This window comes from Salmonella sp. SAL04213 (genome assembly GCF_046550535.1).
Taxonomy (GTDB): Bacteria; Pseudomonadota; Gammaproteobacteria; order Enterobacterales; family Enterobacteriaceae; genus Salmonella; species Salmonella enterica.
In genome coordinates this window covers 114,577-227,879 of sequence record NZ_JBGDXS010000006.1, presented here as the reverse complement: position 1 = coordinate 227,879, position 113,303 = coordinate 114,577, and the positions used below count along the sequence as shown (strand labels likewise).

The following is a 113,303-nucleotide window of genomic DNA, read 5'->3' as shown; positions in this document are numbered from 1 at the left end:
CCTTACGCGGTATGATTATACTTGCTGCTATGAAAAATCCGGCAGGCAGCCGGATTTTAAATTAGTTATATTACTGACTATCTTTATGTCAGTAATATGTTACGACTGCACCCATCTTTACCAATGTGCAAAGAACGTTCATGGGTTAGATATAGCTTTTCAAGAATTACATCAATAAACATTTTTTTTGCATGATAGTCGTTATAATCCTGATTAAGTTTTTTTAAAAAACCGGAATTTGTTGGTTTAAACTCTGCAAACGGCGAATAGGTATGTAGTAAATAGGAGATGCACGGATGCATCATGCTAAAAGCGACTTCACCTTGTGCCTCCTGATAACCTATTTTGCAAAACTGAGTTGTAGGCTCAAAGTTACCGGCATTAATACAGGCCAGCATCGATTTTTCATCTGCAGTAAGTGAGTCCTGCCATTCGACAAGCGGGTGGTCTGGAGCCTCTGCGGGACGCATCATCTCATAAACCGCCGCTTTGATTTGTGCATTGCCCGTCACTTCTTTTCGTAGAGTAGAAATCGACTCCTGAAGTAATTCCGGGTGCCAGGTCATCTTCGCACCAATCACCTCACATATTTGTAAAAATAATTGTCTCTCCTCTCTACTCATAGATTCTATCACTGCATCATCTGATATATTAAGGATGTCCTTAATATTGCTTTGGCTGATCACCGTGTCGCCGACCATAAGTAAAAATTGTGTCTGAGAAGCGTCCATCTTGATAGTAAACAGATCCTGATGAGCCGGGCAGGCCAGATGTTGTAGCCGTTTAAAGGCGTAAATTTTATTTATATCCTCTACGTTAACTTCCATCTCTCCAGGTTCACCACGGCCCTGCCCGTGAATGATGGAGTGTAACACTTCCAGCGCATGGTCCTTTTTTTCCGCTCTAAAATGATCCTGGACTTTATCCCAGCCCCCCATATGGATTGCTTTTTCTTTATCTGCGCTTAACAGATGAGCAAGCCGACTTTCATTAAGCGTATAATTTTGATGATTACCGAAGCTTAAAGTGACTGGCATAATATTTTCCTTCAAATTTATATTATTCAATATTCGGAGTAAAATATATCGTTCAATTCTCTCTTTTTTATTAAACAGATAAAGTTTACTACAGGAGAGAATTTTAACGACATTATTAATACAGCACATTTATGGTTGGTAATCCTTTGTGGTGACGATAATTCAGACAAAAGGTAGATGATTAGCCGCAAATGGTCGTTTTTTTAAATTTTGGTTTATGCAGGGGGGCATTGGAAGAAGCCTCTTTGATCGCTTCTTCCAAAAGAAAAGAGCGGAAAATTTATAATAATTATTCGTGGGGTAAATATTTCTGAAGAATATATAAAGTTGAGTGAGCATATTTAAATATAATCTCAGGAAGTGCAATTTTTGTGAGATATATCAACAAAAAAGACCATTAAAAAGGCGTAGAGTGCTTTTATTATCCACATGCTGGAGTTTACGTGTCGATATATCACTATTGGGGAAAGTCTCGACGCGGAGAAACTGACGGCGGTGATGATTACCATTTGCTTTGCTGGCATTCTTTAGATGTTGCGGCTGTGGGTTACTGGATGGTGATAAATAATATTTATTTTATTGACCACTATCTAAAAAAATTAGGCATCCAGGATAAGGAGCAGGCGGCGCAATTTTTTGCCTGGATTTTATGTTGGCATGATATTGGAAAATTTGCTCATTCCTTCCAGCAACTATACCGTCATGAGGCTTTAAACATCTTTAATGAGCCTACACGGCATTATGAAAAAATCGCGCATACCACGCTGGGATACGTGTTGTGGAACTCCTGGCTAAGTGAATGCCCTGAATTGTTTCCTCCTTCTTCGCTTTCAGTTCGTAAAAGTAAGCGCGTTATGGCGCTTTGGATGCCAGTCACTACAGGTCATCATGGACGCCCTCCAGAGGCAATCCAGGAGCTGGACCATTTTCGCCAGCAGGATAAAGATGCGGCAAGAGATTTTCTTCTGAGAATAAAAGCGCTCTTTCCTTTAATTACTTTGCCTGAAGCCTGGGATGAAGATGAGGGTATCGACCAATTTCAGCAACTTTCCTGGTTTATTTCCGCTGCGGTTGTACTGGCTGACTGGACTGGTTCTGCCAGCCGTTATTTTCCGCGTACTGCGGAAAAAATGCCTGTTGATATCTACTGGCAGCAAGCTCTCACTAAAGCACAAACTGCCATTACGCTATTTCCCTCAGCGGCGAATGTGTCTGCCTTTACGGGCATAGAAACGCTTTTCCCTTTTATTCAGCATCCCACACCGTTACAACAAAAGGCGCTTGAGCTGGGTATCAACGTGGATGGCGCCCAACTCTTTATTCTTGAAGATGTCACTGGAGCCGGAAAAACAGAGGCGGCGCTCATATTAGCTCATCGACTGATGGCGGCAGGTAAAGCGCAGGGACTCTATTTTGGACTGCCGACAATGGCGACAGCCAACGCGATGTTTGAACGTATGGCGAACACCTGGCTGGCGCTGTATCAGCCGGACTCCCGTCCCAGCCTGATTCTGGCGCATAGCGCGCGTCGCTTAATGGATCGTTTCAATCAGTCAATATGGTCGGTCACTCTTTCTGGTACGGAAGAACCCGATGAAGCGCAGCCTTATAGTCAGGGATGCGCCGCCTGGTTTGCCGACAGCAATAAAAAAGCGTTGTTGGCGGAGGTTGGCGTAGGCACGTTGGATCAGGCGATGATGGCGGTAATGCCATTTAAACATAACAACCTGCGGTTACTGGGTCTTAGCAACAAGATTTTACTGGCTGATGAGATCCATGCCTGTGATGCCTGGATGTCCCGAATACTTGAAGGTTTGATTGAACGGCAGGCCAGTAATGGCAACGCCACTATTCTGTTATCTGCGACGCTATCGCAGCAGCAGCGAGATAAGCTGGTGGCGGCATTTTCCCGTGGGGTGAGGCGTAGTGTGCAGGCGCCGTTGCTAGGCCATGACGATTATCCCTGGCTGACTCAGGTCACACAAACAGAGCTGATTTCTCAGCGGGTTGATACACGCAAAGAGGTTGAGCGTAGCGTAGATATTGGCTGGCTACATAGTGAAGAGTCGTGTCTTGAACGTATAGGTGAAGCAGTGGAAAAAGGAAACTGTATCGCCTGGATACGTAACTCCGTTGATGATGCGATTCGTATCTATCGCCAGCTTCAACTGAGTAAGGTCGTCGCCACGGAAAACCTTTTACTCTTCCATAGTCGCTTTGCTTTTCACGATCGTCAGCGGATTGAGTCGCAGACGCTGAATCTCTTTGGCAAACAGAGCTGCGCGCAACGTGCCGGTAAGGTCATTATCGCCACGCAGGTCATCGAACAAAGTCTGGATATTGACTGCGATGAGATGATCTCTGATTTAGCGCCGGTGGATTTATTAATTCAGCGGGCCGGTCGACTACAGCGTCATATTCGCGATCGTAACGGTCTGGTGAAAAAGAGTGGGCAGGATGAGCGAGAGACGCCAGTGCTGCGCATTCTTGCTCCGGAGTGGGAGTGTTCCCCGCGCCAGCGGGGATAAACCGTGTACAGTGTCAGTTATTACCTGACACATGTCGTGTTCCCCGCGCCAGCGGGGATAAACCGCTGCATAATTGGCCTGGCAAGGTCAGTGAAAGGTGTTCCCCGCGCCAGCGGGGATAAACCGTAAGAGGCGGTATCATTTTTGTCTTCGGGCGGGTGTTCCCCGCGCCAGCGGGGATAAACCGACGTGGATCTGGTTTCCGGTACGGTGCACGTTGTGTTCCCCGCGCCAGCGGGGATAAACCGGCCGTTGATAAAAAAACGGGCGAACTGGACAAGTGTTCCCCGCGCCAGCGGGGATAAACCGAAGAACGTTTGCAACTCCCTGGTGAAGCGGTGGTGTTCCCCGCGCCAGCGGGGATAAACCGTTTTTTGCGTCCCTGCCTCCGGATGAACAGGAGTGTTCCCCGCGCCAGCGGGGATAAACCGACCTCAATAAAAATTTACACCGCCACACCGGCGTGTTCCCCGCGCCAGCGGGGATAAACCGGCGATGCTCAGGATTCAGAATCTGAACGTCCAGTGTTCCCCGCGCCAGCGGGGATAAACCGACGCTGAACCTGAAAAGCACGTTGCCGGGCGAGTGTTCCCCGCGCCAGCGGGGATAAACCGGATGGACACCACAACTACGCGGCGGCAAAACTGTGTTCCCCGCGCCAGCGGGGATAAACCGATCGGGGAGGTTGTGCAAGGGATTTTATCGTGGTGTTCCCCGCGCCAGCGGGGATAAACCGTCAGCAAAAAAGACCTGTTTGCCGATATGGGGGTGTTCCCCGCGCCAGCGGGGATAAACCGAACCGGAGGGGGTTCCTGCCGGGTACGCATAAGTGTTCCCCGCGCCAGCGGGGATAAACCGCAGCCCCTCTAAAATTGTTGCCCGCCACGTAAGTGTTCCCCGCGCCAGCGGGGATAAACCGAAAACCAGCGATAACGGGCGGGCGTTTATACGGTGTTCCCCGCGCCAGCGGGGATAAACCGCGACGCCCGATTCCTGTTGCCAGCGCCCCGCAGTGTTCCCCGCGCCAGCGGGGATAAACCGGCCGCTATCACCAACGACCCGGGCGTTGTTGGGTGTTCCCCGCGCCAGCGGGGATAAACCGTTCCGTCGTGTAGCCCGCTGGTTTGGGTCGGAGTGTTCCCCGCGCCAGCGGGGATAAACCGTTGTTATCCCGCCTGTGGTTTAATCGCGAGTGGTGTTCCCCGCGCCAGCGGGGATAAACCGCCGGGTGCATCATGCAAAATCCTATAAGGAAAGTGTTCCCCGCGCCAGCGGGGATAAACCGAATTGTCAGTGTAATTGCGCATATCGTTCGTTGTGTTCCCCGCGCCAGCGGGGATAAACCGAAAAAAGGGAAAAAGGGGGGGCTGTTTCTCCTGTGTTCCCCGCGCCAGCGGGGATAAACCGCCATCCGAAAAAGCCGCGTTTACGCCGATGTTGTGTTCCCCGCGCCAGCGGGGATAAACCGCTCTCAAATGCCTGCCACATCACGCGCGACGCGTGTTCCCCGCGCCAGCGGGGATAAACCGAGTAATCAACTCAATGCGCTCACAACGCAATGGTGTTCCCCGCGCCAGCGGGGATAAACCGTCCACGTCGCCCGCCATCAGGTTCGCCAGCTCGTGTTCCCCGCGTCAGCCGGGAGAAACCGAACTGGTACACCCGCCTGACGTTTGTTCAGCTGTGTTCCCCGCGTCAGCGGGGATAAACACGTTTCACCAGCATATCAGGACGTTTTTTCCGCCTTCGCCAGCTCTTTTACCAACGGCAGCATTATCCGCACTACATCGCGGCTACGGCGCTCAATTCGCCCTGGCAGCGCCTTGTCAATATGCTGTTGATTATCAAGCCGTACGTCGTGCCAGCTATTGCCGTTCGGGAAGGAGGCATTTTTCACGCGTTGCTGGTATCCGTCTTTTTTACCCAGATTCCAGTTCGTCGCCTCAACAGAAAGCACCGATATTCCCGCTTTATCGAAAACCTCCGCGTCATTACAGCAACCCGTTCCTTTGGGGTAGGATGGATTGCGTCCCGGATTGGTGTTGGCGGCGATACCATAACGGCGCGCAATCGCTAATGCCCGATCGCGGGTCAGTGTACGCACCGCTTCAGGCGTATTTTTCCCGCTATTAAAATAGAGCTTGTCGCCAACAATCAGGTTATCGAGATTAATGACCAGCAGCGTATTTTTCTTCTCAGCGTCACTCATTCGTTTGAGTAAATTTTCCGCGCCTAGCTTTCCCTCTTCTTCCCCGCTGGTGGCGATAAAACGAATCCCATAATGGGTCGGTATATCTTTCAGACGCGCCGCCAGTTCCAGCATAACGCCTAATCCCGCGGCATTATCATCCATTCCCTGTAACGTTAAACCGCCCAGATTGGCATCGACATCAGCGTCGCTCTGCGGAGCGTACGTATCCAGATGCGCCATAATGATGATCTGTTGCGGCACGCGCCCTTCATGGGCGGCGATGACCGTACTGCCCGTCACGTTATGCCAGTTTTTGCGATTATCCTTCGTGGTATAAATAAATCGGCTATTAAACGTTCGAATATCGCTTTGGTATCCCATCTGGGTAAATTGTTGGCGTAAATAATCGGCAGACAACATCTCGGCGGGGGAGCCCGTCATTCTCCCGGGAAAAAAGGTGGCGATATGTCGTGCCTGAGTATTCGCTATTTCACCAGGCCCTGGTGATGCTGCTTGTGCAGGAAGGATAAAGCCTACGCCGAGCGCCAGAATGACGGCAAAGCGGCGCGTTGCGGAAAACATAATGAGTCCTTAAATACAGAACAAAATTTTACGTGGCTAGTATGAAACCGCGATCGTGTTAATACAATTTCATTTGCTCCTAAATGCTGGCAATCCGGTACGTTAAGCATTTTTTGATATTGGTTTTTGGGCCGCGTTATTCCTTTGAGGAACTACTCATTCCAATTCGTCATTTCATTCACCCTCCTGCGCTCCCTATAGTCGTGTAATCGAAATGTTTAGCAAAAAACGGTATTGCAAAGGAACGGTTATGGATCAAAAACGACTCACCCACCTGCGGCAACTGGAGGCGGAAAGTATCCACATTATCCGTGAAGTGGCAGCGGAATTCGCTAATCCGGTCATGCTGTACTCCATTGGTAAAGACTCCAGCGTCATGCTGCATCTGGCGCGTAAGGCGTTTTATCCGGGTACGTTACCGTTCCCGCTATTGCACGTTGATACCGGTTGGAAATTCCGTGAGATGTACGCCTTTCGCGATCGTACCGCCAACGCATACGGCTGCGAATTGCTGGTACATAAAAATCCGGAAGGCGTGGCGATGGGCATCAATCCGTTCGTTCACGGTAGCGCTAAACACACCGACATTATGAAAACCGAAGGGTTAAAGCAGGCGCTGAATAAGTACGGTTTTGATGCCGCGTTCGGCGGCGCACGGCGCGATGAGGAAAAATCCCGCGCGAAAGAACGTATTTACTCCTTTCGTGACCGTTTCCATCGCTGGGACCCGAAAAATCAGCGGCCAGAGTTGTGGCGTAACTATAACGGTCAGATTAATAAAGGCGAAAGTATACGCGTCTTCCCGCTCTCCAACTGGACAGAGCAGGATATCTGGCAATACATCTGGCTGGAAAACATCGACATCGTGCCGCTGTATTTGGCTGCTGAACGCCCGGTTCTGGAACGTGACGGCATGTTGATGATGGTGGATGACGCTCGTATCGATCTCCAGCCTGGCGAAGTCATCAAAAAAAGGATGGTGCGCTTCCGTACACTTGGCTGTTGGCCGCTCACCGGGGCGGTGGAGTCCCACGCGCAAACGCTGCCGGAAATTATTGAAGAGATGCTGGTTTCTACCACCAGCGAGCGCCAGGGGAGGATGATTGACCGCGATCAGGCGGGGTCGATGGAGCTTAAAAAACGTCAGGGGTATTTCTAAGGAGCCGCCATGAACACCATACTTGCACAACAAATCGCCAATGAAGGCGGCGTCGAAGCCTGGATGATGGCCCAACAACACAAAAGCCTGCTGCGTTTTTTAACCTGTGGCAGCGTTGATGACGGTAAAAGTACGCTGATAGGTCGTTTGCTGCACGATACCCTGCAAATTTATGAAGATCAGCTCTCTTCTCTGCATAATGACAGTAAACGTCATGGCACGCAGGGAGAAAAACTCGATCTGGCGCTGCTGGTAGATGGGCTACAGGCCGAGCGTGAGCAGGGCATTACTATTGACGTCGCGTACCGCTATTTCTCCACGGAAAAACGAAAATTTATTATCGCCGACACGCCGGGCCATGAACAATATACCCGTAATATGGCGACCGGGGCGTCCACCTGCGATCTGGCGATCCTACTGATCGACGCGCGTAAAGGCGTGCTGGATCAGACGCGTCGCCATAGCTTTATCTCCACTCTGTTGGGGATCAAACACCTGGTGGTGGCAATCAACAAAATGGATCTCGTTGACTACCGCGAAGAGACCTTCGCCCGTATTCGTGAAGATTATCTGACCTTTGCTGAACAGTTGCCGGGCGATCTGGATATTCGCTTTGTCCCGCTTTCGGCGCTGGAAGGGGATAATGTCGCCGCGCAGAGCGCGAATATGCGCTGGTACAGCGGTCCGACGCTGCTGGAAGTCCTGGAAACGGTAGACATACAGCGTGCGGTAGACCGTCAGCCGATGCGCTTTCCGGTACAATACGTCAATCGCCCGAACCTTGATTTTCGGGGGTATGCCGGCACTCTGGCGTCTGGTAGCGTCAAAGTCGGAGAGCGCATTAAAGTGCTGCCGTCTGGCGTGGAATCCAGCGTGGCGCGTATCGTCACTTTTGATGGCGACAAAGAAGAAGCCTGTGCGGGCGAAGCCATTACCCTGGTACTCAACGACGACATTGATATTAGCCGCGGTGATCTGCTGCTGGCGGCAAACGAGACGCTGGCACCTGCGCGGCACGCTGCGATCGACGTGGTATGGATGGCGGAACAGCCGCTGGCGCCGGGCCAAAGCTACGATGTTAAACTTGCGGGTAAGAAAACCCGCGCGCGTATCGAGGCTATTCGCTATCAGATTGATATCAACAATCTGACCCAACGAGACGTCGAAAGTCTGCCGTTAAACGGTATTGGTCTGGTAGAGATGACATTCGATGAGCCGCTCGCTCTGGATATTTATCAGCAAAATCCGGTGACGGGCGGGCTGATTTTTATCGACCGACTTTCTAACGTCACCGTGGGCGCTGGCATGGTGCGGGAACTGGACGAACGCGGAGCGACGCCGCCCGTGGAATACAGTGCGTTTGAGCTGGAGTTGAATGCGCTGGTACGCCGTCATTTTCCACACTGGGACGCCCGCGATTTGCTGGGAGATAAACATGGCGCTGCATGATGAGAACGTGGTCTGGCACTCTCATCCCGTTACTGTCGCCGCCCGTGAGCAGCTCCACGGCCACCGTGGCGTGGTGCTGTGGTTTACCGGACTCTCCGGTTCGGGAAAATCAACGGTGGCCGGCGCGCTGGAAGAGGCGTTACATCAGCGTGGCGTCAGTACCTACCTGTTGGATGGCGATAATGTGCGCCACGGTTTGTGCCGTGATTTAGGCTTTAGCGATGCCGATCGCCAGGAGAATATCCGGCGGGTAGGCGAAGTGGCCAGTCTGATGGCGGACGCCGGTCTGATTGTTTTGACGGCATTTATTTCTCCGCACCGCGCCGAGCGGCAACTGGTAAAAGAGCGCGTCGGCCACGATCGTTTTATCGAGATTTATGTCAATACGCCGCTGGCTATCTGTGAACAGCGCGATCCTAAAGGGTTGTATAAAAAAGCGCGCGCGGGCGAGTTGCGTAACTTTACCGGCATCGACGCCATTTACGAAGCGCCTGACTCGCCACAGGTTCATCTTAATGGTGAACAATTAGTAACAAATTTGGTTTCCCAATTATTAGACCTGCTGAGACGGCGCGATATTATCAGATCCTGAGACACCACCGGGCTTGTATGCCCGGTATGGTCAAGGTTACAGGATTTAATATGCGTAATAGCCATAACATTACTTTCACAAGGTCAGACGCCTTCATGGTCGACGATGACGCCACCAGTGCATTTCCGGGGGCGGTGGTCGGCTTTGTGTCATGGCTGCTGGCGTTGGGGATCCCTTTTCTGCTTTATGGCCCTAACACGCTGTTTTTTTTCCTCTATACCTGGCCCTTTTTCCTCGCGTTAATGCCGGTATCGGTGATTATCGGCATTGCGTTGCATCTGCTGGTAAAGGGCAAAATACTTTTTAGCATCATGTTTACTCTACTGGCCGTAGGCGCGCTGTTCGGCGCGTTATTTATATGGCTATTAGGGTAGACGGGTTATCACTGCGCCTCCGGTCATAATTCAAACCGTAACCAACAATGAGATTATGTTCTCCTTACTCGGGTATACGTAACATCCGGCAAATGTGGTACATTTGCCGGCGTTGTCGCGGCAATCCCGTCCTGAATGTGGAGTCACAGAGGACGTTATGGGATGATGATGCCGTTTTTCAGGGGGCAGGATGGGTAAACTAACGCTGCTGTTGCTGGCTTTACTGGTCTGGCTACAGTACTCGCTGTGGTTCGGTAAGAACGGCATACATGACTATAGCCGCGTCAACGATGATGTGGTCGCGCAGCAGGCGACAAACGCCAAACTTAAAGCGCGTAACGATCAGCTTTTTGCCGAAATTGACGATCTCAATGGCGGCCAGGAAGCGATTGAGGAGCGCGCGCGCAACGAACTTAGCATGACCAAACCGGGCGAAACCTTCTATCGTCTGGTGCCTGACGCCTCAAAACGCGCGGCAACGGCGGGGCAAACTCATCGATAAACCATCCAGGGATTTAACATGGCAGCCACTTTATTGGACGTTTGCGCCGTGGTGCCGGCTGCCGGATTTGGCCGCCGAATGCAAACAGAATGTCCTAAGCAGTATCTCTCAATCGGTAATAAAACCATTCTGGAGCACTCAGTTCATGCGCTGCTGGCGCATCCTCGGGTGACACGCGTTGTTATTGCTATCAGCCCTGGCGATCATCGCTTTGCCCAACTTCCGCTGGCGAATCATCCGCAAATCACCGTTGTGGATGGCGGCAACGAACGCGCTGATTCCGTTTTGGCCGGGTTACAGGCCGTTGCAAAGGCGCAGTGGGTGCTGGTGCACGACGCGGCAAGACCCTGTTTGCATCAGGATGACCTTGCGCGGTTGCTGGCTATCAGCGAAAACAGCCGGGTCGGCGGTATCCTCGCCAGTCCGGTGCGCGACACCATGAAACGCGGCGAACCGGGGAAAAACGCGATTGCCCATACCGTAGAGCGCGCCGATTTATGGCACGCGCTCACCCCGCAGTTTTTCCCCCGCGAACTCTTGCACGATTGTCTGACGCGTGCGCTGAATGAAGGCGCGACCATCACCGACGAAGCGTCAGCGCTGGAGTATTGTGGTTTTCATCCGGCGCTGGTAGAAGGTCGCGCGGATAATATCAAGGTCACCCGTCCGGAAGATCTGGCGCTGGCGGAATTTTATCTGACCCGAACCATCCACCAGGAGAAAGCATAATGCGAATTGGACACGGTTTTGACGTACACGCGTTTGGCGGAGAAGGGCCGATTATTATTGGCGGCGTGCGTATCCCTTATGAAAAAGGGCTATTGGCGCATTCCGATGGCGATGTGGCGTTACATGCGCTGACCGATGCGCTGCTGGGCGCGGCGGCGCTTGGCGATATCGGCAAGCTCTTCCCGGATACCGATCCGGCATTTAAGGGAGCGGATAGCCGCGAACTGCTGCGTGAAGCCTGGCGTCGTATTCAGGCGAAGGGGTACACCCTCGGCAACGTGGATGTCACCATTATTGCGCAGGCGCCGAAAATGCTGCCGCATATTCCGCAAATGCGCGTCTTTATCGCCGAAGATCTCGGCTGCCATATGGATGACGTTAACGTGAAGGCGACGACGACGGAAAAGCTCGGATTTACCGGACGCGGAGAAGGCATTGCCTGCGAAGCGGTCGCGTTGCTGATGAAGGCGGCGAAATGACAGAGTTTGACAATCTCACCTGGCTGCACGGAAAACCACAAGGTAGCGGATTGCTGAAAGCGAATCCGGAAGATTTTGTGGTGGTTGAAGATTTAGGCTTTACGCCGGATGGTGAAGGCGAGCACATTCTGCTGCGTATTTTGAAAAACGGTTGCAATACCCGTTTTGTCGCTGACGCGCTGGCGAAATTCCTGAAAATTCACGCTCGCGAAGTGAGCTTTGCCGGGCAAAAAGATAAACACGCCGTTACCGAGCAGTGGCTGTGCGCGCGCGTGCCGGGGAAAGAGATGCCCGATTTCAGCGCCTTTCAGCTGGAAGGTTGTAAAGTGCTGGAATACGCGCGTCACAAGCGTAAGCTGCGTTTAGGCGCGCTGAAAGGCAATGCCTTTACGCTGGTGTTGCGTGAAATAAGCGATCGCCGCGATGTCGAAACACGATTGCAGGCGATTCGCGATGGCGGCGTGCCGAACTATTTCGGCGCACAGCGATTCGGCATTGGCGGCAGCAACTTGCAGGGCGCGCTGCGCTGGGCGCAAAGTAACGCGCCGGTGCGCGATCGCAATAAACGCAGTTTTTGGTTGTCGGCGGCGCGTAGCGCGTTGTTTAATCAAATTGTTCACCAGCGGCTGAAGAAACCAGACTTTAATCAAGTTGTTGACGGCGATGCGCTACAATTAGCGGGGCGTGGAAGCTGGTTCGTCGCGACATCTGAAGAACTGCCTGAATTGCAGCGCCGGGTAGACGAAAAAGAGCTGATGATTACAGCATCGTTGCCGGGCAGCGGAGAGTGGGGAACACAGCGTGCGGCGCTGGCGTTTGAGCAAGATGCCATTGCCCAGGAAACGGTGTTGCAATCGCTGTTGCTGCGCGAAAAAGTAGAGGCGTCGCGCAGAGCGATGCTGCTTTATCCGCAACAATTAAGCTGGAACTGGTGGGATGACGTTACCGTCGAGTTACGTTTCTGGCTGCCCGCAGGCAGTTTTGCCACCAGCGTAGTAAGGGAACTGATCAACACAATGGGTGATTATGCGCATATTGCTGAGTAACGATGACGGGGTTCACGCGCCCGGTATACAAACGCTGGCGAAAGCGCTGCGTGAGTTTGCTGATGTACAGGTCGTAGCCCCGGATCGTAACCGCAGCGGCGCGTCTAATTCCCTCACGCTGGAATCTTCGCTTCGTACTTTTACCTTTGATAATGGCGATATCGCTGTACAGATGGGGACGCCGACCGATTGCGTCTATCTGGGCGTTAATGCCTTAATGCGTCCGCGTCCGGATATTGTCGTTTCCGGTATTAACGCGGGTCCGAATCTGGGCGATGATGTGATCTATTCCGGTACTGTCGCCGCGGCGATGGAAGGTCGTCATCTCGGCTTTCCGGCATTAGCGGTCTCCCTTAACGGCTATCAGCATTATGATACGGCTGCAGCCGTGACTTGCGCGCTTTTGCGAGGGTTAAGCCGGGAGCCGTTGCGTACCGGGCGTATTCTCAACGTGAATGTCCCGGATCTACCGTTAGCGCAGGTTAAAGGCATCCGCGTGACTCGCTGTGGTAGCCGCCATCCAGCGGATAAAGTAATCCCGCAGGAAGATCCGCGCGGTAATACATTGTACTGGATTGGCCCGCCGGGCGATAAATACGATGCCGGGCCGGATACCGATTTCGCGGCGGTGGATGAAGGCTACGTCTCCGTCACGCCGTTGCATGTGGATTTAACCGCGCACAGCGCGCATGATGTGGTTTCAGACTGGTTAGACAGCGTGGGAGTTGGCACGCAATGGTAAGTGGACGTGTACAGGCTCTTCTTGAACAATTGCGCGCGCAGGGCATCAGAGATGAGCAGGTGCTTAATGCGCTTGCCGCAGTGCCGCGCGAGAAATTTATTGATGAAGCGTTTGAACATAAGGCCTGGGAAAATATCGCTTTGCCGATAGGCCAGGGTCAGACGATTTCGCAGCCCTATATGGTGGCGCGAATGACGGAACTGCTCGAACTGACGCCGCAATCCAGGGTGTTGGAAATTGGCACTGGTTCCGGCTATCAGACGGCGATTCTGGCGCATCTGGTACATCACGTTTGCTCCGTTGAGCGGATTAAGGGGCTGCAATGGCAGGCGCGTCGCCGCCTGAAGCAGCTCGATTTACATAATGTTTCTACCCGTCATGGCGATGGCTGGCAAGGCTGGCAGGCGCGTGCGCCGTTTGACGCTATCATTGTGACGGCCGCGCCGCCGGAAATTCCTACCGCGCTCATGGCACAGTTGGATGAAGGCGGCATTCTTGTTCTGCCCGTGGGCGATGAGCAGCAGTTTTTGAAACGCGTGCGTCGCCGGGGCGGCGAATTTATTATCGATACCGTGGAGGCCGTTCGCTTCGTCCCGTTAGTCAAGGGAGAGCTGGCCTAGTTTGCCCTGCAAACACCCACTCTTACGCCTGATGAAGCCGAAACGAATACCTGGAGTTTTCCTGGTTATTCCCGGTGGGTTAAGCGTATCGTGAACACATTTTCCCGTGTTCACTTAATGCGTTGCACGGTTCTTACGTCACTGGTTGTTAACCAAATTTTTTCCTGGGGGATAAATGAGCGCGGGAAGCCCAAAATTCACCGTTAGTCGCATTGCGGCACTATCACTGGTTTCACTATGGCTGGCAGGTTGTACCAGTTCGTCAAACCCTCCGGCGCCGGTCACGTCTGTGGACAGTGGTTCGTCATCAAATACCAATTCCGGGATGTTGATCACACCGCCGCCAAAAATGGGCGCGACGACGCAACAAACGCCGCAACAAGCGCCGCAAATTCAACCCGTTCAGCGTCCTGTAACGCAGCCCATGCAAACTCAACCGGTCACGGAACAACCCGTGCAGATGGAAAATGGGCGAATTGTATACAATCGCCAGTATGGGAATATTCCGAAAGGTAGCTATACGGGTGGCAGTACTTACACCGTGAAAAAGGGTGATACGCTTTTTTACATCGCCTGGATTACCGGGAACGATTTCCGCGATCTGGCCCAGAGAAACAGTATTTCTGCCCCGTATAGCCTGAATGTAGGGCAAACTTTGCAAGTTGGTAACGCATCCGGCACGCCAATTACTGGCGGAAATGCGATCACCCAGGCGGATGCAGCACAGCAAGGAGTTGTGACCAGGTCTGCACAAAATTCCACCGTTGCAGTTGCGTCTCAACCAACAATTACGTATTCTGAGGGCTCAGGTGAACAAAGTGCTAACAAAATGTTGCCAAACAACAAGCCTGCTGGGACGGTTGTCACAGCGCCTGTAACGGCACCAACGGTAAGCACGACCGAACCAAATGCAAGCAGTACGTCAACCAGCGCGCCGATTTCCGCATGGCGCTGGCCGACGGATGGCAAAGTGATCGAAAACTTTGGCGCTTCCGAAGGGGGCAATAAAGGGATCGACATTGCAGGCAGTAAGGGACAGGCTATCGTCGCAACCGCTGATGGGCGCGTCGTATATGCCGGTAACGCACTGCGTGGTTACGGTAATCTTATTATCATCAAACATAACGATGATTACCTGAGTGCCTACGCCCATAATGATACGATGCTGGTCCGGGAACAACAGGAAGTTAAGGCGGGGCAAAAAATCGCTACTATGGGTAGCACCGGCACCAGCTCTACACGCTTGCATTTTGAAATTCGTTACAAGGGGAAATCCGTAAACCCGCTGCGTTATTTACCGCAGCGATAAAGCGGCGGAACCAGGCTTTGACTTGCTAGTTCCGTCAAGGGATCACGGGTAGGAGCCACCTTATGAGTCAGAATACGCTGAAAGTTCATGATTTAAATGAAGACGCGGAATTTGATGAGAACGGAGTAGAGGCTTTTGACGAAAAAGCCTTGAGTGAAGAGGAACCCAGTGATAACGACCTGGCTGAAGAAGAGCTGTTATCGCAAGGGGCCACACAGCGTGTGTTGGACGCGACTCAGCTTTACCTTGGTGAGATTGGGTATTCACCACTGTTAACAGCCGAAGAAGAAGTCTATTTTGCGCGTCGCGCACTGCGTGGAGATGTCGCTTCTCGCCGTCGCATGATTGAGAGTAACCTGCGTCTGGTGGTAAAAATTGCCCGCCGTTATGGCAATCGTGGACTGGCGTTGCTGGACCTGATTGAAGAGGGCAACCTGGGGCTTATCCGTGCAGTCGAGAAGTTTGACCCGGAACGCGGGTTCCGCTTCTCAACATACGCAACCTGGTGGATTCGCCAGACAATCGAACGGGCGATTATGAACCAAACCCGTACGATTCGCTTGCCGATTCACATTGTTAAAGAGCTGAACGTATACCTGCGCACCGCACGTGAGTTGTCGCATAAACTGGACCACGAACCGAGTGCGGAAGAAATTGCAGAGCAACTGGATAAACCGGTTGATGACGTCAGCCGTATGCTTCGTCTCAACGAGCGCATTACCTCGGTAGACACCCCGCTGGGCGGTGATTCCGAAAAAGCGTTGCTGGACATCCTGGCCGATGAAAAAGAGAACGGTCCGGAAGACACCACGCAAGATGACGATATGAAACAGAGCATCGTCAAATGGTTGTTCGAACTGAACGCCAAACAGCGTGAAGTGCTGGCGCGCCGTTTCGGTCTGCTGGGATATGAAGCTGCGACACTGGAAGATGTAGGCCGTGAAATTGGTCTTACGCGTGAACGTGTTCGTCAGATTCAGGTTGAAGGCCTGCGCCGTCTGCGCGAAATTCTGCAGACGCAGGGGCTGAATATCGAAGCGCTGTTCCGCGAGTAAGTACCCTTGTCAAAAAAAGGCCAGTCGACAGACTGGCCTTTTTTTTTACCGTTTGTCTTCTGCCAGCAGCGGCGGGATACTCGGCACTATTGGCGCGTCATCAATATCTTTTTGCGTCATGCGAAACGCTTGTGGATAGTGTTCGCGGCTGGTACGGCGTAACGGTTCGGTATCGCGCCAGGTATACAGACAATGCTGACACTGATATACCGTCCAGACTCCTTTTACCGGCGAAGTCGCCATGAGTTCAATATGTGCATCGGCACAGCGTGGACAAATCATCGGTTGCTCCTTATTTACGGTTGGCCAGCATGGCGGTCAGCTTTTCAGCCCAGGCTTTAGTTTCCGGTAAATCAACAACCGGCTGGCTATAGTGACCACGGTTATCTGGCGCAACCGGCGTGGTGGCGTCAATGATCAGCTTGTCGGTAATCCCCGCCGGGCTTGAGCCCGGATCCAGTTCCAGGACGGACATATTCGGTAGCTGTACCAGATCGCCTGCCGGATTCACTTTCGACGACAACGCCCACATCACCTGTGGCAGATTGAATGGATCGACATCTTCATCGACCATGATCACCATCTTCACATATCCCAGACCATGCGGCGTCGTCATCGCTCGCAGGCCCACCGCGCGGGCAAAGCCGCCGTAGCGTTTTTTGGTTGAGATGATGGCCAGCAGGCCGTGGGTGTACATGGCGTTTACCGCCTGCACTTCCGGAAATTCGGCTTTCAGCTGTTGATACAGTGGCACGCAGGTCGCCGGCCCCATCAGGTAGTCGATTTCCGTCCACGGCATACCCAAATAGAGCGATTCAAAAATGGGTTTGCTGCGGTAAGAGACCTTATCGATACGCACCACGGTCATGTTGCGACCGCCGGAATAGTGGCCGGTAAATTCGCCGAACGGTCCTTCAATTTCACGTTTACGGCTTTCGATGACCCCTTCAAGAATGACTTCAGATCCCCACGGCACATCAAAACCGGTCAGCGGCGCGGTGGCGATAGGATAGGGGCTTTCACGCAGCGCGCCTGCCATTTCATACTCCGACTGATCGTATTTCAGCGGCGTTGCGCCCATCAGGGTAATGATCGGATCGTTACCCAGCGTGATCGCAATCGGCAGATCTTCCCCACGCTCTTCAGCTTTGTGCAGATGCAATGCGATATCATGCATCGGCACTGGTTGCAGACCCAGCTTACGCTTGCCTTTAACTTCCATGCGGTAGATGCCGACATTCTGCTTGCCGAAGTTATCGGGATCGAGCGGATCGCGTGATACCACACAGGCTTTATCCAGATAGAATCCGCCGTCGCCGTCGTTCAGACGAAACAGCGGCAGGATATCAAACAGGTTGATTGCGTCGCCGTCGACGGTATTTTCCGCCCAGCCCGGATTCGCCCGTCGTTCCGGCGCTACCGGAAAATTGTCCCAGCGGCGAATAAATTCATCGATCTGTTTTTTAACCGGCGTGTTAGGCGGCAAACCCAGTGAGATGGCATGGTTCTGCCAGGAACCGATGGTATTCATCGCCACGCGGGCGTCGGTAAAACCACGAATATTGTCAAACCACAGCGCGGGCGCGCCATCGCCGATTCGTCCCGTTGCGTTGGCAGCGGCAGCGAGATCCGGCTCCGCATTCACTTCCTCGCTGATTTTCAGCAGTTGTCCCTGCTGATCCAGCGCATGTAAAAAACTGCGCAAATCATCAAATGCCATTATCCATTTTCCTGTGAAAAATTTGCTGCCTGTCGCAGTCCTTGCCAGCGGCGCGCGCGCGTATGCTCCAGACCAAACTGGTCGAGAACGCGCGCCACGATGTGCTGGATAATATCGTCAACGGTTTGCGGCAGGTTATAGAACGCGGGCATGGGCGGCACTATCGCCACCCCCATACGAGAAAGCGCAAGCATGTTTTCCAGATGAATCGTGCTGAGCGGCATTTCCCGCGGCACAAGCACCAGCTTGCGACCCTCTTTCAACACGACATCGGCAGCGCGTCCCACCAGCCCCTCGGCATAGCCGGCGCGAACCCCCGCCAGTGTTTTCATACTGCAGGGGATAATAATCATGCCGTCGGTACGAAATGAGCCGGAGGAAATGGTCGCCGCCTGATCGGCCGGGCTATGACAATAATCTGCCAGGGCGGCTACCTCAGCGGGCGTGTAGGGCGTCTCCAGTTCAATAGTGGTTTTCGCCCACTTCGACATCACCAGATGCGTCTCAACATCAGGTATCGCCCGCAATGCCTGGAGTAGCTCGACGCCAAGCGGCGCGCCGGTCGCACCGGTCATCCCCACAATCAATCTCATTTCTTACCTCAAATATCGTTCGTATACGAACATTTTGATCAAAATACGCCCACACGGCCTTTGCGACAAGATCGCTCCCGACGCCTGCGCACGTTTAGCTAAAGCATTCGTCATTAAAAAACCGTGCATAAGTCGTTATGATAGAAAAAGTTAATTTATCCGGAGCGCTCATGGAGTTACGAAACACCGCGTTTCATCTGTTACGCCAACTTTTTCAGCAACATACCGCACGCTGGCAGCATGAACTACCGGAGCTCACCAAACCTCAATATGCGGTGATGCGCGTTATTGCTGAACATCCGGGTATTGAACAGGTCGATCTGACCGAAGCGGCGGTCAGCACTAAAGCGACGCTGGCGGAGATGTTAAGCCGGATGGAAAATCGTGGGCTGGTAAAGCGAGAAAACGATCCGCTGGATAAACGTCGGCGTTTTGTCTATCTCACCGTTCAGGGCCAAACGTTGCTCGCCGCCGCGATACCACTGGGGGATCGCGTTGACGATGAGTTTTTGGGGCGACTGAGCGCTGAAGAACGCAAACAGTTTACGCAACTGGTACGCAAGATGATGACGTAAGCGGCTTGCGCCGCTTCGCTATTTTTTGGCCATCAGCAGTGAGATATCCACTTTGGCCAGCGCCCGAATTGCGCTTTCCGGCAGGCCGTCATCGGTGACGATTTGGTTGAATTCCGCCAGCGGTAACGCCAGCCATGTAGCGACCTGGCCGTATTTGGTCGCGTCGCACACCAGAATTTTTTGGCGGCTGGCGCTGGCGACGGCCCGTTTCACCGTGACTTTATCTTCTGCCGGCGTTGAAATACCGCGCACGCTCCAGGAAGAGGCGGAAATAAAGGCCTGGTCAATCATCAACCCACGCAAAAGCGTCGCCGCGGCTTCACCGACGCACGACCGGTTTTCCCGGCATACCGCCCCGCCAGTGTGAATAATTGTGCAATCGCTATTGTCCATCAGGTAATCGGCGATAACGAAATCATTGGTCACCACCGTAAGTTTATTCATCGTAACCAGCTGCCTGGCGATCGCCAGCGTGGTAGTACCTGCATCAAGGTAGATACAGCTTTCTGGCTGTACCAGGCTGGCGGCCAGTTTGCCAATCGCCGCTTTCTGCGGCGTCGCCAGTTCGGTTTTGATCTGATGCGAGGGTTCGTGCGCCACGCGAGTCGATGATTGCACGCCGCCAGAGACCTGGATTACCGCGCCTTGCTGCTCCAGTTTTTGTAAATCACGGCGGATAGTCATGTGGGATACATGCATGCGCTCGGTCAGTTCAGCGATACTGACGATGCCTTTCTCCGCCACCATATCAAGAATGATTTGTCGACGCTCAGTAGGTATCAACGTCTGCTCCTTTCTTTAGTCCTGTCGCGATTTTACGCGATTTCTCGTCACAGCGTGTGAAGTTCTATGAGGATTGCCTTCACAAAAAATAACACATTTTGTTATTTTTTGTGAAACAACTCACCGCAATTGTTTACAAAAACGCCTATATTCACATAACAAAACATAATATCACGTAAATTAACATGGAGTGATAATGACAACAGGAACTGATTTTCATGTCGGCATTGTGGGGCTTGGCTCAATGGGAATGGGCGCTGCGCGTTCATGCCTGCGCGCCGGGCTTTCCACATGGGGGGCCGATCTTAACCCGCAAGCGTGCGCGAATCTTCTTGCTGAAGGGGCTTGTGGGGCTGCCGCCAGCGCCAGGGAGTTCGCCGGCGTCGTGGATGCATTAGTCCTTCTGGTCGTCAATGCCGCCCAGGTCAGACAGGTGTTATTCGGTGAGGATGGCGTCGCCCATCTGATGAAACCCGGAAGCGCGGTGATGGTTTCGTCCACGATCTCAAGCGCCGACGCCCAAGAGATCGCCGCGGCGTTGACGGCATTGAATCTTAACATGCTGGATGCGCCGGTTTCCGGCGGCGCGGTAAAAGCGGCGCAGGGCGAAATGACGGTGATGGCCTCCGGGAGCGAGGCGGCGTTTACCCGCCTGAAGCCTGTGCTGGACGCCGTTGCCAGCAACGTTTATCGCATCAGCGATACGCCGGGCGCAGGTTCAACCGTCAAAATCATTCATCAACTGCTGGCTGGCGTGCATATTGCGGCGGCGGCCGAAGCGATGGCGCTGGCCGCGCGGGCCGGTATTTCTCTGGACGTGATGTATGACGTTGTGACCCATGCCGCCGGCAACTCCTGGATGTTCGAAAACCGTATGCAGCATGTCGTTGACGGCGACTATGCCCCGCGTTCGGCCGTCGACATTTTTGTCAAAGATTTGGGGCTGGTTGCCGACACGGCGAAAGCGCTGCGCTTCCCCTTACCGCTGGCCTCTACGGCGTTAAATATGTTCACCAGCGCCAGTAACGCCGGTTATGGCAAAGAGGATGACAGCGCTGTGATCAAAATTTTCTCAGGGATTACTCTGCCTGGCGTCACGCCTGAGGAGCCGTCATGTTAAAAATTGGCGTCATTGCCGACGATTTTACCGGCGCGACTGACATCGCCAGTTTTCTGGTCGAAAACGGGATGCCGACAGTGCAGATCAATGATGTCCCAACCGGGACGCAACCGGAAGGGTGCGACGCGGTGGTTATCAGCCTGAAAACCCGCTCATGCCCGGCGCAAGAGGCGATAAAACAATCGCTGGCGGCGCTGGTATGGCTGAAAAAACAGGGCTGCCAGCAAGTCTATTTCAAATATTGCTCGACTTTCGATAGTACCGCCGAAGGCAATATCGGCCCGGTCACCGATGCGCTGATGGTGGCGCTGGATACCTCATTTACCGTGATTTCTCCCGCGCTGCCGGTTAACGGACGCACGGTTTATCAGGGCTATCTGTTTGTCATGAACCACTTGCTGGCGGAGTCCGGTATGCGCCACCACCCTATCAATCCGATGACCGACAGCTACCTGCCGCGTCTGATGGAAGAGCAGGCGCAAGGGCGCTGCGGCGTTATTCCGGCTCAGACGCTTGATGAAGGCGTTGCCGCGACCCGTGCGGCGCTGTCGCGTTTACAGCAGGAAGGATATCGCTACGCGGTACTTGACGCGCTCAATGAGCGGCACCTGGAAATCCAGGGCGAGGTTTTGCGTGATGCCCTGCTGGTGACCGGCGGTTCCGGGATGGCAATGGGGCTGGCGCGTCAGTGGGCGAAGCACGGCGTTTCTCAGGCCCGTTCCGCAGGCTATCCGCTGAGCGGTCGCGCGGTGGTGCTTTCCGGTTCCTGTTCGCAAATGACGAATCAGCAGGTGGCCTTCTATCGACAACATGCTCCCACACGCGACGTTGATGTGGCGCGCTGCCTGTCATCCGAGACGCGCGAGGCCTACGCTGAAGCGCTGGCGCAGTGGGTGCTCAGTCAGGACAGCGAACTGGCGCCAATGATTAGCGCCACCGCCTCCACGCAGGCGCTGGCCGCCATCCAGCAGCAATATGGCGCTACCGAAGCCAGCCATGCGGTAGAGGCGCTCTTTTCCCTGCTGGCCGCTCGCTTAGCGGAAGGCGGTATCACCCGGTTTATCGTGGCGGGCGGCGAAACCTCGGGCGTGGTGACGCAAAGCCTCGGTATTACCGGTTTTCACATCGGACCGTGCATTTCACCCGGCGTGCCGTGGGTCAACGCGCTCCATGCGCCAGTCTCGCTGGCGCTAAAGTCAGGTAATTTTGGCGATGAATCCTTTTTCATCCGCGCTCAAAGGGAGTTTCAGGTATGACGATACTGGCAAAAGAAGAGCACGCTTTGCGAGAAGAGATGGTCAGGATAGCCGCCTCGTTTTTCCAGCGCGGCTATGCCACCGGCTCGGCAGGCAACCTCTCGCTGTTACTGCCGGACGGCAATATTCTGGCGACGCCCACCGGTTCGTGTCTGGGTAATCTCGACCCGCAGCGGCTATCCAAAGTGGACCCGCAGGGCGAATGGCTCAGCGGCGATAAACCGTCTAAAGAGGTGCGTTTTCATCTGGCGTTGTATCGCAATAACCCTTGCTGCAAGGCCGTGGTACATCTGCACAGCACCTGGTCAACGGCGCTTTCCTGTCTCGAAGGGCTGGACCCGCAAAATGTGATTCGCCCGTTTACCCCCTATGTGGTGATGCGGATGGGCGACATTCCGCTGGTTCCCTACTATCGCCCGGGGGATGAACGAATTGCTCGCGATTTGGCTGCGCTGGCGGCCCGGCATCAGGCCTTTTTACTGGCTAATCATGGGCCGGTCGTGTGCGGGGAGAATTTGCAGGAAGCCGCTAATAATACCGAGGAGCTGGAAGAGACGGCAAAGCTGATTTTTATCCTTGGCGAACGCCCGATTCGTTATTTAACCACCGAAGAAATTGCGCAGTTAAGGAGATAACCCGATGCCGCGTTTTGCCGCCAATTTGTCGATGATGTTTACCGAAGCGCCGTTTATCGAGCGTTTTGCCGCTGCTGCCGAAGCCGGTTTTCAGGCCGTTGAGTTTCTGTTCCCCTACGGCTTTGCCGCCAGCGAGATTAAAGCCCAGCTATCGCGTCATGATCTGACGCTGGCGCTGTTTAATACTTCGGCGGGTGATACCGCGGCGGGCGAGTGGGGACGTGCCGCGCTACCGGGGCGCGAACACGACGCGCGCGCCGATATTGATCTGGCTCTGGAATACGCTCTGGCGCTGGAATGTGAGCAGGTTCACATCATGGCGGGTGTAGTGCCGGATGGCGCTGATGGCGCACGTTATCGCGCCACGTTTATCGATAATTTGCGTTATGCCGCCGACCGGTTTGCCGCCCACGATAAACGTATTTTGATCGAAGCGCTGAGTCCCGGCGTTAAACCCGGCTACCTCTTTTCCAGCCAATATCAGGCGCTGGGCATCGCAGAAGAGGTTGACCGCCCGAATGTATTCATCCAGCTCGACACTTTCCACGCGCAAAAAGTGGATGGCAATTTGAGTCACCTGATTCGCGAGTACGCGGGCCGCTATGCCCATGTACAAATCGCCTCGCTACCGGACAGACATGAACCGGATGATGGCGAGATCAACTACCCGTGGCTGTTCCGGCTGTTCGATGACGTAGATTATCGCGGCTGGATAGGCTGCGAATACCAACCACGGAATACCACTCAGGACGGGCTTGGCTGGTTTAACGCCTGGCGCTAACCCTGAACTACCCTACACAACAATAAAGAGGACATCCGGATGCAGATTATCATTACCGGCGGGGGCGGCTTTTTAGGCCAGAAACTCGCAAGCGCCTTATTAAACTCATCGCTGGCGTTTAACGAACTGCTTCTTGTTGATTTAAAAATGCCTGCACGGTTATCAGATTCCCCTCGTTTACGCTGCCTGGAAGCTGACTTAACCCAGCCGGGCGTGCTGGAGAATGTGATTACCGCTAATACTTCTGTTGTTTATCATCTCGCTGCGATTGTCAGCAGCCATGCGGAAGACGATTTCGATCTGGGATGGAAAGTTAACCTGGATCTTACCCGCCAGTTACTTGAGGCGTGTCGTCGGCAACCGCAGAAAATTCGTTTTGTCTTCTCCAGCTCGCTTGCCGTTTATGGCGGTACGCTGCCGGAATGCGTCACCGATACCACCGCGCTCACGCCGCGCTCGTCTTATGGCGCGCAGAAGGCCGCCTGTGAACTGTTGGTCAACGACTATACCCGCAAAGGCTATGTGAATGGGCTGGCGCTGCGTTTGCCGACGATCTGTGTTCGCCCGGGTAAACCAAACCGCGCCGCTTCTTCTTTTGTCAGCGCGATTATTCGTGAACCGTTGCAGGGCGAGACGACCGTCTGCCCGGTATCGGAAAGTTTGCGGCTGTGGATTTCCAGCCCGGCGACGGTGATCCATAACCTGTCGCTGGCCGCAACGTTACCCGCGCCTGGCGAGGCGAGCAGCATCAACTTACCGGGGATCAGCGTAACCGTGGGCGAGATGCTGGAAACGTTGCGTCAGGCGGGCGGTCAGGCGGCGCGCGATCGGGTTACGCATCAGCGCGACGAAGGCGTCGAGAAAATTGTCGCCTCCTGGCCGGGACGTATCGATAACCAGCGTGCGCTGGCGTTAGGTTTTGTCGCCGATAAACGCTTCGATGACATTATCGAACGCTTTCGACAAGATGATATGGAGGGGAGGTCATGACAAGTTTACCGACCCCAATTATCGGCCTGATCGTTGCCGTTTTCGTGCTGGTATGGCTGGTGTTACGCACCCGTGTTCATGCGCTGATCGCGATGCTGGCGGCGGCCTGTATCGCCGGTCTGTTGGGGGGAATGGGCATTGATAAAACGCTCTCTGTCATCACCAGCGGATTCGGTACGACGCTGGGCAGCATTGGCCTGGTGATTGGTCTCGGCGTAATGATGGGGCGCTTGCTGGAGGTTTCCGGCGCGGCGGAGCGTATCGCCTGGAGCTTTATCAAATGGCTGGGGAAACGCCGTGAAGAGTGGGCGCTGGCGATCACGGGTTATATTGTCAGCATCCCCATTTTCGTCGATTCCGCTTTTGTCATTCTTTATCCGGTGGCGAAAGCGCTGGCGAAAAGCGGTAAACGTTCGCTACTGACGCTGGGCGTCGCGCTGGCGGGCGGGCTGGTGGTCACTCACCATACGGTACCTCCGACGCCCGGTCCGCTGGGGGTAGCCGGGATTTTTAACGTCGACATCGGCGCAATGTTATTGACCGGGATGGCGCTGGCGGTGCCCTGTGTGATCGGCATTGTGTTCTATGCGCAGTGGCTGGATAAACGCTACCCTGATTTCGTGCCGCGCACGCTGAACGCCGATGAAGTCAATGCCGCGCTGGAGCAGTACAATAAAGAGAAAGAGCAAAAGGATCTGCCGAGCCTGATGCTCTCTCTGCTGCCTATTGTGGTGCCGATCGTGCTGATCTTCCTGAAGGCTATCTGTTCCACCCTCGCCACTGTAGAAGGATGGTCCGGCCTGGCGACGCATCCGGTGGTACAGGCAATCAACTTTGTGGGAAGCCCAGTGATCGCGTTGGCCATCAGCGTTCTGCTGGCGGTGTATACGCTGGTGCCGCGCATGGATAAACATACCACCGCAGAGCGTCTGGAAGAGGGCTTGCAAAGCGCCGGGATTATCTTACTGGTCACGGGCGCTGGCGGCGCGTTGGGCGCGATCCTGCGCGACAGCGGCGCGGGGCAACAGCTGGCGGAGCAGGTTGCCAACCTGCCGATCTCGCCGATCCTGATCCCGTTTATCGTGGCGACGTTGGTACGCCTGATTCAGGGATCGGGGACGGTGGCGATGATCACTGCCGCCTCGATTTCCGCGCCGATCCTGGCGCAGATCCCCGGCATCAATATGTTGCTTGCCGCTCAGGCCGCAACGATGGGGTCGCTGTTCTTCGGCTACTTCAACGACAGCCTGTTCTGGGTGGTTAACCGCATGATGGGCGTCTCTGATGTCAAACAGCAGATGGTGGTTTGGTCTGTACCGACGACCATTGCCTGGGCGATTGGCGGCACCGGCGTGGCGCTGATTAACCTGCTGTTCGGTTCCGGCGGCAGTTGGCTCGATCCGTTACTGCCGATCGTCGTTCTGGCAGCAATTATGCTGTGGGTGCGTTGGCAGGCGCAGGGGATCAAAGACAAGCTGGTAGTTAAGGATTAAGACGGTATTATCCGTCCGGGAGCGCAATGCTCCCGGGCTGGCTACAATGATGGGGCGTGCTCCCCGCAATCCCATTGCGAACGTAAAAAATCAATAAATGCGCGTACTTTTGTCGATACATGGCGGGCGTCCGGGTAAACGGCATAAATGCCCTGACGGGGAAAATGATAGTCGGGTAACAGGTGAATTAACGTTCCATCCCCCAGTGCGGTGTTGACTAACCATTGCGGCAGTAATGCGACGCCGCTTCCCGCGAGAGCGAAGGCCATCAGCGAGCGCGCGCTGTCGACAGAAATTTTGCCGGCTTTGCTTATCTCCAGGCGTGAGTGTTGGCCATGATTATTCGTTACTGTCCACCGTAGCGGCGTAGGTAATCGCTCATGAATAATCCATTCCGCCTGGGCCAACGACTCCAGTGATGAAACAGGGTTGCGGGCGAGCCACTGCGGCGCGGCGACCGGCAGAATGGTAAAGCGGGATATCAGCGCGGCGCGATAGCGGGAGTCCGCCAGCGAGCCAAGCCGAATCGCCACATCAAAGCGCTCGGCAATTAAATCGGCATGATGTGATGAGGACATATGCCGAATACGGAGATCGGGATGGCGCTGACTAAACTGCGCCAGTACCGGAATGACCACCTGTTCGCCAAACTCGGACGTAGTGGTAATACGTAACTCGCCGCCCAGCCCACTATGGCTGGCACGCACTTCATCCTGCAAATTTTTCGCGGCGTTGAGTAAATTCACGCCTTTTTGGTAAAAGAGGACGCCGGCGTCTGTGAGCGTCAGTCGTCGGGTGGAACGTAGCAGTAACGTTACGCCAAGCTCTTTTTCAAGCTGCCGAATATTAAAACTCACTACTGCTTTTGTTTGGCCCGATGCGGCCGCCGCCGCCGTGAAGCTGCCGCTATCTACCACGGCGATAAACAGCGACATACGCTGCAAATTGAGCATGGCGAGCTCCTTTACTGTCAAAATTATTTTGACAGTATATCGTTGAAGCGCGGACTTATCTGGCTTTCTCCGGACGGCTACATTAGCGCCTCTGACGGAGGATGCATAATGACGTATCGCAGTAAAGTGGCAGTGGTTTACCTGCTCGGCTTCTTTCTTGATCTGATTAATCTGTTTATTGCCAGCGTGGCTTTTCCTGCGATGTCCGTGGAGCTGCATACGTCCATATCGGCGCTGGCATGGGTGAGTAACGGTTATATCGCAGGATTAACGCTAATCATTCCGTTTAGCGCGTTTCTTTCACGTTATCTCGGCGCACGACGGCTGATCATATTTTCGCTCATTTTGTTTAGCGTTGCCGCCGCTGCCGCAGGTTTTGCCGATTCCTTACACAGCCTTGTTTTCTGGCGTATTGTGCAGGGGGCGGGCGGTGGCTTATTGATCCCGGTTGGTCAGGCGTTAACCTGGCAACAGTTTAAACCGCATGAACGCGCTGGCGTGTCATCGGTTGTCATGATGGTGGCGCTACTGGCGCCGGCATGTTCGCCTGCGATTGGTGGGCTGCTGGTGGAAACGTGCGGCTGGCGCTGGATATTCTTTGCCACGCTGCCGGTGGCCGTTCTCACTTTATTGCTCGCTTATTGTTGGCTGAACGCCGCGTCGACGACAATGGCGTCAGCAAGATTGCTCCATCTGCCGTTGTTGACGGACAGGCTGCTGCGTTTTGCCATGATCGTCTATCTGTGCGTACCGGGTATGTTCATTGGTATCAGCGTGGTCGGGATGTTTTATCTACAGAACGTCGCGCAGCTATCGCCTGCGGCGGCGGGGGCGCTGATGCTCCCCTGGTCGATCGCTTCATTTGTCGCCATTATGCTTACCGGACGTTACTTCAATCGGCTTGGGCCGCGTCCGCTGATTATCGTCGGCTGTCTTCTTCAGGCCGCAGGGATACTGCTTTTAACTAACGTTACGCCTGCGACATCGCACCGTGTACTGATGATGATATTCGCCTTAATGGGCGCTGGCGGCAGTTTGTGCAGCAGTACCGCGCAGAGTGGCGCTTTCCTGACTATTGCTCGCCGGGACATGCCTGACGCCAGCGCGCTATGGAATCTTAATCGTCAGATCAGCTTTTTCCTTGGCGCGACGCTGTTGACGCTGCTGTTAAATGCGCTCCAGCGCGTTATGTCGCTTGAGGTTGCTTATCGCTGGACCTTTATTGCCGCCGCCGGTATCACCCTGCTGCCCCTTATTTACGCTGTCTGTCTAAACAATAGACAAGCACTTCTGTGCCTGAAAAAGGAAAGACCATGAATCCATATAAAGATGAAATTATTCACGCCCATGCGGCGATTGAGAACTGGCTTAGCAAGGGGATGGGGAGCCTGGAGGCGTTGATAGCGCGTTTCGCTGCTGATTTTACGATGATAACGCCAGGCGGTGTTTGTCTGGATTATCCGGCGCTGGGCGCTTTTTTCCAGGCGCAGCGCGCGTGTCGCCCGGGGCTGGTTATCGTGGTTGAGCACATTGACCTTGTGGCGGAGTGGCCGGAAGGCGCCGCGCTGCGTTATCGTGAGCGCCAGCAACTGCCGGGCCAGGCCGAGACGGTACGCTGGTCGACGGTCATTTTAAAAAGGGAAAGAGGACGGATAGTCTGGCGTCATTTACACGAAACGACAGTCACAGCCTGAAAAGCCTGTTCCGGCGCGCAGACCCGATAGCGCGGCGCTATCGGGTCTGACACGTTTACACCAGACTTTTCAGCCGATAGATCCACTCCAGCGCCTGGCGTGGCGTCAGGGAGTCCGGATCGAGATTCTCCAGCGCTTCAACGGCGGGCGATGTCTCTTCCGGGGCGGCAAGCAACGACATTTGCGTGCCGTCCACCTGCGTTGCCGCCGCATTGGGCGAGATGCTCTCCAGCTCGCGGAGTTTTTGGCGCGCGCGTTTGATGACTTCTTTAGGGACGCCCGCAAGCGCCGCGACCGCCAGGCCATAGCTCTTACTTGCCGCGCCGTCCTGCACGCTGTGCATAAACGCGATAGTATCGCCGTGTTCCAGCGCATCCAGGTGGACGTTCGCCACGCCTTCCATTTTCTCCGGTAATTGGGTCAGCTCGAAGTAGTGGGTAGCGAACAGCGTTAACGCTTTAATCTTATTCGCGAGATTCTCCGCGCAGGCCCAGGCCAACGACAGCCCGTCATACGTGGAGGTACCGCGCCCGATTTCATCCATCAATACCAGACTGTTTTCCGTGGCATTATGCAGAATGTTCGCGGTTTCGGTCATCTCCACCATAAAGGTCGAACGCCCGGAAGCCAGGTCGTCCGCTGCGCCGACGCGGGTAAAAATACGGTCGATGGGGCCGATTTCCACGTTTTGCGCCGGAACGTAACTGCCGATATAGGCCAGCAGGGCGATCAATGCCGTTTGCCGCATATAGGTACTTTTACCGCCCATATTGGGGCCGGTAATGATCAACATCCGGCGCTGCGGCGACAGGTTGAGCGGGTTAGCGATAAACGGCTCATTCAGTACCTGTTCAACCACCGGGTGGCGACCTTCGGTAATACGGATACCGGGTTTATCGGTAAATGTCGGGCAGGTGTAATTCAGCGTCCAGGCGCGTTCGGCCAGGTTAACCAGCACATCCAGCTCCGCCAGCGCGTTGGCGCTCTGCTGTAAATCGGCCAGATGCGGCAACAGCAGATCAAACAATTCGTCATATAGCTGTTTTTCCAGCGCCAGCGCTTTGCCTTTCGAGGTCAGAACTTTATCTTCGTACTCTTTTAGCTCAGGAATAATGTAGCGTTCGGCATTTTTCAGCGTCTGGCGACGCACATAATTGATGGGCGCCAGATGGCTTTGACCACGGCTAATCTGAATGTAATAACCATGTACCGCGTTATAGCCGACTTTCAGCGTATCCAGCCCGGTACGCTCGCGTTCGCGAATTTCCAGACGATCGAGATAATCGGTGGCGCCATCCGCCAGCGCGCGCCATTCGTCCAGCTCTTCATGGTAGCCGGGCGCAATAACGCCGCCGTCGCGGACCAGTACCGGCGGTGCGTCAATAATGGCGCGTTCCAGGAGGTCGCGCAGTTCGGCGAAATCGCCCATTTTTTTACGCAACGCCTGTACCGGCGCGCTGTCAACGGTTTCAAGCTGAGCGTGCAATTCCGGCAACTGCTGGAAGGCGTGACGCATTCGGGCGAGATCGCGCGGACGCGCGGTGCGCAGCGCCAGACGCGCAAGGATACGCTCCAAATCGCCGACCTGACGCAGCACCGGTTGCAGTTCGCTGACGGTGTCCTGCAAGGCGCCGATGGTCTGCTGGCGTTCACGCAATATGTCGGTATTTCGTACCGGCATATGCAGCCAGCGTTTAAGCATTCGGCTACCCATTGGCGTCACGGTACAGTCAAGCACCGCGGCGAGGGTATTTTCGACACCACCGGCCAGGTTTTGGGTAATTTCCAGATTGCGGCGGGTCGCGGCATCCATAATGATGCTGTCCTGCTGGCGTTCCATCGTAATGGAACGAATATGCGGCAGGGAGGTGCGCTGGGTATCTTTTACGTACTGTAACAGGCAGCCTGCCGCACATAATCCACGCGAGGCATTTTCGACGCCGAAACCGACCAGATCCCGCGTACCGAATTGCAGATTTAACTGCTGGCGGGCGGTATCAATCTCAAACTCCCACAACGGGCGACGGCGCAGACCCCGGCGTCCCTCTATTAACGCCATTTCAGCAAAATCTTCGGCATACAACAGTTCGGCGGGATTGGTGCGCTGCAGCTCTGCGGCCATCGTTTCACGGTCGGCGGGTTCGCTCAGACGAAAGCGCCCGGAGCTGATATCCAGCGTGGCGTAACCGTAGCCTTTACCATCCTGCCAGATAGCCGCCAGCAGGTTATCCTGACGCTCCTGTAACAGGGCTTCATCGCTGATGGTGCCTGGCGTAACGATACGCACGACCTTACGTTCAACGGGACCTTTGCTGGTGGCCGGATCGCCAATCTGTTCGCAAATAGCGACGGATTCGCCCTGATTGACCAGTTTCGCGAGGTAGTTTTCTACGGCGTGGTGCGGGATACCCGCCATAGGGATAGGTTCGCCAGCCGATGCGCCGCGTTTGGTCAGCGAAATATCGAGCAACTGCGACGCACGCTTTGCGTCGTCATAAAACAGCTCGTAAAAGTCTCCCATACGATAAAAGAGCAGGATCTCCGGATGCTGGGCTTTCAGCTTGAGATACTGCTGCATCATGGGGGTGTGGTTGGAGAAGTCCTTATCAAATGACTCATTCATATTGATTTTACTCGTTTTTTTATTCTTTCAAGTGCTCATGTGGCCCCGGGTAAAACCCTTATAAACTCACATAAACCCATAAATTTGTAGCTCACCTGTAGCCTAAAATGTGACAGGTTACATTCTCATCATTCCTGGACTACAACAGGGGTGATACTTTGAAAACAACTCTCAGCCAGCCTTTCATTATCAACAAGTTAAGTATCAATGTTAAGCCTGCACTCAGTCGCTCTGGAAAAATCGTTTTCGAAGCTAACCCAGCTCAAAAACTCTACATTGTTTTCGATGACCACAGAGAAGCTCCTGCTGGTTTCGGGGTAAAAGCCAGTTTGACGAAAAAAATCTACGTAATCCAGCGAAGAGTAGCCTCATCAGATCGTAATGTCAGTGAGGGTAGGAAGCCAAGTTCTGTCTTGAAAGTAAAAGTTGGAAATGTGTTCGATTTTCCAAATATTGACGAAACAAGACAAGGTGCCAGGCAATTAGTTCAGACCATGCTCGCAACAAAGAGAAATCCCAACAAAATTAAGAGGGAAACGGATGCTTCCGAACTCAAAATGAGACTGTAATCAAGATTGTGTAATTACCTGATTTTGATATGTTCGATTCAACATCAAAAGCTGGTTGCTTTATGGACGAAAAACAGTTGCAGGCTCTGGCTAATGCACTGGCCAAAATCTCAAAATACCTGAAGATCTCAGCCCGTTCGATCGTCTGCTGAAGAAAAACCAGACCCGCATTTCCGGTATAGATAACCAACATGCTATCAAAAGCGTACGGTGTTTCCGACGGACGAGTCAGTGAAAAAGGTCGTGTGACTGGCAATTCAGGCCGACATCCGAAAATGGACAATGTCGCTAAGGGACTGGCTCATGACAACGAGTCGCTTTATTATCACGCTCGGGTTCGGTAGCCGCCTGGACGTTCATTTCCGAGAAAGGCATATACACCGAATGGTGTATAAGCTCGTGGTTGGTCTTCGGTGAGAGGCAGGATGTCTCTCATTAATCTCCGGGAGCGTACAATAGTTGCTCCGGCAGCCTGAAGGATGAAGTGTATATAACCTAAAACATAACGGATATAGCTTCCTTACTCAACCTGACGTAATACGCCGACAGTAAAATCAGGGATACCATACCATCATGGAAAGTCGTCAATACACCCGGCATCTTTCGCTTTCGGAGCTGAAATGGTTTGCTATCGGGATCGGTTTTTTTATTCTCAGCATAGCAACAGCCACCGTGAATTATCGGCTTTCCGGTATATCGCTACTGGTGGGCCTGTTGTTTATCATCTGGAAATTCAGCGTCACAGTTCTGTTTCTGTTTACGCCGCGCAGGATGACGTTAACCGAAACCGCGTTGCAGGCCGGGCATCGTGTTATCCATTACGATGCGCTTGAATCAATGCGTCTGCTCCATCAATCCGACAAACTCATCTTGCGCCACAGTGGCGGCAAGAAGTACGTCATCTACCTTGATTTCTGGAACGATGGCAACGGAATTTACGACCGACTGGCTGCTGAACTTGTCCGGCGACACGGTTCTGCGCTGGGGGCGCGCCTCGCCGCCGATGGACGTCTTAAATTCGGCAAAGTGACCGCGCTGGCGGATCGGCTTGAACACAAAAACCGGGCGGTGCCGTATGCGCAGATCGCCAGTATTCGCACCCAGCGCGAGGAGGGGGCTGGCAGTTCAATGAGCTATCTGATGATTAGCACCGCTACGGGCCGGATCTGCAAAATCGACCGCTCCACTATCGTCAATGAGCCGCTGCTGCTCAACTTTCTTTCCCAGCGTTTACCCGCCTGACGACATTTTTATACAAGGATGAATCAATGGAACTGTACGTATCAAAAACCAGCCAGCAAAACATGCCTGTGGAGTTCAATATCTATTATTCCAGATCTAAAACGCTGGTTGGTATTGTGTTCTGGATTTGTATGATGGGAGTTTTTATTGCGCTGGCGGTGAATATGGCCACCGATCCCGAGGAGCCCAAAACTGGCGGTGCCGTCTTTATGGGACTTATTTGTTGCGGTAGTCTGTTATTTATTGTGCGCCTGGCTCGCACATTTTTAAGCGCGGCAAAGCCGGCAGTCACCATCAGTCGTGAAGGTATTCGCTTCTGTAATGGCAAATTCGCGGCCTGGACAAATATCGCCGAAAACACCTGGCATTCACAGAGCATTAACTTCATCCCGGCCACCGCCGGTATTAAGATTGTGTTGCATGAAGGCAAGCCGATCCATTTCGCCACCACGGTTATTGCGCTTTCTTCCGATAGGTATCTGGAGATGTGCGATCTTTACTCGTCTCAGGCGATCGGGTAACTACCTGCGTCTGATTACGGCTTCGTTTTTTTGGCCTGCGATCTTAATGCTGAAATGGGCAGAAAAACGCGAAATTTAGACGCTATTACGAATGGGCAATGGTACTTATTGAAGGCTATATCATTGCCCATAATGCAGGGAGGGTTAATATTCTATGATAGAATTCTATGTTTGAATATATATCCTCAGAATACAAAATAAAGTAACGCTATCGTTGCGTATATTATATAATTCTATTTCCAGATTACTTTATTTTAAAAAAAGACAGATTGCCTGAACAGAAAGAACCTGTGTCAATGTAGATTTGATTGGCGAATGTTGTTGTGTAGTCAACAATCATATGGCCGAAGATAAAAGTATCCGCACCGCGTATTGGATGGATATTCCCCTGTAACGAACCAAGCAGACGATCGCGTGACCATAGAACGCTATCAATATCAACTTGCTTCCCATAATCGTAGCTGTCATCTGGATAATCGGCATGGGCAATCACGTACTTCTTTGAGGACGTTTCAACTTCTATGATGTGAGGACGCTGCTTAAAAGTTAGTAATAGCTCAGTGGCTTCTTGCCTGTCTTTTTCGGTGACCGAGTCGTACCAGTAACCACCGTTTACATACCAGAAATTGCCATCCTGTGTTTCAAAAGCGTCAAGCGCCATAGCTTCATGATTACCCACTACAGAAATAAACCATGGGGTATTTAACAGTCTCAGTGTTTCAAGGTTTTCTTTTCCTCGATCAATGTTATCTCCAGTGGAGATCAAGAGATCGGTATCAGGAGAGAAATTTAATTGAGCCAGTCTGGTTAACAATAAGGAGTAACATCCATGAATATCACCAACGACCCAAATGTGGCGATACAGATCGCTGTTGATGTCAGCATAACGAATTAATTCCATGATGTTCCTATAGCACAATTTTGGAGTCTGGTATTATAACAAAAAAGTAGAGTAATATTAATTTTTATTCTTTAAAATACACAGTTATTAAAATAATCTACAAGCTAGAAATGAACAGGTAATATATATTTTATGAATCGGTTAATTAAAGTAGACGATGTGCTTGAAAGATGCACTATTTCTCGCGCAACACTTTACTGATTAATTGCAAAGGCATACTTTCCCGCTCAGAGGCTCGACAGATGCGCAGGCACTGCCGGGGTTGATTAGCCAGACTCACCGTAAAATCAGGGAAGCCTCGGCTGACGGCGCTTATGACACGCGCTATTGCCATGATGTGTTGTTGAGGAAAAAAATCAGGCCGCTAATCCCGCCACGAAGCGGTGCGCGATACTGGCCGGGCAAGTACCATGAGCGTAACCACGCGGTGGCAAATCAACATCGGAGCGGCAGCAATGAGGTCTGGAAAAGAAAGTGGGCTATCACCGTCGTTCAGTAGTGGAAACAGCGATGTTCCGTCTCAAAACCTTGCTGGGCGACCATCTGAGCCTGCGGAACTATGACGCGCAGGTGGTTGAAGCGATGGCGATGGCCAAAGCGCTGAACAGGATGACGTTGTTGGCAATGCCGACCAGCGTCAGGCTCGTATAACGAGTGCTCCGGTGGGAGTCCTGTATCCTTATCGTTGGCCGATTCTGAATTATTCAACAAAGCCTCATGTTGTCATAACCTACCAGATGCAGATAAAGCCGCATAAAGCGTTTTAAACGACAGTAACAAGGAAAGGGGTTGATCGTTTAATGGTACTGCGCCAAATCCTTTGTACCAGTCGCAGACCTGTTTATTTTTGGCATCAATAAGCAGGGCTACGCCACCGACCTGCAAAGCCGCCTGTATGCAACGCTTTCCGGCAGATAACAAAAGTTGTGCTCCCAGCCCTTGCCCCTGCATAGATTTGTCTACGGCTAAACGACCCAGACGAAACACTGGCACATCGTATCTCCCTAATCCTTTGCTGATTGCGCCGGGAACCTGTGCATATATCAGTGATGCAGGACTGACTGAGTAAAAGCCGTGGATACGTGTAACATCCGAATTATCAAGCGCAACATAGGTTTTCGTTGTCCCTTTCTCATGATTTTGTCGTGCATGGCGTTGCAGGAATTGGTTCAGATCGGCATCCCCACAATCAAAATTCATTCGATTGTGGGTTTTTCCTATCGCGGCCTCATGCCAGTCTGTAAACATCATTTCTTCATGTCCGGCAGGGCGAAAGCAGCGGCAAGAAGCTTTTCATTCGGCGCTGGCGGGTTATCTAAAATTTCCATGATCATTTGAGTATCGCGCTCCGTCAGATATACCCGTTCGGCGGCATCAACAATCTTCTGTGCGACAGGTAGTACGTTACTGACCACAAAATCCGTCAGGTTGGTTTGCTGGATTGCCGCAGCGCGGACTATCAACTTTTTGGCATCCGTCGATACACGCAACGACAGCCTTTCGTTAGATTCTATAGCTATCTGAGGCATGGTTTTCATCCTCCTGTTTATGAACAATATGTACAATTATAATACATATCTGTACGCTTTCAAGGCGTACATGTGAGGCTGATATAGTCCAGACATGGCAAGAAGGTCGTTCACTGTCTTTAAACAGGGGATTAACTTCGGTTTATCGCGATTGCATTATTTTAATCTCACTGATTACGTATCATCAGGGAGTTTGCTAAATATATTCATGATTCTCTTTTTTGCCGTAACTGGTTGATTGATCCTACCCGCGTAATAGGGACACAACCCTAAGCGGCGGACATCTTCTGCTCACGTTCAGAAGAAGAGAGCTGAGTTTGCTGTTTACGTGGCTTTTTGGTGGTTGATGCTGGTTTTGTCATGTGAGTCACCTCTTGCTTGAGCGTTTACTCACTTAGTTGCGTGTCCACTATTGCTGAGTAAGATCAGATGGTTAAAAATCAACAAAGGCCCAACGGCGTGCATTAGGCCCTGGTGATGAAGGTGGCATACGGGAGGATGTATATCCTACATTTTCATCCGGATGATGTAACAAAAATACAGATATCGGTAATGAAAGGATCATCACCGTTTAATAGAGGCCCATATATTGAGGTTCCATAATGGAAGAAGTTAACGCTGAATTCACAATCGTTGTTGAGTCTGATCTGGATAAATATGAGTTAATTGATTTTTTATCCCAAGGGATTCCAGACATAATAAAAGTGAATTCATTATATTTAAGATACGAAAATACAATGATTACAATAGAAAGAAATTATGACTGTAATCCTAAGTTGATAAATGAGAATGATGGTTGGCTGTATTATAAATATGAATTAACGGTATTTTCCATGGAGAATACCTCGTATGAATATCAGTATGAATTAGCGAATAAAATTATGAATGCTCTACGTGAGGCGGGATATCTGGCAGAATCAATTTGGTAATATACCGGTACCTATGTAACAGCATCGTCGCCACCATACATGCAGGCTAAAAAAGAGTGAATAGTCAAGCACTTCAGAAATATCTACTCGCGATATACCACCAGAACCAAATGGTCAATTTAAAACGGATGGCGTCAGAGTTACTGGTGGTCGAAAGGTAGATACAACACATTATTTTAATTTGAAAAGTATATGAAATTTACTACTTTTAATTTTAATCGATTAACAAAATTCATAGTAATTAGCTCCTGATTAATTCGACATATTTTTCATTAATCATAAAGCCATTTCCCAGCTTTCGCTGATTCAGAAAACATTCTGATTGTTAAAGGCTTACGAGTTCGTTCTACATCTTCCCGTTTTAATTTAAACCATCGTGTAAGCAGTGGAGTATTCTCCCAAGGGAAATAACACGACCATTTAACTTGTGATAAATCTACATTAAATTTTTTTTCAAATTTATCCAAAGCTTCATGCAGGTCATCGCCTGGAGCTTCAAATAAATCAGAATCAAGTTCTAATGGGATTTCTTTCCAATTGCTGTCTAAATATCCGGGAATCTCTTCACGGAAGAGTGCTAACACCTCTTGCTGAATTGTGTCCATCAAAAGGATGTCCATTGTATACGATCTTTAGGGCGTGCTATTAGGTTGTATTTTGCCTGAGTTCTCCTTGATACCTGGTAAATTGAATTCACAAGACCAACCCAACCTAACCATGGAACATATCGTGCTATGACTGCGGCAAGATTATTTGTTTTTCGCATTCTTATACCAACGGGTGTAGGAACTCTAATACCAAAAGGAATTCGTGCATTTCGTAAAAGCATTCTCCCATACCTGGAGATAACACTTGTCCCTTTGATTGCCTCTCCCGGTTTCGTTCTGGTTTTTAACCACGGTTGCCCGGCGAGGATAGCAGCACCTGACTCAATGCTAATCCCAAGTTCATCACAAAATTGCTCAAGGAAAATTACATCAAATAGTTCACCTGCTGACAGGTTCGATTGTCCGTGGTAGAAGTAGGTTCCGTTTAGTTCTTCTGTCGTATCCATTCAATCACCTTATAGACTGTTTGCCATTCATTCCAGACATCGGGACGTTTCTGCCGCTATACTAGCCTGGTCGTCAATACGCTGTCACGGGTAAAAAGAACGTTATCCGCGAAAAGTGGATGGGGTATCGTAAGAATGCCAACATGTGGGGCAAGAGGGGGATGTCAGTTTATCGCGATATACGAGACGATAGTTTGTCAGTATAAGTTTCGGCTATTTTCCCGAGTCTGGGAGGCAGTTCTTTATCGCAAATAAAAAAAAGCAGCAGCGAGGTGCTGCTGTATCAAAAAGCAGATTGATAAATGCAACGTAAGAGACAAATGGCCAACCGTAAAAGTGACCATAGCTATAATAATTATATTGATATTAAGTGGCAATGCAAAATATGGTCTTAATTATATCATGATGAGTTCAGCCAACGGTGATATGGCCTTATAAGGCTTGCAGTCTTTCATGGGCAGAAAGTAACGTCTGATATATGCTTAAATTCTTACTTCCGGGTTCAAGCAAAACTTTTTTAAATTCGGTCATGAGTTGCTCTTCATCTTCTTTCGAACGCATGTATTGTGGATGTTCCTGGAAGAAGGTGAGCGCCTGCTCTTTGGTTTGTTTATATTTTTCGCAAAAAATGCTTGAGCTGATTGCGCTATTTTTTGATGCGGAATTATCAGCGTTCTGGTTTGATAATGATTTATTCTTCGCAAGGTCTGACGGCACATACGGAAGAGACTGACACTCATCAATACTATTTGCGTTGGCCAGTTGCTCTTTCTGAGCGCCAGGTTGCTGTACCGGTTTGCTCACGGAGGAAGGGAGGGGCACCTGAGCACAGCCGATCAGTAAAAAGACAGGAAGACAGCTATAAAATTTTTTCATATTAACTCCAACTACAGAAGAATGAGGCGTAATGTTTTTACACAACCGTCAGAACGTTATCTGACAATAGCTATAAGGGGGCGAATGCGTTTCAGGAATGCTAGCAAAAAAAACTCCTGATATAAATAATTAATTCATCCAACCCGATGACAATATCTGAATTTTTGCGGCTGCAGAACAATAAGCCAGAATTTATATACTATGAGCTGATTTTCTGTTTTAAATCAGCGAGCGCTGTGCAAGTTGGCTAATTTAATTAGCGGGTGGCATCAGTTTCATAATGATTGCATCAGGATTTTGCCACCCGCTCCCGGTATTGTTTACATATTAAAATGATTTTTAACTGGTGCTGACAACTATGCTAAATACGCAGGAAGTACTTAAAGAAGGAGAGAAGCGGAAAATCCGCAGCCCGGAAGCATGGTTTATACAGACGTGTTCCGCGCAAAAGCTGCATATGTCATTTTCTGAAGGCCGACACAATGAAAACTGCCTGATTCAGGAAGGCGCGCTGCTTTTTTGCGAGCAGGCTGTTGTCGCACCAGTATCAGGAGACCTGGTTTTTCGACCGTTGAAAATTGAAGTACTCAGCAAATTACTGGCATTTATCGATGGCGCAGGGTTAGTGGACACGACATATGCTGAATCCGATAAATGGGTTTTGCTAAGTCCTGAGTTTCGCGCTATTTGGCAAGATCGTAAACGCTGCGAGTACTGGTTTTTGCAGCAAATTATTACGCCTTCTCCGGCCTTCAATAAGGTACTGGCGCTGTTACGAAAAAGCGAGAGTTACTGGTTGGTTGGCTATTTACTCGCTCAGTCAACCAGCGGCAACACGATGAGAATGCTGGGAGAAGACTATGGCGTTTCTTATACCCATTTTCGTCGTTTGTGCAGCAGAGCGTTGGGCGGAAAAGCGAAGAGTGAATTACGAAACTGGCGTATGGCGCAATCGCTGCTGAATAGTGTAGAAGGCCACGAGAACATCACTCAATTAGCCGTTAATCATGGTTACTCATCGCCTTCACATTTTTCTAGTGAGATCAAAGAGCTGATCGGCGTTTCGCCGCGGAAATTATCAAATATTATTCAATTGGCAGACAAATGAAGACACATATTCTTTTGGCCAGAGTGCTGGCATGTGCCGCGCTTGTTCTGGTTGCACCTGGTTATTCTAGTGAAAAAATACCTGTAACGGGAAGTGGGTTTGTTGCGAAAGACGATAGCCTGCGGACATTTTTCGATGCCATGGCGCTACAGCTAAAGGAGCCTGTCATTGTTAGCAAAATGGCGGCACGAAAAAAAATTACGGGCAACTTTGAGTTTCACGATCCTAACGCATTACTGGAGAAGCTTTCCCTACAACTGGGGCTGATTTGGTATTTCGATGGGCAGGCTATCTATATTTATGACGCCAGTGAAATGCGCAATGCCGTGGTTTCTTTACGCAACGTCTCACTCAATGAGTTCAACAATTTTCTAAAACGCTCAGGTTTATATAACAAAAATTACCCGCTACGTGGCGATAACCGTAAAGGAACATTCTATGTTTCAGGGCCACCCGTCTATGTTGATATGGTGGTCAACGCCGCCACCATGATGGACAAGCAAAACGATGGTATTGAGCTGGGACGCCAGAAAATAGGGGTGATGCGTCTGAACAATACCTTCGTGGGCGATCGTACCTACAATCTGCGCGATCAGAAAATGGTTATTCCCGGTATTGCTACGGCCATTGAAAGGTTATTGCAGGGAGAAGAGCAGCCTTTAGGTAATATTGTCAGTAGCGAACCCCCGGCGATGCCAGCGTTTTCAGCGAATGGAGAGAAAGGTAAAGCAGCAAATTATGCCGGTGGCATGAGTCTGCAGGAAGCTTTAAAGCAAAATGCCGCGGCGGGCAATATTAAAATCGTGGCCTATCCGGATACCAACAGTTTGTTAGTAAAGGGAACGGCTGAGCAGGTGCATTTTATCGAAATGCTGGTTAAAGCGCTGGATGTCGCCAAACGTCACGTAGAATTATCCCTGTGGATTGTCGATCTTAATAAAAGCGATCTGGAGCGTTTGGGCACTTCATGGAGCGGCAGCATTACTATTGGGGACAAACTTGGCGTGTCATTAAACCAGTCTTCAATAAGTACCCTCGATGGCAGTCGATTCATCGCCGCGGTCAATGCGTTAGAAGAGAAGAAACAGGCGACGGTGGTTTCGCGTCCGGTATTACTGACTCAGGAAAATGTTCCCGCTATTTTTGATAACAACAGAACGTTTTACACCAAGCTGATTGGGGAACGTAATGTGGCGCTTGAGCATGTAACATACGGAACAATGATCCGAGTGCTGCCCCGTTTTTCCGCAGATGGTCAGATAGAAATGTCGCTGGACATTGAAGATGGCAACGATAAGACGCCGCAATCCGATACTACCACCTCCGTAGATGCGTTACCCGAAGTCGGGCGAACGTTAATTAGCACTATTGCAAGAGTTCCGCACGGAAAAAGTTTGCTGGTCGGTGGTTATACACGGGATGCAAATACCGATACTGTCCAAAGTATTCCGTTTTTAGGCAAATTACCGCTTATTGGTAGCCTGTTCCGTTATTCCAGTAAGAATAAAAGTAATGTTGTTCGTGTGTTCATGATTGAACCAAAAGAAATTGTCGACCCGTTAACGCCGGATGCCAGCGAATCGGTAAACAATATTCTGAAGCAAAGCGGTGCCTGGAGTGGGGACGATAAGTTACAGAAATGGGTTCGTGTTTATCTGGATAGAGGTCAGGAGGTAATTAAATGATTCCTGGCTCAACCTCTGGTATTTCATTTTCCAGAATATTGTCCCGGCAGACATCTCATCAGGATGCGACCCAGCATACTGATGCGCAACAGGCGGAAATACAACAGGCCGCAGAGGATTCGTCTCCAGGGGCGGAAGTACAAAAATTTGTCCAGTCGACGGACGAAATGTCAGCGGCGCTGGCGCAATTTCGTAACCGTCGCGATTATGAAAAAAAATCCAGTAATTTATCTAACAGTTTTGAACGCGTGCTGGAGGATGAGGCTTTACCGAAGGCGAAGCAAATATTAAAGCTAATTAGCGTACATGGCGGCGCGTTAGAAGATTTTTTACGTCAGGCGCGTAGCTTATTTCCTGACCCCAGTGATTTAGTCCTTGTGTTACGCGAATTGCTTCGTCGTAAAGACCTGGAAGAGATCGTGCGGAAAAAGCTGGAGTCGTTACTTAAGCACGTTGAAGAGCAAACCGATCCGAAGACCCTCAAGGCAGGGATTAATTGTGCGTTGAAGGCCCGGCTTTTTGGGAAAACATTATCGTTAAAACCAGGCTTATTGCGTGCCAGCTATCGGCAATTTATCCAGAGTGAATCACATGAAGTGGAGATTTACTCTGACTGGATAGCCAGTTATGGCTATCAACGTCGACTGGTGGTACTGGATTTTATTGAGGGTTCGCTATTAACCGATATTGACGCGAATGACGCCAGTTGTTCGCGCCTGGAGTTTGGCCAGCTTTTACGACGCCTGACGCAACTTAAAATGTTGCGCTCCGCTGACCTACTGTTTGTGAGTACATTGTTGTCGTATTCGTTTACCAAAGCGTTTAATGCGGAGGAGTCGTCGTGGTTACTACTGATGCTTTCGCTATTGCAACAGCCACATGAAGTGGATTCGCTGTTAGCCGATATTATAGGCTTGAATGCGTTATTGCTTAGTCATAAAGAACATGCATCCTTTTTGCAGATATTTTATCAAGTATGTAAAGCCATACCCTCTTCACTCTTTTATGAAGAATATTGGCAGGAAGAATTGTTAATGGCGTTACGTAGTATGACCGATATTGCCTACAAGCATGAAATGGCAGAACAGCGTCGTACTATTGAAAAGCTGTCTTAATTTAATATTAACAGGATACCTATAGTGCTGCTTTCTCTACTTAACAGTGCTCGTTTACGACCTGAATTACTGATTCTGGTACTAATGGTGATGATCATTTCTATGTTCGTCATTCCATTACCTACCTATCTGGTTGATTTCCTGATCGCACTGAATATCGTACTGGCGATATTGGTGTTTATGGGGTCGTTCTACATTGACAGAATCCTCAGTTTTTCAACGTTTCCTGCGGTACTGTTAATTACCACGCTCTTTCGTCTGGCATTATCGATCAGTACCAGCCGTCTTATCTTGATTGAAGCCGATGCCGGTGAAATTATCGCCACGTTCGGGCAATTCGTTATTGGCGATAGCCTGGCGGTGGGTTTTGTTGTCTTCTCTATTGTCACCGTGGTCCAGTTTATCGTTATTACCAAAGGTTCAGAACGCGTCGCGGAAGTCGCGGCCCGATTTTCTCTGGATGGTATGCCCGGTAAACAGATGAGTATTGATGCCGATTTGAAGGCCGGTATTATTGATGCGGATGCCGCGCGCGAACGGCGAAGCGTACTGGAAAGAGAAAGCCAGCTTTACGGTTCCTTTGACGGTGCGATGAAGTTTATCAAAGGTGACGCTATTGCCGGCATCATTATCATCTTTGTGAACTTTATTGGCGGTATTTCGGTGGGGATGACCCGCCATGGTATGGATTTGTCCTCCGCTCTGTCTACTTATACCATGCTGACCATTGGTGATGGTCTTGTCGCCCAGATCCCCGCATTGTTGATTGCGATTAGTGCCGGTTTTATCGTGACTCGCGTAAATGGCGATAGCGATAACATGGGGCGGAATATCATGACGCAGCTGTTGAACAACCCATTTGTATTGGTTGTTACGGCTATTTTGACCATTTCAATGGGAACTCTGCCGGGATTCCCGCTGCCGGTTTTTGTTATTTTATCGGTGGTTTTAAGCGTACTCTTCTATTTTAAATTCCGTGAAGCAAAACGTAGCGCCGCCAAACCTAAAACCAGCAAAGGCGAGCAGCCGCTCAGTATTGAGGAAAAAGAAGGGTCGTCGTTAGGACTGATTGGCGATCTCGATAAAGTCTCTACAGAGACTGTACCGTTGATATTACTTGTGCCGAAGAGCCGGCGTGAAGATCTGGAAAAAGCTCAACTTGCGGAGCGTCTACGTAGTCAGTTCTTTATTGATTATGGCGTGCGCCTGCCGGAAGTATTGTTACGCGATGGCGAGGGCCTGGACGATAACAGCATCGTATTGTTGATTAATGAGATCCGTGTTGAACAATTTACGGTCTATTTTGATTTGATGCGAGTGGTAAATTATTCCGATGAAGTCGTGTCCTTTGGTATTAATCCAACAATCCATCAGCAAGGTAGCAGTCAGTATTTCTGGGTAACGCATGAAGAGGGGGAGAAACTCCGGGAGCTTGGCTATGTGTTGCGGAACGCGCTTGATGAGCTTTACCACTGTCTGGCGGTGACGCTGGCGCGCAACGTCAATGAATATTTCGGTATTCAGGAAACAAAACATATGCTGGACCAACTGGAAGCGAAATTTCCTGATTTACTTAAAGAAGTGCTCAGACATGCCACGGTACAACGTATATCTGAAGTTTTGCAGCGTTTGTTAAGCGAACGTGTTTCCGTGCGTAATATGAAATTAATTATGGAAGCGCTCGCATTGTGGGCGCCAAGAGAAAAAGATGTCATTAACCTTGTGGAGCATATTCGTGGGGCAATGGCGCGTTATATTTGCCATAAATTCGCCAATGGCGGCGAATTACGAGCAGTAATGGTATCTGCTGAAGTTGAGGATGTTATTCGCAAAGGGATCCGTCAGACCTCTGGCAGTACCTTCCTCAGCCTTGACCCGGAAGCCTCCGCTAATTTGATGGATCTCATTACACTTAAGTTGGATGATTTATTGATTGCACATAAAGATCTTGTCCTCCTTACGTCTGTCGATGTCCGTCGATTTATTAAGAAAATGATTGAAGGTCGTTTTCCGGATCTGGAGGTTTTATCTTTCGGTGAGATAGCAGATAGCAAGTCAGTGAATGTTATAAAAACAATATAAGGGCTTAATTAAGGAAAAGATCTATGCAACATTTGGATATCGCTGAATTAGTTCGTTCCGCACTGGAAGTAAGTGGTTGCGATCCTTCATTAATTGGAGGAATAGATAGCCATTCAACAATTGTTCTGGATTTATTTGCATTGCCAAGTATCTGTATCAGCGTCAAGGACGATGATGTATGGATCTGGGCGCAATTGGGTGCTGACAGCATGGTGGTATTACAACAGCGGGCTTATGAAATCTTAATGACCATAATGGAAGGATGCCATTTTGCCCGCGGCGGGCAATTACTACTGGGGGAGCAGAATGGGGAGCTAACTCTTAAAGCCTTAGTGCATCCGGATTTTTTATCTGACGGTGAAAAGTTCTCTACTGCCTTGAATGGGTTTTACAACTATCTGGAAGTTTTTAGTCGGTCGCTAATGAGATGAAAACACCTCGTTTACTGCAATATCTGGCCTACCCACAAAAAATAACCGGCCCAATTATTGAGGCGGAATTGCGCGATGTAGCCATTGGCGAACTGTGTGAAATACGCCGTGGCTGGCACCAAAAACAGGTTGTTGCACGTGCGCAGGTGGTTGGCTTACAGCGGGAACGCACCGTGCTGAGCCTTATCGGCAATGCCCAGGGGCTGAGCCGCGATGTCGTGCTTTATCCCACTGGACGTGCGTTATCGGCGTGGGTGGGATACTCGGTATTAGGCGCGGTGTTGGATCCGACGGGGAAAATCGTTGAGCGTTTTACCCCTGAAGTGGCGCCGATTAGCGAAGAACGCGTTATTGATGTCGCACCGCCGTCTTACGCTTCGCGCGTTGGCGTCCGTGAACCGCTGATTACCGGTGTGCGCGCGATTGACGGGTTATTGACCTGTGGCGTAGGCCAGCGAATGGGCATTTTTGCCTCCGCAGGATGCGGTAAGACCATGCTGATGCATATGCTGATCGAGCAAACGGAGGCGGATGTCTTTGTTATCGGTCTTATTGGTGAACGAGGCCGCGAGGTCACTGAATTCGTGGATATGTTGCGCGCTTCGCATAAGAAAGAAAAATGCGTGCTGGTTTTTGCCACTTCCGATTTCCCCTCGGTCGATCGCTGCAATGCGGCGCAACTGGCGACAACCGTAGCGGAATATTTTCGCGACCAGGGAAAACGGGTCGTGCTTTTTATCGATTCCATGACCCGTTATGCGCGTGCTTTGCGAGACGTGGCACTGGCGTCGGGAGAGCGTCCGGCCCGTCGAGGTTATCCCGCCTCCGTATTCGATAATTTGCCCCGCTTGCTGGAACGCCCCGGGGCGACCAGCGAGGGAAGCATTACTGCCTTTTATACGGTACTGCTGGAAAGCGAGGAAGAGGCGGACCCGATGGCGGATGAAATTCGCTCTATCCTTGACGGTCACCTGTATCTGAGCAGAAAGCTGGCCGGGCAGGGACATTACCCGGCAATCGATGTACTGAAAAGCGTAAGCCGCGTTTTTGGACAAGTCACGACGCCGACACATGCTGAACAGGCATCTGCCGTGCGTAAATTAATGACGCGTCTGGAAGAGCTCCAGCTTTTCATTGACTTGGGAGAATATCGTCCTGGCGAAAATATCGATAACGATCGGGCGATGCAGATGCGGGATAGCCTGAAAGCCTGGTTATGCCAGCCGGTAGCGCAGTATTCATCCTTTGATGACACGTTGAGCGGTATGAATGCATTCGCTGACCAGAATTAAAGTATTGCAGCGGCGCTGTACGGTATTTCATTCACAGTGTGAGTCGATATTACTTCGCTATCAGGATGAGGACCGCGGGCTGCAGGCCGAGGAGGAGGCGATCCTTGAACAAATAGCGGGTCTGAAATTGTTATTAGATACGCTACGTGCAGAAAACAGACAGCTCAGTCGTGAGGAAATTTATACGTTATTACGTAAGCAGTCTATTGTTCGCCGGCAGATAAAAGATTTAGAACTCCAGATTATACAAATTCAGGAAAAACGGAGCGAGCTGGAAAAGAAAAGGGAAGAGTTTCAGAAAAAAAGTAAATATTGGTTGCGCAAAGAAGGGAACTATCAACGCTGGATAATCCGTCAGAAAAGACACTACATCCAGCGAGAGATACAGCAGGAAGAGGCCGAGTCAGAGGAGATAATTTAATGGGCGATGTGTCAGCTGTCAGTTCATCCGGAAACATTTTACTGCCGCAGCAGGATGAGGTCGGCGGTTTATCAGAAGCATTAAAAAAAGCGGTGGAGAAACATAAGACAGAATATTCCGGTGATAAAAAAGATCGCGACTATGGCGATGCTTTCGTAATGCATAAAGAAACGGCTTTACCGGTATTACTGGCGGCATGGCGACATGGCGCGCCAGCGAAATCAGAACATCACAATGGCAACGTTTCTGGTCTGCATCATAACGGAAAAGGCGAACTCAGGATTGCTGAAAAACTGTTGAAAGTCACTGCTGAAAAATCTGTCGGTTTGATCTCTGCGGAGGCCAAAGTAGATAAATCCGCAGCGTTGCTATCGTCTAAAAATAGGCCGTTAGAAAGCGTAAGCGGTAAAAAATTATCTGCTGATTTAAAAGCCGTGGAATCCGCTAGTGAAGTAGCCGATAACGCCACGGGAATCTCTGACGATAATATCAAGGCATTGCCTGGAGATAATAAAGCCATCGCGGGCGAAGGCGTTCGTAAAGAGGGCGCGCCGCTGGCGCGGGATGTCGCACCTGCCCGAATGGCCGCAGCCAACACCGGTAAGCCTGACGATAAAGATCATAAAAAGGTTAAAGATGTTTCTCAGCTTCCGCTGCAGCCAACCACTATCGCCGATCTTAGCCAATTAACCGGCGGCGATGAAAAAATGCCTTTAGCGGCGCAATCAAAGCCGATGATGACTATTTTTCCGACTGCCGATGGCGTGAAAGGAGAGGATAGCTCGCTGACTTACCGTTTTCAGCGCTGGGGAAATGACTATTCCGTCAATATTCAGGCTCGGCAAGCAGGGGAGTTTTCGTTAATACCGTCAAATACGCAGGTTGAACATCGTTTGCATGATCAATGGCAAAACGGTAATCCCCAGCGCTGGCACCTGACGCGAGACGATCAACAAAATCCGCAGCAGCAACAGCACAGACAGCAATCTGGCGAGGAGGATGACGCCTGATGTCATTGCGTGTGAGACAGATTGATCGTCGCGAATGGCTATTGGCGCAAACCGCGACAGAATGCCAGCGCCATGGCCAGGAAGCTACGCTGGAATATCCGACGCGACAGGGAATGTGGGTTCGGTTGAGCGATGCAGAAAAACGGTGGTCGGCGTGGATTCAACCTGGGGACTGGCTTGAGCATGTCTCTCCCGCTCTGGCGGGGGCGGCGGTTTCTGCTGGCGCTGAGCACCTGGTCGTTCCCTGGCTTGCTGCAACAGAGCGACCGTTTGAGTTGCCCGTGCCGCATTTGTCCTGTCGGCGTTTATGCGTAGAGAACCCCGTGCCGGGAAGCGCGCTGCCGGAAGGGAAATTGTTGCACATTATGAGTGATCGGGGCGGCCTGTGGTTTGAGCATCTTCCTGAACTGCCTGCAGTCGGGGGCGGCAGGCCGAAAATGCTGCGTTGGCCGTTGCGCTTTGTAATCGGTAGCAGTGATACGCAGCGTTCGTTGCTGGGCCGAATCGGGATCGGAGATGTACTCCTGATTCGTACTTCCCGTGCGGAAGTTTATTGCTACGCGAAAAAGTTAGGTCATTTCAACCGTGTTGAAGGGGGAATTATTGTGGAAACGTTAGATATTCAACATATCGAAGAAGAAAATAATACAACTGAAACTGCAGAAACTCTGCCTGGCTTGAATCAATTGCCCGTCAAACTGGAATTTGTTTTGTATCGTAAGAACGTTACCCTCGCCGAACTCGAAGCCATGGGGCAGCAACAGCTATTATCACTGCCGACCAATGCTGAACTTAACGTTGAAATTATGGCGAATGGTGTTTTGCTGGGTAATGGCGAACTGGTACAGATGAATGACACCTTAGGCGTTGAGATCCATGAATGGCTGAGCGAGTCTGGTAATGGGGAATGATATCTCATTAATTGCCTTACTGGCATTTTCCACCCTGTTGCCATTTATTATTGCGTCAGGAACCTGTTTCGTTAAATTTTCTATTGTATTTGTCATGGTGCGTAACGCCCTGGGATTGCAGCAGATACCTTCAAATATGACGCTTAACGGCGTCGCATTGCTGCTTTCTATGTTTGTTATGTGGCCCATAATGCATGATGCCTACGTCTATTTTGAGGACGAAGATGTCACCTTTAATGATATTTCGTCATTAAGTAAACACGTTGATGAAGGTCTGGATGGTTATCGCGATTATCTGATCAAATATTCAGATCGCGAGTTAGTTCAGTTTTTTGAAAACGCGCAACTGAAGCGTCAGTATGGAGAAGAGACCGAGACGGTAAAGCGTGACAAAGATGAAATTGAAAAACCATCAATATTTGCGTTATTACCTGCTTATGCGCTGAGCGAAATAAAAAGCGCGTTTAAAATTGGTTTTTATCTCTATTTGCCCTTTGTTGTCGTCGACCTGGTGGTATCCAGCGTGCTACTGGCGCTGGGGATGATGATGATGAGTCCGGTGACGATATCTACACCTATTAAGCTGGTGCTTTTTGTCGCGCTTGATGGCTGGACCTTACTGTCTAAGGGATTGATATTACAGTATATGGACATTGCAACATGACATCATTACGAGACGGGATAGTTAAATGGATGATTTAGTGTTTGCAGGTAATAAGGCGCTCTATCTTGTTTTGATCCTGTCAGGGTGGCCGACGATTGTCGCAACGATTATCGGCCTCCTGGTAGGGTTATTCCAGACGGTAACGCAATTACAGGAACAGACGCTGCCTTTTGGCATTAAATTACTTGGCGTGTGTTTATGCTTGTTTTTACTGTCTGGCTGGTATGGCGAAGTTTTACTCTCTTACGGGCGTCAGGTGATATTCCTGGCGTTGGCTAAGGGGTAAAAAATGTTTTACGCGTTGTACTTTGAAATTCATCACCTGGTTGCGTCTGCGGCGCTAGGGTTTGCTCGCGTGGCGCCGATTTTTTTCTTCCTGCCGTTTTTGAATAGCGGGGTATTAAGCGGTGCGCCGAGAAACGCCATTATCATCCTGGTGGCATTGGGAGTATGGCCGCATGCATTGAACGAGGCGCCGCCGTTTTTATCGGTGGCGATGATCCCGTTAGTTCTGCAAGAAGCGGCGGTAGGCGTCATGCTGGGCTGTCTGCTGTCATGGCCTTTTTGGGTTATGCATGCGCTGGGTTGTATTATCGATAACCAGCGAGGGGCAACGCTAAGTAGCAGTATCGATCCGGCAAACGGCATTGATACCTCGGAAATGGCTAATTTCCTGAATATGTTTGCCGCTGTCGTTTATTTACAAAACGGCGGTCTGGTCACGATGGTTGACGTGTTAAATAAAAGCTATCAGCTATGCGATCCGATGAACGAGTGCACGCCTTCATTACCGCCGCTATTAACGTTTATTAATCAGGTGGCTCAAAACGCCTTGGTTCTGGCCAGTCCGGTGGTATTAGTGCTGTTGCTGTCAGAAGTATTCCTGGGTTTATTGTCACGCTTTGCTCCGCAAATGAACGCCTTTGCGATTTCACTGACGGTAAAAAGTGGCATTGCTGTTTTAATTATGCTGCTTTATTTCTCTCCGGTACTACCGGACAATGTACTGCGACTCTCTTTCCAGGCCACAGGATTAAGCAGTTGGTTTTACGAGCGAGGGGCGACGCATGTCCTCGAATAAAACAGAAAAACCGACTAAAAAACGGCTGGAAGACTCCGCTAAAAAAGGCCAGTCATTTAAAAGTAAAGATCTCATTATCGCCTGCCTGACGCTGGGAGGAATTGCTTATCTGGTGTCGTATGGCTCATTTAATGAGTTTATGGGGATAATTAAGATCATTATTGCGGATAATTTTGATCAGAGCATGGCTGACTACAGTTTGGCCGTTTTTGGGATAGGGTTAAAATATCTGATTCCATTTATGCTGCTCTGCTTAGTGTGTTCCGCATTACCGGCGTTATTACAGGCCGGTTTTGTGCTGGCGACAGAAGCATTAAAGCCTAATTTATCGGCGTTAAACCCGGTAGAAGGGGCAAAAAAACTTTTTAGTATGCGCACGGTTAAAGATACGGTCAAAACCCTACTGTATCTCTCATCCTTTGTGGTGGCCGCCATCATTTGCTGGAAGAAATATAAGGTTGAAATCTTTTCTCAGCTAAATGGCAATATTGTAGGTATTGCCGTCATTTGGCGTGAACTTCTCCTCGCATTGGTATTAACTTGCCTTGCTTGCGCATTGATTGTCTTATTATTGGATGCTATTGCGGAATATTTCCTGACCATGAAAGATATGAAAATGGATAAGGAAGAAGTGAAGCGTGAAATGAAGGAGCAGGAAGGGAACCCAGAGGTTAAATCTAAAAGACGTGAAGTTCATATGGAAATTCTGTCTGAACAGGTGAAATCTGATATTGAAAACTCACGCCTGATTGTTGCCAACCCCACGCATATTACGATCGGGATTTATTTTAAACCCGAATTGATGCCGATTCCGATGATCTCGGTGTATGAAACGAATCAGCGCGCACTGGCCGTCCGCGCCTATGCGGAGAAGGTTGGCGTACCTGTGATCGTCGATATCAAACTGGCGCGCAGTCTTTTCAAAACCCATCGCCGTTATGATCTGGTGAGTCTGGAAGAAATTGATGAAGTTTTACGTCTTCTGGTTTGGCTGGAAGAGGTAGAAAACGCGGGCAAAGACGTTATTCAGCCACAAGAAAACGAGGTACGGCATTGAGCCGCGTAAAGCAGTAGCGATGTATTCATTGGGCGTTTTTTGAATGTTCACTAACCACCGTCGGGGTTTAATAACTGCATCAGATAAACGCAGTCGTTAAGTTCTACAAAGTCGGTGACAGATAACAGGAGTAAGTAATGGATTATCAAAATAATGTCAGCGAAGAACGTGTTGCGGAAATGATTTGGGATGCCGTTAGTGAAGGCGCCACGCTAAAAGACGTTCACGGGATCCCTCAAGATATGATGGACGGTTTATATGCTCATGCTTATGAGTTTTATAACCAGGGACGACTGGATGAAGCTGAGACATTCTTTCGTTTCTTATGCATTTATGATTTTTACAATCCCGATTACACCATGGGACTGGCGGCGGTATGCCAACTGAAAAAACAATTTCAGAAAGCATGTGACCTTTATGCAGTAGCGTTTACGTTACTTAAAAATGATTATCGCCCCGTTTTTTTTACCGGGCAGTGTCAATTATTAATGCGTAAGGCGGCAAAAGCCAGACAGTGTTTTGAACTTGTCAATGAACGTACTGAAGATGAGTCTCTGCGGGCAAAAGCGTTGGTCTATCTGGAGGCGCTAAAAACGGCGGAGACAGAGCAGCACAGTGAACAAGAAAAGGAATAATTATGGTAAATGACGCAAGTAGCATTAGCCGTAGCGGATATACCCAAAATCCGCGCCTCGCTGAGGCGGCTTTTGAAGGCGTTCGTAAGAACACGGACTTTTTAAAAGCGGCGGATAAAGCTTTTAAAGATGTGGTGGCAACGAAAGCGGGCGACCTTAAAGCCGGAACAAAGTCCGGCGAGAGCGCTATTAATACGGTGGGTCTAAAGCCGCCTACGGACGCCGCCCGGGAAAAACTCTCCAGCGAAGGGCAATTGACATTACTGCTTGGCAAGTTAATGACCCTACTGGGCGATGTTTCGCTGTCTCAACTGGAGTCTCGTCTGGCGGTATGGCAGGCGATGATTGAGTCACAAAAAGAGATGGGGATTCAGGTATCGAAAGAATTCCAGACGGCTCTGGGAGAGGCTCAGGAGGCGACGGATCTCTATGAAGCCAGCATCAAAAAGACGGATACCGCCAAGAGTGTTTATGACGCTGCGGCCAAAAAACTGACGCAGGCACAAAATAAATTGCAATCGCTGGACCCGGCTGACCCCGGCTATGCACAAGCTGAAGCCGCGGTAGAACAGGCCGGAAAAGAAGCGACAGAGGCGAAAGAGGCCTTAGATAAGGCCACGGATGCGACGGTTAAAGCAGGCACAGACGCCAAAGCGAAAGCCGAGAAAGCGGATAACATTCTGACCAAATTCCAGGGAACGGCTAATGCCGCCTCTCAGAATCAGGTTTCCCAGGGTGAGCAGGATAATCTGTCAAATGTCGCCCGCCTCACTATGCTCATGGCCATGTTTATTGAGATTGTGGGCAAAAATACGGAAGAAAGCCTGCAAAACGATCTTGCGCTTTTCAACGCCTTGCAGGAAGGGCGTCAGGCGGAGATGGAAAAGAAATCGGCTGAATTCCAGGAAGAGACGCGCAAAGCCGAGGAAACGAACCGCATTATGGGATGTATCGGGAAAGTCCTCGGCGCGCTGCTAACCATTGTCAGCGTTGTGGCCGCTGTTTTTACCGGTGGGGCGAGTCTGGCGCTGGCTGCGGTGGGACTTGCGGTAATGGTTGCCGATGAAATTGTGAAGGCGGCGACGGGGGTGTCGTTTATTCAGCAGGCGCTAAACCCGATTATGGAGCATGTGCTGAAGCCGTTAATGGAGCTGATTGGCAAGGCGATTACCAAAGCGCTGGAAGGATTAGGCGTCGATAAGAAAACGGCAGAGATGGCAGGCAGCATTGTTGGTGCGATTGTTGCCGCTATTGCGATGGTAGCGGTCATTGTGGTGGTCGCAGTTGTCGGGAAAGGCGCGGCGGCGAAACTGGGTAACGCGCTGAGCAAAATGATGGGCGAAACGATTAAGAAGTTGGTGCCTAACGTGCTGAAACAGTTAGCACAAAACGGCAGCAAACTCTTTACCCAGGGGATGCAACGTATTACTAGCGGCCTGGGTAATGTGGGTAGCAAGATGGGCCTGCAAACGAATGCCTTAAGTAAAGAGCTGGTAGGTAATACCCTAAATAAAGTGGCGTTGGGCATGGAAGTCACGAATACCGCAGCCCAGTCAGCCGGTGGTGTTGCCGAGGGCGTATTTATTAAAAATGCCAGCGAGGCGCTTGCTGATTTTATGCTCGCCCGTTTTGCCATGGATCAGATTCAGCAGTGGCTTAAACAATCCGTAGAAATATTTGGTGAAAACCAGAAGGTAACGGCGGAACTGCAAAAAGCCATGTCTTCCGCGGTACAGCAAAATGCGGATGCTTCGCGTTTTATTCTGCGCCAGAGTCGCGCATAAAAACTGCCAAAATAAAGGGAGAAAAATATGTTAATTAGTAATGTGGGAGTAAATCCCGCCGCTTATTTAAATAATCATTCTGTTGAGAATAGTTCACAGACAGCTTCGCAATCCGTTAGCGCTAAAGATATTCTGAATAGTATTGGTATTAGCAGCAGTAAAGTCAGTGACCTGGGGTTGAGTCCTACACTGAGCGCGCCTGCGCCAGGGGTATTAACGCAAACCCCCGGAACGATCACGTCCTTTTTAAAAGCCAGTATTCAAAATACCGACATGAATCAGGATTTGAATGCTCTGGCAAATAATGTCACGACTAAAGCGAATGAGGTTGTGCAAACCCAGTTACGCGAGCAGCAGGCAGAAGTCGGAAAGTTTTTTGATATTAGCGGAATGTCTTCCAGTGCCGTTGCGCTGTTGGCTGCCGCGAATACGTTAATGCTGACGTTGAACCAGGCTGATAGCAAACTGTCTGGTAAGTTGTCATTAGTCAGCTTTGATGCAGCTAAAACGACGGCAAGCTCCATGATGCGCGAAGGGATGAATGCGTTGTCCGGTAGTATTTCCCAGAGCGCGCTTCAGTTGGGGATCACTGGCGTGGGCGCCAAACTGGAATATAAGGGGCTGCAGAATGAAAGAGGCGCGCTTAAACATAATGCCGCGAAGATCGATAAACTGACCACTGAAAGCCACAGTATTAAAAACGTGCTGAACGGGCAGAATAGCGTCAAACTCGGTGCTGAAGGCGTCGATTCTCTGAAATCGTTAAATATGAAGAAAACCGGTACCGATGCGACGAAAAATCTTAATGATGCGACGCTTAAATCTAATGCCGGAACCAGCGCCACGGAAAGTCTGGGTATTAAAGACAGTAATAAACAAATCTCCCCTGAACATCAGGCTATTCTGTCGAAACGTCTTGAGTCTGTCGAATCCGATATTCGTCTTGAGCAGAATACCATGGATATGACCCGAATCGATGCGCGCAAGATGCAGATGACGGGCGATCTGATTATGAAAAACTCAGTTACGGTCGGTGGTATTGCAGGGGCGTCCGGGCAGTACGCCGCTACTCAGGAACGTTCCGAGCAGCAAATTAGCCAGGTGAATAACCGGGTTGCCAGCACCGCATCGGACGAAGCCCGTGAAAGTTCACGTAAATCGACCAGCCTGATTCAGGAAATGCTGAAAACAATGGAGAGCATTAACCAGTCGAAAGCATCCGCACTCGCTGCTATCGCAGGCAATATTCGCGCTTAATCTGAAAGGTCATCTATACGCCATCAGGGGTGTGATTTAATCGCGCTCCTGATGGCGAACTGGGGATATTATGCTTAATATTCAAAATTATTCCGCTTCTCCTCATCCGGGGATCGTTGCCGAACGGCCGCAGACTCCTTCGGCGAGCGAGCACGCCGAGATTGCCGTGGTACCGTCTACCACAGAACATCGCGGTACAGATATCATTTCATTATCGCAGGCGGCTACTAAAATCCAGCAGGCACAGCAGACGCTGCAGTCAACGCCACCGATCTCTGAAGAGAATAATGACGAGCGCACGCTGGCGCGCCAGCAGTTGACCAGCAGCCTGAATGCGCTGGCGAAGTCTGGCGTGTCATTATCCGCAGAACAAAATGAGAACCTGCGGAGCGCGTTTTCTGCGCCGACGTCGGCCTTATTTAGCGCTTCGCCTATGGCGCAGCCGAGAACAACCATTTCTGATGCTGAGATTTGGGATATGGTTTCCCAAAATATATCGGCGATAGGTGACAGCTATCTGGGCGTTTATGAAAACGTTGTCGCAGTCTATACCGATTTTTATCAGGCCTTCAGTGACATTCTGTCCAAAATGGGAGGCTGGTTATTACCAGGTAAGGACGGTAATACCGTTAAGCTAGATGTTACCTCACTCAAAAATGATTTAAACAGTTTAGTCAATAAATATAATCAAATAAACAGTAATACCGTTTTATTCCCAGCGCAGTCAGGCAGCGGCGTTAAAGTAGCTACTGAAGCGGAAGCGAGACAGTGGCTCAGTGAATTGAATTTGCCGAATAGCTGCCTGAAATCTTATGGATCCGGTTATGTCGTCACCGTTGATCTGACGCCATTACAAAAAATGGTTCAGGATATTGATGGTTTAGGCGCGCCGGGAAAAGATTCAAAACTCGAAATGGATAACGCCAAATATCAAGCCTGGCAGTCGGGTTTTAAAGCGCAGGAAGAAAATCTGAAAACCACATTACAGACGCTGACGCAAAAATATAGCAATGCCAATTCATTATACGACAACCTGGTAAAAGTGCTGAGCAGTACGATAAGTAGCAGCCTGGAAACCGCCAAAAGCTTCCTGCAAGGATAACAGAAGAGGATATTAATAATGGTTACAAGTGTAAGGACTCAGCCCCCCGTCATAATGCCAGGTATGCAGACCGAGATCAAAACGCAGGCCACGAATCTTGCGGCGAATCTTTCCGCAGTCAGAGAAAGTGCCACAACGACGCTGTCAGGGGAAATTAGAGGCCCGCAACTGGAAGATTTTCCCGCGCTGATCAAACAGGCGAGTCTGGATGCGTTGTTTAAATGCGGGAAAGACGCTGAGGCGTTAAAAGAAGTTTTTACCAATTCAAATAATGTCGCCGGTAAGAAAGCGATAATGGAGTTTGCCGGGCTCTTTCGTTCAGCGCTCAACGCCACCAGTGATTCTCCTGAGGCGAAGACGCTACTGATGAAGGTGGGGGCAGAGTATACCGCGCAAATCATAAAAGATGGCCTGAAAGAAAAGTCAGCTTTTGGACCATGGATGCCAGAAACAAAGAAAGCGGAAGCGAAGCTGGAAAACCTGGAAAAGCAGCTGTTAGATATCATCAAAAATAACACTGGCGGTGAATTAAGTAAATTATCGACGAATCTTGTTATGCAGGAGGTGATGCCCTATATTGCCAGCTGCATTGAACATAACTTTGGCTGTACGTTGGATCCGTTAACCCGCAGCAGTCTTACGCAGCTTGTTGACAAAGCGGCGGCGAAGGCGGTTGAGGCGCTTGATATGTGCCACCAAAAATTAACGCAAGAGCAGGGTACCAGCGTAGGACGGGAAGCCCGGCACCTTGAAACGCAAACGTTGATACCCCTGCTGCTACGTAATGTTTTTGCACAAATTCCTGCAGATAAACTGCCTGACCCTAAAATTCCGGAACCTGCGGCTGGACTAGTACCTGATGGTGGGAAAAAAGCAGAACCTACGGGTATTAATATCAATATTAATATTGATAGCAGTAGCCATAGCGTGGATAACAGTAAGCATATTAACAATAGCCGAAGCCATGTCGATAATAGCCAGCGCCATATCGATAATAGCAACCATGATAATAGCCGGAAGACGATTGATAATAGCCGAACATTTATTGATAACAGCCAACGCCATGGCGAGTCACACCATTCGACTAACAGCAGTAACGTAAGTCATAGTCATTCGCGTGTGGATTCGACTACGCATCAAACGGAGACGGCACACAGCGCCAGCACAGGGGCAATTGACCATGGCATCGCGGGTAAAATTGACGTCACGGCTCATGCGACGGCAGAGGCTGTGACCAACGCTTCATCCGAAAGTAAAGATGGAAAGGTGGTCACGTCAGAAAAGGGCACTACGGGTGAAACACCCTCTTTTGATGAAGTTGATGGCGTAACCAGCAAGAACATTATCGGCAAGCCTGTACAGGCCACGGTGCACGGCGTTGATGATAATAAACAGCAAAGCCAGACGGCAGAGATTGTGAATGTGAAGCCGCTTGCCAGTCAACTGGCTGGCGTCGAGAATGTTAAAATCGATACTTTACAATCAGACTCGACGGTAATTACAGGTAATAAAGCCGGTACGACCGATAATGATAATAGCCAGACAGATAAGACTGGCCCATTTTCTGGTTTGAAGTTTAAGCAAAATAGTTTCCTCTCAACAGTACCGAGCGTTACGAATATGCATTCAATGCATTTCGACGCCCGTGAGACGTTTTTGGGTGTGATACGTAAAGCCCTGGAGCCGGATGCCTCTACACCGTTTCCTGTACGCAGAGCGTTTGACGGCTTGCGTGCGGAAATATTACCCAATGACACGATAAAGAGTGCAGCGTTGAAAGCGCAATGTAGCGATATTGACAAGCACCCAGAATTGAAAGCGAAAATGGATACGCTTAAAGAGGTCATTACTCATCATCCACAAAAAGAAAAACTGGCTGAGATTGCACTGCAGTTTGCCAGAGAGGCGGGGCTGACCAGGCTAAAAGGGGAAACTGACTATGTGTTAAGTAATGTGCTGGACGGCCTTATCGGAGACGGTAGCTGGCGAGCTGGCCCGGCTTACGAGTCATACCTGAATAAACCTGGTGTGGACCGGGTTATTACTACCGTTGATGGCTTGCACATGCAGCGTTAATTAACCGGGAAAGATGCGATGAATATGGATATTGAAGCAAGAGTCAAAAAAGTGATCACCTCCTGTATTGCCGTTGATGTTGATAGTATCAATGGTCAGACCCATCTGGTTGAGGATCTTTACGCTGACTCATTGGATTTAATTGATATTGTATTTGGTCTTAGTGAGGAGTTTGACATTAGTTGCAATGAAAACGATCTTCCTGATATGACGACCTTTGCGGATATATGCCGTGTTGTTAAAAAAAGTCTTGAGTCCAGGGTGTAGTATTTTTCTCTCGCTCGACAACAATTGAACAAGATTAATTGTTATGAAAATCATCACACATGTAGTACCCGGTTCAGGTATGGCTGCAATATATGATGATATTGCTGATAGTCCGCGTTTTGTTATTAAAGGCAAGTTACGTCATGTTGAAAATGATCCGAAGGAGCTGCTGATATGTGTTCCGATGCGTAGTGAATGGCTATTCTACTGGATTAAAGGAGAGAAATATTGCGCCCGGCGATGGGCGCGAAAATGCATCAAAACATCATGTAACCAGATTAAATTTGAAGAAGCAATCTTATAAAAGATATAATTCAAGAGGAAAGTAAATTGCAAGCACACCAGGATATTATCGCTAATATTGGTGAGAAATTGGGTTTACCGCTCACTTTTGACGACAACAATCAGTGCTTATTACTACTCGATAGCGATATTTTTACGTCTATTGAAGCTAAAGATGATATCTGGTTATTGAACGGTATGATTATACCGTTATCGCCTGTTTGTGGCGATTCTATCTGGCGGCAGATTATGGTGATTAATGGTGAACTGGCTGCGAATAATGAAGGTACGTTAGCGTATATTGATGCTGCAGAGACGTTGTTGTTTATACATGCAATTACCGATCTGACAAATACTTACCATATTATATCGCAGCTTGAGTCATTTGTGAATCAGCAGGAAGCGCTCAAAAACATACTGCAGGAATATGCTAAAGTATGAGGAGAGAAAATTGAATAATTTAACGTTGTCTTCGTTTTCAAAAGTTGGTGTGTCGAATGATGCCCGACTTTATATTGCTAAGGAAAATACTGATAAGGCATATGTTGCGCCTGAAAAATTTTCGTCAAAAGTATTAACCTGGCTTGGAAAAATGCCGTTATTTAAAAACACTGAAGTGGTGCAAAAACATACGGAAAATATCAGGGTACAGGACCAAAAGATTTTACAGACATTTCTCCATGCACTAACGGAAAAATATGGGGAAACAGCGGTTAATGACGCACTGTTAATGTCCCGTATAAATATGAACAAACCCCTTACCCAACGTTTAGCAGTGCAGATCACGGAGTGTGTAAAAGCTGCTGACGAAGGGTTTATAAACCTTATTAATAGCAAGGATAATGTTGGTGTCAGGAATGCCGCTTTAGTCATAAAAGGCGGCGATACAAAAGTGGCAGAAAAAAATAACGATGTTGGAGCAGAAAGTAAGCAACCTTTACTCGATATCGCGCTAAAGGGACTTAAAAGAACATTACCGCAACTGGAACAAATGGATGGAAATAGCCTGCGAGAAAACTTCCAGGAGATGGCTTCAGGTAACGGCCCGCTGCGTTCATTAATGACGAATTTACAGAATTTAAATAAAATTCCAGAGGCTAAACAACTTAATGATTATGTTACAACGTTAACAAATATTCAGATAGGAGCAGACAGGTTCTCACAATGGGGAACCTGTGGGGGAGTGGTTGAGAGGTGGATTGATAAAGCCTCTACCCATGAATTAACCCAGGCTGTAAAAAAAATTCACGTTATTGCTAAAGAACTGAAAAACGTTACAGCTGAACTTGAGAAAATAAAAGCCGGCGCGCCAATGCCACAGACGATGAGCGGACCGACACTGGGCCTGGCACGGTTTGCGGTCAGCAGCATTCCAATTAATCAGCAAACCCAGGTGAAACTGAGCGATGGAATGCCTGTGCCAGTGAATACGTTAACTTTTGACGGTAAGCCTGTGGCATTAGCCGGTTCGTACCCAAAAAATACGCCGGATGCGCTGGAAGCGCATATGAAAATGCTTCTTGAAAAAGAATGCTCATGCCTGGTGGTGTTAACGTCGGAAGATCAGATGCAGGCAAAACAATTACCAGCCTATTTCAGAGGGAGCTACACCTTTGGCGAGGTGCATACCAACAGCCAAAAAGTGAGCTCAGCCAGTCAGGGAGAAGCGATAGACCAATACAATATGCAACTGTCCTGCGGGGAAAAGCGGTATACAATCCCGGTATTGCATGTGAAAAATTGGCCAGATCACCAGCCGTTACCGTCTACGGAGCAGTTAGAATACCTGGCGGATAGGGTGAAAAATAGTAACCAAAATGGCGCGCCGGGGCGTAGTTCATCAGATAAGCATTTACCGATGATTCATTGTCTGGGCGGAGTGGGGAGAACCGGAACGATGGCGGCGGCCCTTGTACTTAAGGATAATCCTCATAGTAATCTGGAGCAGGTACGTGCAGATTTCCGGAATTCACGGAACAATAGAATGCTGGAAGACGCCTCACAGTTTGTACAACTAAAAGCAATGCAAGCCCAGTTGCTTATGACGACGGCACGCTGATAAAAATATAGCTTACTTTTAGAACTATCTGAAAGTAAGCTATTTCTGTATAATTATTTGTTTGACGCGATAGAAAGTCTTTTGTTTTTCTCTTCTGCTGACATTCCTTTTAATTTTCTGTAATTCTCCCAAATTTTTTTAGCATAACGTTTCCTTATATCCGATCGTTTCGGCGACGTCCCGGCATTATAAGCGCCAACGGCCTCCCAGCTATAACCGTAGATTTTCATCATATCTGATAAAATGGAAGCGCCCACAATGACAGAAATGCAGGGGTCCTGTAACAACTGTTTTTCACTAATCCCCATTTTTTTCAGCCTTTTCATATGGAAGCTGTTAATTTGCATCAGGCCAAGATCGGTTGAACCATCTCGGTTATGACCAATGGCGCCAGGTTTCATCGCCGATTCCTGCTGGGCGATAGCGTAAAGTAGTTCGGATTCAATATTGAACATTTTTTCAGCCTGAAGCCAGCAATCAGCCCATGCTGTATTTATGCTAAGCAACCAGATTACGATGATAAAAAAATAATGCATATCTCCTCTCTCAGATTTTACCGTAATTTAATCAAGCGGGGATCCTGTTTCCATCTTTTGAACCAAATATTGTCTTCGTTTTTAAATTTATTCCACATTTTCTCGGCAATAGCTTCGCCGTGGGCAACCAGCACTAACGGTAATAATCCCGGATTATTATCTATACGCTGTTCACTTTCCAGAAATTCTCTTATCGTCGGTAAGGCACGCTCACTATTCTGACAATATTCAGCGTAAAGAAGATTAACAGCAATAAGTCCTGTTATTTCCTGCGTGGATATTTCTTTAGTTAATTTTCGTGCCAGTTCATGTTTACCTTTAAGCGAAAGAAACATAACCTGCATACTTAATAATATTGGATTATCCTGCAGGTGTTGTGAGCGTAATTCATCGCCTAAACGTATAGCATCATCAATACCGGTATGATAATAGGTAATCCACAGCTTAGTGATCCCTGCGGCTGCGCGCGTTGGGTCCAATTTTAAACACTCGTTAATCGTTTGTAAGGCCTCCTCCAACTGACCAGCCATGAAGAGATTCCAGCCATAATAATATTTAATATCTGCAGAAATGGGCGAAAGTAAGTTAGCTTGTTTGAATAGCAAACTCCCGACGATGTATTCTGAATGAATCGTATTAATTAGTCCCAGTAATCCTAAAGCTTGTGGATTATTGTGGTCCAGCTCTGTCGCCTTAATCGCATGTTCTTTAGCTTTGATCATGGCGTTTTGTTTATCAAAAATCCCCATTTGCGCCATGCTGAGGTAGCATTCTGCCAGCGCACAGTAAGGCGCAATGCTGTTTGGCGACATGTTAACGCATTGAGTCAGCAATTTAAGCGCTTGCTGTAAGCTATAGGGGGTATATTGATTTAACTCATGCTTACCGCGTAAGTAAACCATAGTACTGTCAATCGAATTTAGCTCGCTAATCTGCTTTGTGTCCCAGCGAAGTCCGGGAATACATCTGAGCAAAAGATTCGCAATTTTGTTTTGCAAGAGAGAAGCGGGTTGGTGTTCTATCAACTTAATGCTTTCCTGGTGCAGCAGGTGATAACCTTTAACCCGAACTATCTCGATCTGTACAATATTATCATTGCCATCGGGTATCATCTGCCCGGAGATATAATAATCGGGGCGTAATTGATCCATGAGCTCAAGAATATCCTTAACACTGCGGCAGTTCTTCGTAATGGTCACCGGCAGCACGCTCAGGCCAAAGGGCGCATACTGCGATAATCCCTTCACGATAGAGTAATGCAGACTCTCGGATTGAACCTGATCCTGCATCTGAAAAGGAAGTATCGCCAATGTATGAGTCGTAGGTTGCGGCGCTGGCGGAGACACCACTACGACCGGACGATTAAACCGATAGCCCTGTCCGTACAGTGTTTCAATGTAACGATGCTCTTTATCTTCCGACAGAATACGTCGTAAGGCATAAATACAGCGGGTAAGAGATTCTTCGTTAACTTCCGCGTCGCCCCATACCTGGTCCAGTAAGGTGTTTTTACTCACAATCTCGCCGGCGGCTTCGAGCAGGATGACCAGAACGGCATATTCTTTTGGCGGAATATTGACTTTCTTTTCTGAGCGTAGCAGGGAGCCGTCCATGTTGAGTATGAAATCATCAAAGACGAATTTTTTATTCGATACAGGAACAGGATTAAAATGTGGCATGATAATAGTGTATTCTCTTACAGGGTGAAAAGTTATAATAACTAATACAAGTCGTTAGGATAGAATCTACTGTTTCAGTAATTCTGCTGTTAGTACTAACGGTCAGGTTGAGCTTTTATTATGAGCTTAATGTCATATTCTACGGGCTCGGGTTTATATGTTTTTAACATTTGATTATTTAGCTTATGCCTGTGCTTTAAATAACTGACATGTTGGTAATAATATTGTTATAACTAACTGTGATTATCGAATGGACGCTGTCGTATATCCTGGAGCAGAGAGTCAGCGCCGGGCATCTAAATATTTACATATTTAACTTGGCCTCATTGCAATAGAGATTAGTTTTGTAGCTATCTTACTGCATTTTTTTGGGGTGTAAATGCTGCTTATTATATCTTCATGGTTAATGGTCTGATAATTACACCATCAGAACCATTTTTCTCGAAGATTTCCACTAAATGACCATTCGTTGAAAGTTTAAGAGTGTAATTTGTCTTAGGTTCCAAAATATAAATGGAAGACTGTTTTTAATGGTGCGCTTATTTTTATATTTTTTTGCAAAATAATGATATCGTCTTTTCTTTACTCCTTTCAGCTATAGCGTCAAAAAGGCAGGGGGGTTATGAGCAGTATCATCCTCAGGCTGGCCCCCAGGCATTATATCGATATCAGGATGAAGAGAAGAGGTATGCCTGGCAGAAAGCTAACAAGCGTGACTGTTTCGGTGTAGACCGTTCAGGCAAATAGTTCTCAGAGGGAACGGATGATGTATAAATATGAATAAAATGCCGGCCTTAATCCACAGGGTTAAAGCCGGAAGGAGATAGTGTCATCTGGACGAATTCTTACGCTGTGAATAAGGCAATATCGGTTTAACAGTCATCATAGCGATGACAAGTTCACAAAAATCGTGTTATATAATCAGCCTTACTTTAAATTACCAGAGATATCAGTATAAGCTGTCTTCCGGACAGAACAATGATATTAAATAGCCTCCCATCCTGATATAGCGTGTTAATGCGCAGTCTGAATTTTAAATTATTACAATTTTAATAAAAATCTTTACTTGAGTGACAGATACAAAAAATGTTAATGGTTCGCCATTTTTATGAATGTCGATGGCGTAGTTTTAAAATATTTTTTGAAACATTGAATGAAGTAGGACGTGCTGTCATAACCACATTTTAATGCTACAGCATTAACATTATGGTTGCCTATGCGTAAAAGTTTTGCTGCCTGATTCATTCTTGCCGATAAGTAGATGTCGCTAAAGCTGGTACCTTCTTCTGCAAGTTTCCGTTTGAGCGTTGACGTACTCATAAATATATGATCGGCAACATCCGTAAGCTTCCACTGTCTACTGGGTGACGAAGATATAATGTTGTAAACGCGCTCCTTTAACGTTATCTGAGCCGAGCTAAGGATGATCTCATAACTCTCCGGGAGTCGGAGAAAAGCAGTAAGCAGGAACAGCAGAAAATAAGGAATTAACTCTTCATTTTCAATACAACTCTTGTTGTTACAGTTACTGCAACCTTTGCTTGTATCCTTCGTACAGGAGAACGCCGTTTTCAGATGTTCAAATACCTCTCTTCTGGCAGGAAAGTCAGGCGTATAGAAAATTTTCTGCGCTTTCTCTGTGGGGACCGCCATTTTGGTTTGCTGCTCGTTTGGGATAAGTGCATAGAGAGCGCCAAGTCGTTGCGTCGGTATCTCGAGTATATCGAAATCCATGTGGCCATTGACCTCTTCAAGCGTCACGTTAACTACCTGCTCTTTTTTGAGCACCAACATCCCAGGTTCGTCACAGTAAATCGTATCGTGATTATTGCTAATCGTCAGTTTACCGCTCCGAAAGCAAACTAAAGTGAAACTGCTTACATAAAGATTTTTGATGGTAACCTGCTGAGTCTGACTTTTAATTTGCTGCCGGGTATTTGTCAAAAGTCATTTTAATTTCTGTAAGTTATCTGCGGCAGGACGCTGATGACTATTACTTACAAAGGTTACATTTTCCATATTATCCCTTTGTTGATGTTATTTTAATGTTCCTTACTGGTATCCTACTGAAAAAATCTGAGTTGTAAATGCTCTTTATTAGCGTGTGTTGGCAATGGTCTGATTGTTACACCAAAAGAACCCAAATTTGGGTAATTTATCTACAGTAGTTTAAGCCCCAATGGGGATGATGGTTCTTTTAATATGTGTTGAGACGCATTATACAGAATAAATTGATTTTATTTCTCACTTTTCATTCTATTTTCATCAGGAATCCCTGTGTCCTGTGCGGTAATCTGCTGCTATCGAGAACGACAGACATCGCTAACAGTATATATGGAAACATCAAAAGAGAAGACGATAACAAGCCCAGGGCCATACATAGTTCGATTACTTAACAGCTCACTGAACGGCTGTGAGTTTCCATTGCTGACAGGCCGAACACTCTTTGTGGTAGGTCAGAGTGATGCGCTCACTGCTTCAGGCCAACTCCCTGATATACCTGCCGATAGCTTTTTTATCCCGCTGGACCATGGCGGAGTAAATTTTGAAATCCAGGTGGATACGGATGCGACCGAAATTATACTCCATGAGCTGAAAGAAGGAAATTCTGAATCTCGTTCGGTGCAATTAAATACGCCAATACAGGTCGGTGAATTGCTTATCCTGATTCGCCCGGAAAGCGAGCCGTGGGTGCCCGAGCAGCCTGAGAAGTTAGAAACGTCTGCAAAAAAGAACGAGCCGCGTTTTAAAAACGGAATTGTAGCAGCACTGGCCGGGTTTTTTATATTGGGAATTGGGACGGTGGGGACGTTATGGATACTTAACTCGCCGCAGCGGCAGGCCGCAGAGCTCGATTCGTTATTGGGGCAGGAGAAGGAGCGCTTTCAGGTGTTGCCAGGACGGGACAAAATGCTCTATGTCGCTGCGCAAAATGAAAGAGATACGCTGTGGGCTCGTCAGGTTTTAGCGAGGGGCGATTATGATAAAAATGCGCGAGTGATTAACGAAAACGAAGAAAATAAGCGTATCTCTACCTGGCTGGATACCTATTATCCGCAGCTGGCTTATTATCGGCTTCATTTCGATGAGCCGCGTAAACCCGTTTTCTGGCTAAGCCGCCAGCGAAACACGATGAGCAAGAAAGAGCTCGAGGTGTTAAGTCAAAAGCTGAGAGCGCTAATGCCTTACGCGGATTCGGTTAACATCACGTTGATGGACGATGTTACCGCAGCAGGCCAGGCGGAAGCGGGGCTAAAACAGCAGGCGTTACCTTATTCCCGCAGGAATCATAAAGGGGGCGTAACGTTTGTTATTCAGGGGGCGCTCGATGATGTAGAAATACTCAGAGCCCGTCAATTTGTCGATAGCTATTACCGCACATGGGGAGGACGCTATGTGCAGTTTGCGATCGAATTAAAAGATGACTGGCTCAAGGGGCGCTCATTTCAGTACGGGGCGGAAGGTTATATCAAAATGAGCCCAGGCCATTGGTATTTCCCAAGCCCACTTTAATTTAACGCAAATAAGGAAGTCATTATGGCAACACCTTGGTCAGGCTATCTGGATGACGTCTCAGCAAAATTTGATACGGGCGTTCAGGATCTACAAACGCAGGTAACAGAGGCGCTGGATAAATTAGCAGCAAAACCCTCCGATCCGGCGCTACTGGCGGCGTATCAGAGTAAGCTCTCGGAATATAACTTGTACCGTAACGCGCAATCGAACACGGTAAAAGTCTTTAAGGATATTGATGCTGCCATTATTCAGAACTTCCGTTAATCAGTTATAAGGTGGATTATGTCGATTGCAACTATTGTCCCTGAGAATGCCGTTATAGGGCAGGCGGTCAATATCAGGTCTATGGAAACGGACATTGTCTCGCTGGATGACCGGCTACTCCAGGCTTTTTCTGGTTCGGCGATTGCCACGGCTGTGGATAAACAGACGATTACCAACAGGATTGAGGACCCTAATCTGGTGACGGATCCTAAAGAGCTGGCTATTTCGCAAGAGATGATTTCAGATTATAACCTGTATGTTTCTATGGTAAGTACCCTTACTCGTAAAGGAGTCGGGGCTGTTGAAACGCTATTACGCTCATGATTCGTCGATATCTATATACCTTTCTGCTGGTAATGACCCTTGCCGGCTGTAAGGATAAGGATCTTTTAAAAGGACTGGACCAGGAACAGGCTAATGAGGTCATTGCCGTTCTGCAAATGCACAATATAGAGGCGAATAAAATTGATAGCGGAAAATTGGGCTATAGCATTACTGTTGCTGAGCCTGATTTTACCGCTGCGGTGTACTGGATTAAAACTTATCAGCTTCCTCCCCGGCCACGGGTGGAAATAGCGCAGATGTTCCCGGCGGATTCGCTGGTATCGTCTCCGCGAGCTGAAAAGGCCAGGTTATATTCGGCTATTGAACAGCGACTGGAACAGTCATTACAGACGATGGAGGGCGTGCTCTCCGCCAGGGTCCATATTAGTTATGATATTGATGCTGGTGAAAATGGCCGCCCGCCAAAACCTGTTCATCTGTCGGCATTAGCCGTATATGAACGAGGTTCGCCGCTTGCGCATCAGATCAGCGATATCAAGCGTTTCTTAAAGAATAGTTTTGCCGATGTGGATTATGACAACATTTCTGTTGTGTTGTCAGAACGTTCTGATGCCCAATTACAGGCTCCCGGCACACCAGTAAAACGTAATTCTTTTGCAACCAGTTGGATTGTGTTGATTATTTTGTTATCCGTGATGTCAGCAGGCTTTGGCGTCTGGTATTACAAAAACCATTATGCCCGCAATAAGAAAGGCATAACGGCTGATGATAAGGCGAAATCGTCAAATGAATAGGCAGCCATTACCCATTATCTGGCAAAGAATCATTTTTGATCCGTTATCGTATATCCATCCTCAGCGGTTGCAGATAGCGCCGGAAATGATTGTCAGACCCGCCGCCAGGGCGGCGGCAAATGAGTTAATACTGGCGGCATGGCGGCTTAAGAACGGAGAAAAGGAGTGTATTCAAAACTCACTGACGCAGCTGTGGCTGCGTCAGTGGCGCCGACTGCCGCAGGTAGCGTATTTACTCGGTTGCCATAAACTGAGAGCCGATCTGGCAAGGCAGGGAGCCTTGCTTGGCCTGCCGGATTGGGCGCAAGCATTTTTGGCAATGCATCAGGGAACAAGTTTATCTGTCTGCAATAAGGCGCCGAATCACCGGTTTTTACTTAGCGTCGGGTATGCACAGTTAAATGCCCTGAATGAATTTTTACCTGAATCTTTAGCACAGCGTTTTCCTTTGCTTTTTCCTCCATTTATTGAGGAGGCATCGAAGCAGGATGCTGTAGAAATGTCAATTTTGCTACTGGCCTTACAATATGCTCAAAAATATCCCAATTCCGTCCCCGCTTTCGCCTGTTGAGGGGATACTGATAAAGCGTAAAACGCTGGAACGTTATTTCTCTATTGAAAGATTAGAACAGCAGGCGCATCAACGGGCTAAGCGTATTTTGCGAGAGGCGGAAGAAGAGGCAAAGACCTTGCGGATGTACGCCTATCAGGAAGGTTACGAGCAGGGAATGATAGACGCGTTACAGCAGGTCGCCGCTTATCTTACTGATAATCAGACAATGGCCTGGAAGTGGATGGAAAAAATACAGATTTATGCCCGCGAGTTATTTTCAGCTGCGGTCGACCATCCCGAAACGCTTTTAACCGTCCTGGATGAGTGGCTGAGGGATTTCGATAAGCCGGAGGGGCAACTTTTTTTAACACTACCAGTTAACGCGAAAAAAGATCACCAAAAACTGATGGTGTTGCTTATGGAGAACTGGCCAGGCACTTTTAATCTTAAATATCATCAGGAACAGCGCTTTATCATGAGTTGCGGCGATCAGATCGCAGAATTTTCACCTGAACAATTTGTTGAAACGGCAGTAGGCGTCATTAAGCATCATCTTGATGAACTTCCACAAGACTGCCGGACGATTTCTGATAACGCTATTAACGCACTTATTGATGAATGGAAGACAAAAACGCAAGCATTGTAAAATGGAGGTTATAAGGTGATACCGGGTACGATTCCGACTTCTTATTTGATCCCGACAGCGGATACTGAAGCGACGGGTGTGGTTTCGTTGAGTACCAGGGCCGCTATGCTGAATAATGTGGATAGCGCGCCTTTAAGCAATGGCGGCGACGTTGATCTTTATGATGCATTCTACCAACGACTTTTGGCGCTTCCTGAGTCAGCCTCTTCTGAAACGCTTAAAGATAGCATTTATCAGGAGATGAATGCCTTCAAAGATCCTAAAAGTGGTGATTCGGCTTTTGTTTCTTTTGAGCAGCAAACGGCTATGCTACAAAACATGTTAGCAAAAGTTGAACCGGGCACCCATTTATATGAGGCTTTAAACGGGGTATTAGTTGGTACAATGAATGCACAGTCACAAATGACCTCCTGGATGCAGGAGATTATTTTATCGGGCGGGGAAAACAAAGAGGCAATTGACTGGTGAACCCCCCATTGCTGGCGATTTGTGATAAGGTATGGTGTATATATTAGCAAATAATGCAGAAAATGCACCATGCCAGTGTATCTATCTTATTGATGTATATGGATTATTAAGGTATCTGCCAGGCGTTTTATTCTGAAATGATTATATTAATATTGTAAGCTTCCATTACAAAATTGTGCATAAAGTTTGTAAGAGTATCTTTTTGTGACGAAATGAACGTGCGTTGGAATGTAATTATTGGCTATAATAATAAAAAAATCGGATTTAAATCATCTCTGTGAGTTTTAATTATTTGTTTATAAGAATATAACGATTTTGAGTTCCTTATAGCACACAGGATAAAATATGGTATTGCCTTCAATGAATAAATCAGTTGAGGCCATTAGCAATAATCACCTTCAACAGCCGAACAAATTTCCATTAATAAATGGATTAGCTGACGTAAGAGACTATTATGTCGCAAACTGCTTATTATTTAAACTTAATAAAGGCAGTTTGCGAATTGAAAACGAATTTGGGGAGTTCATCGAACAATCTGCGCCGTGTTTATTTTTATTGGAAAAAGATCAAACAATCACGCTTAGTATGAGCGAAATAGAAGGGCATATTGATTTTTCTTCACTGGAAGTTTCCTATGACTTAATGCAAAAATTCTACAAAGTTTTTTACAGTACAAGAAACTATAATGATCGAGAGCTATCATTAAAAACGAAACCAAAGTATTTTTTTCATGCGGACTTGTTGCCCGGGATGAGTGATACTTTTGACTCTATTTTGCATGGTGTGGCATGTCCACGGGTTTGTAGTAATGTGAGTATTGATGATCATGATTATTCATATTTCTCATTGATGTATCTTATATCGGCATTTGTACGTAAGCCCGGTGGGTTTGATTTCCTTGAGCGAGCAATAAAAATTACGACAAAAGAGAAAGTTTATAACATTATTATCAGCGATCTCACCCGCAAATGGTCACAGGCTGAGGTGGCAGGAAAGCTGTTTATGAGCGTATCAAGTCTGAAGCGAAAACTGGCCGCTGAAGAGGTGAGTTTTAGCAAAATATACCTGGATGCTCGTATGAATCAGGCTATAAAATTATTACGTATGGGGGCTGGAAATATTTCACAAGTCGCGACGATGTGTGGCTATGATACGCCTTCTTATTTTATCGCTATTTTTAAACGGCATTTTAAGATTACACCGCTTAGCTTTATGCGTACAATGAACCATTGATTTGTGAAATTATTTTAAACGTTACTATCTGTCTGCGTTACAGATACCAAATATTTTTTTAATCGTAGTGTATATTTCAGTATCGCTACACCAGTGATATGTAGTTAATGAAAGGGAATCGAAAGCGTTCATTGTCAGACATACATGGCCACAAGGCGTCGGGCAATCGTTGTACTCTAAGAGATTACTGTAAAGTAAAACAGCAAATTTAATCATTATCAGATTTGTAAAAGGAATTCATTTCGGTAACGACATTGCGCATGTAATAACGTATCTGGTCTTATTACCTTTGTAGTAAGAAGGCGTTATCTACTTGCGCAGTAGTCGCCCAGGAAGAAAAATAATTACCGAAGCTGTGGTCAGTTTTCAAAAAAGGATAAATAAATGAGAAATGTAATTATATACGGTATTAACTGGACTAATTGTTATGCCCTTCAGTCTATTTTTAAGCAAAAATATCCGGAAAAGTGCGTTAAAACGTGTAACTCATTAACCGCACTTTTGCATTCTCTATCCGATATGCCGGACGCCGGGCTGATTTTAGCTTTGAACCCGCATGAGCATGTTTATCTTTTTCATGCGTTGCAGACGCGGTTGCAGAACCGTAAAGTTTTGGTAGTGGCAGATCGCTTGTATTATATCGATCGCTGTGTGCTGCAATATTTTGGCGTTATGGATTATGTTTTAAAAGACGAACTATCCTGCGCTATCCGCTCGGATCGAGAGAAGCTCCGTCTTCCGGAAGCCTGGCTGCGTTTCTGCCACAGGCCACAAAAGAAAACCGTGGCTGCTACGTATGCTTTTAATGCCGGCGAGACGCCGGAAGAGGTATTGTTTAATATCAATCAATACGCCTGGTGGAATCTACCTCCCGGCGTCACTCAGGCGAAATATGCGCTGCTGATATTATTATCCTCCGGACATCCGGCAATTGAACTGGCGAAAAAATTTGGTCTGGGAACAAAAACCGTCAGTATTTATCGTAAGAAGGTTATGTATCGTTTGGGGATGGACTCTTCACCGCTATCGCTGTTCCGGGGACTGAAACTAGACGCGCATTTACAGCGCACTGCTTTTGCACATAACCCTGCTGTACCTGACGATAATTGCGCGTTACCGATTGCGGTAGGAATGAATTAAACTATTTTTTATCATTTATGACCATGTGTTGAGCTTTTATTATAAAAAAGATTTTTTGAATAGTAATTCTTATATATAATCATCTGGAGGTGATTGGTTGCCTGGCTCAATCATTGAGGCATATTTTTGCGGGCAATATATTGAATCTGAAAAGTTAAAGATGATATTTTCGGTGCAGGAGCTATCATGTGGAGGGAAAAGTATGCTAAGTCCTACGGCTCGTAATATGGGGGCGAGTTTATCGCCTCAGCCTGACGTCAGCGGGGAGCTAAACACCGAAGCATTGACCTGTATTGTTGAGCGTCTGGAAAGTGAAATTATAGATGGCAGCTGGATTCATATCGGTTACGAGGAAACCGATCTCGAAATGATGCCTTTTCTTGTTGCACAGGCCAATAAGAAGTATCCAGAGTTAAATCTTAAATTTGTTATGTCAGTCCATGAGCTTGTTTCCTCTATAAAGGAGACCAGAATGGAAGGCGTTGAATCTGCCCGATTTATCGTAAATATGGGAAGTTCAGGTATCCATATTTCAGTCGTCGATTTTAGAGTTATGGACGGAAAGACATCGGTGATTTTGTTCGAACCAGCAGCGTGTAGCGCTTTTGGACCTGCTTTACTGGCGTTGAGGACCAAAGCAGCTCTTGAACGTGAACAATTGCCTGATTGTTATTTTGCTATGGTCGAGCTGGACATTCAACGAAGCTCTTCTGAATGTGGTATTTTTAGCCTGGCGCTCGCCAAAAAACTTCAGCTTGAATTTATGAACTTAGTAAAAATTCATGAAGATAATATTTGTGAACGTCTGTGTGGTGAAGAACCTTTTCTCCCGTCTGATAAAGCAGACCGTTATCTGCCGGTGAGTTTTTACAAACATACTCAAGGCGTACAACGATTAAATGAATATGTGCAGGCCAATCCGGCGGCGGGAAGCAGTATAGTAAACAAAAAGAATGAAACGCTTTATGAGCGATTCGATAACAATGCCGTTATGCTAAACGATAAAAAACTCTCTATATCCGCTCATAAAAAAAGGATAGCTGAATATAAGTCTTTACTTAAACCGTAATGAAATTATGAGGTTGCCTGCCAGAGGAAATCCTTCCAGCGCCATAAAACTACTCTATATTATGACCGTATGTTTCCTGAATAGCAGGCAAAAAAGTGTTAACCTTGCGCCTCTGGTACGATTTCATTACGCCTGTCGCGCCATGTTGCGTAAATAAATGCCGCAATAAACACGATGGCAAATAATACCACGATGGTCGGCGCTGGCGCGCTATCAAGATAAAAAGACAGATAGACGCCCGCAAAAGCGGTAATAACTGACAGACTCACCGCTAATCCCAGCGCGCGCGCAAAGCGTCGCGTCAGCAAAATGGCAATTGCGCCGGGGGCGATAAGTAGTGAGATTGACAGAATAATGCCCACCGATTTCAGCGTGGCGACGATAGTCAGCGCAATCATACATAGCAGGCCATAATGCAGTAGCGTGGTATTCAGCCCGCTGGCTTTCGCCTGGTGCGGGTCAAAAGCGTGTAGCAGGAGATCTTTCCATTTCAGCCCAATGATTAACGCAATACCCAGTGCAATAACTGACGTTTGTACGATATCCCCCAGCGATACGCCCAGCATATCCCCAAACAGGATGTGATCCAGATGCACTTCCGATTGAATAGAAACATAGAGCACCAGACCTGCGCCAAACATCCCGGAAAAGACGATGCCCATCACCGTATCACGTTTGATGCGGCTGTTATCGTCCAGATAGCCGGTCGCGATAGCGCAAAATAATCCGGCAATGAAGGCGCCAATCGCCAGGGGGATCCCCACAATATATGCCAGCACGACCCCGGGGAATACCGCATGACTCATTGCATCGCCCATTAACGCCCAGCCTTTTAACACTAAAAACACGGACAGTAAGGCGCAGGGAATCGCCACAATGACCGAAACCATAAGGGCGTTCACCATAAAATCAAACTGAAAGGGTTCCAGTAACGTTGTTAAGAACATGTCGGCTCCTTCTGCAGGCGGGCGCGTCGACGGTTGGCTAACAGACCGTGTTTCGGGGCGAAAATAAAGGCTGTGATGAACAGTAAGGTTTGCATGACGACAATAATTCCACCCGTGGCGCCATCCAGCCAGTAGCTAAGCCATGCGCCCAGAAAACTGGTCAGGCTGCCAATCACGACGGCAATCATGAGCAGACGTGGAAAACGGTCGGTGAGTAACCAGGCCGTCGCGCCCGGCGTGACGACGAGACAGATCACCAGGAACGCCCCAACGGTTTGCAGGGCCGCCACGGTAGAGACGGACAATAGAGTGAAAAACAACAGCTTTAGTCGACCCGGATTAAGCCCGATAGAACGCGCATGGGTTTCATCGAAAAAGACGACCATCAGATCTTTCCACTTTAACAGCAGAATCGTCAGCGAGACTGCGCCGATAATCGCCAGTTGCGCAATATCCGCTGGCGCGATCGCCAGCACGTTGCCGAGAATAATCGTCTGGATATTCACCGACATCGGATTGAGCGACACCATAAAAAGGCCGACGCCAAAAAAAGAGGAGAAGATAAGCCCGATAATCGCGTCTTCTTTCAGGCGTGAGCGTTGGTTAAGAAAGAGCATACTGCCTGCCGCCAGTCCGCCGGAAAGAAACGCGCCGAGCGAGAAAGGCAGCCCTAACATCCAGGCGCCAGCGACGCCAGGCACAATAGAGTGAGATAGCGCATCGCCAATGAGCGACCAGCCTTTGAGCATCAAATAGCAGGAGAGAAACGCGCACAGACCGCCCACCATCGCGGAGACCCACATCGCGTTGAGCATATACTGGTAGCCAAACGGCTCAACAAGCCAGTTCATGACGATTTTCCTCCGCTGGCCACGCGCCGGGAAATAAAGGGGCGCTCGTCATCGGTGATGATGTGCTCTTCGCCTCCGCTTAGCGCGATATGACGTAGAACGCCGCTAAACGCCTGTTCCAGATTCGCGGCGGTAAACGTGGTTTCGGTAGGGCCGCTGGCCAGTACGGTTCCTTTAATCATTACCGTATAGTCGCAAAACTCGGTGACGGAGCCGAGATTATGCGTTGAGACCAGCATCGTGCGGCCTTCATCGCGCAGTTCCCGCAGTAGATCGATGATTCGCGCTTCGGTTTTTACATCCACGCCGGTAAAAGGTTCATCCAGCAGGATTACCTGTCCATCCTGAGCGATGGCCCTGGCAAGAAACACACGTTTTTTCTGCCCGCCGGACAGCTCGCCAATCTGCCTGTGACGATATTCCTGCATATCCACCCGCGCCAGCGCGGCGTCAACACAGGCGTGATCATGCGCAGTGGGACGGCGTAGCCAGCCCATATGGCCGTAGCGTCCCATCATCACCACATCTTCTACCAGCACCGGAAATGACCAGTCCACTTCTTCCGATTGCGGAACATAAGCAATGAGGTTTTTTTTCAGCGCCTTGTTGACTGACTGTTGCAGGATAGTGATATCGCCCTGCGCAAGATGCACAAAGCCCATTAACGCTTTAAATAACGTAGACTTACCGGAACCATTTACGCCTACCAGCGCGGCGATTGAACCGCCAGGCACCTGAAAAGTGGCGTCCCGTAGGGCGGTATGACCGTTGCGATACGTCACCGTGACTTGATCAACGGTAATCGCAGATTGACTCATTGTTGACTCCTCAGTCCGTCGTTAATGCCGTTGACGATGGTTTCGGTCGTGACGCGCAGCAGATCCAGATAGGTTGGCACAGGGCCGTCAGCGGCGCTCAGAGAATCGACATACAGCACGCCGCCATAATGCGCGCCGGATTCACGCGCGACCTGACGGGCCGGTTTATCGGAAACCGTACTCTCGCTAAAGATGGCGGGAATATGGTGCTTTTTAATGGTATCAATCACTTTACGCACCTGTTTTGGCGTCCCCTGTTGATCGGCGTTAATTGGCCAGAGATAAAGCTCTTTCATGTCATTATCGCGCGCCAGGTAAGAGAACGCGCCTTCACTGGTGACCAGCCAGCGCTGATCGGCGGGAATTTTTTCCAGCTCGGCACGCAACGGATCGGCCATCTGGCGAATTTTCGCTTTATAGCGTTCGGCATTTTGCTTATAGATCTGCGCATTATCCGGATCGTACTTCACCAGGGCGTCGCGAATGTTATCGACATAAATCAGCGCGTTTTCTGCCGACATCCAGGCGTGCGGGTTCGGTTTACCGTTATACGGGCCTTCGGTAATGCCCATCGGTTTGACGCCGGTGGAGACGACGACTTCCGGCACGCCGGAAAGGTGCTGATAAAAGCGGGCGAACCATCGCTCCAGGTTCAGACCATTCGCGAGGATAAGCTGTGCCCCCTGCGCTCGTTTAATATCGCCGGGCGTTGGCTGATACTCATGGATTTCAGCGCCGGGTTTGGTAATCGAGCTGACTTCCGCTGCGTCGCCCGCCACGTTTTTCGCCATGTCGGCAATAACGGTAAACGTGGTGATGACTTTAAATTTCTCTTTTGCATAGGCTGGCGATAGCGCGAGTATCGCGACAATACCGGCAATCAGGAGTGTTTTCAGACGATGTAGATTCGTCATAGTATCCCTCGCAACAATGTGGTTAATTAATCATCGAATATAGCCTTTGCTATGTTATATAGCACAAGGCATGAATAAATGAAAATAATTCTTATTTGCGAAATGGCGACGATATGCAGTGATAGTGCTAAAGAGGGATAAGGTGTAAAATAAATACACCTTAATGTTCGGAGAGAGCACGATGCCTGGTAAACGTATCGCTCGTGAAAAACTGACGATCAAAAAAATGATCGCGCTGTATGAAAGCCAGTGCCCACAGGCGTCAGCGGTGCAGGGGCATTACGAGGCGCTGTTCGCCTACGCGCAAAAACGTCTTGATAAATGCGTATTTGGCGAGGAAAAACCCGCCTGTAAGCAGTGCCCGGTGCACTGCTATCAGCCGGCTAAACGCGAGGAGATGAAGCAGATTATGCGTTGGGCAGGTCCGCGAATGCTTTGGCGGCATCCTGTCCTGACCGTGCGGCACCTTATCGACGATAAGCGCCCCGTTCCGGAATTGCCGGAAAAATATCAGCGCAAGAAGTGAAGGGGAAGCGCCAGGCCTACGGCGCGCATCATCTCCTGGCCGGATCAGATCCGGCAACCCGTTACGCTAACGCGTCTTTATCAATACCCAATCGCTTCATACGCGACAGCAGGGTGGTTCGTTTAAGCCCCAGACGCTGCGCCGCGCCTTTTGGTCCAGCCACTACGCCATTGGTCTCTTTCAGCACGCGTATAATAAGCTGATATTCATCTTCGCCTTCTTTGGCGCTTTCAGTTGCAACAGGCGAGGTATCGGGCGTTACGGCGGTAATATCCGGCAGCGACAGTTGTAGCACATTGCCGCGCGTCAGCAGCACGGCGCGCTCGACGACATTCTCCAGCTCGCGAACGTTCCCCGGCCATTCCATGCTGCTGAGCGTGCGCAGCGTTTCGGCGGGAATGCTGTCGATATTACGCCCCATTCGGCGGGCGATTTTGAAAGTGAACGCTTTGACCAGTAGTGGAATATCTTCCGGACGTTCGCGCAACGGAGGAAGCTGGATCGGAAAAACATTCAGCCGATAGTAGAGATCGTTACGGAATTCGCGATCGGCGACCATTTTTTTCAGATCGCGGTTAGTCGCGGCGATCAGCCGCACGTCGGTCTGGATCAGTTTATTGCTGCCGAGACGTTCAAACTCTTGCTCCTGAAGGACGCGCAGCAGCTTAGGCTGTAGCTCCAGCGGCATGTCGCCCACTTCATCCAGAAACAGCGAGCTTTTATCCGCCAGCTCGAAACGGCCAATCCGCTGCGCGCTGGCGCCGGTAAACGCGCCGCGCTCATGACCAAACAAATCGCTTTCCAGCAGCCCCGCCGGCATCGCGGCGCAGTTCATCTTTACCATCCTGCGCCCGCTACGTCCGCTCAGGTTGTGAATGGCGCGGGCAATCAACTCTTTACCGGTTCCCGTTTCGCCCAGAATCAGCACGGTACTGTCGCTCTGCGCCACCATCTCAACCTGCTTTAGCACGTTGTACATCGCTTCGCTGCGTCCGATGATCTCGCCAAACTCGCTGTCGACGTTATTAAGCTGCTCCGTGAGCGCCAGGTTTTCGTCGACCAGGCGTTCCTTCAGTCGGTGGATTTCCTGATAGGCCAGCGCATTATCCACGGCAATGGCTACCCGTTCGGCAATCTGACGCAGCAGCTTGAGGTTGGCGGTGGTAAACACTTTTTCTTCGCACTGCGCCAGTTTGAGCACGCCAAGCATCGTCTTGCCGGACATCAACGGCAGCAGGCAAAGCGTCTGGATCTGATTGCCCCAGGTATCGAACAGCATGCGTTCGTAGGGGGCAAGCGGATCGCGTTCGTTGAGGTTGATAAGCAGCATCTCTTTACTTTTAAAGACGCGCTCCGTGAGCGTGCCGGCCTCGTCGACTTCGCTCTGTTCGTGCGCCGGATGATGCTCATCAAGATAGTGGGTGGAGTAGATATTCAGCTTATTTTTGCGATGGCTGCGCAACACAATGCTGATTGCGTCGATATTGAAATAGTGGTGGATCTCTTTTGCGACTTCGCTTACCAGTTCATCAATATCCAGACGCGACAGGACGGCGTTGGTAATCGCAACCAGAATACGGAAGTTATCGCGTTCGCGGCACAACAAATCATAATCGACATTATTGTTTACCCGGTTTTGAATTTGCTCGGCGACCACGCCGACAATTTGGGTAAACGTATGCAGACGGTCATATTCCTTTTCACTCCAGGGACGATCTTCCTGACGGATGAATTCGCAGCCGCCGAAAATACGGCCCTCCGCGGCTAAAGGAAGCAGACAGTAATGACCAAATTCAGGGTAGAGGCCGCTCGCGGCAAGTTGCGGCCAGGTTTCGGTAAACTCATGGAAATTACAGTGCAATGCATCGGGGCGAGAAAGGATGCGACGTACCGGGCCGTGCGCCAGTACGGTTTCATCTTCATATTCAACAGGACGGCCATTTTCTCGCGTCGCATAATATTGTGCGCGTTGCGACTGCGCCTGCCATAGCATAATGCCGGCGCTGTCGGCGAGCGCTGAACGCTTTACCAGTTGCGAAAGCGCTTCACTGAGCGACGCCAAATCGGGCTGCTGCAATAAGGTACGAGTGATATCGAACAAGCCTTGCTGTCCAAGATCGCTCATGGGTGTATACGACATGTTGCTTTTCCAGGAAAATACCGCAAAACGGTGCGAAAACGGTAAATGAATTATAGGTATAAGTCGTAAGTTATTGCCGGATGGCTGACCGCAAACTCGCTGGTCACACACTCCGTAGGCCTGATAAGCAAAGCGCCATCAGGCGTTAATGCAGCGTTAATGCCGGATGTCGACGCAAATGCGTCTTATCCGGCCTACAGTATGCTGCCAACAGGCTGCTAGCATATACGAGGTAATGGTTCGGCGTGTGGCAAATCAAGGGTTCGCTTCACGCCATAGAGTCCGGCTAAGCGAACGCCTTTGCGTTCCACGACTTCGCCAATCAGCGCCGCATCACGTCCCAGCGGATGCGCGCGTAATGCCGCCAACGCCCGATCTGCGGCCTGCCGTTCAACGGCAATCACCAGTTTTCCTTCGTTGGCAAAGTTCAGGGCATCCAGCCCCAACAGCTCGCAGACGCCGCGCACGGCAGGTTTGAGCGGCAGTGCGGATTCGGACAATTCAATACCGTAACCGCAGGACGCCGCAAACTCATGGGCGACCGCATTCACGCCGCCGCGCGTGGCGTCACGCAATGCCTTCACTCCGTCAATATGACGCAGCGTCTGAATTAGCGGCGTTAATACTGCGCAGTCGCTCGCCAGCTCGCCATCCAGTCCCAGTTGCTCACGCAGGTTGAGAATAGTGGCACCGTGATCGCCAAGCGTACCGCTGACTAACAGCACATCGCCAACGCTCAGCGTTTGCGCGCCCCAGTGAATATCGGCGGGAATCGCCCCCATGCCGGCAGTGTTGATAAATAATTTGTCCGCCGCGCCGCGCTGCACAACTTTGGTGTCGCCGGTTACAATGGCGATACCCGCTTCCCGCGCGGTCGCCGCCATGCTATTGACCACGCTTTTTAACGTCTCCATCGGCAGCCCTTCTTCAAGGATAAAGCCGCAGGAGAGATAGCGGGGGATCGCGCCGCTCACCGCTACGTCGTTCGCCGTACCGCAAATCGCCAGTTTGCCGATATTGCCGCCGGGGAAAAAGAGCGGATCGATCACATAGCTATCGGTAGAAAACGCCAGACGGTCGCCCTCCGCCGTCAGTTGCACCAGCTCCAGACGCGCCTGATCTTCTTGTTCCGCCAGCCACGGGTTGGCAAAGGCCTCCATAAACAGGCTATTAATCAACTGTTGCATAGCCTGGCCGCCGCTGCCGTGGGCGAGTTGTATATTGTTCAAACTTCACACTCCTGCTGACGATACTGATACCAGGCGGCGCATGCGCCTTCGGAAGAGACCATCAGCGCGCCGAACGCGGTCTCTGGATTACATGTTTTACCAAATAGCGGGCACTGATGCGGCTTGCATCTGCCGGTCAGCACTTCGCCGCAGCGGGCGCGCGGATCGTCATAGACCTGTTGCGGCGCTGGGCGGAAATGCGCTTCGGCGTCAAAGCGCTGATACTCTGGCGTCAGGTGGACGCCGGAGGATTCAATCACGCCCAGGCCGCGCCACTCGCTGTCGCCATTAACGCAGAACACATCGGCGATGGCCTGCTGCGCCAGCATGTTTCCGGCATCCGGCACCACGCGACGGTATTGGTTTTCAACCTGGCTTAGGGCCGCTATTTTCTGCTCAACCAGCATGACCACGCCTTGCAGTAGATCAAGCGGTTCGAATCCAGCCACCACCAGCGGGCGATTAAAATCGGCGGCGATAAACTGGTACGCCTCGGTGCCGATGACCATGCTGACGTGGCCTGGCGCAAGAAAGGCGTCAATGCCGTTGTCCGGCTGCTCCAGTAGGCTACGCAGCGTCGGGATCAGCGTAATGTGCTGGCAGAAAAAGTAGAAGTTTTGCACGTCACGCTGTTTTGCCTGCTGTAGCGTGATGGCGGTGGTCGGCATGGTGGTTTCAAAGCCCAGCCCGAAAAATACCACTTTGCGGGTCGGGTTATCCTGCGCCAGCTTCAGCGCGTCCATCGGAGAGTAAACAATACGGACATCCGCGCCGCGCGCTTTAGCCTGCAACAGCGAACCCTGTTTCCCCGGCACGCGCATGGCATCGCCAAAGGTGCAGAAAATCACCTCCGGATGGCTGGCGATTTCCACGCAACTGTCGATACGTCCCATCGGCAGCACGCAGACCGGACAACCGGGGCCGTGAATAAACTCCACGTTTTCGGGCAGTAACTGATCGAGACCAAATTTAAAAATTGCGTGGGTATGACCCCCGCAGACTTCCATAATGCGCAACGGACGTTCGGCAGTGTAAGGAAGAAGGGCGGCGCGTTCACGCAGGTGTTCAATGAGCTGCATTACCTGTTCCGGCGCACGGTACTCGTCAACAAAACGCATTATCTCTCCTCACCATACAGCAGTGCGCCGACGTCCGGCTCAACATCAAACATAATTTGTAGCGCGTCGAGCGTGTCGCGCGCTTCCGCTTCGTTAATGACGCTCATGGCGAATCCGACATGAACCAGCACCCACTGACCCAGACGCGGCTGACCGTTTTCATCACAACTGCCGACTAATGTGAGATCGACGTCGCGCTGAATGCCGCAGACGTCAACTTTTGCCTGATTGCCGTCAATGGCGCGGATTTGACCCGGCACGCCTATGCACATCGCTGCGCCTCCAGCCAGGCCAGCCACTGATCCATGCCTTCGCCGCTGGTGGCGGAAATCAGGATAATTTCAATCTCCGGGTTCACTTCACGCGCGCTGGCGATGCACTTCTCAACGTCAAAATTGAGGTAGGGCAGCAGATCGACTTTATTGAGCAGCATGAGCGACGCAGCGGCAAACATATGGGGATATTTCAGCGGCTTATCTTCACCTTCGGTCACGGAAAGCACTGCGACTTTATGCTTTTCGCCCAGATCGAAGCTGGCCGGGCAGACAAGATTACCGACGTTTTCGATAAACAGAATACCATGGTCATCCAGCGGCAGGCGCGGCGCGGCGTCGGCGATCATTTGCGCGTCAAGATGGCAGCCTTTACCGGTGTTGACCTGAATGGCGGGCGTGCCGGTAGCGCGGATGCGGGCGGCGTCGTTCACTGTCTGCTGGTCGCCTTCAATCACCGCGCACGGTACACGGTCTTTCAATTTCATTAGCGTTTCAGTCAGCAAGGTGGTTTTACCGGACCCGGGGCTGGACACCAGGTTGAGCACCAGTTGCTGGCGGGCGGCGAAACGGGCGCGGTTGCGCTCAGCCAGACGATTATTTTTGTCCAGCACGTCGATTTCAACCTCCAGCATCCGCCGCTGACTCATACCAGGCGCGTGGGTTCCGGCTTCGCCGTGGCCGTAATGCAGATCGCCTTCTGCGGTCTGACTTGGGGCAAAGTCAGGCGTTTTAATGCCGGTAATATTCAGCGCCGGGCGAGCCGCTGGGGCAAAGGGCGCGCTACGAAACGCTGAGTGCGGATTATGTTCATCGCCTTCTATATAAAGGTTGCCTTCAGCGCAACCGCAAGTCGTACACATCGCTTACTCCTGATCTTTTTCTTGTTACAGGCTTTCTGCCGGATGGCGACGCGAGCGTCTATCCGGCATTAATCTTCAGTTTCATCAATCTCTATGCGCCGAATTTGTAAGCCGTCATCGGCCACAATTCGCAGTGTATCGCTATGACATTGCGGACAACGACGTACACGGTGGGTTAACAACGTGACATATTGTTGACAATGCTCACACCAGCATTCGGCTTCCTGTTCTTCGAGGTGCAGTTTACAACCTTCTGCTATCGTGCCGCGGCATACCAGATCAAAACAAAAGGAAAGAGCGCTGGTTTCCACGCAAGAAAATGCGCCAATTTTGATCCAGACGGCTGTCACACGTTTTGCACCGTATGCTGAAGCCTGTTGTTCAATCAATTCCAGTGCCCGTTGGCAGAGGGTGATTTCGTGCATATCGCCTCCCGTAGTGGTTGCCCCTGTAAAGCAATATTTATGCCAATATTTGTATCCCCTGGCAGGTTAATGTCGACGATGACGAAATGACATGTCGTCACCGCGTCGAAACGGCAGTAACTGCGCTCGTCTGCCATTAAAAACAACAAGTTAAAAATTGGCATGGAAAATGCTTAACGCAGGCATCTCTGTTAAACGGGTAACCTGACATGACTATTTGGGAAATAAGCGAAAAGGCCGATTACATCGCGCAACGGCATCGTCGCCTACAGGACCAGTGGCATATTTACTGCAACTCGCTGGTTCAGGGGATCACCCTCTCGAAAGCGCGCCTGCATCACGCAATGAGCTGCGCGCCGGAAAGGGATCTTTGCTTTGTCCTGTTTGAGCACTTTCGTATTTACGTCGCGTTGGCGGATGGTTTTAACAGCCACACCATTGAGTACTACGTTGAAACCAAAGATGGCGAAGATAAGCAATTGATTGCACAGGCGCAGCTCGATATCGACGGCAAGGTTGATGAACGGGTTAACAACCGCGATCGCGAGCAGGTGCTGGAGCACTATCTGGAAAAAATCGCCAGCGTTTACGACAGCCTCTATACCGCTGTAGAAACCAACTCGCCGGTTAATTTGCGTCAATTGGTAAAGGGACACAGCCCGGCGGTATAAGCCTGAGGCGTTGCCCGCTTTGATTCGCGATGTGGCGTTGCGCCATGTCATGAATGTTTTGGGGATGGGCGTGTCGATAAGTGTCGAAAATGACATTTCAACGGCATGTTTTCGTCAAAAATGACAATCACCTGAGGAATGCCTGGTGAATCGTTTTGTAATTGCTGACTCCACTCTCTGTATCGGCTGCCACACCTGTGAGGCCGCCTGTTCAGAGACGCATCGCCAGCATGGCCTGCAGTCAATGCCGCGCCTGAAAGTGATGCTGAATGAAAAAGAATCTGCGCCGCAGCTTTGTCACCACTGTGAAGATGCGCCATGCGCCACGGTATGCCCGGTTAACGCGATTAATCGCGTTGACGGCGCTGTCCAGCTTAATGAAAGCCTGTGCGTGAGCTGCAAACTGTGTGGTATTGCCTGTCCGTTTGGCGCTATTGAGTTTTCCGGCAGCCGTCCGCTGCATATTCCAGCGAACGCCAATACGCCGAAAGCGCCGCCCGCGCCGCCAGCGCCTGCGCGCGTCAGTACGTTGCTCGACTGGGTGCCGGGCGTACGCGCTATCGCGGTGAAATGCGACCTGTGCAGCTTTGACGAGCAAGGCCCGGCCTGTGTGCGGATGTGCCCGACTAAAGCGCTACACCTGGTGGAGAACACGGATATCGCCCGCGCCAGCAAACGTAAACGTGAGCTGACGTTTAATACCGATTTTGGCGATCTCACCTTGTTTCAGCAGGCTCAGAGTGGGGATGCATAATGAGTTCACTTTCACTGATTACTAGCGGCGTCGCGTGGTTTGCCGCCGCCGCCGTTCTGGCGTTTCTGTTTTCGTTTCATAAAGCGCTGAGCGGCTGGATTGCCGGTATCGGCGGCGCGGTCGGCAGCCTGTGTACGGCAGGCGCGGGGTTCACCGCGCTGACCAGCGCCGTTACGGTGAGCGGCGTGATGCCGTTTACCGGTCACATGCTGCAAATTACGCCGCTGAATGCTATCTGGCTGATTACGCTGGGGCTGTGCGGCCTGTTCGTCAGCCTGTTCAATATCGACTGGCATCGCCATCCACAGGTAAAAGCCAACGGACTGTTGATCAACCTGCTGATGGCGGCAGCCGTCTGCGCCGTGGTCGCCAGTAACCTGGGGACGATGGTGGTGATGGCGGAAATCATGGCGCTCTGCGCCGTGTTCCTCACCGGCGGTAGCAAAGAGGGCAAACTGTGGTTTGCGCTGGGCCGTCTCGGTACGCTGCTGCTGGCAATCGCCTGCTGGCTGGTGTGGCAGCGCTACGGCACGCTGGATCTGGGGCTGCTGGATCAACGCGCTCAGCAACTGCCGCTGGGCTCCGATATCTGGCTGCTCGGCGTTATCGGCTTCGGTCTGCTGGCCGGGATTATCCCGCTACACGGTTGGGTGCCGCAGGCGCACGCCAACGCCAGCGCTCCCGCCGCCGCGCTGTTCTCGACCGTGGTGATGAAAATCGGGCTGCTGGGCATTCTCACGCTATCTCTGCTTGGCGGCAATGCGCCGCTGTGGTGGGGCGTGGCGCTGTTGGTGCTTGGGATGATCACCGCCTTTGTCGGTGGTTTGTACGCGCTGATGGAGCATAACATTCAGCGCCTGCTGGCCTATCACACGCTGGAAAATATCGGCATCATTTTGCTCGGTCTGGGCGCAGGCGTTACCGGGATTGCTCTCAATCAGCCGGTACTGATCGCGCTGGGTCTGACCGGCGGGCTCTATCACCTGCTGAACCATAGCCTGTTCAAAAGCGTGCTGTTTCTGGGCGCGGGCAGCATCTGGTTCCGTACCGGTCATCGCGATATCGAAAAACTGGGCGGTATTGGTAAACGGATGCCGGTTATTTCTATCGCCATGCTGGTCGGTCTGATGGCGATGGCCGCGCTGCCGCCGCTGAACGGCTTTGCCGGCGAGTGGGTGATTTACCAGTCCTTCTTCAAACTGGGCAACAGCGGCGCATTTGTTGGTCGTCTGTTAGGACCGCTGCTGGCGGTTGGCCTGGCGATTACCGGCGCGCTGGCGGTGATGTGTATGGCGAAAGTGTATGGCGTGACGTTCCTTGGCGCGCCGCGCACGAAGGAAGCTGAAAATGCCAGCTGCGCGCCGATCCTGATGGGCGTCAGCGTGGTGGCATTGGCGATTTGCTGCGTACTGGGCGGGGTTGCCGCGCCGTGGCTGCTGCCGATGATTTCCACTGCGGTACCGTTGCCGCTGGAAACCGCGCACACCACCGTATCGCAGCCGATGATCACGCTGCTGTTGGTCGCCTGTCCGCTACTGCCGTTCATCATTATGGCGATGTTCAAAGGCAACCGTCTGCCGTCGCGTTCTCGCGGCGCGGCCTGGGTGTGCGGCTACGACCATGAGCAGTCGATGGTGATTACCGCGCACGGTTTCGCCATGCCGGTGAAAGAGGCCTTTGCCCCGGTACTCAAACTGCGTAAGTGGCTCAACCCGGTATCGTTGATTCCGGGCTGGCAGAACGCGGCGGCCGCGGGGCTGTTCCGTCGTCTGGCGCTGATTGAGCTGGCGGTGCTGGTGGTGATTGTGGTTTCACGAGGAGCCTGAAAATGAGTGTGTTTTATCCGTTAATTCAGGCGCTGGTGCTATTTGCCGTTGCGCCATTGCTGTCCGGTATTACTCGCGTGGCGCGCGCCCGTCTACACAATCGCCGAGGGCCGGGCGTGTTGCAGGAGTACCGCGACATTATCAAACTGCTCGGTCGTCAGAGTATTGCGCCCGCTGATTCCGGCTGGGTTTTTCGCCTGACGCCGTTTGTGATGGTCGGCGTGATGCTGACTATCGCCACCGCGCTGCCGGTCGTCACCGTTGGATCTCCGTTGCCGCAACTGGGTGATTTAATCACCCTGATTTACCTGTTCGCCATCGCGCGCTTCTTCTTCTCTATTGCAGGCCTGGATACCGGCAGCCCGTTCACCGCGATCGGCGCCAGCCGTGAAGCGATGCTCGGCGTGCTGGTGGAGCCGATTCTGCTGCTGGGTCTGTGGGTCGCCGCGCAGGTGGCGGGTTCAACTCATATCAGCAATATCGCCGATACCATTTATCACTGGCCTGTCGCGCGCAGTATTCCGCTGATTCTGGCGCTGTGCGCCTGCGCCTTCGCCACCTTTATCGAAATGGGCAAGCTGCCGTTCGACCTGGCGGAAGCGGAGCAGGAGTTGCAGGAAGGGCCGTTGACCGAATACAGCGGTAGCGGCTTTGCGGTGCTGAAATGGGGCATCAGCCTTAAGCAACTGGTGGTGCTGCAAATGTTCGTCGGCGTGTTTCTGCCGTGGGGACAGATGGAAACCTTCAGCGCAGGCGGACTGTTGCTGGCGCTGGTGATTGCCGTCGTCAAGCTGATTGTCGGCGTACTGGTGATCGCCCTGTTTGAAAACAGCATGGCGCGACTGCGTTTTTGCGCCACTTCACGCGTGACCTGGGCCGGTTTTGGGTTTGCGTTTTTAGCCTTCGTCTCCTTGCTGGCGGCGTGATTTAAGAGAGTTTGAGCATGTCTGAAGAAAAATTAGGTCAACAATACCTTGCGGCGCTGCACCAGGCGTTTCCGGGCGTCGTGCTGGACGAAGCCTGGCAGACCAAAGATCAGCTGACTATTACGGTAAAAGTGAACTATCTGCCGGAAGTGGTGGAGTTTCTTTACTACCAGCAGGGTGGGTGGCTGTCGGTGCTGTTCGGTAATGACGAACGCCAGTTGTGCGGCCACTATGCCGTTTATTACGTGCTGTCGATGGAGCAGGGCACGAAGTGCTGGATTACCGTTCGCGTTGAAGTAGATGCCAATAAGCTGGAATTCCCATCCGTTACGCCGCGCGTGCCGGCTGCCGTGTGGGGTGAGCGCGAAGTACGCGACATGTACGGTTTAATCCCGGTCGGTCTGCCGGACGAGCGCCGTCTGGTGCTGCCGGACGACTGGCCGGATGAACTCTATCCGCTGCGTAAAGACAGCATGGATTATCGTCAGCGCCCGGCGCCGACCACCGATGCGGAAACCTACGAGTTCATTAACGAGCTGGGTGACAAGAAAAATAACGTGGTGCCGATTGGCCCGCTGCATGTCACCTCCGATGAACCGGGCCACTTCCGTCTGTTCGTCGATGGCGAAAACATTATCGACGCCGACTACCGCCTGTTCTACGTCCACCGTGGTATGGAAAAACTGGCGGAAACCCGCATGGGTTATAACGAAGTCACCTTCCTGTCGGATCGCGTGTGTGGTATCTGCGGCTTCGCGCACAGCACTGCCTACACCACTTCCGTGGAAAACGCGATGGGCATTCAGGTGCCGGAACGTGCGCAGATGATCCGCGCTATTCTGCTGGAAGTGGAACGCCTGCACTCGCATCTGCTCAACCTTGGCCTGGCCTGTCACTTCACCGGCTTTGACTCCGGCTTTATGCAGTTCTTCCGCGTGCGTGAAACCTCCATGAAAATGGCGGAGATACTGACCGGGGCGCGCAAAACTTACGGACTGAACCTGATCGGCGGGATTCGCCGCGATCTGCTCAAAGAGGACATGATCCAGACCCGTCAACTGGCGCAGCAGATGCGTCGTGACGTGCAGGAGCTGGTGGACATGCTGCTGAGCACGCCGAATATGGAACAGCGTACCGTGGGTATCGGTCGTCTGGACCCGGAAATTGCCCGCGACTTCAGTAATGTCGGCCCGATGGTGCGCGCCAGCGGTCACGCCCGCGACACCCGCGCCGACCACCCGTTTGTCGGTTACGGTCTGCTGCCGATGGAAGTACATAGCGAGCAGGGCTGCGATGTGATTTCTCGTCTGAAAGTCCGTATCAACGAAGTTTACACCTCGCTGAATATGATCGATTTCGGTCTGGATAATCTGCCGGGCGGCCCGCTGATGGTGGAAGGCTTTACCTATATTCCGCACCGTTTTGCGCTCGGCTTCGCTGAAGCGCCGCGTGGCGATGATATCCACTGGAGCATGACTGGCGACAACCAGAAGTTGTACCGCTGGCGCTGCCGTGCGGCGACCTACGCCAACTGGCCAACGCTGCGCTATATGCTGCGCGGCAACACCGTTTCTGATGCGCCGCTGATCATCGGTAGCCTCGATCCTTGCTACTCCTGTACCGACCGGATGACCGTGGTCGATGTGCGTAAGAAGAAGAGCAAAGTCGTGCCGTACAAAGAACTTGAGCGCTACAGCATTGAGCGTAAAAACTCGCCGCTGAAATAAGGAATCGCCATGTTTACCTTTATCAAAAAAGTTATCAAAACCGGCACGGCGACCTCGTCTTATCCGCTGGAGCCGATTGCGGTTGATAAAAACTTCCGCGGCAAGCCGGAACATAATCCGCAGCAGTGCATCGGCTGCGCCGCCTGCGTTAATGCCTGCCCGTCGAACGCGCTGACGGTGGAAACCTTACTGGCAACCAATGAGCTGGCGTGGCAGTTCAATCTTGGCCGCTGCATCTTCTGCGGTCGCTGCGAAGAAGTTTGCCCGACGGCGGCGATCAAACTGTCGCAAGAGTACGAACTGGCAGTGTGGAAGAAAGAAGACTTCCTGCAACAGTCCCGCTTTGCGCTGTGCAATTGCCGCGTGTGCAATCGTCCTTTCGCCGTACAGAAAGAGATTGACTACGCCATTGCGCTGCTTGCGCACAACGGCGACAGCCGCGCGGAAAACCACCGCGAAAGCTTTGAGACCTGCCCGGACTGTAAGCGTCAGAAATGCCTGGTGCCGTCCGACCGTATTGAACTGACTCGCCATATGAAAGAGGTCAGCTAATGAGCAATTTATTAGGCCCGCGTGACGCCAACGGCATTCCGGTACCGATGACGGTGGATGAATCCATCGCCAGCATGAAGGCGTCTCTACTGAAAAATATTAAGCGTTCGGCATACGTTTACCGCGTGGACTGCGGCGGCTGTAACGGCTGTGAAATCGAAATCTTTGCGACGCTTTCGCCGCTGTTTGATGCCGAGCGTTTCGGTATCAAAGTGGTACCGTCGCCGCGTCATGCCGATATTCTGCTGTTTACCGGCGCGGTGACCCGCGCCATGCGCTCTCCGGCGCTGCGCGCCTGGCAGTCGGCGCCGGATCCGAAAATTTGTATCTCTTACGGCGCCTGCGGCAACAGCGGCGGCATCTTCCACGATCTCTACTGCGTGTGGGGTGGTACCGACAAAATCGTCCCGGTGGATGTGTATATTCCAGGCTGCCCGCCAACGCCTGCGGCGACGCTGTATGGCTTTGCGATGGCGCTTGGCCTGCTGGAGCAGAAAATCCACGCCCGCGCGCCGGGTGAGCTGGACGAGCAGCCCGCAGAGATCCTGCATCCGGATATGGTGCAGCCGCTGCGCGTGAAGGTGGATCGCGCGGCGCGCCGGCTGGCGGGTTATCGCTATGGTCGTCAGATCGCCGATGATTACCTGACACAGTTGGGGCAGGGCGAGCAGCAAGTGGCGCGTTGGCTGGAAGCGGAAAACGATCCGCGTTTAACCGAAATTGTCACCCATCTCAATCATGTTGTTGAAGAGGCGCGTATCCGATGAGCGAACAGGTGGTGTTCAGTCAACTGAGCCGTAAGTTTATTGATGAGAACGATGCGACGCCCGCCGAGGCGCAGCAGGTTGTCTATTACAGCCTGGCGATTGGTCACCACCTGGGGGTTATCGATTGCCTGGAGGCCGCGCTCACCTGCCCATGGGATGAGTATCTGGCGTGGATCGCCACCCTGGAAGCCGGTAGCGATGCCCGGCGTAAAATGGAAGGCGTGCCGAAGTATGGCGAGATCGTCATCGATTTCAACCATGTGCAAATGCTGGCGCGCGCGTTTGATGAGGCGCGCGCCGCGCAGACCCCGCAGCAGCAAGAATGGAGCAAACTGATGCTCAGTATGCTGCATGACATTCATCAGGAAAGCGCCATCTACCTGATGGTGAGGAGGCTTCGTGACTGACGTTTTACTCTGTGTCGGCAACAGCATGATGGGCGACGACGGCGCAGGCCCGTTACTGGCGGAAATGTGCGCGGCGCAGCCGAAGGGTAATTGGGTGGTGATTGATGGCGGCAGCGCGCCGGAAAACGACATTGTGGCGATTCGCGAACTGCGCCCGCAGCGTCTGTTGATTGTCGACGCCACCGACATGGGACTTAATCCGGGCGAGATCCGCATTATCGATCCGGATGATATCGCCGAAATGTTTATGATGACCACCCACAATATGCCGCTCAACTACCTGGTCGATCAGCTGAAAGAGGATGTCGGCGAGGTGATTTTTGTTGGTATCCAGCCGGATATCGTCGGGTTTTATTATCCGATGACTCAACCGATTAAGGACGCGGTAAATATCGTCTATCAGCGTCTGGAAGGCTGGCAGGGAAACGGCGGATTTGCCGCGCTGGAAGCGCCGGAGGCGTAAAATGCGCACATATTTAGGGAGAATTTGTGTTACCCGGCATAGGCGGTAAGAAGGACGTGAAGATTATCGTATGGAGCGGACTGCTATTTTTCTGCATCGCCGCGCGCGCACTGGCCACCGGTTTTGTCGGTTACCTGCCGATGAGCGACGGTGAATATGCGCAAAAGCGTGCGCTGAAGCCGCTGTTGACCCTGCCTTATTCTGTATCGCCCGACCAGACCTGGCATTTTCGCCAGGTCGGAGTCAGTGGCGTGACGCTACTGCCGGAGCCGAAAAAAGATAACGAATGGCGGATTAGCGGAAAAGACAGAGCCGGTAATTCGTGGGTTGTCCCGGTGGGAATGCTGATTAATTTGGCGGGTAATGCGCAATTTTATCGCGCTGACCTCGATCGTAACGGCATTCAGGATCTGGTTATCTGGTTGGGCAATCCTGGGTTGGGCCTGGCGCCGAGCGCGCAATACATCATTTTCACCTTTCTCAAGAATGGCCGCCCCTGCGTCTTTGAACCGTGGGGGTTTTATACCGCCACCGATACTGGCGTCGATGATTTGCTTGATTTACAGGGCAATGGGCGCACGCAACTGTTGGATATGCAGTTTGACTCAGGCTACTGGATAACCAATTTATATCAGGTGAAGGACGCCCGCTGGCAGCGCGTACACGGCTGGTTTGGCCGGTTGAGTTATCCGGCGCTGACCCGTTTTAATCACTATCCTGGCCGTAAATTAATTATCAAACCTATTGCCGGAAGGAATCCGCAAACGGACGATCTTTCCCTTACGCAGCGCTGTTTAATACGCGGTAACGTATTGCCAGGCGTTAATCAGGATTGATGCCAGTTGCGGTGCAGAGTTGGCTGGCTATCACTGCAAATCTTGACCACCACTGGCGACATTACGTGTCATCGACACTTGTGACGATGACACGTAAATGCTCACGAAAATAGAAATAATATTCTTAAATAACAATGAAATAAAAATTGGCACGATTCGTGTATATATCGGCACATCATCTGTTATTGCTGGAGAATTTGATGAACCGTTTCATCATTGCAGACGCGAGTAAGTGCATTGGTTGCCGTACCTGTGAAGTGGCTTGCGTCGTATCCCATCAGGAAAATCAGGATTGCGCATCGCTGATCCCTGAAACCTTTTTACCTCGTATCCATGTCATCAAAGGCGTGAATGTTTCCACGGCAACGCTGTGTCGCCAGTGTGAAGACGCGCCGTGCGCCAACGTTTGCCCGAATGGCGCCATCAGCCGTGACAAAGGCTTTGTTCATGTGATGCAGGAACGCTGCATTGGCTGTAAAACTTGCGTAGTGGCATGTCCTTACGGCGCCATGGAAGTGGTGGTACGTCCGGTGGTTCGCAATAGCGGCGCAGGGCTGAACGTGCGTGCCGAAAAAGCCGAAGCCAACAAGTGCGATCTGTGTCACCACCGTGAAGCCGGTCCGGCCTGTATGGCCGCTTGCCCAACGCACGCCCTCATCTGCGTGGACCGCAATAAGCTTGAACAGCTAAGCGCGGAAAAACGCCGTCGTGCGGCGCTGGATTCAACGGCATCGCTGCTTTTCTGATTTCTGCGATTGCGCGTAGAATACGCCACAAAGCATTGCCGGATGGCGGCATCAATGCCTTATCCGGTCTACGGTCCGTGCGGTTGTAGGCCTGATAAGCGTCGCGCCATCAGGCATCCGGGTTCGATGATGGCGGGAAAATAAGATGGCGATAGACACACCTTCCGGCGTACAGCTACGCATTCGGGGCAAAGTACAGGGCGTCGGTTTTCGTCCTTTTGTCTGGCAGCTGGCGCAGCAGTTGCAATTACACGGCGACGTGTGTAATGACGGCGACGGCGTCGTCGTTCGGCTGCTGGAAGATCCGTCGCAATTTATTGCCGCGCTCTATCAGGATTGCCCGCCGCTGGCGCGCATTGACAGCATTGAACACGCGTCGTTGGTATGGGAGCGCGCACCGACGGATTTCACCATTCGTCAGAGCGCAGGCGGTTCGATGAACACGCAAATCGTGCCGGATGCGGCGACCTGCCCGGCATGTCTTGCCGAGATGAATACCCCAGGCGAGCGGCGCTACCGTTATCCTTTCATCAATTGCACCCACTGCGGACCACGCTTCACCATTATTCGCGCTATGCCCTATGACCGGCCATTTACGGTGATGGCGGAGTTTCCCTTGTGTCCGGAATGCGACAGCGAATACCGCGATCCGTACGATCGCCGTTTTCATGCCCAGCCCGTTGCCTGTCCGTCATGCGGGCCGCATCTTGAGTGGCGGAGCCAACATGAACGAGCGGAAAAAGAGGCGGCTTTGCAGGCGGCAGTCGCCCAACTGAACGCCGGAGGCATTATTGCCGTTAAAGGGCTGGGTGGTTTTCATCTGGCCTGCGATGCGCGCAACGATAACGCAGTGGCGATGCTGCGGGCGCGTAAACATCGCCCGGCGAAACCATTGGCGGTGATGTTGCCCACGGCGCAAACGCTGCCGAGCGCGGCGCGTTCGCTGCTGACCACGCCAGCGGCCCCGATTGTGCTGGTGGATAAGCAGTATGTACCTTCGCTGAGTGAGGGCATCGCGCCAGGGCTTACGGAGGTGGGCGTGATGCTGCCAGCCAACCCATTGCAACATCTCTTGTTGCAGGCGCTCAATTACCCGCTGGTGATGACATCCGGCAACCTGAGCGGCAAACCGCCCGCCATCACCAACGAACAGGCGCTGGACGATTTACACGATATTGCCGATGGTTTTCTGTTGCACAATCGCGACATTGTTCAGCGCATGGACGACTCTGTCGTGCGCGACAGCGGCGAAATGCTGCGTCGTTCGCGGGGATACGTGCCGGACGCGATTGCGTTGCCGCCCGGATTTCGCGATGTGCCGCCGATACTGTGTCTGGGCGCGGATCTGAAAAACACGTTCTGTCTGGTACGCGGCGAACAGGCGGTTGTCAGCCAACATTTGGGCGATCTCAGCGATGACGGTATCCAGGCGCAGTGGCGCGAGGCATTGCGTTTGATCCAGTCAATCTACGATTTTACCCCAGAGCGTATCGTCTGTGATGCGCATCCGGGCTATGTTTCCAGTCAGTGGGCCAGTGAGATGCGTCTGCCGACAGAGACGGTGTTACACCATCATGCCCATGCGGCGGCTTGCCTGGCCGAGCATGGTTGGCCGCTGGACGGCGGAGAGGTGATTGCCCTGACGGTAGACGGTATCGGCATGGGTGAGAATGGCGCGCTATGGGGCGGAGAATGTTTGCGGGTCAATTATCGCGAGTGCGAACATTTAGGTGGTTTACCCGCCGTGGCGCTGCCGGGAGGCGATCTGGCTGCCAAACAGCCGTGGCGTAATCTGTTGGCGCAGTGCCTGCGCTTTGTGCCGGACTGGCAGGATTACCCGGAGACAGCGGGGCTGCAACAGCAAAACTGGAGTGTCCTGGCGCGCGCCATTGAGCGCGGCGTCAATGCCCCGTTGGCCTCTTCCTGCGGGCGGTTGTTCGACGCGGTGGCTGCCGCGCTTCGCTGCGCGCCAGCATCGCTTAGCTATGAGGGCGAGGCCGCCTGCGCGCTGGAGGCGCTGGCCTCTCAATGCGCTAACGTTGAGCATCCGGTAACGATGCCGCTTAACGGCGCTCAACTGGACGTCGCTGTTTTCTGGCGGCAATGGTTGAACTGGCAGGCCACGCCCGCGCAACGCGCCTGGGCTTTTCATGATGCGCTGGCGTGCGGGTTTGCCACGCTAATGCGCCAACAGGCTACGGCGCGGGGGATAACCACTCTGGTCTTCAGCGGCGGGGTGATACACAACCGCTTACTTCGCGCGCGTCTTGCCTTTTATCTTTCTGATTTTAAATTGTTATTTCCGCAGCGGTTACCAGCGGGCGACGGCGGGCTGTCGTTTGGACAGGGCGTGATTGCCGCAGCGCGAGCGTTAAGTGAAGTGTAGGGCACCGGATGGTGGCTGCGCCTTATCTGGCCTGTAAACAGATGCTCACTCGTAGGCCGGATAAGACGCGAAGCGGCGCCATCCGGCATCACAGGCTTATACGGACAACGTTTTCAGCAGTGCAAAGGCCTCTTTCATGCGATCTTCACTCACCACAAAGGCGCGTAGTTGGCCTTCTCCGCTCATGCCTTTGGCAATCATACCGTCAGATTCTGCGGTAATCTGCCAGCTCAAATCGTGGCGCTGAGTTTCTCCCGCCAGATGCAGCGGCAGTTCCGGCGTTTTGACTTTGACCAGCATCGCCGGTAGCTTCAGCGGCGCGTTGCCGCCAAACAGATTTTTCGCCAGGTACATCGCGCTTAACTGGATCGGTTGCAGGAAGGGCAGCACCTGACCATTGATTTCCGCGCAATCGCCGATCGCATAAATATCCGGGTGACTGGTCTGTAGATAGCTATCCACGCAGACGCCGCGGTTGACGACTACCCCGGCGCGGCGCGCCAGAGCGGTCTCCGGGCGTAAGCCGGTGGCGGCAATCACTGCATCGACCTCAATACTATGCTGGCTTACCAGCGTAGCGCGGATACCGGCTTCGGTTTTCTCCAGTTTTTGCAACTGCGATTTCAGCAGCAGATGCACCCCCATATCGGTCAGGTGATGCTGTAAGCGACTGCTCACTTCCGGTGGCATCAGTGAGGCGAGAAGGCTGGCGGCGTTATCCATCAGCGTTACCGTTTTCCCGGCGCGGCAGAAATCCATCGCTAATTCACTGCCAATGAGACCGCCGCCGACAATCAGCACTCGCTGCGCGTCGCGCAGTTGTGTCTCACAGGCGCGGTACTCCTGCTGGCTATTCAAAGTAAGCATTAACTCACGTCCTGCAATCGGCGGCACAAAGGCTGTCGCCCCGGTCGCCAGTACCAGCTTGTCGTACTGCCACTGTTTATCCTGACTTTTCACCACATGGGCATCGGCATCAATGTCAGCAACCCAGGTATGCGGGAACAGTCGTAGATTAAACTGTTCAGCAAATTCTCCCGCTAACTGGCGGGTGAGATCATCGGCGCGCTGCGACTGGCTGATAACGTGGCTGAGATCGGGCTTGTTGTACTCATCCATGCTGTCCGCCGCAATCAGGGTTAACGGCACATGCGCATCTTGTTTACGGATATTTTTGACGAGCTGGCGGGCGGCGAAGCCCGACCCAATAATGATGATTCCCCGACTCATTTTGCCTCCGTCGCCAGTACGTCGAACACGTCTTTACCTAATGAACATTCCGGGCACAGGAAGTTATCCGGCACGTCGCTCCACGGCGTACCCGGCGCGACATCCTGCAACGGCTCGCCCAGCGCAGGGTCGTAAATCCACTGGCATACGCTGCATTGCATTTTAGGACCGAGGTCTGCGGCGGCGCAGGTTGTGATTTCTTCGGCTGGCGCGGTTTTCTGTGTGGTTTCCGGCAGCGGAGCAAGCGCCCACTGACGCGCGATGTCGCGACCGTGCTGACGGCACAACTCCAGCGCATCCAGATCCGGACGCCATTTCGCTTTCAGACTCAGGGACATTTCAAAACCGGCATCCTGTAAGCGCGTGGACAGTCGATCCACAGCGCCGCCGCTCCAGCCATGAGAACCGAAGGCGCTGGCGCGTTTGTTGCGAAAGCGCAGGCCGGTCATCTCTTCCACTAGGCCAGCGATTTTCGGCATCATCACGTTGTTCATGGTAGAAGTACCGACCAGCACGCCTTTCGAACGGAAGACATTGGTCAGTATTTCATTTTTATCGCTGCGGGCGACGTTAAAGATTTTGACCGCCACGTTCGGGTCCACTTCATTGATACCCTGCGCGATGGCATCCGCCATCATGCGAGTATTGTTCGACATGGTATCGTAGAAAATAGTGATACGATCTTCCTGATAATCTGCCGCCCATTTCAGATACAGCTCCACGATTTGCGTTGGGTTGTCGCGCCATACCACGCCGTGTGAGGTGGCAATCATATCCACCGGCAGGTTGAAGCCGAGGATTTCGGTAATTTTTGGCGTTACCAGACGGCTGAACGGCGTCAGGATATTGGCGTAGTAGCGCTGGCATTGCTCAAACAGTTCGGTTTGGTCCACTTCATCATTGAATAGGCGCTCGTCGCAGTAGTGCTGACCAAAGGCGTCGTTGCTGAATAACACCGCGTCGCCGGTCATATAGGTCATCATGCTGTCCGGCCAGTGCAGCATCGGCGTTTCCACGAAGATCAATTGCTTGCCGTTGCCGATATCCAGCGTATCGCCGGTTTTCACCACCTTAAAATTCCATTCCGGATGATGGTGATGGCCGTTGATAGAGTCAATGGCGTTGGCGGTACAGTAGATAGGCGTGTCCGGGATCTGCGCCATCAGTTCGGTCAGCGCGCCTGCATGGTCTTCTTCGGCATGGTTAATGATGATGTAGTCGATGTCCGCGAGGTCGATTTCACTGCGCAGGTTTTGCACAAACTCACGGCTAAACTTATGATCGACGGTATCGATCAGCACATTCTTTTCTTCACGAATGAGATAGCTGTTATAGCTGCTGCCACGCAGCGTTTTGTATTCAGTGCCGTGAAAATCACGTACTTCCCAGTCGCGTTGGCCAACCCAATGAATATTATTTTTAACCAGAATAGACATAACCACCTCAATTCATTCAACGTTTGCAAAAAGTTGTTTTGCTTATTGCAGGTAGTGTGCCAACTTTACATCTTATTGATTTATATGAAATTATGATAATTTTGTATTTTTGGTATAGTCAAAAAGACTATAAGTGATGCTGTCAATATGACACTATAGATTGTCAAAATGACAATGAGGTAACCATGAGTTTTTCCGTGGAGGTATTGGCGGGCATCGCCATTGAGTTACAACGCGGCATTGGGCATCAGGATCGTTTTCAGCGGCTGATTACTACGCTGCGTCAGGTGCTGGCGTGCGACGCCTCGGCGCTGTTGCGTTATGAATCACGACAATTTATTCCACTGGCGATTGATGGCCTGGCGCAGGACGTTCTCGGCAGACGTTTTACCCTGGAAGGGCATCCGCGCCTGGAAGCCATCGCTCGCGCGGGGGACGTGGTGCGTTTTCCGGCTGATAGCGATTTACCCGATCCGTATGACGGGTTAATTCCCGGACAGGAAAGCCTGAAAGTCCACGCCTGTGTTGGTCTGCCGCTGTTTGCCGGACAGAACCTCATCGGTGCGCTGACCCTTGATGCTATGACGCCGGAGCAGTTCGAGGTATTTAGCGATGAAGAGCTGCGGCTTGTCGCCGCGCTGGCCGCCGGGGCATTGAGCAATGCGCTGTTAATTGAACAACTGGAAAGCCAGAACATGCTGCCGGGGTCGTCAGGCGTGTTTGAACCGATAAAAGAGACGCACATGATCGGCCTGTCGCCGGCGATGACGCAGTTGAAAAAAGAGATCGAGATTGTGGCGGGCTCCGATCTTAACGTGCTGATCGGCGGTGAAACGGGGACTGGTAAAGAGCTGGTGGCGAAAGCCATTCACCAGGGCTCCCCCAGAGCGGTCAATCCGCTGGTCTATCTCAACTGTGCCGCGCTGCCGGAAAGCGTGGCGGAGAGCGAGTTGTTTGGTCATGTAAAAGGGGCTTTTACCGGGGCTATCAGTAATCGTAGCGGTAAGTTTGAAATGGCGGATAACGGCACGCTGTTTCTGGATGAGATTGGCGAACTGTCGCTGGCGCTACAGGCCAAGCTACTTCGCGTGTTGCAGTATGGCGATATTCAGCGCGTCGGCGACGATCGTAGCCTGCGCGTGGATGTGCGGGTGTTGGCGGCGACCAACCGTGACCTGCGTGAAGAGGTGCTGGCGGGGCGTTTTCGCGCCGACCTGTTCCATCGCCTGAGCGTTTTCCCGCTCTTTGTGCCGCCGCTGCGCGAGCGCGGCGATGATGTGGTGCTGCTGGCGGGCTATTTTTGCGAGCAGTGCCGACTGCGGCTGGGGATGTCCCGCGTGGTGTTGAGTCCCGACGCGCGCCGCCATTTGCTCAACTATGGCTGGCCGGGCAACGTCCGGGAGCTGGAACATGCCATTCACCGTGCGGTTGTACTGGCGAGAGCGACCCGGGCAGGGGATGAGGTGATACTGGAGGCGCAGCATTTTGCCTTGTCAGAGGACGTTTTACCCGCGCCGCCTGCGGAAAGCTTTCTGGCTCTGCCGACTTGCCGCAATTTGCGCGAATCGACGGAGAACTTCCAGCGAGAGATGATTCGCCAGGCGCTGGCGCAAAATAATCACAACTGGGCGGCCAGCGCGCGGGCGCTGGAAACCGACGTCGCCAACCTGCACCGGCTGGCGAAACGTCTGGGACTGAAGGATTAGATAATCCCCGCCTGGTAGAAATCCTGTAGGTTAATGGCGCCGGTGAGTTTGCCGTTTTCATCGACCACCGGCGCGGCGGTAATTTTGCGCTTCATCAGGAGCTCTTTGGCGTCAATGGCGCGGCTTTGCGCCTGGAGCGTAATACCGTTGGGCGTCATGGCTTCGCTTACCGGCGTGGTGAGCGCGCCGCCGCCCACCAGCCAGCGGCGCAGGTCGCCGTCGGTAAAGACGCCTTTCACAACATGTTGCTCATCGCAAACCGCCACCAGCCCCAGCCCGGTACGGCTAAGTTCCAGCATGGCATCCATCACGCTGGTGGCGAGCATCACCTGCGGTATTGCATCGCCCTGGCGCATCAGGTGATGCACATTATTGAGCAAACGCGCGCCCAGTGCGCCAGCCGGATGCGAACGGGCGAAATCTTCTTCGTTAAAACCGCGCGCCTGCATGACCGCCATCGCCAGCGCATCGCCCATCATCAGCGTATTGACGGTACTGGACGTTGGTGCCAGATGCATCGGACAGGCTTCACGCTCGACGGAAATATCCAGAACGGCTTTTGCCGCTCGCCCCAGCGGAGAGTGAGGTTTACCGGTCATCGCCAGCAGCGCGACGGATTTATCTTCCAGACGCGGGATGATGAGGTCGAGTTCTTTTGCGCCGCCGGAATAGGAGATAAATAACATCACGTCGCGGCTTTCAATCATCCCCAGATCGCCATGCAGTGCTTCCGCCGGATGAACAAAAAAAGCGGGAGTACCAGTACTGGCAAGCGTCGCGGCGATTTTTTTACCAATATGACCTGACTTGCCAATGCCGGAAACGATCACTTTGCCTTCACAGTGAATAATGATATTGGCGGCGCGGACAAAATCATCGCCCAGACGCTCCGGCAGACGGCTGGCTTCCTGTAGCTCCAGCATTAAGGTCTGACGGCCCGCGTTTAGTAGTGCATCACTCATTGCTTTCTCCGGTTATGATTACTTCAATCCCTTTTGCTTCCAGCGCCTGACGAAATGCCGGATCGATCCCCGCGTCCGTGATCAGTTTGTCGACGGTTTCCAGACTGCACACCACATTGGGGCTTTTACGACCAAATTTTGAGGAGTCCGCCATCAGAATCACCTCGCGTGCTGCATTGCACATTGCGTTACTGACGGTGTAAACCTCATTGAACGTGGTCACACCGACATTCAGGTCAATACCGTCAGTTCCCATGAAAAGTTTATCAAAGCTGAATTGCTCAAAGGCGTTTTCCGCCAGTTGACCGTGAAACGACGCCGATTTTTTACGGAAGGTGCCGCCGGGCATCAGGATAGTTTGTTCGTTGTCCAGTTCCGATAGCGCGTTGACAATATGGAGGCTGTTGGTCATCACTGTGATGTTGCTAAAACGCGAAAGCAACGGCACCATCTGTAACACGGTACTTCCGGCGTCCAGAATAATGGAATCGCCATCATGGATATATTTCACAGCGGCTGCGGCTATCAGCGCTTTTTTGTGGGTGTTGATAAGCGTTTTGTGATCAATAGGCGGATCGGACTCTTCTTTATTCAACACCACGCCGCCATAGGTGCGGATGACGGTTCCGGCATTTTCCAGAATGACCAGATCTTTACGGATAGTGGTGCCTGTCGTGTCAAAGTACTGGGCCAGTTCTTCAACCGAGCATTTTCCCTGTTTTTGCAGGTGCTCCAGAATCGCGGCCTGACGCTGACGAGGTTTCATAGGCGTGATTACCCTGACTTATGTATTTACCCGTCATACTTCACGCTGCATGTGCGTTGGCTTTCCTCGCTTACCCCGGTCACGTACTGATGTACGCTCCTGGGATTCGCTGCGTCGCCGCCTTCCTGCAACTCGAATTATTTAGGGTATTGGTTGCAAAATGATAATTTCGCAAGCTATACGCATTCACAACGAAATTACCCATGTTTCAGTTTAAGCGCCAATGATAGTGCATTCTGCGCGAGCGAATCATGGGGAAAGATCACATCAGGCTGTAATTCATGCAAATGTTTTCCTTGCATTGCGGCAATTTTAACCGGTCTGGCGAATACCGTAAGACCTTTCATCAATAAAGTGTCCGTCACCCGCTGCTGTTCGTCCAGCGCCACGGCAACCACCACCCGGGGCTTAAAACGCCCGCCGGAGCGCCCGACGCCGACCCGCCCCTGTTGGCTAAGTTTATCGAAAGCTCGATTAAAGCGGGAAATCTGCCAGCCGCCCAGCGCCAGTTGCGCACACCAGGCGATAACGGCGACGGTAATCAGAGTGGAAACCATAATGTGCTCCTGTTGGTTTGCCTGATGGCGGCGTAACCGTCTTATCCGGCCTACGGCGCCATCCGACAATTCACGGTCAGAACATCACTTGACCGCCGGTTACGTTGATCGACTGCCCGGTGCAATAAGACGCTTTCGGGCTGGCATAAAATAGCAGCATGTTCAGCACATCCTGATAATCACACCCGCGTTTGAGCGGTACCTTATCAATGTAATACTGCTCCACCTCGTCGGGCTTAATGCCCAGTTTAGTGGCGTATTGCGGCAGCAGTGACTGGAACATCGGCGATTTCAACAGGTTGCCGAGCATCAACGAGTGTACGGTAATGCCGTATTCCGCCAGATCCAGCGCCAGAGACTGGGTTAACCCCACGCCGCCGAATTTCGCCGCGCTGTAGCCGGAGTTGTGTTTACTGCCCACTTTGCCGGATTTAGAGTTAATCTGAATAATGCGCCCCTGAATGCCGTCGCGGATCATCAGGCGGGAAAACTCACGGGCGCAGAGGAAATAGCCCACCAGATTCACCTGTAGCGAGCGGTCAAAATCGCCCAACTGGAAATCGCTGATAAACGCCGCTTTGGCGATACCCGCGCTGTAAACCAGCAGATCGACGCGCCCGAAAATCTCGTCTACGCCGCGGGACAGCGCCAGCACGCTCTGCTCGCTGGTAGCGTCGGCGCCAAAACCGTACGCCATACCTTCGCCAAAATCGGCGTTAATTTCCTGGGCGACATTCGCGGCTTTATCGCTTTGAATATCAACGACCGCCACGCGGTATCCTTCTTCTGCAAGCCCACGGCAAAGGAATGCCCCCAGGGTCTGGCCTCCGCCAATGACAACGGCAACTTGATTCATGTTTTTTCTCCTTAAGCGACAAACGTCAAAATACAGCCCGGCGCGATATCGTCCGGTACAGGCCCCGCAACGTGTACGGTGCCGGGAAATTCCGCTTCGCGCAGACCATCGAAGCGCAAAGTGATATGCCCCAGTTCACGCAGGTTTTGCTCGGCTACGCTGCCGACCGCCGTGACCGGATAGCAATGTTGGCCCAATTCACACCGCGCGCCAGGCTGCAGCGCGCCGGTCAGTTCGCCATGGCAATGGATGAAGCAAAATTCTTCGATATCCGCCGGCGCACCTTCCCGAAACGTAATCAGCATCTGTTCGCCGAGCGCCTCCTTCGCGCTCTGGCCGATACGGGTGATGGTGGTTTGATAAATCACGCTCATGTCTGAACCTCTTATTGATAGATAAAGCCGGAAACAAACCAGGCGATAAGTACCGTGGGCGCGCCAGTCAGGAAGCGTCCGACCAGCACAGAAGGTACGCCGACGCGAACGGTGTCTTGTTTCGCTTCCGCCAGTGACAGGCCGACCGGGATAAAGTCGCAGGCCGCCTGCGCGTTAATCGCGAACAGGGCGGGAAGCGCCAGATGCGGGGGGATATTGCCCAGGCCTATCTGAACGCCGATCAGGACGCCAATGACCTGAGCGATAACCGCGCCAGGGCCGAGAAAGGGCGACAGCAGCGGGAAAGAGCAGATCAATGCCAGCGTCACCAGCCCCAGTGGATGGCTGGCTAATGGCGCCAGGCCGTGGGCGATCCAGTCGCCAAGACCTGAGGCCATAATGATGCCGATCAGCGCCGAAACGAACGCCATAAACGGCAGGATTGTTTTCAGGACTGTATCAATGGTGTCGCGACCGGACTGGAACAGTACCGCCACGGCGGAGCCCATTCCCATACCGACTTTTGCCAGCAGCCCGTCGCTCTGCTCGGTGATTTTTTTGCTGGTGTCGTAGTCACGTCCTAATGTCGTTTTGGCAGGCTGAGGACTGGCAGGCGTTTCGCCGACAAGAGTAATGTTTTCTTCTTTTACGCCGGAGACATAAATATCCTCAACAATATACTGCGCCAGTGGGCCGGACTTACCCGTCGAGTGAATATTAATGGTTGGAATCCGGCGTTTCGGATAGATACCGCAGCGCAGCGTACCGCCGCAGTCGATAATGGCCGCGCCGATTTCCGCTTCCGGTGGTTCGCCTTCTTTAAAGCCGTCCACCGCTTGCCAGCCTGTTAGTTGCGCCAGTTTGTCGACGATCGCCGGGCGCGTACCGGCTGTGATATAGACGATCTTTTTGCCTGGCGTAACGTCCAGTTCAAGCGGGCCGCCCCAGCCGCCGGCGCCTTTCTCAATACGAACCCGTGTCATGATACCGCTCCTGTCAGATGAACTTTCTGCTCAAGTTGAATCCCCATTTTTTTCTCAAAAATAGCGGTGGTGAGATCGGTGACCCAACCGCGGAAGAAGTTCGTCACCAGACCTACCAGCAGATAGCTCACCGCGAGCGGGCCGAGAGGAAGCCCTAACGTGGTGAGTCCGCTGGCGATACCCAGATAAACAAACAGTTCGCCGGGATTGATATGCGGAAACAGACCGTTCATGGAGTGACAGCTATAGGAGGCCGCCGCGTAATAGCTCGGCTTGTACTTCTCCGGCATAAAGCGTCCCAGGCTCAGGGTCATCGGATTACAAAAAACAAACGTTCCGATAAACGGTAAAAGCAGGTAGCGGGATAGCGGATTTCCGGCGCAGCGTTGGGCAAAACGCTCAATACGCTGCTGGCCGATAAAATTGATGAGCGCATTCATGATAACCAGCAGGCTTATCAGTAGCGGAAGAATACCTGTCACCATACCGGTAAACACCTCTCCGCCTTTCTGGAATAACCCGATGAACCACTCCGCACCATGTGTAATGGTTTCGATCATTGTTCTCTCCTGTAGGGTTTTTAGTTTTCTTGCTAATTTCCTGTTCATTGTAATCATGTTGAAAGATTCAAAAGTGTTATTGTGATCGCAAAATAAAAGAAAAATATTTTAAGTTGAAAGATTGTGGGGGCGAGGGAGAGGATACAAACTGAAAAGAGGAGAAAGGTGATTTATTCTCTTGTGCCGCTTCCTTGTGCGGCGGGGGATGCTTTACCATACTTCTCCCTGGCTGAATTTGTTTAATGGATGTCTCATGTTCAAGCGTCGTTATGTAGCGTTACTTCCACTTTGCGTATTGCTTGCTGCCTGTAGCAGCACGCCAAAATCTTCCGAGACTCAAGCGACGACTGGCACGTCTTCCGGCGGCTTCCTGCTTGAGCCGCAGCATAACGTCATGCAAATGGGCGGCGACTTCGCCAACAACCCTAATGCGCAGCAGTTCATTGATAAAATGGTCAGCAAACACGGTTTCGACCGTCAGCAGCTGCAGGAGATCCTCTCGCAGTCTAAAAGACTGGATTACGTCCTGCGTCTGATGGACAGACAAGCGCCGACCACTCAGCCGCCCGCCGGACCAAATGGCGCCTGGTTGCGCTACCGCAAACAATTTATTACGCCGGATAACGTGCAAAACGGCGTCGCGTTCTGGAATCAGTATGAAGACGCGCTGAACCGCGCCTGGCAGGTATACGGCGTACCGCCGGAAATCATCGTGGGGATTATCGGCGTGGAAACCCGCTGGGGACGTATTATGGGGAAAACACGGATTCTGGACGCGCTGGCGACGCTGTCATTTAACTATCCGCGCCGGGCGGAATATTTCTCCGGCGAGCTGGAAACCTTCCTGCTCATGGCGCGCGATGAGCAAGACGATCCGCTCAATCTGAAAGGTTCCTTTGCGGGCGCGATGGGCTACGGCCAGTTTATGCCATCTTCCTATAAAGAATATGCGGTCGATTTCAATGGCGATGGGCACATTAACTTGTGGGATCCGGTAGATGCCATCGGCAGTGTGGCGAACTACTTCAAGGCGCATGGTTGGGTGAAAGGCGATACGGTTGCGGTGCCAGCGAATGGTCAGGCGCCGGGACTGGCGAATGGTTTCAAAACAAAATACAGTCTCTCTCAGCTTGCCGCCGCAGGCTTAACGCCGCAGCAATCGTTGGGCAATCATCAGGAAGCCAGCCTGCTGCGTCTGGATATCGGTACGGGCTACCAGTACTGGTACGGCCTGCCGAACTTCTACACCATTACCCGATATAACCACAGCACGCATTATGCGATGGCGGTTTGGCAACTGGGCCAGGCGGTAGCGCTGGCGCGGGTGCGCTAATTTACGCTTAGGGAGGGGAGCACCCCCTCCGCTATTATTATGGCTTTTTGGGCTGATTCTCTGCCTGCAAGTGGGATATCTTCTTTGATAGTGCCAGACTATATCCCAGACATCCCAGGCCTAAGATAATTTGACCGCCATCATACGGTTCAAAATAGCCTGACGACAATATATTCAGTACTCCCATGACAAGTGAACAGACGCCGCCAATTGTGGCCCACAGCCGTAGTTGGGTGGTTTGTTTTAGTGTTTGCTGTGTGCTTTCCGTTTTTTTGAGTGACATCCTTGCTTTCTCTCCGTGCGTGTAAATTTAGCGACATGGTACTGCTATTTAGTCATGTGCTACCTCATTTCATTCTGCATAAATAACCTGCTGGCATTTTTTCGGAATCCGACTCGTAAAATCGACTGCTCGTCCCCATCTCTGGTGAGAAAGTGCTATCTTGTGCGGCAGGATTTCTAACTGACAGAGGTCATGATGACTGACAGTGAACTGATGCGGCTTAGCGAGCAGGTCGGGCTGGCGTTAAAAGCGCGCGGGGCGACCGTAACGACAGCAGAGTCCTGTACCGGCGGCTGGCTGGCGAAAGCCATTACCGACATCGCCGGAAGCTCCGCCTGGTTTGAACGCGGCTTTGTCACCTATAGTAATGAAGCCAAAGCGCAGATGATTGGCGTGCGTGAAGAGACCCTGGCGCAGCATGGCGCGGTCAGCGAACCCGTAGTGGTCGAAATGGCGATCGGGGCGCTGAAGGCCGCTCGCGCCGATTTTGCTGTCGCTATTAGCGGAATTGCCGGGCCGGATGGCGGCAGTGAAGAAAAGCCGGTTGGTACGGTGTGGTTTGCTTTCGCCAATGTCAGCGGAGAAGGGATTACGCGTCGGGAATGCTTCAGCGGCGACCGTGAATCGGTGCGTCGACAGGCGACGACGTACGCGCTACAAACCCTGTGGCAACAATTTCTACAAAACACTTGATACTGTATGAGCATACAGTATAATTGCTTCAACAGTACGAATTCACTATCCGGTTCAATACCAAGTTGCATGACAGGAGTAATAATGGCTATCGACGAAAACAAACAGAAAGCGTTGGCGGCAGCACTGGGCCAAATTGAAAAGCAATTTGGTAAAGGCTCCATCATGCGTCTGGGTGAAGACCGTTCTATGGATGTGGAAACTATCTCCACCGGTTCGCTTTCACTGGATATCGCACTCGGTGCGGGCGGTCTGCCGATGGGGCGTATCGTCGAAATTTACGGGCCGGAATCTTCCGGTAAAACGACCCTGACGCTACAGGTGATTGCCGCTGCGCAGCGTGAAGGTAAAACCTGTGCGTTTATCGATGCGGAACACGCGCTTGACCCTGTTTACGCACGCAAGCTGGGCGTCGATATCGATAACCTGCTCTGCTCTCAGCCGGATACCGGCGAGCAGGCGCTGGAAATCTGTGACGCGCTGGCGCGTTCAGGCGCGGTGGACGTCATTGTGGTCGACTCCGTAGCGGCGCTAACGCCGAAAGCGGAAATCGAAGGCGAAATTGGCGACTCTCACATGGGCCTCGCGGCGCGTATGATGAGCCAGGCGATGCGTAAGCTGGCGGGGAACCTGAAACAGTCCAACACGCTGTTGATTTTCATCAACCAGATCCGTATGAAGATTGGCGTGATGTTCGGTAACCCGGAAACCACCACCGGCGGTAACGCGCTGAAATTCTACGCCTCTGTTCGTCTTGATATCCGTCGTATTGGCGCGGTGAAAGAGGGCGATAATGTCGTGGGTAGCGAAACGCGTGTGAAAGTGGTGAAAAACAAAATCGCCGCGCCGTTTAAGCAGGCCGAGTTCCAGATCCTCTACGGTGAAGGCATCAACTTCTATGGCGAACTGGTTGACCTGGGCGTGAAAGAGAAGCTGATCGAGAAAGCGGGCGCATGGTACAGCTACAACGGCGAGAAGATCGGCCAGGGCAAAGCGAACGCGACTACCTGGCTGAAAGAGAACCCGGCGACAGCGAAAGAGATCGAGAAAAGGGTTCGTGAATTACTGTTGAGTAATCAGAATGCCACGCCCGATTTCGCCGTTGACGATAGCGAAGGCGTTGCAGAAACCAACGAAGATTTTTAATCATCAGGTGATGGTGGGTCGGACAAAACGAAGCCGCCATTCAGCAAAACGTTAAATTACCATCAAGGGCTGCATTTATGCGGCCCTTTTGGCATTTCTCCCTGTTAAGGTTTTTTATGAGTGAACCCACATCGCGCCGTCCCGCTTATGCTCGTCTCCTTGATCGTGCGGTACGTATTCTTGCTGTCCGCGATCACAGCGAGCAGGAATTACGGCGTAAACTCTCCGCGCCGGTGATGGGCAAAAATGGGCCGGAAGAGATTGATGCGACGGCAGACGATTATGAACGCGTGATCGCCTGGTGCCACGAACATCACTATCTTGATGACGAGCGCTTCGTGATGCGCTTTATCGCCAGTCGTAGCCGCAAAGGCTATGGCCCGGCGCGTATTCGCCAGGAGTTGAATCAGAAAGGCATTTCCCGTGAATCGGCTGAAAAAGCGATGCGAGAATGTGAAATTGACTGGAGTGAAATGGCACGTGAACAGGCCGTTCGCAAATATGGCGAGCCGCTCCCTTCAAACTTTTCAGAAAAGGTTAAGGTACAGCGCTTTTTGCTCTATCGCGGGTATCTGATGGACGATATCCAGCAAATATGGCGAAATTTTGCAGATTGAGCGCATACGGGATTTTACTTCCCGGTAAAGAAAACTTATCTTATTCCCACTTTTTCCGTCTGGACGCGGGTTGCTTAACGGCGAACAGCGTCTGCGACGAATATTCCTTAAATACACAAAATCATTCAAGCCGCATCAAAGCGGCAAGTGAGCCTCGGGAACGCGTGACCGGGAAACTCGCAGCCAACGCAGAGGCGGCCTGAAGGATGAAGTGTAGCTTGATTTCAGGATAATTATGAGCAAGAGCACCGCTGAGATCCGTCAGGCGTTTCTCGACTTTTTCCATAGTAAAGGGCATCAGGTAGTTGCCAGCAGTTCCCTGGTGCCTAACAATGACCCCACTCTGTTGTTTACCAATGCCGGGATGAACCAGTTCAAGGATGTTTTCCTTGGGCTCGATAAACGTAATTATTCCCGTGCAACCACTTCCCAGCGTTGCGTACGCGCGGGGGGTAAACACAACGATCTGGAAAACGTCGGATACACTGCACGTCACCATACTTTCTTCGAAATGCTGGGCAACTTCAGCTTCGGCGATTACTTCAAACACGACGCCATTCAGTTCGCATGGGAATTACTGACCGGTGAAAACTGGTTTGCTCTGCCAAAAGAGCGTTTATGGGTCACCGTTTATGAAACCGACGACGAAGCCTATGAGATCTGGGAAAAAGAAGTCGGCATCCCGCGCGAGCGTATCATCCGTATCGGCGACAATAAAGGCGCGCCATACGCATCGGATAACTTCTGGCAGATGGGTGATACCGGTCCCTGCGGTCCGTGCACCGAAATCTTCTACGATCATGGCGACCACATCTGGGGCGGCCCTCCGGGAAGCCCGGAAGAAGACGGCGATCGCTATATTGAGATCTGGAACATCGTCTTTATGCAGTTCAACCGTCAGGCTGACGGGACTATGGAACCATTGCCGAAACCGTCTGTAGATACCGGTATGGGGCTGGAGCGTATTGCCGCGGTACTGCAACACGTTAACTCTAACTATGATATCGACCTGTTCCGCACGTTGATTGAAGCGGTAGCGAAAGTCACCGGCGCCACCGATCTGGGTAATAAATCGCTGCGCGTTATCGCCGACCACATCCGTTCTTGCGCATTCCTGGTTGCCGATGGCGTGCTGCCGTCGAATGAAAACCGTGGCTATGTGCTGCGTCGCATTATTCGTCGCGCGGTTCGTCACGGCAACATGCTGGGCGCGAAAGAGACCTTCTTCTACAAGCTGGTTGGGCCGCTGATTGAGGTAATGGGCTCCGCAGGCGAAGAGTTGAAACGTCAGCAGGCGCAGGTCGAGCAGGTTCTGAAAACGGAAGAAGAGCAGTTCGCCCGTACGCTGGAGCGCGGTCTGGCGCTGCTGGATGAAGAACTGGCGAAATTGCAGGGCGACACCCTGGACGGCGAAACAGCTTTCCGTCTGTATGATACTTATGGTTTCCCGGTCGATCTAACGGCGGACGTCTGCCGTGAGCGCAACATCAAAGTCGATGAAGCCGGTTTTGAAGCCGCTATGGAAGAGCAACGCCGTCGCGCGCGCGAAGCTAGCGGTTTTGGCGCGGACTACAACGCGATGATCCGCGTTGACAGCGCTTCTGAATTTAAAGGTTATGACCATCTGGAACTGAACGGCAAAGTGACCGCGCTGTTTGTCGATGGTAAAGCGGTTGAAGCGATTAACGCGGGACAGGAAGCGGTTGTCGTGCTGGATCAGACCCCATTCTATGCGGAATCAGGCGGTCAGGTTGGCGATAAAGGCGAGCTGAAAGGCGCTGAATTTACTTTCGCTGTGGACGACACGCAAAAATATGGTCAGGCGATTGGTCACCTCGGCAAATTGTCTGCGGGCGCTCTGAAAGTGGGCGATGCGGTACAGGCTGACGTAGATGAAGCGCGCCGCGCACGTATCCGTCTGAACCACTCCGCCACGCACCTGATGCACGCGGCGTTGCGCCAGGTGCTTGGGACACACGTTGCGCAGAAAGGTTCGCTGGTTAGCGATAAAGTGCTGCGCTTCGACTTCTCGCACAATGAAGCGATGAAGCCGTCGGAGATTCGTGAGGTTGAAGATTTGGTGAATGCGCAAATTCGCCGCAACCTGCCGATTGAAACGAACATCATGGATCTCGACGCGGCGAGGGCGAAAGGGGCCATGGCGCTGTTTGGCGAGAAATACGACGAACGTGTACGCGTTCTGAGCATGGGCGATTTTTCTACCGAACTGTGCGGCGGTACTCACGCCAGTCGTACCGGTGATATCGGTCTATTCCGTATTATCTCTGAGTCCGGCACCGCAGCGGGCATTCGTCGTATTGAGGCGGTAACCGGTGAAGGCGCTATGGCCACCGTTCATGCGCAAAGCGATCGCTTAAACGATATTGCGCATCTGCTGAAGGGCGACAGCCAGAATCTGGGCGACAAAGTGCGTGCCGTACTGGAACGTACACGTCAGCTGGAAAAAGAGTTGCAGCAGTTGAAGGACCAGGCCGCAGCGCAGGAGAGTGCAAATCTTTCCAGTAAAGCGGTCGATCTCAACGGCGTGAAGCTCCTGGTTAGCGAGCTTGCTGGTATTGAGCCGAAAATGCTGCGAACCATGGTTGATGATCTGAAAAATCAACTGGGGTCTACCGTTATCGTACTGGCAACGGTTGTTGAAGGTAAGGTTTCTCTGATTGCGGGCGTGTCGAAGGATGTGACCGACCGGGTTAAAGCAGGGGAATTGATTGGTATGGTCGCTCAGCAGGTGGGCGGTAAGGGTGGCGGTCGTCCGGACATGGCGCAAGCCGGTGGTACGGATGCGGCAGCTCTGCCTGCAGCGTTAGCCAGTGTACAAGGCTGGGTCAGCGCAAAATTGCAATAATTATAAGCGTTCGTTGGCGCCGCAGCCCGTGCTGCGGCGTTTACGTCAACGCTATCGACAACGATAAAGTCAGGTTGAAGTTTTGTATATCGGCTAAACTTAGGTTTAACAGAATGTAATGCCATGACTGCTTACACCTAAGGTGTTTGTCATCGCTTACTTTTTGGCGTTATATGATGGATAATGCCGGGATACAGAGAGACCCGACTCTTTTAATCTTTCAAGGAGCAAAGAATGCTGATTCTGACTCGTCGAGTTGGTGAGACCCTCATGATTGGCGATGAGGTCACCGTGACAGTTTTAGGGGTGAAGGGCAACCAGGTGCGTATTGGCGTGAACGCCCCGAAAGAAGTTTCTGTCCATCGTGAAGAGATCTACCAGCGTATCCAGGCTGAAAAATCCCAGCAGTCCAGTTACTAAGGTTTTCGCGTCTCACTTTTCGGGTGAGGCGCAGCCTCTCTTCTCGCTCGCCCGCGTTGTCCCTTCATGACTTTTTTCAACCTCACTGTTGATATGGTGCGCTTTTGGCGGCCAGCGTGTCATCAAATTATCTGTTGATAAAACACTCTTTTTGGCTTTTTTACAGACTAATTGAGCGTGAAGTGTGCAAACGATAAAAGCTCTGGAAAAATTGTTTGACTTATAAGTCCCAGAAAGTAATATGTGCGCCACGCAGCGACGATGAGCAGAACAAGTTCTTCGAAGCACTCGTAAGAGGCGTGTGGTGAGGTGGCCGAGAGGCTGAAGGCGCTCCCCTGCTAAGGGAGTATGCGGTCAAAAGCTGCATCCGGGGTTCGAATCCCCGCCTCACCGCCATTTGCATCCGTAGCTCAGCTGGATAGAGTACTCGGCTACGAACCGAGCGGTCGGAGGTTCGAATCCTCCCGGATGCACCATCTCTTACTTGATACGGCTTTCCCGCGGTATCAAAATCTGCAGTAAAGTAAGTTTCCCGATGCATCCGTAGCTCAGCTGGATAGAGTACTCGGCTACGAACCGAGCGGTCGGAGGTTCGAATCCTCCCGGATGCACCCTCTC

113 protein-coding genes, 3 tRNA genes, 5 pseudogenes and 1 CRISPR repeat array are annotated in these 113,303 nt (G+C 51.1%); of the genes and pseudogenes, 83 read left to right on the top strand and 38 right to left on the bottom strand.

The features are described 5' to 3' along the window. Positions 1-83: 83 nt before the first annotated feature. Positions 84-1,037 (bottom strand): SPI-1 type III secretion system effector SopD, encoded by a 954-nt coding sequence (sopD, locus tag ACLJPQ_RS16360; RefSeq protein ID WP_080184765.1) that lies wholly within the window; start codon positions 1,035-1,037, stop codon positions 84-86. Positions 1,038-1,480: 443 nt separating this feature from the next. On the opposite strand from sopD, the pseudogene cas3 reads away from it, so the two are divergent. After that, positions 1,481-3,406: pseudogene (gene cas3 / locus ACLJPQ_RS16355) on the top strand (CRISPR-associated helicase Cas3'); the annotation flags it as partial. A 134-nt stretch (positions 3,407-3,540) separates the two neighbouring features. Continuing rightward, positions 3,541-5,277: a CRISPR direct-repeat array (repeat unit 29 nt; unit sequence GTGTTCCCCGCGCCAGCGGGGATAAACCG). Between the two features lie 14 nt (positions 5,278-5,291). On the opposite strand, the gene ACLJPQ_RS16350 reads toward cas3, so the two are convergent. Next, positions 5,292-6,338: an aminopeptidase gene (locus ACLJPQ_RS16350; protein ID WP_000490481.1), complete on the bottom strand. Its 1,047-nt coding sequence runs from the start codon at positions 6,336-6,338 to the stop codon at positions 5,292-5,294. A gap of 250 nt (positions 6,339-6,588) precedes the next feature. On the opposite strand from ACLJPQ_RS16350, the gene cysD reads away from it, so the two are divergent. The 10 genes from cysD (at position 6,589) to ACLJPQ_RS16300 (ending at position 14,030) form a co-directional block, all read left to right on the top strand. Further along, positions 6,589-7,497 carry a sulfate adenylyltransferase subunit CysD gene (cysD, locus tag ACLJPQ_RS16345; RefSeq protein ID WP_080184764.1) on the top strand — a complete coding sequence of 303 codons (909 nt, stop codon included), beginning with the start codon at positions 6,589-6,591 and terminating at the stop codon, positions 7,495-7,497. Positions 7,498-7,506: 9 nt separating this feature from the next. Continuing rightward, positions 7,507-8,946 (top strand): sulfate adenylyltransferase subunit CysN, encoded by a 1,440-nt coding sequence (cysN, locus tag ACLJPQ_RS16340; RefSeq protein WP_001092269.1) that lies wholly within the window; start codon positions 7,507-7,509, stop codon positions 8,944-8,946. Then, positions 8,933-9,538 (top strand): adenylyl-sulfate kinase, encoded by a 606-nt coding sequence (cysC, locus tag ACLJPQ_RS16335; RefSeq protein ID WP_001173663.1) that lies wholly within the window; start codon positions 8,933-8,935, stop codon positions 9,536-9,538. Before cysN ends, cysC begins: the two co-directional genes overlap by 14 nt. A 50-nt stretch (positions 9,539-9,588) precedes the next feature. Further along, positions 9,589-9,912: a DUF3561 family protein gene (locus ACLJPQ_RS16330; RefSeq protein WP_001537530.1), complete on the top strand. Its 324-nt coding sequence runs from the start codon at positions 9,589-9,591 to the stop codon at positions 9,910-9,912. Between the two features lie 190 nt (positions 9,913-10,102). Next, positions 10,103-10,414 (top strand): cell division protein FtsB, encoded by a 312-nt coding sequence (ftsB, locus tag ACLJPQ_RS16325; protein ID WP_000517480.1) that lies wholly within the window; start codon positions 10,103-10,105, stop codon positions 10,412-10,414. 18 nt (positions 10,415-10,432) lie between these two features. Next, positions 10,433-11,143 (top strand): 2-C-methyl-D-erythritol 4-phosphate cytidylyltransferase, encoded by a 711-nt coding sequence (gene ispD, locus ACLJPQ_RS16320; protein WP_000741649.1) that lies wholly within the window; start codon positions 10,433-10,435, stop codon positions 11,141-11,143. After that, the gene (ispF, locus tag ACLJPQ_RS16315) at positions 11,143-11,622 is read left to right on the top strand and encodes a 2-C-methyl-D-erythritol 2,4-cyclodiphosphate synthase (protein ID WP_001219244.1); all 480 of its coding nucleotides are present in this window, start codon (positions 11,143-11,145) and stop codon (positions 11,620-11,622) included. Before ispD ends, ispF begins: the two co-directional genes overlap by 1 nt. Beyond that, positions 11,619-12,668 carry a tRNA pseudouridine(13) synthase TruD gene (gene truD / locus ACLJPQ_RS16310; RefSeq protein ID WP_000134246.1) on the top strand — a complete coding sequence of 350 codons (1,050 nt, stop codon included), beginning with the start codon at positions 11,619-11,621 and terminating at the stop codon, positions 12,666-12,668. Before ispF ends, truD begins: the two co-directional genes overlap by 4 nt. After that, positions 12,649-13,410: a 5'/3'-nucleotidase SurE gene (gene surE / locus ACLJPQ_RS16305; RefSeq protein ID WP_001221538.1), complete on the top strand. Its 762-nt coding sequence runs from the start codon at positions 12,649-12,651 to the stop codon at positions 13,408-13,410. The genes truD and surE overlap by 20 nt, the downstream gene beginning before the upstream one ends. After that, positions 13,404-14,030 carry a protein-L-isoaspartate(D-aspartate) O-methyltransferase gene (locus ACLJPQ_RS16300; RefSeq protein WP_000253545.1) on the top strand — a complete coding sequence of 209 codons (627 nt, stop codon included), beginning with the start codon at positions 13,404-13,406 and terminating at the stop codon, positions 14,028-14,030. Before surE ends, ACLJPQ_RS16300 begins: the two co-directional genes overlap by 7 nt. A 138-nt stretch (positions 14,031-14,168) precedes the next feature. On the opposite strand, the gene ACLJPQ_RS16295 is transcribed toward ACLJPQ_RS16300, so the two are convergent. Beyond that, the gene (locus tag ACLJPQ_RS16295; protein WP_223148970.1) at positions 14,169-14,327 is read right to left on the bottom strand and encodes a peptidase; all 159 of its coding nucleotides are present in this window, start codon (positions 14,325-14,327) and stop codon (positions 14,169-14,171) included. Between ACLJPQ_RS16295 and nlpD the strand changes: the two genes are divergently transcribed. Both nlpD and rpoS read left to right on the top strand, forming a co-directional pair. Then, a complete protein-coding gene (gene nlpD, locus ACLJPQ_RS16290) occupies positions 14,257-15,339 on the top strand; it encodes a murein hydrolase activator NlpD (protein WP_223149274.1) in 1,083 nt (360 codons plus the stop codon). The two genes, ACLJPQ_RS16295 and nlpD, sit on opposite strands and share 71 nt — an antisense overlap. Before the next feature lie 62 nt (positions 15,340-15,401). Further along, the gene (rpoS, locus tag ACLJPQ_RS16285) at positions 15,402-16,394 is read left to right on the top strand and encodes an RNA polymerase sigma factor RpoS (RefSeq protein ID WP_000081498.1); all 993 of its coding nucleotides are present in this window, start codon (positions 15,402-15,404) and stop codon (positions 16,392-16,394) included. A 45-nt stretch (positions 16,395-16,439) separates the two neighbouring features. Here the strand turns inward: rpoS and ACLJPQ_RS16280 are convergent, their stop codons facing one another. The 3 genes from ACLJPQ_RS16280 to ACLJPQ_RS16270 are packed head-to-tail and all read right to left on the bottom strand — an operon-like array spanning position 16,440 to position 18,707. Further along, positions 16,440-16,676 carry a non-oxidative hydroxyarylic acid decarboxylases subunit D gene (locus ACLJPQ_RS16280; RefSeq protein ID WP_080184763.1) on the bottom strand — a complete coding sequence of 79 codons (237 nt, stop codon included), beginning with the start codon at positions 16,674-16,676 and terminating at the stop codon, positions 16,440-16,442. A gap of 10 nt (positions 16,677-16,686) precedes the next feature. Further along, positions 16,687-18,114 (bottom strand): non-oxidative hydroxyarylic acid decarboxylases subunit C, encoded by a 1,428-nt coding sequence (locus ACLJPQ_RS16275; RefSeq protein ID WP_000863168.1) that lies wholly within the window; start codon positions 18,112-18,114, stop codon positions 16,687-16,689. Continuing rightward, positions 18,114-18,707 carry a non-oxidative hydroxyarylic acid decarboxylases subunit B gene (locus tag ACLJPQ_RS16270; protein ID WP_001237180.1) on the bottom strand — a complete coding sequence of 198 codons (594 nt, stop codon included), beginning with the start codon at positions 18,705-18,707 and terminating at the stop codon, positions 18,114-18,116. Before ACLJPQ_RS16270 ends, ACLJPQ_RS16275 begins: the two co-directional genes overlap by 1 nt. Before the next feature lie 170 nt (positions 18,708-18,877). On the opposite strand from ACLJPQ_RS16270, the gene ACLJPQ_RS16265 reads away from it, so the two are divergent. After that, a complete protein-coding gene (locus ACLJPQ_RS16265; protein WP_076933162.1) occupies positions 18,878-19,282 on the top strand; it encodes a MarR family winged helix-turn-helix transcriptional regulator in 405 nt (134 codons plus the stop codon). Between the two features lie 18 nt (positions 19,283-19,300). Here the strand turns inward: ACLJPQ_RS16265 and ygbI are convergent, their stop codons facing one another. Next, positions 19,301-20,065 (bottom strand): DNA-binding transcriptional repressor YgbI, encoded by a 765-nt coding sequence (gene ygbI / locus ACLJPQ_RS16260; RefSeq protein WP_000613178.1) that lies wholly within the window; start codon positions 20,063-20,065, stop codon positions 19,301-19,303. Between the two features lie 196 nt (positions 20,066-20,261). Here ygbI and ltnD point away from each other — a divergent pair, with 196 nt between their 5' ends. From ltnD to ACLJPQ_RS16230, 6 genes are read left to right on the top strand one after another with little or no spacing between them, the layout of a single operon-like run. Then, the gene (ltnD, locus tag ACLJPQ_RS16255) at positions 20,262-21,185 is read left to right on the top strand and encodes an L-threonate dehydrogenase (protein ID WP_080184762.1); all 924 of its coding nucleotides are present in this window, start codon (positions 20,262-20,264) and stop codon (positions 21,183-21,185) included. Further along, positions 21,179-22,441 (top strand): 3-oxo-tetronate kinase, encoded by a 1,263-nt coding sequence (gene otnK / locus ACLJPQ_RS16250; protein WP_020437805.1) that lies wholly within the window; start codon positions 21,179-21,181, stop codon positions 22,439-22,441. The genes ltnD and otnK overlap by 7 nt, the downstream gene beginning before the upstream one ends. Beyond that, entirely contained in the window at positions 22,438-23,076 is a 639-nt protein-coding gene (locus ACLJPQ_RS16245) for an aldolase (protein ID WP_080184761.1), read from the top strand. The genes otnK and ACLJPQ_RS16245 overlap by 4 nt, the downstream gene beginning before the upstream one ends. 4 nt (positions 23,077-23,080) lie before the next feature. Further along, the gene (locus ACLJPQ_RS16240; RefSeq protein ID WP_076933159.1) at positions 23,081-23,857 is read left to right on the top strand and encodes an HPr family phosphocarrier protein; all 777 of its coding nucleotides are present in this window, start codon (positions 23,081-23,083) and stop codon (positions 23,855-23,857) included. 39 nt (positions 23,858-23,896) lie between these two features. After that, positions 23,897-24,847 (top strand): D-erythronate dehydrogenase, encoded by a 951-nt coding sequence (gene denD / locus ACLJPQ_RS16235; protein ID WP_058821380.1) that lies wholly within the window; start codon positions 23,897-23,899, stop codon positions 24,845-24,847. Beyond that, on the top strand, positions 24,844-26,340 hold the full coding sequence (locus ACLJPQ_RS16230) for a GntP family permease (protein WP_023181890.1): 1,497 nt from the start codon (positions 24,844-24,846) through the stop codon (positions 26,338-26,340). The genes denD and ACLJPQ_RS16230 overlap by 4 nt, the downstream gene beginning before the upstream one ends. 41 nt (positions 26,341-26,381) lie before the next feature. On the opposite strand, the gene ACLJPQ_RS16225 is transcribed toward ACLJPQ_RS16230, so the two are convergent. Beyond that, positions 26,382-27,314: a LysR family transcriptional regulator gene (locus ACLJPQ_RS16225; protein ID WP_000216313.1), complete on the bottom strand. Its 933-nt coding sequence runs from the start codon at positions 27,312-27,314 to the stop codon at positions 26,382-26,384. A gap of 87 nt (positions 27,315-27,401) precedes the next feature. Between ACLJPQ_RS16225 and ACLJPQ_RS16220 the strand changes: the two genes are divergently transcribed. Next, entirely contained in the window at positions 27,402-28,610 is a 1,209-nt protein-coding gene (locus ACLJPQ_RS16220; RefSeq protein WP_080184760.1) for an MFS transporter, read from the top strand. After that, positions 28,607-28,987: a DUF4440 domain-containing protein gene (locus tag ACLJPQ_RS16215; protein ID WP_001070458.1), complete on the top strand. Its 381-nt coding sequence runs from the start codon at positions 28,607-28,609 to the stop codon at positions 28,985-28,987. The genes ACLJPQ_RS16220 and ACLJPQ_RS16215 overlap by 4 nt, the downstream gene beginning before the upstream one ends. A gap of 55 nt (positions 28,988-29,042) precedes the next feature. Here the strand turns inward: ACLJPQ_RS16215 and mutS are convergent, their stop codons facing one another. Further along, a complete protein-coding gene (gene mutS, locus ACLJPQ_RS16210; RefSeq protein ID WP_001005807.1) occupies positions 29,043-31,610 on the bottom strand; it encodes a DNA mismatch repair protein MutS in 2,568 nt (855 codons plus the stop codon). Between the two features lie 158 nt (positions 31,611-31,768). Between mutS and ACLJPQ_RS16205 the strand changes: the two are divergent. From ACLJPQ_RS16205 to ACLJPQ_RS16190, 4 genes and pseudogenes are all read left to right on the top strand, one after another. Further along, positions 31,769-32,167: pseudogene (locus ACLJPQ_RS16205) on the top strand (cytoplasmic protein); the annotation flags it as partial. A gap of 210 nt (positions 32,168-32,377) precedes the next feature. Then, a pseudogene (locus ACLJPQ_RS16200) lies at positions 32,378-32,596 on the top strand (hypothetical protein); the annotation flags it as partial. Between the two features lie 156 nt (positions 32,597-32,752). Continuing rightward, on the top strand, positions 32,753-33,421 hold the full coding sequence (locus ACLJPQ_RS16195; protein WP_000445914.1) for a hypothetical protein: 669 nt from the start codon (positions 32,753-32,755) through the stop codon (positions 33,419-33,421). Positions 33,422-33,447: 26 nt separating this feature from the next. Next, complete coding sequence (locus tag ACLJPQ_RS16190) at positions 33,448-33,942, top strand: hypothetical protein (protein WP_080184759.1); 495 nt, start codon at positions 33,448-33,450, stop codon at positions 33,940-33,942. A gap of 244 nt (positions 33,943-34,186) precedes the next feature. On the opposite strand, the gene pphB is transcribed toward ACLJPQ_RS16190, so the two are convergent. Then, on the bottom strand, positions 34,187-34,843 hold the full coding sequence (pphB, locus tag ACLJPQ_RS16185; protein ID WP_000420452.1) for a protein-serine/threonine phosphatase: 657 nt from the start codon (positions 34,841-34,843) through the stop codon (positions 34,187-34,189). Between the two features lie 226 nt (positions 34,844-35,069). On the opposite strand from pphB, the pseudogene ACLJPQ_RS16180 reads away from it, so the two are divergent. Further along, positions 35,070-35,494, top strand: a pseudogene (locus ACLJPQ_RS16180) (transposase); the annotation flags it as partial. Positions 35,495-35,566: 72 nt separating this feature from the next. Here ACLJPQ_RS16180 and ACLJPQ_RS16175 read toward each other — a convergent pair. Both ACLJPQ_RS16175 and ACLJPQ_RS16170 read right to left on the bottom strand, forming a co-directional pair. After that, a complete protein-coding gene (locus ACLJPQ_RS16175; RefSeq protein ID WP_000971655.1) occupies positions 35,567-36,094 on the bottom strand; it encodes a GNAT family N-acetyltransferase in 528 nt (175 codons plus the stop codon). Continuing rightward, on the bottom strand, positions 36,091-36,381 hold the full coding sequence (locus ACLJPQ_RS16170; protein ID WP_000855694.1) for a DUF1778 domain-containing protein: 291 nt from the start codon (positions 36,379-36,381) through the stop codon (positions 36,091-36,093). The genes ACLJPQ_RS16175 and ACLJPQ_RS16170 overlap by 4 nt, the downstream gene beginning before the upstream one ends. 593 nt (positions 36,382-36,974) lie before the next feature. Between ACLJPQ_RS16170 and ACLJPQ_RS16165 the strand changes: the two genes are divergently transcribed. Further along, entirely contained in the window at positions 36,975-37,301 is a 327-nt protein-coding gene (locus ACLJPQ_RS16165) for a hypothetical protein (protein WP_000393295.1), read from the top strand. Between the two features lie 272 nt (positions 37,302-37,573). Here ACLJPQ_RS16165 and ACLJPQ_RS16160 read toward each other — a convergent pair whose 3' ends face one another. From ACLJPQ_RS16160 to invH, 3 genes are all read right to left on the bottom strand, one after another. After that, a complete protein-coding gene (locus tag ACLJPQ_RS16160) occupies positions 37,574-37,921 on the bottom strand; it encodes a DUF1493 family protein (protein ID WP_001669174.1) in 348 nt (115 codons plus the stop codon). Beyond that, positions 37,906-38,355 (bottom strand): STM2901 family protein, encoded by a 450-nt coding sequence (locus ACLJPQ_RS16155; protein WP_080184758.1) that lies wholly within the window; start codon positions 38,353-38,355, stop codon positions 37,906-37,908. Before ACLJPQ_RS16155 ends, ACLJPQ_RS16160 begins: the two co-directional genes overlap by 16 nt. 432 nt (positions 38,356-38,787) lie before the next feature. Next, positions 38,788-39,231, bottom strand: a complete 444-nt coding sequence (gene invH, locus ACLJPQ_RS16150; protein ID WP_000715099.1) for an SPI-1 type III secretion system invasion lipoprotein InvH — start codon at positions 39,229-39,231, stop codon at positions 38,788-38,790. Positions 39,232-39,688: 457 nt separating this feature from the next. Here invH and invF point away from each other — a divergent pair, with 457 nt between their 5' ends. From invF to sptP, 22 genes are all read left to right on the top strand, one after another. After that, the gene (invF, locus tag ACLJPQ_RS16145; protein ID WP_001728903.1) at positions 39,689-40,339 is read left to right on the top strand and encodes a type III secretion system transcriptional activator InvF; all 651 of its coding nucleotides are present in this window, start codon (positions 39,689-39,691) and stop codon (positions 40,337-40,339) included. Then, positions 40,336-42,024, top strand: a complete 1,689-nt coding sequence (invG, locus tag ACLJPQ_RS16140; RefSeq protein ID WP_000848102.1) for a type III secretion system outer membrane ring protein InvG — start codon at positions 40,336-40,338, stop codon at positions 42,022-42,024. Before invF ends, invG begins: the two co-directional genes overlap by 4 nt. After that, the gene (gene invE / locus ACLJPQ_RS16135) at positions 42,021-43,139 is read left to right on the top strand and encodes a type III secretion system gatekeeper InvE (RefSeq protein WP_000612171.1); all 1,119 of its coding nucleotides are present in this window, start codon (positions 42,021-42,023) and stop codon (positions 43,137-43,139) included. The genes invG and invE overlap by 4 nt, the downstream gene beginning before the upstream one ends. A 24-nt stretch (positions 43,140-43,163) precedes the next feature. After that, the gene (gene invA, locus ACLJPQ_RS16130; protein ID WP_000927219.1) at positions 43,164-45,221 is read left to right on the top strand and encodes a type III secretion system export apparatus protein InvA; all 2,058 of its coding nucleotides are present in this window, start codon (positions 43,164-43,166) and stop codon (positions 45,219-45,221) included. A 23-nt stretch (positions 45,222-45,244) separates the two neighbouring features. Then, positions 45,245-45,652, top strand: coding sequence for an SPI-1 type III secretion system chaperone SpaK (gene spaK, locus ACLJPQ_RS16125; RefSeq protein ID WP_001164066.1), 408 nt, complete (start codon positions 45,245-45,247; stop codon positions 45,650-45,652). Next, the gene (gene invC / locus ACLJPQ_RS16120; protein ID WP_000856766.1) at positions 45,649-46,944 is read left to right on the top strand and encodes a SctN family type III secretion system ATPase InvC; all 1,296 of its coding nucleotides are present in this window, start codon (positions 45,649-45,651) and stop codon (positions 46,942-46,944) included. The genes spaK and invC overlap by 4 nt, the downstream gene beginning before the upstream one ends. Further along, complete coding sequence (gene spaM / locus ACLJPQ_RS16115) at positions 46,922-47,365, top strand: SPI-1 type III secretion system protein SpaM (protein ID WP_000555884.1); 444 nt, start codon at positions 46,922-46,924, stop codon at positions 47,363-47,365. The genes invC and spaM overlap by 23 nt, the downstream gene beginning before the upstream one ends. Next, positions 47,365-48,375: an SPI-1 type III secretion system protein SpaN gene (spaN, locus tag ACLJPQ_RS16110; protein WP_023137851.1), complete on the top strand. Its 1,011-nt coding sequence runs from the start codon at positions 47,365-47,367 to the stop codon at positions 48,373-48,375. Before spaM ends, spaN begins: the two co-directional genes overlap by 1 nt. After that, positions 48,375-49,286 carry an SPI-1 type III secretion system protein SpaO gene (spaO, locus tag ACLJPQ_RS16105; protein ID WP_080068181.1) on the top strand — a complete coding sequence of 304 codons (912 nt, stop codon included), beginning with the start codon at positions 48,375-48,377 and terminating at the stop codon, positions 49,284-49,286. The genes spaN and spaO overlap by 1 nt, the downstream gene beginning before the upstream one ends. Further along, a complete protein-coding gene (spaP, locus tag ACLJPQ_RS16100; RefSeq protein ID WP_000526016.1) occupies positions 49,276-49,950 on the top strand; it encodes an SPI-1 type III secretion system export apparatus protein SpaP in 675 nt (224 codons plus the stop codon). The genes spaO and spaP overlap by 11 nt, the downstream gene beginning before the upstream one ends. A 25-nt stretch (positions 49,951-49,975) precedes the next feature. Continuing rightward, the gene (spaQ, locus tag ACLJPQ_RS16095) at positions 49,976-50,236 is read left to right on the top strand and encodes an SPI-1 type III secretion system export apparatus protein SpaQ (protein WP_000342503.1); all 261 of its coding nucleotides are present in this window, start codon (positions 49,976-49,978) and stop codon (positions 50,234-50,236) included. A 3-nt stretch (positions 50,237-50,239) separates the two neighbouring features. Continuing rightward, on the top strand, positions 50,240-51,031 hold the full coding sequence (gene spaR, locus ACLJPQ_RS16090; RefSeq protein ID WP_000498965.1) for an SPI-1 type III secretion system export apparatus protein SpaR: 792 nt from the start codon (positions 50,240-50,242) through the stop codon (positions 51,029-51,031). Further along, positions 51,018-52,088 carry an SPI-1 type III secretion system export apparatus protein SpaS gene (spaS, locus tag ACLJPQ_RS16085; protein ID WP_000097719.1) on the top strand — a complete coding sequence of 357 codons (1,071 nt, stop codon included), beginning with the start codon at positions 51,018-51,020 and terminating at the stop codon, positions 52,086-52,088. The genes spaR and spaS overlap by 14 nt, the downstream gene beginning before the upstream one ends. 137 nt (positions 52,089-52,225) lie before the next feature. Further along, complete coding sequence (sicA, locus tag ACLJPQ_RS16080) at positions 52,226-52,723, top strand: SycD/LcrH family type III secretion system chaperone SicA (RefSeq protein WP_000386309.1); 498 nt, start codon at positions 52,226-52,228, stop codon at positions 52,721-52,723. A gap of 2 nt (positions 52,724-52,725) precedes the next feature. After that, positions 52,726-54,507 (top strand): SPI-1 type III secretion system needle tip complex protein SipB, encoded by a 1,782-nt coding sequence (gene sipB / locus ACLJPQ_RS16075; RefSeq protein ID WP_000245782.1) that lies wholly within the window; start codon positions 52,726-52,728, stop codon positions 54,505-54,507. A gap of 27 nt (positions 54,508-54,534) precedes the next feature. Next, positions 54,535-55,764 carry an SPI-1 type III secretion system needle tip complex protein SipC gene (gene sipC / locus ACLJPQ_RS16070; protein WP_000909028.1) on the top strand — a complete coding sequence of 410 codons (1,230 nt, stop codon included), beginning with the start codon at positions 54,535-54,537 and terminating at the stop codon, positions 55,762-55,764. Positions 55,765-55,834: 70 nt separating this feature from the next. Then, positions 55,835-56,866 (top strand): SPI-1 type III secretion system needle tip complex protein SipD, encoded by a 1,032-nt coding sequence (sipD, locus tag ACLJPQ_RS16065; protein ID WP_000932241.1) that lies wholly within the window; start codon positions 55,835-55,837, stop codon positions 56,864-56,866. 18 nt (positions 56,867-56,884) lie between these two features. Next, complete coding sequence (gene sipA / locus ACLJPQ_RS16060) at positions 56,885-58,942, top strand: SPI-1 type III secretion system effector SipA (RefSeq protein WP_080184757.1); 2,058 nt, start codon at positions 56,885-56,887, stop codon at positions 58,940-58,942. An 18-nt stretch (positions 58,943-58,960) separates the two neighbouring features. Then, on the top strand, positions 58,961-59,209 hold the full coding sequence (locus ACLJPQ_RS16055; RefSeq protein WP_001055579.1) for an acyl carrier protein: 249 nt from the start codon (positions 58,961-58,963) through the stop codon (positions 59,207-59,209). A 43-nt stretch (positions 59,210-59,252) separates the two neighbouring features. Then, positions 59,253-59,513, top strand: coding sequence for a hypothetical protein (locus tag ACLJPQ_RS16050; protein ID WP_000692249.1), 261 nt, complete (start codon positions 59,253-59,255; stop codon positions 59,511-59,513). A 26-nt stretch (positions 59,514-59,539) separates the two neighbouring features. Further along, entirely contained in the window at positions 59,540-59,932 is a 393-nt protein-coding gene (gene sicP / locus ACLJPQ_RS16045) for a chaperone SicP (protein ID WP_001147851.1), read from the top strand. Then, positions 59,919-61,550 (top strand): SPI-1 type III secretion system effector GTPase-activating protein SptP, encoded by a 1,632-nt coding sequence (sptP, locus tag ACLJPQ_RS16040; protein ID WP_080184756.1) that lies wholly within the window; start codon positions 59,919-59,921, stop codon positions 61,548-61,550. The genes sicP and sptP overlap by 14 nt, the downstream gene beginning before the upstream one ends. A gap of 53 nt (positions 61,551-61,603) precedes the next feature. Here sptP and iagB read toward each other — a convergent pair whose 3' ends face one another. The 3 genes and pseudogenes from iagB to hilD form a co-directional block, all read right to left on the bottom strand. Next, the gene (gene iagB, locus ACLJPQ_RS16035; RefSeq protein ID WP_000558929.1) at positions 61,604-62,086 is read right to left on the bottom strand and encodes an SPI-1 type III secretion system invasion protein IagB; all 483 of its coding nucleotides are present in this window, start codon (positions 62,084-62,086) and stop codon (positions 61,604-61,606) included. Between the two features lie 17 nt (positions 62,087-62,103). Next, positions 62,104-63,765 (bottom strand): transcriptional regulator HilA, encoded by a 1,662-nt coding sequence (hilA, locus tag ACLJPQ_RS16030; protein WP_001120085.1) that lies wholly within the window; start codon positions 63,763-63,765, stop codon positions 62,104-62,106. Between the two features lie 1,089 nt (positions 63,766-64,854). Next, positions 64,855-65,784 (bottom strand): annotated as a pseudogene (gene hilD, locus ACLJPQ_RS16025) (transcriptional regulator HilD). A gap of 315 nt (positions 65,785-66,099) precedes the next feature. On the opposite strand from hilD, the gene prgH reads away from it, so the two are divergent. The 10 genes from prgH (at position 66,100) to avrA (ending at position 73,733) form a co-directional block, all read left to right on the top strand. Further along, on the top strand, positions 66,100-67,278 hold the full coding sequence (gene prgH / locus ACLJPQ_RS16020) for a type III secretion system inner membrane ring protein PrgH (RefSeq protein WP_000450196.1): 1,179 nt from the start codon (positions 66,100-66,102) through the stop codon (positions 67,276-67,278). Between the two features lie 24 nt (positions 67,279-67,302). Beyond that, positions 67,303-67,545, top strand: coding sequence for a type III secretion system needle filament protein PrgI (gene prgI / locus ACLJPQ_RS16015; RefSeq protein ID WP_058821370.1), 243 nt, complete (start codon positions 67,303-67,305; stop codon positions 67,543-67,545). 18 nt (positions 67,546-67,563) lie between these two features. Next, the gene (prgJ, locus tag ACLJPQ_RS16010; protein ID WP_000020431.1) at positions 67,564-67,869 is read left to right on the top strand and encodes a type III secretion system inner rod protein PrgJ; all 306 of its coding nucleotides are present in this window, start codon (positions 67,564-67,566) and stop codon (positions 67,867-67,869) included. Then, a complete protein-coding gene (gene prgK / locus ACLJPQ_RS16005; RefSeq protein WP_000621238.1) occupies positions 67,866-68,624 on the top strand; it encodes a type III secretion system inner membrane ring lipoprotein PrgK in 759 nt (252 codons plus the stop codon). The genes prgJ and prgK overlap by 4 nt, the downstream gene beginning before the upstream one ends. Next, a complete protein-coding gene (gene orgA, locus ACLJPQ_RS16000) occupies positions 68,596-69,195 on the top strand; it encodes an oxygen-regulated invasion protein OrgA (RefSeq protein WP_001591231.1) in 600 nt (199 codons plus the stop codon). Before prgK ends, orgA begins: the two co-directional genes overlap by 29 nt. Beyond that, positions 69,152-69,823, top strand: a complete 672-nt coding sequence (gene orgB, locus ACLJPQ_RS15995) for a type III secretion system linker protein OrgB (protein WP_000916655.1) — start codon at positions 69,152-69,154, stop codon at positions 69,821-69,823. The genes orgA and orgB overlap by 44 nt, the downstream gene beginning before the upstream one ends. A gap of 15 nt (positions 69,824-69,838) precedes the next feature. After that, the gene (locus tag ACLJPQ_RS15990; RefSeq protein WP_080184755.1) at positions 69,839-70,291 is read left to right on the top strand and encodes a type III secretion system effector protein OrgC; all 453 of its coding nucleotides are present in this window, start codon (positions 69,839-69,841) and stop codon (positions 70,289-70,291) included. A 345-nt stretch (positions 70,292-70,636) separates the two neighbouring features. Next, a complete protein-coding gene (gene hilC, locus ACLJPQ_RS15985; RefSeq protein ID WP_000243998.1) occupies positions 70,637-71,524 on the top strand; it encodes an invasion transcriptional regulator HilC in 888 nt (295 codons plus the stop codon). Between the two features lie 384 nt (positions 71,525-71,908). Further along, the gene (gene sprB / locus ACLJPQ_RS15980) at positions 71,909-72,664 is read left to right on the top strand and encodes a transcriptional regulator SprB (protein WP_001246665.1); all 756 of its coding nucleotides are present in this window, start codon (positions 71,909-71,911) and stop codon (positions 72,662-72,664) included. A gap of 160 nt (positions 72,665-72,824) precedes the next feature. Beyond that, positions 72,825-73,733 carry a type III secretion system YopJ family effector AvrA gene (gene avrA, locus ACLJPQ_RS15975; protein ID WP_080184801.1) on the top strand — a complete coding sequence of 303 codons (909 nt, stop codon included), beginning with the start codon at positions 72,825-72,827 and terminating at the stop codon, positions 73,731-73,733. A 98-nt stretch (positions 73,734-73,831) separates the two neighbouring features. Here avrA and sitD read toward each other — a convergent pair whose 3' ends face one another. Genes sitD through sitA form a run of 4 tightly spaced genes read right to left on the bottom strand, consistent with a single transcriptional unit; the run spans position 73,832 to position 77,263 of the window. After that, positions 73,832-74,680: an iron/manganese ABC transporter permease subunit SitD gene (gene sitD / locus ACLJPQ_RS15970; RefSeq protein WP_000480208.1), complete on the bottom strand. Its 849-nt coding sequence runs from the start codon at positions 74,678-74,680 to the stop codon at positions 73,832-73,834. Next, positions 74,671-75,531: an iron/manganese ABC transporter permease subunit SitC gene (gene sitC / locus ACLJPQ_RS15965; protein WP_001104336.1), complete on the bottom strand. Its 861-nt coding sequence runs from the start codon at positions 75,529-75,531 to the stop codon at positions 74,671-74,673. Before sitC ends, sitD begins: the two co-directional genes overlap by 10 nt. Next, positions 75,528-76,349: an iron/manganese ABC transporter ATP-binding protein SitB gene (sitB, locus tag ACLJPQ_RS15960; protein ID WP_000083153.1), complete on the bottom strand. Its 822-nt coding sequence runs from the start codon at positions 76,347-76,349 to the stop codon at positions 75,528-75,530. The genes sitC and sitB overlap by 4 nt, the downstream gene beginning before the upstream one ends. Continuing rightward, the gene (sitA, locus tag ACLJPQ_RS15955; protein WP_000182930.1) at positions 76,346-77,263 is read right to left on the bottom strand and encodes an iron/manganese ABC transporter substrate-binding protein SitA; all 918 of its coding nucleotides are present in this window, start codon (positions 77,261-77,263) and stop codon (positions 76,346-76,348) included. The genes sitB and sitA overlap by 4 nt, the downstream gene beginning before the upstream one ends. A gap of 181 nt (positions 77,264-77,444) precedes the next feature. On the opposite strand from sitA, the gene ACLJPQ_RS15950 reads away from it, so the two are divergent. Beyond that, the gene (locus ACLJPQ_RS15950) at positions 77,445-77,789 is read left to right on the top strand and encodes a nitrous oxide-stimulated promoter family protein (protein ID WP_001117944.1); all 345 of its coding nucleotides are present in this window, start codon (positions 77,445-77,447) and stop codon (positions 77,787-77,789) included. Between the two features lie 61 nt (positions 77,790-77,850). On the opposite strand, the gene flhA is transcribed toward ACLJPQ_RS15950, so the two are convergent. From flhA to hypA, 6 genes are all read right to left on the bottom strand, one after another. Then, positions 77,851-79,929: a formate hydrogenlyase transcriptional activator FlhA gene (gene flhA, locus ACLJPQ_RS15945; RefSeq protein WP_080184753.1), complete on the bottom strand. Its 2,079-nt coding sequence runs from the start codon at positions 79,927-79,929 to the stop codon at positions 77,851-77,853. 218 nt (positions 79,930-80,147) lie between these two features. Continuing rightward, positions 80,148-81,158: a hydrogenase expression/formation protein HypE gene (hypE, locus tag ACLJPQ_RS15940; protein WP_080184752.1), complete on the bottom strand. Its 1,011-nt coding sequence runs from the start codon at positions 81,156-81,158 to the stop codon at positions 80,148-80,150. Beyond that, positions 81,155-82,276 (bottom strand): hydrogenase formation protein HypD, encoded by a 1,122-nt coding sequence (hypD, locus tag ACLJPQ_RS15935; protein WP_001212956.1) that lies wholly within the window; start codon positions 82,274-82,276, stop codon positions 81,155-81,157. The genes hypE and hypD overlap by 4 nt, the downstream gene beginning before the upstream one ends. Then, on the bottom strand, positions 82,276-82,548 hold the full coding sequence (hypC, locus tag ACLJPQ_RS15930; protein WP_193627514.1) for a hydrogenase 3 maturation protein HypC: 273 nt from the start codon (positions 82,546-82,548) through the stop codon (positions 82,276-82,278). Before hypC ends, hypD begins: the two co-directional genes overlap by 1 nt. Continuing rightward, entirely contained in the window at positions 82,539-83,411 is an 873-nt protein-coding gene (gene hypB, locus ACLJPQ_RS15925) for a hydrogenase nickel incorporation protein HypB (RefSeq protein ID WP_000337636.1), read from the bottom strand. Before hypB ends, hypC begins: the two co-directional genes overlap by 10 nt. A gap of 68 nt (positions 83,412-83,479) precedes the next feature. Next, entirely contained in the window at positions 83,480-83,836 is a 357-nt protein-coding gene (hypA, locus tag ACLJPQ_RS15920; RefSeq protein WP_000544461.1) for a hydrogenase maturation nickel metallochaperone HypA, read from the bottom strand. Between the two features lie 209 nt (positions 83,837-84,045). On the opposite strand from hypA, the gene hycA reads away from it, so the two are divergent. The 12 genes from hycA to hypF all read left to right on the top strand — a co-directional run bounded on the left by hycA (position 84,046) and on the right by hypF (position 95,897). Then, entirely contained in the window at positions 84,046-84,507 is a 462-nt protein-coding gene (gene hycA, locus ACLJPQ_RS15915) for a formate hydrogenlyase regulator HycA (RefSeq protein WP_000158074.1), read from the top strand. Positions 84,508-84,652: 145 nt separating this feature from the next. Beyond that, positions 84,653-85,261, top strand: a complete 609-nt coding sequence (hycB, locus tag ACLJPQ_RS15910) for a formate hydrogenlyase subunit HycB (protein WP_001079164.1) — start codon at positions 84,653-84,655, stop codon at positions 85,259-85,261. Continuing rightward, positions 85,261-87,087 carry a formate hydrogenlyase subunit 3 gene (gene hycC, locus ACLJPQ_RS15905; protein WP_079820561.1) on the top strand — a complete coding sequence of 609 codons (1,827 nt, stop codon included), beginning with the start codon at positions 85,261-85,263 and terminating at the stop codon, positions 87,085-87,087. The genes hycB and hycC overlap by 1 nt, the downstream gene beginning before the upstream one ends. 2 nt (positions 87,088-87,089) lie before the next feature. After that, complete coding sequence (locus ACLJPQ_RS15900; RefSeq protein ID WP_000110563.1) at positions 87,090-88,013, top strand: respiratory chain complex I subunit 1 family protein; 924 nt, start codon at positions 87,090-87,092, stop codon at positions 88,011-88,013. Between the two features lie 17 nt (positions 88,014-88,030). After that, positions 88,031-89,740, top strand: a complete 1,710-nt coding sequence (gene hycE, locus ACLJPQ_RS15895; protein ID WP_001288155.1) for a formate hydrogenlyase subunit HycE — start codon at positions 88,031-88,033, stop codon at positions 89,738-89,740. A gap of 9 nt (positions 89,741-89,749) precedes the next feature. Then, positions 89,750-90,292: a formate hydrogenlyase subunit HycF gene (gene hycF, locus ACLJPQ_RS15890; protein ID WP_000493773.1), complete on the top strand. Its 543-nt coding sequence runs from the start codon at positions 89,750-89,752 to the stop codon at positions 90,290-90,292. Further along, a complete protein-coding gene (gene hycG / locus ACLJPQ_RS15885; RefSeq protein WP_000067422.1) occupies positions 90,292-91,059 on the top strand; it encodes a formate hydrogenlyase subunit HycG in 768 nt (255 codons plus the stop codon). The genes hycF and hycG overlap by 1 nt, the downstream gene beginning before the upstream one ends. Beyond that, on the top strand, positions 91,056-91,466 hold the full coding sequence (locus ACLJPQ_RS15880; RefSeq protein ID WP_000003725.1) for a formate hydrogenlyase maturation HycH family protein: 411 nt from the start codon (positions 91,056-91,058) through the stop codon (positions 91,464-91,466). The genes hycG and ACLJPQ_RS15880 overlap by 4 nt, the downstream gene beginning before the upstream one ends. Then, on the top strand, positions 91,459-91,929 hold the full coding sequence (gene hycI / locus ACLJPQ_RS15875; protein WP_023181870.1) for a hydrogenase maturation peptidase HycI: 471 nt from the start codon (positions 91,459-91,461) through the stop codon (positions 91,927-91,929). The genes ACLJPQ_RS15880 and hycI overlap by 8 nt, the downstream gene beginning before the upstream one ends. Before the next feature lie 26 nt (positions 91,930-91,955). Continuing rightward, a complete protein-coding gene (locus ACLJPQ_RS15870) occupies positions 91,956-92,765 on the top strand; it encodes a hypothetical protein (protein WP_000936681.1) in 810 nt (269 codons plus the stop codon). Between the two features lie 200 nt (positions 92,766-92,965). Next, positions 92,966-93,511: an electron transport protein HydN gene (gene hydN, locus ACLJPQ_RS15865; RefSeq protein WP_042948890.1), complete on the top strand. Its 546-nt coding sequence runs from the start codon at positions 92,966-92,968 to the stop codon at positions 93,509-93,511. 145 nt (positions 93,512-93,656) lie between these two features. Then, positions 93,657-95,897, top strand: coding sequence for a carbamoyltransferase HypF (hypF, locus tag ACLJPQ_RS15860; protein ID WP_080184751.1), 2,241 nt, complete (start codon positions 93,657-93,659; stop codon positions 95,895-95,897). 96 nt (positions 95,898-95,993) lie between these two features. On the opposite strand, the gene norW is transcribed toward hypF, so the two are convergent. Further along, the gene (norW, locus tag ACLJPQ_RS15855; RefSeq protein ID WP_010835027.1) at positions 95,994-97,127 is read right to left on the bottom strand and encodes an NADH:flavorubredoxin reductase NorW; all 1,134 of its coding nucleotides are present in this window, start codon (positions 97,125-97,127) and stop codon (positions 95,994-95,996) included. After that, positions 97,124-98,563 (bottom strand): anaerobic nitric oxide reductase flavorubredoxin, encoded by a 1,440-nt coding sequence (gene norV / locus ACLJPQ_RS15850; protein ID WP_000026006.1) that lies wholly within the window; start codon positions 98,561-98,563, stop codon positions 97,124-97,126. Before norV ends, norW begins: the two co-directional genes overlap by 4 nt. Positions 98,564-98,748: 185 nt before the next feature. On the opposite strand from norV, the gene norR reads away from it, so the two are divergent. Further along, positions 98,749-100,269, top strand: coding sequence for a nitric oxide reductase transcriptional regulator NorR (gene norR, locus ACLJPQ_RS15845; RefSeq protein WP_080184750.1), 1,521 nt, complete (start codon positions 98,749-98,751; stop codon positions 100,267-100,269). Here norR and gutQ read toward each other — a convergent pair. The 7 genes from gutQ to srlA all read right to left on the bottom strand — a co-directional run bounded on the left by gutQ (position 100,266) and on the right by srlA (position 105,327). Beyond that, a complete protein-coding gene (gene gutQ, locus ACLJPQ_RS15840) occupies positions 100,266-101,231 on the bottom strand; it encodes an arabinose-5-phosphate isomerase GutQ (protein WP_001278206.1) in 966 nt (321 codons plus the stop codon). The genes norR and gutQ overlap by 4 nt on opposite strands. After that, positions 101,224-101,997: a glucitol operon DNA-binding transcriptional repressor SrlR gene (gene srlR / locus ACLJPQ_RS15835; protein WP_000804536.1), complete on the bottom strand. Its 774-nt coding sequence runs from the start codon at positions 101,995-101,997 to the stop codon at positions 101,224-101,226. Before srlR ends, gutQ begins: the two co-directional genes overlap by 8 nt. 197 nt (positions 101,998-102,194) lie before the next feature. Continuing rightward, positions 102,195-102,554: a transcriptional regulator GutM gene (gutM, locus tag ACLJPQ_RS15830; protein ID WP_000255198.1), complete on the bottom strand. Its 360-nt coding sequence runs from the start codon at positions 102,552-102,554 to the stop codon at positions 102,195-102,197. Positions 102,555-102,630: 76 nt separating this feature from the next. After that, the gene (srlD, locus tag ACLJPQ_RS15825) at positions 102,631-103,410 is read right to left on the bottom strand and encodes a sorbitol-6-phosphate dehydrogenase (RefSeq protein ID WP_001077372.1); all 780 of its coding nucleotides are present in this window, start codon (positions 103,408-103,410) and stop codon (positions 102,631-102,633) included. An 11-nt stretch (positions 103,411-103,421) separates the two neighbouring features. Beyond that, positions 103,422-103,784 (bottom strand): PTS glucitol/sorbitol transporter subunit IIA, encoded by a 363-nt coding sequence (gene srlB, locus ACLJPQ_RS15820; protein WP_000111553.1) that lies wholly within the window; start codon positions 103,782-103,784, stop codon positions 103,422-103,424. 11 nt (positions 103,785-103,795) lie between these two features. Beyond that, entirely contained in the window at positions 103,796-104,767 is a 972-nt protein-coding gene (locus tag ACLJPQ_RS15815) for a PTS glucitol/sorbitol transporter subunit IIB (protein WP_000199039.1), read from the bottom strand. Further along, a complete protein-coding gene (gene srlA, locus ACLJPQ_RS15810) occupies positions 104,764-105,327 on the bottom strand; it encodes a PTS glucitol/sorbitol transporter subunit IIC (RefSeq protein ID WP_000573335.1) in 564 nt (187 codons plus the stop codon). The genes ACLJPQ_RS15815 and srlA overlap by 4 nt, the downstream gene beginning before the upstream one ends. A gap of 253 nt (positions 105,328-105,580) precedes the next feature. Between srlA and mltB the strand changes: the two genes are divergently transcribed. Further along, on the top strand, positions 105,581-106,660 hold the full coding sequence (mltB, locus tag ACLJPQ_RS15805) for a lytic murein transglycosylase B (protein ID WP_000476826.1): 1,080 nt from the start codon (positions 105,581-105,583) through the stop codon (positions 106,658-106,660). 37 nt (positions 106,661-106,697) lie between these two features. Here the strand turns inward: mltB and ACLJPQ_RS15800 are convergent, their stop codons facing one another. After that, complete coding sequence (locus ACLJPQ_RS15800; protein ID WP_000053777.1) at positions 106,698-106,943, bottom strand: hypothetical protein; 246 nt, start codon at positions 106,941-106,943, stop codon at positions 106,698-106,700. A gap of 195 nt (positions 106,944-107,138) precedes the next feature. Here ACLJPQ_RS15800 and pncC point away from each other — a divergent pair, with 195 nt between their 5' ends. The 8 genes from pncC (at position 107,139) to ACLJPQ_RS15760 (ending at position 113,296) form a co-directional block, all read left to right on the top strand. Then, positions 107,139-107,636 (top strand): nicotinamide-nucleotide amidase, encoded by a 498-nt coding sequence (gene pncC, locus ACLJPQ_RS15795; RefSeq protein ID WP_001528025.1) that lies wholly within the window; start codon positions 107,139-107,141, stop codon positions 107,634-107,636. 84 nt (positions 107,637-107,720) lie between these two features. After that, a complete protein-coding gene (gene recA, locus ACLJPQ_RS15790) occupies positions 107,721-108,782 on the top strand; it encodes a recombinase RecA (RefSeq protein WP_000963150.1) in 1,062 nt (353 codons plus the stop codon). Positions 108,783-108,898: 116 nt separating this feature from the next. Then, a complete protein-coding gene (gene recX, locus ACLJPQ_RS15785) occupies positions 108,899-109,399 on the top strand; it encodes a recombination regulator RecX (RefSeq protein ID WP_020899128.1) in 501 nt (166 codons plus the stop codon). Positions 109,400-109,634: 235 nt separating this feature from the next. Further along, the gene (alaS, locus tag ACLJPQ_RS15780) at positions 109,635-112,265 is read left to right on the top strand and encodes an alanine--tRNA ligase (RefSeq protein ID WP_080184749.1); all 2,631 of its coding nucleotides are present in this window, start codon (positions 109,635-109,637) and stop codon (positions 112,263-112,265) included. Between the two features lie 234 nt (positions 112,266-112,499). Next, positions 112,500-112,685, top strand: coding sequence for a carbon storage regulator CsrA (gene csrA, locus ACLJPQ_RS15775; RefSeq protein WP_000906486.1), 186 nt, complete (start codon positions 112,500-112,502; stop codon positions 112,683-112,685). A gap of 303 nt (positions 112,686-112,988) precedes the next feature. After that, positions 112,989-113,081, top strand: a tRNA-Ser gene (locus tag ACLJPQ_RS15770). Between the two features lie 3 nt (positions 113,082-113,084). Continuing rightward, positions 113,085-113,161, top strand: a tRNA-Arg gene (locus tag ACLJPQ_RS15765). Positions 113,162-113,222: 61 nt separating this feature from the next. After that, positions 113,223-113,296 (top strand) — tRNA-Arg (locus tag ACLJPQ_RS15760). The last annotated feature ends 7 nt before the right edge of the window (positions 113,297-113,303 follow it).

Bases quoted from the DNA above. Each gene is read 5' to 3' on its own strand.
- sopD (WP_080184765.1), bottom strand. From the start codon at position 1,037: ATGCCAGTCACTTTAAGCTTCGGTAATCATCAAAATTATACGCTTAAT.
- ACLJPQ_RS16350 (WP_000490481.1), bottom strand. From the start codon at position 6,338: ATGTTTTCCGCAACGCGCCGCTTTGCCGTCATTCTGGCGCTCGGCGTA.
- cysD (WP_080184764.1), top strand. From the start codon at position 6,589: ATGGATCAAAAACGACTCACCCACCTGCGGCAACTGGAGGCGGAAAGT.
- cysN (WP_001092269.1), top strand. From the start codon at position 7,507: ATGAACACCATACTTGCACAACAAATCGCCAATGAAGGCGGCGTCGAA.
- cysC (WP_001173663.1), top strand. From the start codon at position 8,933: ATGGCGCTGCATGATGAGAACGTGGTCTGGCACTCTCATCCCGTTACT.
- ACLJPQ_RS16330 (WP_001537530.1), top strand. From the start codon at position 9,589: ATGCGTAATAGCCATAACATTACTTTCACAAGGTCAGACGCCTTCATG.
- ftsB (WP_000517480.1), top strand. From the start codon at position 10,103: ATGGGTAAACTAACGCTGCTGTTGCTGGCTTTACTGGTCTGGCTACAG.
- ispD (WP_000741649.1), top strand. From the start codon at position 10,433: ATGGCAGCCACTTTATTGGACGTTTGCGCCGTGGTGCCGGCTGCCGGA.
- ispF (WP_001219244.1), top strand. From the start codon at position 11,143: ATGCGAATTGGACACGGTTTTGACGTACACGCGTTTGGCGGAGAAGGG.
- truD (WP_000134246.1), top strand. From the start codon at position 11,619: ATGACAGAGTTTGACAATCTCACCTGGCTGCACGGAAAACCACAAGGT.
- surE (WP_001221538.1), top strand. From the start codon at position 12,649: ATGCGCATATTGCTGAGTAACGATGACGGGGTTCACGCGCCCGGTATA.
- ACLJPQ_RS16300 (WP_000253545.1), top strand. From the start codon at position 13,404: ATGGTAAGTGGACGTGTACAGGCTCTTCTTGAACAATTGCGCGCGCAG.
- rpoS (WP_000081498.1), top strand. From the start codon at position 15,402: ATGAGTCAGAATACGCTGAAAGTTCATGATTTAAATGAAGACGCGGAA.
- ACLJPQ_RS16280 (WP_080184763.1), bottom strand. From the start codon at position 16,676: ATGATTTGTCCACGCTGTGCCGATGCACATATTGAACTCATGGCGACT.
- ACLJPQ_RS16275 (WP_000863168.1), bottom strand. From the start codon at position 18,114: ATGGCATTTGATGATTTGCGCAGTTTTTTACATGCGCTGGATCAGCAG.
- ACLJPQ_RS16270 (WP_001237180.1), bottom strand. From the start codon at position 18,707: ATGAGATTGATTGTGGGGATGACCGGTGCGACCGGCGCGCCGCTTGGC.
- ACLJPQ_RS16265 (WP_076933162.1), top strand. From the start codon at position 18,878: ATGGAGTTACGAAACACCGCGTTTCATCTGTTACGCCAACTTTTTCAG.
- ltnD (WP_080184762.1), top strand. From the start codon at position 20,262: ATGACAACAGGAACTGATTTTCATGTCGGCATTGTGGGGCTTGGCTCA.
- otnK (WP_020437805.1), top strand. From the start codon at position 21,179: ATGTTAAAAATTGGCGTCATTGCCGACGATTTTACCGGCGCGACTGAC.
- ACLJPQ_RS16245 (WP_080184761.1), top strand. From the start codon at position 22,438: ATGACGATACTGGCAAAAGAAGAGCACGCTTTGCGAGAAGAGATGGTC.
- ACLJPQ_RS16240 (WP_076933159.1), top strand. From the start codon at position 23,081: ATGCCGCGTTTTGCCGCCAATTTGTCGATGATGTTTACCGAAGCGCCG.
- denD (WP_058821380.1), top strand. From the start codon at position 23,897: ATGCAGATTATCATTACCGGCGGGGGCGGCTTTTTAGGCCAGAAACTC.
- ACLJPQ_RS16230 (WP_023181890.1), top strand. From the start codon at position 24,844: ATGACAAGTTTACCGACCCCAATTATCGGCCTGATCGTTGCCGTTTTC.
- ACLJPQ_RS16220 (WP_080184760.1), top strand. From the start codon at position 27,402: ATGACGTATCGCAGTAAAGTGGCAGTGGTTTACCTGCTCGGCTTCTTT.
- ACLJPQ_RS16215 (WP_001070458.1), top strand. From the start codon at position 28,607: ATGAATCCATATAAAGATGAAATTATTCACGCCCATGCGGCGATTGAG.
- mutS (WP_001005807.1), bottom strand. From the start codon at position 31,610: ATGAATGAGTCATTTGATAAGGACTTCTCCAACCACACCCCCATGATG.
- ACLJPQ_RS16195 (WP_000445914.1), top strand. From the start codon at position 32,753: ATGGAAAGTCGTCAATACACCCGGCATCTTTCGCTTTCGGAGCTGAAA.
- ACLJPQ_RS16190 (WP_080184759.1), top strand. From the start codon at position 33,448: ATGGAACTGTACGTATCAAAAACCAGCCAGCAAAACATGCCTGTGGAG.
- pphB (WP_000420452.1), bottom strand. From the start codon at position 34,843: ATGGAATTAATTCGTTATGCTGACATCAACAGCGATCTGTATCGCCAC.
- ACLJPQ_RS16175 (WP_000971655.1), bottom strand. From the start codon at position 36,094: ATGATGTTTACAGACTGGCATGAGGCCGCGATAGGAAAAACCCACAAT.
- ACLJPQ_RS16170 (WP_000855694.1), bottom strand. From the start codon at position 36,381: ATGAAAACCATGCCTCAGATAGCTATAGAATCTAACGAAAGGCTGTCG.
- ACLJPQ_RS16165 (WP_000393295.1), top strand. From the start codon at position 36,975: ATGGAAGAAGTTAACGCTGAATTCACAATCGTTGTTGAGTCTGATCTG.
- ACLJPQ_RS16160 (WP_001669174.1), bottom strand. From the start codon at position 37,921: ATGGACATCCTTTTGATGGACACAATTCAGCAAGAGGTGTTAGCACTC.
- ACLJPQ_RS16155 (WP_080184758.1), bottom strand. From the start codon at position 38,355: ATGGATACGACAGAAGAACTAAACGGAACCTACTTCTACCACGGACAA.
- invH (WP_000715099.1), bottom strand. From the start codon at position 39,231: ATGAAAAAATTTTATAGCTGTCTTCCTGTCTTTTTACTGATCGGCTGT.
- invF (WP_001728903.1), top strand. From the start codon at position 39,689: ATGTCATTTTCTGAAGGCCGACACAATGAAAACTGCCTGATTCAGGAA.
- invG (WP_000848102.1), top strand. From the start codon at position 40,336: ATGAAGACACATATTCTTTTGGCCAGAGTGCTGGCATGTGCCGCGCTT.
- invE (WP_000612171.1), top strand. From the start codon at position 42,021: ATGATTCCTGGCTCAACCTCTGGTATTTCATTTTCCAGAATATTGTCC.
- spaK (WP_001164066.1), top strand. From the start codon at position 45,245: ATGCAACATTTGGATATCGCTGAATTAGTTCGTTCCGCACTGGAAGTA.
- invC (WP_000856766.1), top strand. From the start codon at position 45,649: ATGAAAACACCTCGTTTACTGCAATATCTGGCCTACCCACAAAAAATA.
- spaM (WP_000555884.1), top strand. From the start codon at position 46,922: ATGCATTCGCTGACCAGAATTAAAGTATTGCAGCGGCGCTGTACGGTA.
- spaN (WP_023137851.1), top strand. From the start codon at position 47,365: ATGGGCGATGTGTCAGCTGTCAGTTCATCCGGAAACATTTTACTGCCG.
- spaO (WP_080068181.1), top strand. From the start codon at position 48,375: ATGTCATTGCGTGTGAGACAGATTGATCGTCGCGAATGGCTATTGGCG.
- spaP (WP_000526016.1), top strand. From the start codon at position 49,276: ATGGGGAATGATATCTCATTAATTGCCTTACTGGCATTTTCCACCCTG.
- spaQ (WP_000342503.1), top strand. From the start codon at position 49,976: ATGGATGATTTAGTGTTTGCAGGTAATAAGGCGCTCTATCTTGTTTTG.
- spaR (WP_000498965.1), top strand. From the start codon at position 50,240: ATGTTTTACGCGTTGTACTTTGAAATTCATCACCTGGTTGCGTCTGCG.
- spaS (WP_000097719.1), top strand. From the start codon at position 51,018: ATGTCCTCGAATAAAACAGAAAAACCGACTAAAAAACGGCTGGAAGAC.
- sicA (WP_000386309.1), top strand. From the start codon at position 52,226: ATGGATTATCAAAATAATGTCAGCGAAGAACGTGTTGCGGAAATGATT.
- sipB (WP_000245782.1), top strand. From the start codon at position 52,726: ATGGTAAATGACGCAAGTAGCATTAGCCGTAGCGGATATACCCAAAAT.
- sipC (WP_000909028.1), top strand. From the start codon at position 54,535: ATGTTAATTAGTAATGTGGGAGTAAATCCCGCCGCTTATTTAAATAAT.
- sipD (WP_000932241.1), top strand. From the start codon at position 55,835: ATGCTTAATATTCAAAATTATTCCGCTTCTCCTCATCCGGGGATCGTT.
- sipA (WP_080184757.1), top strand. From the start codon at position 56,885: ATGGTTACAAGTGTAAGGACTCAGCCCCCCGTCATAATGCCAGGTATG.
- ACLJPQ_RS16055 (WP_001055579.1), top strand. From the start codon at position 58,961: ATGAATATGGATATTGAAGCAAGAGTCAAAAAAGTGATCACCTCCTGT.
- ACLJPQ_RS16050 (WP_000692249.1), top strand. From the start codon at position 59,253: ATGAAAATCATCACACATGTAGTACCCGGTTCAGGTATGGCTGCAATA.
- sptP (WP_080184756.1), top strand. From the start codon at position 59,919: ATGCTAAAGTATGAGGAGAGAAAATTGAATAATTTAACGTTGTCTTCG.
- iagB (WP_000558929.1), bottom strand. From the start codon at position 62,086: ATGCATTATTTTTTTATCATCGTAATCTGGTTGCTTAGCATAAATACA.
- hilA (WP_001120085.1), bottom strand. From the start codon at position 63,765: ATGCCACATTTTAATCCTGTTCCTGTATCGAATAAAAAATTCGTCTTT.
- prgH (WP_000450196.1), top strand. From the start codon at position 66,100: ATGGAAACATCAAAAGAGAAGACGATAACAAGCCCAGGGCCATACATA.
- prgI (WP_058821370.1), top strand. From the start codon at position 67,303: ATGGCAACACCTTGGTCAGGCTATCTGGATGACGTCTCAGCAAAATTT.
- prgJ (WP_000020431.1), top strand. From the start codon at position 67,564: ATGTCGATTGCAACTATTGTCCCTGAGAATGCCGTTATAGGGCAGGCG.
- prgK (WP_000621238.1), top strand. From the start codon at position 67,866: ATGATTCGTCGATATCTATATACCTTTCTGCTGGTAATGACCCTTGCC.
- orgA (WP_001591231.1), top strand. From the start codon at position 68,596: ATGATAAGGCGAAATCGTCAAATGAATAGGCAGCCATTACCCATTATC.
- orgB (WP_000916655.1), top strand. From the start codon at position 69,152: ATGCTCAAAAATATCCCAATTCCGTCCCCGCTTTCGCCTGTTGAGGGG.
- hilC (WP_000243998.1), top strand. From the start codon at position 70,637: ATGGTATTGCCTTCAATGAATAAATCAGTTGAGGCCATTAGCAATAAT.
- sprB (WP_001246665.1), top strand. From the start codon at position 71,909: ATGAGAAATGTAATTATATACGGTATTAACTGGACTAATTGTTATGCC.
- avrA (WP_080184801.1), top strand. From the start codon at position 72,825: ATGATATTTTCGGTGCAGGAGCTATCATGTGGAGGGAAAAGTATGCTA.
- sitD (WP_000480208.1), bottom strand. From the start codon at position 74,680: ATGTTCTTAACAACGTTACTGGAACCCTTTCAGTTTGATTTTATGGTG.
- sitC (WP_001104336.1), bottom strand. From the start codon at position 75,531: ATGAACTGGCTTGTTGAGCCGTTTGGCTACCAGTATATGCTCAACGCG.
- sitB (WP_000083153.1), bottom strand. From the start codon at position 76,349: ATGAGTCAATCTGCGATTACCGTTGATCAAGTCACGGTGACGTATCGC.
- sitA (WP_000182930.1), bottom strand. From the start codon at position 77,263: ATGACGAATCTACATCGTCTGAAAACACTCCTGATTGCCGGTATTGTC.
- ACLJPQ_RS15950 (WP_001117944.1), top strand. From the start codon at position 77,445: ATGCCTGGTAAACGTATCGCTCGTGAAAAACTGACGATCAAAAAAATG.
- flhA (WP_080184753.1), bottom strand. From the start codon at position 79,929: ATGTCGTATACACCCATGAGCGATCTTGGACAGCAAGGCTTGTTCGAT.
- hypD (WP_001212956.1), bottom strand. From the start codon at position 82,276: ATGCGTTTTGTTGACGAGTACCGTGCGCCGGAACAGGTAATGCAGCTC.
- hypC (WP_193627514.1), bottom strand. From the start codon at position 82,548: ATGTGCATAGGCGTGCCGGGTCAAATCCGCGCCATTGACGGCAATCAG.
- hypB (WP_000337636.1), bottom strand. From the start codon at position 83,411: ATGTGTACGACTTGCGGTTGCGCTGAAGGCAACCTTTATATAGAAGGC.
- hypA (WP_000544461.1), bottom strand. From the start codon at position 83,836: ATGCACGAAATCACCCTCTGCCAACGGGCACTGGAATTGATTGAACAA.
- hycA (WP_000158074.1), top strand. From the start codon at position 84,046: ATGACTATTTGGGAAATAAGCGAAAAGGCCGATTACATCGCGCAACGG.
- hycC (WP_079820561.1), top strand. From the start codon at position 85,261: ATGAGTTCACTTTCACTGATTACTAGCGGCGTCGCGTGGTTTGCCGCC.
- ACLJPQ_RS15900 (WP_000110563.1), top strand. From the start codon at position 87,090: ATGAGTGTGTTTTATCCGTTAATTCAGGCGCTGGTGCTATTTGCCGTT.
- hycE (WP_001288155.1), top strand. From the start codon at position 88,031: ATGTCTGAAGAAAAATTAGGTCAACAATACCTTGCGGCGCTGCACCAG.
- hycF (WP_000493773.1), top strand. From the start codon at position 89,750: ATGTTTACCTTTATCAAAAAAGTTATCAAAACCGGCACGGCGACCTCG.
- hycG (WP_000067422.1), top strand. From the start codon at position 90,292: ATGAGCAATTTATTAGGCCCGCGTGACGCCAACGGCATTCCGGTACCG.
- ACLJPQ_RS15880 (WP_000003725.1), top strand. From the start codon at position 91,056: ATGAGCGAACAGGTGGTGTTCAGTCAACTGAGCCGTAAGTTTATTGAT.
- hydN (WP_042948890.1), top strand. From the start codon at position 92,966: ATGAACCGTTTCATCATTGCAGACGCGAGTAAGTGCATTGGTTGCCGT.
- hypF (WP_080184751.1), top strand. From the start codon at position 93,657: ATGGCGATAGACACACCTTCCGGCGTACAGCTACGCATTCGGGGCAAA.
- norW (WP_010835027.1), bottom strand. From the start codon at position 97,127: ATGAGTCGGGGAATCATCATTATTGGGTCGGGCTTCGCCGCCCGCCAG.
- norV (WP_000026006.1), bottom strand. From the start codon at position 98,563: ATGTCTATTCTGGTTAAAAATAATATTCATTGGGTTGGCCAACGCGAC.
- norR (WP_080184750.1), top strand. From the start codon at position 98,749: ATGAGTTTTTCCGTGGAGGTATTGGCGGGCATCGCCATTGAGTTACAA.
- gutQ (WP_001278206.1), bottom strand. From the start codon at position 101,231: ATGAGTGATGCACTACTAAACGCGGGCCGTCAGACCTTAATGCTGGAG.
- srlR (WP_000804536.1), bottom strand. From the start codon at position 101,997: ATGAAACCTCGTCAGCGTCAGGCCGCGATTCTGGAGCACCTGCAAAAA.
- gutM (WP_000255198.1), bottom strand. From the start codon at position 102,554: ATGGTTTCCACTCTGATTACCGTCGCCGTTATCGCCTGGTGTGCGCAA.
- srlD (WP_001077372.1), bottom strand. From the start codon at position 103,410: ATGAATCAAGTTGCCGTTGTCATTGGCGGAGGCCAGACCCTGGGGGCA.
- srlB (WP_000111553.1), bottom strand. From the start codon at position 103,784: ATGAGCGTGATTTATCAAACCACCATCACCCGTATCGGCCAGAGCGCG.
- ACLJPQ_RS15815 (WP_000199039.1), bottom strand. From the start codon at position 104,767: ATGACACGGGTTCGTATTGAGAAAGGCGCCGGCGGCTGGGGCGGCCCG.
- srlA (WP_000573335.1), bottom strand. From the start codon at position 105,327: ATGATCGAAACCATTACACATGGTGCGGAGTGGTTCATCGGGTTATTC.
- mltB (WP_000476826.1), top strand. From the start codon at position 105,581: ATGTTCAAGCGTCGTTATGTAGCGTTACTTCCACTTTGCGTATTGCTT.
- ACLJPQ_RS15800 (WP_000053777.1), bottom strand. From the start codon at position 106,943: ATGTCACTCAAAAAAACGGAAAGCACACAGCAAACACTAAAACAAACC.
- pncC (WP_001528025.1), top strand. From the start codon at position 107,139: ATGACTGACAGTGAACTGATGCGGCTTAGCGAGCAGGTCGGGCTGGCG.
- recA (WP_000963150.1), top strand. From the start codon at position 107,721: ATGGCTATCGACGAAAACAAACAGAAAGCGTTGGCGGCAGCACTGGGC.
- recX (WP_020899128.1), top strand. From the start codon at position 108,899: ATGAGTGAACCCACATCGCGCCGTCCCGCTTATGCTCGTCTCCTTGAT.
- alaS (WP_080184749.1), top strand. From the start codon at position 109,635: ATGAGCAAGAGCACCGCTGAGATCCGTCAGGCGTTTCTCGACTTTTTC.
- csrA (WP_000906486.1), top strand. From the start codon at position 112,500: ATGCTGATTCTGACTCGTCGAGTTGGTGAGACCCTCATGATTGGCGAT.